Here is an 89,227-nt window from a genome sequence, read left to right on the forward strand (position 1 = left end):
CTGATGGCGATCCTCAACGAGAAATTCGGCCTGCGTCCGATCACCACCGTCGAGCAGGATATCAACGCGCTGCTCGCCTGATGCCGTTACGTTATGGGGCCGCCTGCGCCGGCCCCTTTGCTTTTTGAGGTGCCCCGATGACTCAACCCACTCCGCTTTGCCCGAACCGCATGCAGGTGCATTCCATCCGACGTGAAACCGCCGACGTCTGGACGCTGAACCTGATCTGCGACGTTTTCTACCCTTATCAGGCGGGCCAGTTTGCGCTGGTCAGCATCCGCAACAGCGAGGAGACGCTGCGCGCCTATACGCTCTCCTCCTCGCCCGGCCAGAGCCGCTTTCTCAGCATCAGCGTGCGCTGCCTGCCGGACGGCGTCGGATCGCGCTGGCTGACGCAAGAGGTCAAGCCCGGCAACACGCTGTGGCTGTCCGATGCGCAGGGCGAGTTCAGCTGCGAGCGCCACCCGGCCGATCGTTATCTGATGCTGGCCGCCGGCTGCGGCGTGACGCCGATCGTCTCGATGTGCCGCTGGCTGACCGCCAACCGTCCGGCCTGCGATATCGCCGTGATCTTTAACGTACGCACCCCCGCCGACACGATTTTCGCCGATCAATGGCGCGCGCTGTGCGCCGCTCATCCTCAGCTGCGCCTGACGCTGATGGCAGAGCGGGATCTGCAACCCGGCTACCTCAGCGGCCGCATCGATGAACAGACGCTGCGGCAGGCGGCGCCGGATATCGTCGAACGCACGGTGATGACCTGCGGCCCTGCGCCCTACATGGAACAGGTGGAGCAGCTTTGCCGCCGGCTCGGCGTGCCGGCCGAGCGTTTCCATAAAGAGCAGTTCCACACGCCGACAACGCAGGCCGATGCCACCGAAGGACTGACGCTGCGCGCCGCCCGCCCGCTGCGCGAATTCCGCGTGCCGGTCGGCAGCACGCTGCTGGCGGCGATGGAGGCCAATGCCCTGCCGGTCAACGCCGCCTGCCGCGCCGGGGTGTGCGGCTCGTGCAAAACCCGCATCCTCGAGGGCGACTACACCACCACCAGCACCATGACGCTGAGCGCGGAAGAGGTAGCTCAGGGCTATGTGCTGGCCTGCAGTTGCCAGCTGCAGGGCGACGTCACGCTGGCGTGATCCCCTGGCCCCATCGCCGCGATGGGGCATTTATCGGCAAGCTCCCTCATCCCCGCCCGGTTACACTTTCCTCCGTCCTACGCTCTTTACCCTTCCTGACCGCATCTCGTCCACAGCCGGTAAGCTATGCTTGCAGTTGTTCTGCTGCCACTCACCGGATCGAGTACACATCGTTTTTCAAACCATGTTTGGGGGAACCATGAAGCAAACCGTAGCCACACTGATCGCCAAAACGCTGGATCAAGCCGGCGTAAAACGCATTTGGGGCGTGACCGGCGATTCGCTCAACGGCCTGAGCGACAGCCTGCACCGCATGGGCACCATCGAATGGCTGGGCACCCGCCATGAAGAGGTGGCCGCCTTCGCCGCCGGCGCCGAAGCCCAGCTCACCGGCCAGCTGGCGGTGTGCGCCGGTTCCTGCGGCCCCGGCAACCTGCACCTGATCAACGGGCTGTTCGACTGCCACCGCAACCATGTGCCGGTGCTGGCGATCGCCGCACACATTCCTTCCAGCGAAATCGGCAGCGGCTACTTCCAGGAAACGCATCCGCAGGAGCTGTTCCGCGAATGCAGCCACTATTGCGAGCTGGTTTCCAACCCGGAACAACTGCCGCGCGTGCTGGAGATCGCCATGCGCAAGGCGATCCTCAACCGCGGCGTCTCGGTGGTGGTCTTGCCGGGCGACGTGGCGCTGCGCATGGCGCCGGAAGACGCGACCCTGACCTGGCATACCCCGGCGCTGCCGCTGGTGCAGCCGCCGATGAGCGAGCTGAACAAGCTGGCGGAGACGCTGAATCAGGCGAAGAACATCACCCTGATGTGCGGCAGCGGCTGCGCAGGCGCGCACGATGAGGTGGTCAAGCTGGCCGAGCTGCTGCAGGCGCCGGTGGTACACGCGCTGCGCGGCAAGGAGCACATCGAGTGGGATAACCCGTACAGCGTCGGCATGACCGGGCTGATCGGCTTCTCCTCCGGCTATCACGCGATGATGAACGCCGACACGCTGGTGCTGCTCGGCACCCAGTTCCCCTACCGCGCGTTCTACCCCACCAACGCCAACATCATTCAAATCGACATCAACCCCGGCAGCATCGGCGCGCACTGCCCGGTCAACATGGCGCTGGTGGGCGATATCCACACCACCCTCACCGCCCTGCTACCGCAGCTGGAGCCCAAGCGCGACCGGACGTTCCTCGACAAGGCGCTGGAGCATTACCGCAACGCGCGTAAGGATCTCGACGGGCTGGCGACCGCCAACGACGACCAGCCGATCCACCCGCAGTATCTGGCGCAGCAGCTCAGCCAGTACGCCAGCGACGACGCCATCTTCACCTGCGACGTCGGCACGCCGACGGTGTGGGCCGCCCGCTACGTGAAAATGAACGGCAAGCGCCGCCTGCTCGGTTCGTTCAACCACGGTTCGATGGCCAACGCCATGCCGCAGGCGATCGGCGCCCAGGCCACCGCGCCGGATAAACAGGTGATCGCCATGTGCGGCGACGGCGGCTTCACCATGCTGATGGGGGATTTCCTGTCGCTGGCGCAGCTCAAACTGCCGGTGAAAATCGTAGTGTTCAACAACAGCGTGCTGGGGTTCGTGGCGATGGAGATGAAGGCCGGCGGCTATCTGACCGACGGCACCGACCTGCATAACCCGGACTTCGCGGCGATCGCCAACGCCGCCGGCATCAAGGGCATCCGCGTGGAAAAAGCGTCGGATCTGGACGGCGCGCTGCAGGAGATGTTGGCGCACCCCGGCCCGGCGCTGCTGGACGTGGTCACCGCCAAGCAAGAGCTGGCGATGCCGCCGCAGATCAAGTTCGAACAGGCGAAAGGCTTCAGCCTGTACATGCTGCGCGCCATCATCAACGGCCGCGGCGACGAAGTGGTCGAGCTGGCGAAGACCAACTGGCTGCGCTAAGCAAGCTGCCCCGGTGAAATAAAGGGTATATGATGCCATGTACCCTTTTCCTCTCCCTTACATTCCAGGAACCCTATGCTTATCGATCTACGCAGCGACACCGTCACCCGCCCCAGCGCCACCATGCGCCAGGCGATGGCTCAGGCAGAGGTCGGCGACGACGTCTACGGCGATGACCCGACGGTCAACGCGCTGGAGGCCGAGGCGGTACGCCTGTCGGGCAAAGAAGCGGCGCTGTTTTTGCCCAGCGGCACCCAGGCCAACCTGGTGGCGCTGCTGAGCCACTGCCAGCGCGGCGACGAGTATCTGGTCGGCCAACAGGCGCACAACTATAAATACGAGGCCGGCGGCGCGGCGGTGCTGGGCAGCATCCAGCCGCAGCCGATCGAGGCCGACGCGGACGGCACGCTGCCGCTGGACAAGCTCGCCGCCGCCATCAAACCCGACGATATCCACTTCGCCCGCACCCGGCTGCTGAGCCTGGAAAACACCATCAGCGGCCGAGTTCTGCCGCAGGCCTACCTGCAGCAGGCGTGGCAGTTTACCCGCGAGCGGCAGCTGGCGCTGCATATCGACGGCGCGCGCATCTTCAACGCCGCCGTGGCGCTGAACCTGCCGTTGAAAGAGATCGTGCAATACTGCGACACCTTCACCATTTGCCTGTCAAAAGGATTGGGCGCGCCGGTCGGATCGCTGCTGTGCGGCAGCGAGGCCTTCATTCAGCGCGCGCTGCGCTGGCGCAAGATGACCGGCGGCGGGCTGCGTCAGGCCGGCATCCTGGCGGCGGCCGGTCTTTACGCTTTGGAGCATAACGTCGCGCGGCTGCGCGAAGACCATGACAACGCGGTCTGGCTGGAGCAACAGCTGCGGCAGATCGGCGTAGAGATCGCCGAACCCGGCGCACAGACCAACGTGCTGTACCTGCGCCAATCGCCTGCGCTGGCGGCCAAATTCGGCCCGTGGATGCGCGAACGCGGCGTGCTGATCAGCAGCGGCCCGCTGACGCGCATTCTGACCCACCTCGACGTCAGCCGTCAGGATCTGCAGCGGGTGGTCGAGCTGTGGCGGGAGTTCCTCCAGCAGCACGCCTGATCCCTCCTCCCCGGCGCGCCGGGGAGCCCTTCACCGCCCGCCGATGGCCTCGACAAAACGGCGAGTGATCTGCTGCGGGCGCGTAATGGCGCCGCCCACCACGACCGCATGCGCCCCCAACGTCAGGCAGCGTGCGGCCATCGCCGGCGTTTCGACATTGCCCTCGGCGATGACCGGCACCGGCACCGCCGCCAACACCGCGCGCAGAAAACCGAAATCGTCCTCCGCCAGTCGGGCGCCCCGGCTTTCGGCGGTATAGCCGTGCAGCGTGGTGCCCACGCAGTCGAACCCCAACCTGGCAGCCTCTTGCGCCTCTTCCACGGTGGCGATGTCCGCCATCAGCAGCAGCCGGGGATACCTGGCGCGGATCGCGGCAACCAACGCCGCCAGCTGCAGCTCCCCTGGCCGAGGGTGGCCGGTCGCGTCCAGCGCAATCATCTGTGGCGCCGCAGCCATCAGCTCATCGATTTCACGCAGGGTCGGCGTGATATAGACATCGCTACCGGCATAATCGCGCTTGATAATGCCGATCACCGGCAGCGCCACCGTGCGCATGATGGCTTTAACGTCTTCGACGCCGTTGGCGCGAATCGCCGCCGCACCGCCTTGCTCGGCCGCCAGCGCCATGCGTGCCATGATAAAATCGCTGTGCAGCGGCTCGTCGGCCAGTGCCTGGCAAGACACCACCAGCCGGCCCTTAATCTGCTGCAAAATGGAAAGCGTCATAAATCCAACAACTCCTCGACTTCATTTTTAATAATGGTCACGTGCGGGCCATAGATCACCTGAACGCCGTTGCCGCGAACGATCACCGCCCGCGCACCGCTGGCCTTCAGCCCGCCCTCGTCCAGCAACCGGCCCTGTTTTACCGTCACGCGCAGCCGCGTGGCGCAACAATCCAGTTCGACGATATTCTCTTTGCCACCCAGCGCCGCCAGCACCTGCTGCGAGCGTTCGGTGCCGCTCATCACCGCTTCCGGCACGGTTTCCACCTCGCGCCCCGGCGTTTTGAAATTGAAGCGCAGGATCAGGAAACGGAACGTGAAGTAGTACAGGAAGAACCAGGGCACCCCGACCAGCGGCACATACATCCAGTGGGTTTTCGCTTCGCCCTGCAGCACGCCGAACAGCATGAAATCGATAAAACCGCCGGAGAACGTCTGGCCGATGGTGATATGCAGAATGTGCGCGATCGCAAACGCCAGGCCGTCGAACAGCGCGTGCACCACGTACAGCGCTGGCGCGATGAACAGGAACGAGAATTCGATAGGCTCGGTGATGCCGGTCAGGAAAGAGGTCAGCGCCGCCGACAGCAGCAGCCCGCCGACGCGCTTGCGGTTCTCCGGGCGCGCGCTTTGGTACATCGCCAGGCAGGCGCCGACCAGGCCAAACATCATGGTGATAAAGCGGCCGGACATGAAACGCGCCGTGCCGATGTAGAACTGCTGCGTATTCGGGTCGGCCAACTGGGCGAAGAAAATGCGCTGTGTGCCTTCCACCAGCTGTCCGTTGATCACTTCGCTGCCGCCGAGCGCGGTGGTCCAGAACGGCAGGTAGAAGATGTGATGCAGGCCGAACGGCCCAAGCATGCGCAGCACGAAGCCGTAGATAAAGGTGCCGAGATAACCGCTGGCGTCCACCAGGCCGCCCATGCCGAAGATCAGCCGTTGGAAAGGCGGCCACACCACGGTCATCAGGGCGCCGACCGCCATCGCCGCCAGCGAACTGACGATCGGCACAAAGCGCGAGCCGCCGAAAAAGCCCAGGAACGGCGGCAGCGCTATTTTGTTGTAGCGGCCGTGCAGATACCAGGTCACCAGACCGATGACCACCCCGCCGAACACCCCGGTCTCCAGCGTCTGGATCCCGAGAATCGTTCCCTGCCCCACCGCGCCGGCGTTCTGCGTGGCCAGCGTGCCGTTGATTTTCAACAGCGCATTGATGGTGGCGTTCATCACCAGATAGGCGATCAGCGAGGCCAGCCCCGCCGTGCCCTTGTCGCTTTTGGCCAACCCCACCGCCACGCCGACCGCGAACAGGACCGCCAGGTTGGCGAACACGATGGCGCCGGCGCTGGCCATCACCGTAAATACGCTTTGCAGCCAGCCGACGTCGAGCCAGGGATACGCCTCGACGGTATGGGGGTTGGACAGCGCACCGCCGATCCCCAGCAGCAGGCCGGCCGCCGGCAGCACGGCGATCGGCAGCATGAACGATTTGCCGAACAGCTGGGCTTTTTCGAACCAGCCGCCGGAGCGCGACAATTCTGGTGTTGACATAAATTTTTCCCCGCTATCATTTTTATTATGAAAATTTTTACCACATTAAAATTAATTTAATGAAAATTTTATTCATAACGATGATCGGCTTCACAATCCGTCGATTTTGCTGGCGAGCGGCGGCGTCTTTCCGCCACAATAGAAACGGGCATACTCAGAAAGGTAACGTGATGAATACAGGCAACTTGTTATTGCGGCTGCGGCAGGATTTGGCGGGGTACAGCCCCACGCTGCAAAAGCTCGGCAACTATCTTCTTGCGGAGCCCTCCCGCGCCGTTTACCTGACCATCACCGAACTGGCGCGTGAAAGCGCCACCAGCGAAGCCAGCGTCACGCGGCTGTGCCGCCATCTGGGCTGTAAAGGCTATACCGAATTTAAAATGGCGCTGGCCCTCAGCCTGCAACAAAACCAGCCGGAGGCGACGACGCGGCAAAGCGCAACGGAAAATTTGGTGGAAGAGAGCGTGCAGGCGCTGCGGGATACCGGCGCGCTGTTGGATCCTCAGGCGCTGCAACAGGCGGCGGACAGCCTGCAGCGTTGCGCTTCAGTACAGATTTACGGCGTCGCCGCCAGCGCCATCATCGGCGATTTTCTGCACTACAAACTGTTGCGCCTCGGCAAACCGGCGCAGCTGTTCAGCGACATGCACCGGGCGGCGATGAACGCCGCCTCGCTGAGTGAGCGGGATCTGCTGATCGTCATCTCCAGCTCCGGCTCCACCAAGGACGTGCTGCATGCGGTGGCGTTGGCCAAAGGGCGCGGCGCACGCGTGATCGCAATCAGCAACACCCAACGCAGCCCGCTGGCTAAAATGGCGGATACGCTGCTGGTGGCAGCCAAACCGGAAGGGCCGCTGACCGCCGGTGCCCTGCCGGCCAAGGTCGGCGCCATGCTGCTGGTGGAGTTGATGATCGCCGAACTGGCTCAGCGCGATCCCGCCTACGCTCAGGCGATGCAGGCTACCGCGAGCGCTACCCTACCGCTGCTGTTGTAATCAGAAGATCCAGCGGCCATAAACCCAGTACCACAGCCCCAGCACCGCCACCAGGTTGAGCGCCACGCTGAGGATGAACCAGGTTTTAAACGGCTGCTTCTGGGTTTTGTGGCGAAACAGCTGCTGTGCCGCCAGTGCGCCCAACCATCCGCCCAGCGCGCCGAACAACAACAGCGTCGCCTCCGGTACCCGCCGCCACCCTTTGCGCGCCGCCAGCTTATCGCCGCCGTAGATCAGAAACGTCAGCAGGTTGGCCAACAGCAACCACATCCACACCGGATGCAGCGAGAACAGGCTGGCGACCAGCGCCAGGCCCAGCAGGGCGTAACAAATCACATTGAGCTTCATGACATCCGGTTTTTCGTTCGGTAAGGGGGCGCGTAGTGTGAACCTGCGCCAGGATGGATGCAACCGGCTTATACCCATACAAAAAGTGCATTTAAACCCTGAATTTGGCATCCTGTCGTTCTGCCAATCCTCTACCGCACAAGGCGGCCCGATGACACCCCAACGCGTACTGGTTCTTGGAGCCAGCGGCTATATAGGCCAGAACCTGATCCCGCACCTGATCGAACAGGGGCACCAGATTACCGCCGCCGCGCGGCGCATCGAGTGGCTGCAGGAGCGGAACTGGCCGCAGGTCAACTGCCTGTATGCCGATCTGTATCGCCCGGATACCCTGAGCGCGGCGCTGTGGGAGATCGATACGCTTTACTATCTGGTACACGCGATGGGCGACGGCGACGATTTTATCGAGAAGGAGCGCCAGGCGGCGGAAAACCTACGCGACGCGCTGCGCAATGCCGGCGTCAAACAGGTGATCTTTCTCGGCGCGCTGCAGCCGAACGACGACAGCTCACCGCACCTGGCGGCCCGCCGCCTGACCGGCGAGATCTTGCGCCAGAGCGGCGTGCCGGTGACCGAGCTGCGCGCCGGCATCATCGTCGGCCCCGGCTCGGCGGCGTTCGAAGTGATGCGCGACATGGTCTATAACCTGCCGGTGCTGACGCCGCCGCGCTGGGTGCGTTCGAAGTCGTCGCCGGTGGCGCTGGAGAACCTGCTGGTTTATCTGGCCGATCTGCTGGCGCACCCGGCGCAGGAGCACCGCATCTTCGACGTTGCCGGGCCGGAATACCTCAGCTATCAGGATATGTTCAAACGCTTTATCGCCCTCAGCGGCAAGCGGCGCTGGCTGATCCCGATCCCTTTGCCGACGCGGCTGATTTCGGTGTGGTTCATCAGCCTGATCACCTCGGTGCCGCCGCCGATCGCCCGCGCGCTGATCCAGGGGCTGAAGCACGATCTGCCCGCCGACGGCCGGCCGCTGCAGGCCCTGATCCCGCAGCGGCTGCACACCTTTGATCAGGCGGTCGCCACCACGCTGCAGCGCGAACAGGAGGTGGTCGATTCCGCCGACTGGGGCTACGATCCGGCGGCGCGGGCCCGCTGGCGCCCCGGCTACGGTTACTATCCAAAACAGGCCGGTTGTTCGCTTGACACCGCCGCCACCCGCGAGGCCCTGTGGCAAACGGTGCAGCAGCTGGGGGGCGAAGAAGGCTATTTCTACGCCAATATTCTGTGGCGGATCCGCGCTCGCATGGACGACATGATCGGCAACGGGGTGGTCTACGGCCGCCCGGCGCGCGCGACCCTGGCGCTGGGCGACGAGATCGACGGCTGGAAAGTCATCACGCTGAAGCCGCTGCGGCAACTGGCGCTGCTGTTCGGCATGAAGGCTCCGGGGCTGGGGCGGCTGAGCTTCAGCATCACCGATCACGGCGATCGCCGCACGCTGGACGTGCGCGCCTGGTGGCATCCGGCCGGCTTCAGCGGGCTGCTGTATTGGTTCGCCATGATGCCCGCACACCTGTTCATTTTTCGCGGCATGGCGAAGCGCATCGCCGAGCTTGCTGAGAGCCGGGATCGCCAACAGCGCTGAACGCCGTTCATTTGTCGATCAACCGCACAGTTTGCCGCTGTGCTTCGGGGCTTTCCGATTGCATAGCGCACGAAATCACGGAAGAATGGCATCTTATTTGCTGGGAGCGCCGCAAGCGCCCGCCGGTATTCCGATTTTGGGTGAGAATAGAGTCCGTTATGAAGGTATTGGTCACCGGTGCCACCAGTGGGTTAGGCCGTAACGCCGTTGAATATCTGCGCCGCCAGGGCATCAAAGTGCGCGCCACCGGCCGCAACCAGGCGATGGGCGGCCTGCTGGAAAAAATGGGCGCGGAGTTTATTCATGCCGATCTCACCAATCTGATCTCTTCGCAAGCCAAGGCGATGCTGGCGGACGTCGACGTGCTGTGGCACTGCTCCAGCTTTACCTCGCCCTGGGGTACCGAAGAGGCCTTCGAACTGGCCAACGTCCGCGCCACCCGCCGCCTCGGCGAATGGGCGGCGGCCTACGGCGTAGCGCAGTTCATTCACATCTCCTCCCCGGCGATCTATTTCGATTACCACCATCACCGCAACGTGACCGAAGACTTCCGCCCGCAGCGCTACGCCAACGAATTCGCGCGCAGCAAGGCCGCCGGCGAGCAGGTGATCCAGCAGTTGGCGCTGTCCAATCCGCAGACCCATTTCACCATTCTGCGCCCGCAGGGATTGTTCGGACCGCACGACAAGGTGATGCTGCCGCGGCTGCTACAGATGATCAAACGCTACGGCAACCTGCTGCTGCCGCGCGGCGGCGCGGCGATGGTGGACATGACCTATCTGGAGAATGCGGTGCACGCCATGTGGCTGGCGACGCTAAAAGAAGATACCCCGTCCGGCCGCGCCTACAACATCACCAACCAGCAGCCGCGCCCGCTACGCACCGTGGTGCAGCAGCTGATCGACGATCTGGGCATGAAGTGCCATATCCGCTCCGTCCCCTATCCGATGCTCGATATGATGGCGCGCGGCATGGAACGCCTCGTCAGCAAAAGCGAGAAGGAGCCGGTGCTGACCCACTACGGCGTCGCCAAACTCAACTTCGACCTCACGCTCGATACCACCCGCGCGCAGCAAGAGCTGGGCTATCAGCCGATCGTCTCGCTGGAAGAAGGCATCGCGCGCACCGCCCGCTGGCTGAAAGATCACGGCAAGCTGCACGGCCTGTAATCAACGCGCCGCGCCGTACTTCACCAGCAGCGCATCGACAATCGCTTCACTCTCTGCATCCGGCTCGCCGCGCACATCGTCGGGCCGGAAGTGCATCTGAAACGCCGCTACCACGTTGCGCTGCTGCCGCGCATCCCATGACGGGTCGATCGCATAGCCGTAACGCGCCAGCTTTTCGAGCAGCGGCGCCATCGGTACCGGCGCATGACGATCGCGCCCCGCCAGCAAACGCTGCACGTCTCGTTCGTCCGGCCAGGCGCCGATGCCGGCCTGGGCCAGCTGCCGCCAGGGGAACAGTGGGCCGGGATCCTGTTTGCGCTGCGGCGCGATATCGCTGTGCCCCACCACGTCCTGCGGCTGGATGCCATAGCGTTGGATAATGTCGCGGCTCAGCGGGATCAGCACGGCGATCTGCTCCGCCGTATAGGGTTGCCAGTGGGTGAACAGCATGCTGCGGGTGAAGCCCTTGTTGACGATTTCGATGCCGATCGAGGTGTCGTTGAGGTTGCTGCGACCGCGCCAGGCGCTGGTGCCGGCATGCCAGGCGCGCATCGCCTCCGGCACCAGCCGGTACACCGTCGGTTTGCCGTGCTCGCGCTGCGGGTGTGCCGGCAGCAGATAATGGGCGCTGACGTGCTCGTCGGTCAGCGTTTTCAGCGATGAATGGAAGTCTTCCGCCGTGTAGTGCATCACCAAAAACCGGATGCGCTGATCGGCACCCTGCGCCTGATGCAGGGTTTCGAGCTGGTAAGCGCCGCGATCGACGAGCGTGTCCTGCTGTGGATTTTGGCACCCCGCCAACAGCGCGGCGGCGATAATCCCTGGCCAAATTTTCACTTATCCTCCTGATTGTCGTCCGTGAAAATGGTAAGGCGACGCGATTAGCCTGTATCCAATCATCACGCTCATCGAGAAATGATGACAGATAGCGCCGATGTGCAAGCGAGTGTTTCTCTCGGCTGGCGCCCTGCGCCCCCCATGATAGTCTCAAAGTATCATCTGCGCTGAAAGAGCGGAGTCGAACATGTTCACACCACGCTATCTGTCCTGGTTGCTCTGTGCCGCCATGCTGCCGCTCAGCGGCTGCGATCAGCAAAAAGTCGCCGGTGCGATGGGCGGGAGCACGCCGCCCCCGGCCGCTCCCGCCGCCACTGCAAGTGCGCCGGCCTATACGCCGCTGACTGCCGATCAGCTGTACCAGTTGGTCAGCCCGGTGGCGCTGTTCCCCGATAAGTTGCTGGCGCAAGTGTTGGCCGGCGCGGGTTACCCTGACCAAATCAGCGCCGCGGATGCCTGGCTGGCGCAAAACCGCGGCCTGCAGCCGGCGGCGCTCAGCTCGGCGGCCGACGCTCAGCCCTGGGATCCCAGCGTGCGCGGCCTGGTGCAATTCCCCGACGTGCTCGATCAGATGGCGAAGAACATCCCCTGGACCACCGCCCTGGGCAGCGCCTACCTCAACGATCCCACCGACGTGATGAACGCCATTCAGGTAATGCGCCAGCGGGCGGCCAGCCAGGGTACGCTGAAAAACACCCCACAGCAGCGCATCGTCGTGGCTCCCACCACCCGTTACGTTGAGCAACAGTCTTATCGCCAGAGCGTGGTCGCAGCGCCGGGCGAAACCATCGTCATCGAGCCCAGCCAGCCGGATACGGTTTACGTCCCGCATTACGATCCCTGGGTGGCCTACGGCACGCCGATCCCCGCCTACCCCAGCTATCAGTATCAGCCTTCGGGCTATAGCGGCGGCGACATGTTGGCGGCCGGCGTGATCAGCTTCGGCGTCGGCATCGCGGTCGCCTCATTGTTCAATCAGCACAACAGCGGTTGGCACAACTGGGATATGCGCTGGGACGATCGGCGCCAGCCGGTGGTCTACCGCAATGCGCCCTACGTGTCGCATTCCACCACCGTGGTGAATCGCGTCACCAACATCAACCAATATAACAACGTCAACAATGTGAATCGCAGCAGCACCAGCACGGTGAACAACTACAATACGCCCCCCGCCGCGCCGACGCCGCGCTTCAACGCATCGACGCCGAACGCGGCGCCGCAACAGCCGCGCGTCGCGCCTGCGGCCCATGCGCCGATGACCATGCCGAACTTTGCGCATACCCAGCCGGTAGCGGCCGCGCCGCACGTGCAACAATCGGTCAACGCGCCCCATGTACAGCAGCCGATGAGCATGCCGACGTTCACGCATACCGCGCCTGCGGCGCCCCACGCGCAGCAGCCGATGGCCGTGCATTCAGCGCCGGTACAGACGCATCCAATGCCGGCCATCGCGCCGGTGCATCAATCCGCCATGCGGCCACCGGTTCAGGTCGCGCCGCACGTCGCTCAGCCGGCGGTGCGCGAACCGGCCGTAGCGCCGCACCCGGCGGTAGTGCGCCCGACGCCGATGCCGCAAGAACGCGTCATGCCGCATCCGGCCCCGGCGCCGCAGATCCGCCCGTCGTTCGTTCAGCCGATACAGCATCGCCAGGAGCCGGCGCCGGTAAACCGCAGGAGCACCGCCCGATCGTCGAGCAGCACAAGGTGGGGTAAAGCAAGAGAACGTCGCCCCGGCAGAATGGCCGGGGCGCGGAGAATAGCGTTAGCGGCTGACTTTCACCGCGGTGCCGCTGACGGTCACCATCAGCATGCTGCCGTCTTTACCAACGGTTTCATAATCGATATCAATGCCGACCACCGCGTTGGCGCCCAGCTCTTTCGCCTGATCTTCCAGCTCTTCGAACGCGATCAAGCGCGCCTTGCGCAGCTCTTTCTCATAAGCGCCCGAGCGGCCGCCGACGATATCGCGCACGCCGGCGAAGAAATCACGAAAAATGTTGGCGCCGAGGATCGCTTCGCCGGTCACGACGCCGCAGTATTCGGTGATGGTGAACCCTTCCAGGGTCGGGGTAGTTGAAAGCTGCATCAGAATTCCTTGTTTGATTAATTCAACGTATCTATGACCAGAGGATTGGCATTATGTTCGCTTAATCAATGGCACGCAGTACGAATGCAAGGCCAAAAAACGCATTTATACTGTAAGCTATCGGTCTTCATGGTAGAGACTTTCACATAAGGTAATAAGATGAAAACAAAAACGATTGCGGCTGTTTTACCCTTAGCGCTGTTGCTGAGTGCCTGTACCACGGTGGAACCGGCATACAAGGATATCGGCACCCGCAGCGGCAGCTGTGTGGAAGGCGGCCCGGATACGGTCGCGCAAAAGTTCTATGACCTGCGCATCCAGCAGGGCGCCGGCCTGCCGGACAGTAACCGCCTGGCGCAGCTGCAACCTTACCTGAGCAAAGTGCTGTATCAGGATCTGGTCAGCGCCGGCCAGAACCCGGGCAAGCACCGGATAACCGGCGATCTGTTCTCCGGCAATGCGCAGGGGCCAAGCAGCGCGTCCGTCGCCAGCGCCTCGACCATTCCTAACACCGATGCGAAAAACATCCCGCTGCGCGTTGACTTGAGCTACCAAAAAGACGCCAACAGCACCGTGAACTGGCAGGACGAAGTGCTGATGGTGCGCGAAGGCACCTGCTGGGTGGTTGATGATATTCGCTACCTGAATGTTCCAGCGCACGCCACCAACGGCAGCGTGCGCCAGGTGCTGGAAAACCAGTAACCCGCAATACCCCGGCCGACGCGGGCTTGCCGCGTCGGTCATCCCCGCCGTCCGCCCACCGCTCGAATTTCGTCCAATAGAAAAAATTTCGCTACCGATCTCACAGCCTGCGCCACAAATCCCCTCCCTCGGCTTGAGTCGCGGTATCTTGTGCTAATCTTTTACTGTCCCGCCGCACACTCATAAATTTTAACGCACAAAGATTGCATAAGTATTCTGTGGAAGTTAACATTTGCGGCATCAATGTCTATTCAATTCTGGCGCATGAGTATTCAACTTAACGGTATCAATTGCTATTACGGCGCTCACCAGGCGCTGTTTGACATCACGCTGGATTGTCCAGCCGGGGAAACCCTGGTGCTGCTTGGCCCAAGCGGCGCCGGGAAAAGTTCATTGCTGCGGGTGCTGAACCTGCTGGAAATGCCGCGTTCGGGCCAACTGCAGATCGCCGGCAACCAATTCGACTTTAAGCAGGCGCCGGGCGAGAAAGCCATTCGCGAACTGCGCCAAAATGTCGGCATGGTCTTCCAGCAATACAACCTGTGGCCTCACCTCACCGTGGTTCAGAACCTGATCGAAGCGCCTTGCCGCGTGCTGGGTCTGACCAAGGCTCAAGCGATGGAGCGTGCCGACAAGCTGCTCAAGCGTCTGCGCCTGACCGACTTCGCCGATCGCTTCCCGCTGCACCTTTCCGGCGGCCAGCAGCAGCGCGTGGCGATCGCCCGTGCCCTGATGATGGAACCGCAGGTGCTGCTGTTCGATGAACCGACCGCGGCGCTGGATCCGGAAATCACCGCTCAGATCGTCAGCATCATTCGCGAACTGGCCGGCACCGGCATCACGCAGGTGATCGTCACCCACGAAGTGGAAGTGGCGCGCAAGACCGCCAGCCGCGTGGTGTACATGGAAAACGGCCACGTGGTGGAGCAAGGCGACAGCAGCCACTTCACGCAGCCGCGGACCACCGAGTTTGCCAACTACTTATCACACTAACAATTAACTTGCTGTAATTTGGGGAGTTTGCGATGAAAAAACTAATAATCGCCGCCATTCTGGCCGGCATCAGCGTTTCCGCCTCCGCAGCCGAAACGATCCGTTTCGCTACCGAAGCCTCCTATCCTCCATTTGAATTTATTGACGCCGGCAACAAGATTCAGGGTTTTGATGTCGATCTGGCCAACGCCCTGTGCAAAGAGATGCAGGCCGAGTGCACCTTCACCAACCAGGCGTTCGACAGCCTGATCCCGAGCCTGAAGTTCAAGCGTTTCGATGCGGTCATGGCCGGTATGGACATCACGCCGGAGCGTGAAAAGCAGGTGCTGTTCACCAAGCCGTACTACGATAACTCGGCGCTGTTCATCGCGCAGAAAGGCAAAATCGCCGACGTGGCGGCGCTGAAAGGCAAGAAAGTGGGCGTGCAAAACGGCACCACCCACCAGAAATACCTGACCGACAAGCACCCGGAAATCACCACCGTGCCTTACGACAGCTACCAGAACGCCATTTTGGATCTGAAGAACGGCCGCGTTGATGCGGTGTTCGGCGATACCGCGGTGGTCAACGAGTGGCTGAAGCAGAATGACGCGCTGGCGGCAGTGGGCGCCAAAGTGACGGATAAAGACTACTTCGGCACCGGCCTCGGCATCGCGGTACGCCAGAAGAACACCGATCTGCAGGGCAAGTTCAACGCCGCTCTGGACAAGATCAAGCAGGATGGGACCTATGAAACCATCTACAAAAAATGGTTCCAGCAGTAATACGCCCCGATGAATGAATTACAACCTTTAGCAAGCGCCGCCGGCATGACCGTCGGCCTTGCCGTTTGCGCCCTGATCCTCGGGCTGATTCTGGCGATGCTGTTCGCCGTATGGGAATCGTCCCGCTGGAAAGCGGTCAGCTGGCTCGGCACCGCCTGGGTGACCGTGCTGCGCGGCCTGCCGGAAATCCTGGTGGTGCTGTTTATCTATTTCGGCTCGTCGCAGCTGCTGCTGATGCTCTCCGACGGCTTTACCCTCAACCTCGGTCTGTTCCAGCTGCCGATTCAGCTGGCGATCGACAATTTCGAAGTCAGCCCGTTCCTGTGCGGGGTGATCGCTCTGGCCCTGCTCTATTCCGCCTACGCTTCGCAGACGCTGCGCGGCGCGCTCAAAGCGGTGCCTCAGGGGCAGTGGGAATCCGGCCAGGCGCTGGGGCTCGGCAAGGCGGCGATCTTCTTTCGCCTGATCATGCCGCAGATGTGGCGCCACGCCCTGCCCGGCCTCGGCAACCAGTGGCTGGTGTTGCTGAAAGACACCGCGCTGGTGTCGCTGATCAGCGTGAACGATCTGATGCTGCAAACCAAGAGCATCGCCACCCGCACCCAGGAACCTTTTACCTGGTATGTGATCGCCGCGGCCATCTACCTGCTGGTGACGCTGTTCAGCCAATACGTCATCAAACGCATTGAGCTGCGCGCCACGCGCTTTGAGCGGGGGCCAGTCTGATGATTGAGTATTTACCGGAGATCCTCAAAGGGTTACACACCAGCCTGACGCTGACCGTCGCCGCGCTGATCGTCGCGCTGGTGCTGTCGCTGCTGCTGACGGTGATACTGACGCTGAAAACGCCAATCCTGACGCCGCTGGTCAAGATCTACGTGACGCTGTTCACCGGCACACCGCTGCTGGTGCAGATCTTCCTGATCTACTACGGCCCCGGTCAGTTCCCGGCCATCCGCGACTACCCGTGGCTGTGGAACCTGCTGTCGCAGCCCTGGCTGTGCGCGATGATAGCACTGGCGCTGAACAGCGCGGCCTACACCACGCAGTTGTTCTACGGCGCGGTGCGCGCCATTCCCGCCGGACAGTGGCAGTCGTGCGAAGCGCTGGGCATGTCGCGCCGGCAGACGCTGCGCATCCTGCTGCCGTTCGCCTTCAAGCGCGCGCTGTCGTCTTACTCCAACGAAGTGGTGCTGGTGTTCAAAAGCACCTCGCTGGCTTACACCATCACGCTGATGGAGGTGATGGGCTACAGCCAGCTGATGTACGGCCGCACCTACGACGTCATGGTATTCGGTGCCGCAGGCCTGGTGTACCTGTGCGTCAACGGCCTGCTGACGCTGCTGATGCGCTTGGTGGAGCGCCGCGCGCTGGCGTTTGAACGCCGCAACTGAGGCCGCCTCCCTCCATGAGCCCCGCCATTGCGCGGGGCTTTTTTTATCCCCACAGCAATACTTAATCATTTATATTGCATTTTAATTCACCCAGTGGCAGGGTTATCAGCAGGCGCACACGTAAAAACCTCTGGCGATTACCAGTAAAAACAAACGATAGCGAATAATCACTTTCAGGATTCAGACAGGAGCTCTACGCATGAAAAAACTGCTGCTTGCCGCGACGATGTTGGCCGGGATCACCTTTAACGCTACCGCGGCCGAGACCATCCGCTTCGCCGCTTCCGCCACCTACCCGCCGTTCGAATCGCTGGACGCCAACAACCAGATCGTCGGCTTCGATATCGATCTGGCCAACGCGCTGTGCAAGCAGATGCAGGCGCAGTGCACCTTCACCAACCAGGCGTTCGACAGCCTGATCGCCGCGCTGAAATTCAAGAAATACGATGCGGTGATTTCCGGTATGGACATCACGCCGGAGCGCAGCAAACAGGTCGCTTTCACCCAGCCTTACTACGCCAACTCGGCGATCGTGATCGCGCAAAAAGGCAAGTTCAGCTCGCTGGCGGATCTGAAAGGCAAAAAGCTCGGCATGGAAAATGGCACCACCCACCAGAAATACATGCAGGACAAGCATCCGGAGATTAACACCGTCTCTTACGACAGCTACCAGAACGCCATTCTGGAGCTGAAAAACGGCCGTATCGACGGCGTGTTCGGCGACACCGCCGTGGTGAACGAGTGGCTGAAAACCAACCCGCAGCTGGCGCCGGTGGGTGAGCACATCACCGATGCGCAATACTTCGGCACCGGCCTCGGCATCGCGGTGCGCCCCGACAACCAGGCGCTGCTGGCCAAGCTGAACGCCGCGCTGGACGCCATCAAGGCCGACGGCACCTACAAGGCCATCAACGACAAGTGGTTCCCGCAGTAAGCAATAAGGCCCGGTTATCCGGGCCTTATGTTTTATAAAATCCGCACCAACAGCGTCAGCACTTCGTAGTGCGCGGTATGCGGGAACATGTCGAACAGCTGCACCCGTTCGATGCGGTACCCCGGCAACATCTCGATATCTTTCGCCATGCTCTCGGCGTTGCAGCTCGAATAGAGAATATAGTCCGGCGCCATCCGGCTCAGGTAGTCGCACAGCGCCTGGCCGATGCCACGCCGCGGCGGGTTGACCAGCACCAGCTGCGGCACCTGACCTTCGGCGGTGGCGAAGCGGGTGGAATCGAGCGCCTGAAAATCGACGTGCAGCAGCCCTAACCGCTGCGCCGACTGGCGGGCGCAGGCGATCGCTTCCGCGCTGATTTCGATGCCGGTCAGCCGCGTTTGCGGTTGCGCGCAGTGCAGGCCGAAACCACCGACGCCGCAGAACAGATCCCACATGCTGTCGATACCCAGCGCGCGCACCCAGTCGCGGGCGGTGGCATACAGATCGGCGGCCACCTGCGGGTTGGTCTGAAAGAAGCTTTGCGGGCGGATAAACAGCGGCACCTGATTGAACCGCTCCTCCAGCGCCTGCTGTTCGGTCAGCGCAATCTCGCGCTCCCCTTCCATGATCGCCATGTGCACCGGCTGAATATTGGCGGAGATCACCTTGAGCTGCGGCAGCTGCTGCTGCAGCCACGGCAGCGCGGCGCGCAGCTGCGCCAGCTTGGTTTCCGAACGCAGCACGAAGCGCAGCATCACGCCGCCGTCGAGCCTGCTTTCGGTCAGCAGCAGGTACTTCAGCTCGCCGCGTTTGCGCGCCACGTTATACGGCGTCAGGCCCGCGCGGGCGATAAAGCTTTTCAGCACCGCAAACATCGGCGCAAAGGCGGCGGGATACAGCGGGCAGTCGCTCAGATCGACCGGCGTGCCGTCGCGGTGCAGCATGCCGAGCAGCGGGCGCTCCACGCTGCCGCTGACCACCATCTTGGCTTTATTGCGAAATGCGCTCAGCTCTCCCGCCACCGGCTGCAGCCACTGCGCGACGTCGCGCCCGGCCAGCAACGATTGCAGGTGATGCTGTTTGTCGGCCAGTTGCTGCGGATAGGGCTTTTCCAGCCACTGACAGGAACGGCAGGTGCCCGCCGTATACAAAGCGCAATGCATGAAGATTACCGTGAAGTTCAGGATGACGAATTAAGGGCGCAGAGTTTACCACTCCGCGCGCCTAAAATCTCACTTGCGCGCGGCGAAGAAGCGGCGGCTGGCGGTAGGGACGAACAGCAGCGCCAGGATCACCACGTCGGGGATCTTTTGCAGGATCAGAACGTGCAGGATTTGGCCGCTGGTTTCCCCTTCCACGGTAAACACCTCGGGGAAAACGCTGCCGATGGTGGCCAACAGCAGGTAAAGCACCACGATGCACTGGCAGACCACATAGCCCCAGCGCCCCCAGTTGCGGCCGCGCATCACCGCAAAGCCGCAGCTGATTTGCAGGCACAGCAGCATCAGGCCGGCCAGAAAAATAAGGGTAGAATCCCACGCCTGCGCGCTGGTGTTGACGAACTCCTGCGCACCGTCGACGCCCAGTTCGCCCAACAGCAGCACCACGCTGATACACTTGATCGCGACCATGGCGGTACCCGCCACCATCACCGGCACCGGCGCATCCGAAGTCGATCCCATTCCCTGCCCGCTTTTCAGCATGTCTGACATATCCGTGTTCCGCTACGACGCGCCACCAATACAGATGGCGCATGTAAAGTCAGGTAGTTAGTTGCAATACTTATTGATTGCAAAAATAGCAGGTTTGTTACGATTCAGCTACGGGCCGCCCGCTGTAATTCACGCGATCGTTGTTTTTCCGAGCGCGCCATAAACCACCAGGCGATCAGGCCGAGAATGCCCACCACCAACAAGATCAGGCTGGCCAACGCGTTAATTTCCGGATTCACCCCCATGCGCACGCTGGAGAATACCAGCATCGGCAGCGTGGTGGCGCCCGGGCCGGAGACGAAGCTGGCGATCACCAGATCGTCCAGCGACAGGGTGAACGCCAGCATCCAGCCGGAGATCAGCGCCGGCGCGATCATCGGCAAGGTGATGACGAAGAACACCTTCAGCGGCGGCGCCCCCAAATCCATCGCCGCTTCTTCAATTGAGCGATCCACCTCGCGCAGGCGCGAGCTGATCACCACCGCCACGTAAGCGGTACAGAAGGTGACATGCGCCAGCCAGATGGTGAACATGCCGCGTTCCGACGGCCAGCCGAAGGCGTGCCCCATCGCCACGAACAGCAGCAGCAGCGACAGGCCGGTGATCACGTCCGGCATCACCAGCGGTGCGGTCAACATAAACGCAAAACCGGTCGAACCGCGAAAGCGGCCGAAGCGCACCATCACCACGGCGGCGATGGCGCCCAGTACCACCGCGGCGGTGGCGGAGGCGGCGGCGATGGTCAGGCTGAGCCCCACCGCGCTGATCATCGCCGAGTCGTGAAACAGTTCGGTATACCAGCGCGTGGACCAACCGGCCCACACCGTCACCAGTTTGGAGCTGTTGAAGGAGTAGATCACCAGCATCAGCATCGGCGCATACAGGAAGGTAAAGCCGACCGTCAGGATGGCGATGCGCCACGGTGAACGCACTACCGGCAAGTTGTTCATTCCTGCCCCCCCATTTCCTTGTTCTGGTGTTTGTGGAACCACAAAATTGGCACGATCAACAGCAGCAGCATGATGGTAGCGACCGCCGAGGCCACCGGCCAGTCGCGGTTATTGAAGAACTCCTGCCACAGCACGCGGCCGATCATGATGCTGTCCGGCCCACCGAGCAGTTCCGGGATCACGAACTCGCCCACCGCTGGAATAAACACCAGCATCGAACCGGCGATGATGCCGCCGCGCGTCAGCGGCACGATCACGCTGAAGAAGGTTTTCAGCGGCCGGGCCCCCAGATCCAGCGACGCCTCCACCAGCGAGTAATCCAGCCGGATCAGCGCCGTGTAAATTGGCAGCACCATAAACGGCAGATAGGAATAAACGATGCCGATATACACCGCCAGGTTGGTGTGCAGGATCACCAGCGGCTGGTCGATCACCCCTAGCCACATCAGAAAGTTATTCAGAATGCCGTTGTTTTTCAGAATGCCCATCCAGGCGTAGACACGGATCAGGAACGAGGTCCAGGAAGGCAGGATCACCAGCAGCAGCAGAATGTTGCGGGTTGACGCCTTGCTGTGGGCCACCGCCCAGGCCAGCGGATAGCCGATGATCAGGCAGCACAGCGTCGAGACCGCCGCCACGCGCAGCGACTGCAGATAGGCGTCGATATACAGCGGATCGTCGGTCAGCTGTAGGTAGTTGGCGAAGTTGAGCGCGATATTCAGCTTGCCGTCCGCCCAGCTCAGCAGTTCGGTGTAGGGCGGCACCGCCAGCGCCAGCTCCGCCAGGCTGATTTTGAACACGATCAGGAACGGCAGCATGAACAGCAGCGTCAGCCATAAATACGGCAGCGCGATCACCAGCTTGCGGCCGTGAGCCATCAGCAGGCGGTGGAACAGCGCCTTGAAGGTGCCGGGCGTTTTGGCCGGCGGTTCCGGCGTGCGTTCAGAAAGCAGGGTCATACGGGTTACTCCTCACCGGCTCCACTACACTGTCAACACTACGCAGCTGTCGGTTTCCCAGCACAGACGCACTTCATCGCCCCAGGTCGGCATCCCCTTGCGGAAACGGTGGCCGTTTTGCAGCTGGGCGCTGATAATCTGCCCGCTGTGCAGCTTCACGTGATAGATGGACAGATCGCCCAGGTAGGCAATGTGCGCCACTTCCCCCACCGCGAAGTTGCAGCCGTCTGCCGGCACCTGTTCGCACATCAGGATCTTCTCCGGCCGCAGCGCCACCTGGATCGGCACGCCGTCCACCACCGAGGCGTCCGGGTCCACCTTGATCGCATGACGCAATCCGGGGCTTTGCAAGATCAGCGCGTCGTCGTGCCGCTCCTGCAATACGCAGTCGAAGACGTTGACCGAGCCGATAAATTCGGCGCTGAAGCGGCTGTTCGGATGCTCGTAGATCTCTTCCGGTTCGCCGATCTGCACGAACTTGCCGCGGTTCATGATGGCGATGCGCCCCGCCATGGTCATCGCCTCCTCCTGATCGTGCGTCACCATCACGCAGGTCACACCGACGCGCTCGAGAATGTCGGTCACTTCCAGCTGCATGCGATCGCGCAGCTTCTTGTCCAGCGCGCCCATCGGCTCATCCAACAGCAGCAGCTTCGGCCGCTTGGCCAGGCTGCGCGCCAGCGCCACCCGCTGCCGCTGGCCGCCGGAAAGCTGGTGCGGCTTGCGCCTGGCGAACTCCTGCATGTGCACCAGCGCCAGCATTTCCGCCACCCGTTCGGCGATTTCCGCCCGCGGCATTTTGTCCTGCTTAAGGCCAAAGGCGATGTTCTGCTCTACCGTCATATGCGGGAACAGCGCGTAAGACTGAAACATCATGTTGATCGGCCGCTGGTACGGCGGCACGTGCGACATATCCTGCCCATCGAGCACGATCTGCCCTTCCGAGGGCTGTTCGAAGCCGGCCAGCATGCGCAGCAAGGTGGATTTTCCGCAGCCGGACGGGCCGAGCAGCGCAAAGATTTCGCCCTTGTAGATGGTAAGGCTGACGTCTTCGACCGCGTTCTGCCCGTCGAAGGTTTTGGTGAGGTTACGGATTTCCAGCAGAGGGGTGAAAACCTTCTGCGACTTGGCTTGAGGACGAGGGATGGCGTCGTTCAATCGGGGTGCTCTCCGGCGTAAAGCGGCACAAAACCACGGCGAGCGCCGTGGCCCAAAACGGCAATGCAGGCGGGGGCACCCGCCTGCCGGTTTACCGACGATAGGGGGCTATCCCCCTATCATCACTTCCCGCTTTTAACTTTAGTCCATGCGCGGGTAATGACACGGTCCAGCTTCGGCGACTGCACGTTGAGCGTGAACAGCTTGGCGCGAACATCGGCCGGCGGATAGACGTTCGGGTTATCGCGCACTTCGGCATTCACCAGCGGCGTGGAATCTTTCACCGCATTGGCGTAGTAAACGTGATTACTGATGTCCGCCATCACGTCCGGCTTCAGCAAGAAGTTCAGGAACTGGTAGGCGGCATCCTTGTTCTTGGCGTCCGCCGGCATGGCGAACATGTCGAAGTAGGTCAGCGCCCCCTCTTTCGGGATCGCATAGGCCACGTTGACGCCGTTCTTCGCCTCTTTGGCGCGGTTGGCCGCCTGCATCACGTCGCCGGACCAGCCGATCGCCACGCAGATATCGCCGTTCGCCAGATCGTTGATGTACTGGGAAGAGTGGAAATAGCGGATATTCGGCCGCAGCTTCAGCAGCAGATCGTTGGCCGCGCCGGTATAGTCCGCCGCGTTGGTGCTGTTGGGATCTTTACCCAGGTAGTGCAGCACGGTGGCGTAGACTTCGCTCGGCGCATCGAGGAAGGAAACGCCGCAGCTTTTCAGCTTCTCGAGGTTTTCCGGCTTGAAGATCAGATCCCAGCTGTTGACCGGCGCGTCTTTCCCCAGCACCGCCTTCACCTTGTCGACGTTATAGCCGATGCCGGTGGTCACCATCATGTAAGGGATGCCGTATTTGTTGTCCTTGTCGTTGTGCGCCACCAGCTTCAGCATCTCGGGATCGAGATTTTTGTAGTTGGGGATTTTGCTCTTGTCGAGCGGCTCGAAAATGCCGGCCTGCGACTGACGCTCGAGGAAGTTGGACGAAGGAACCACCAAATCGTAGCCGGTGCTGCCCGCCATCAGTTTGCCTTCCAACACCTCGTTGGAGTCAAAGACGTCGTACACCACCTTGATACCGGTTTCTTTCTGGAATTTGGCCAGGGTATCCGGCGCGATATAGTCGGACCAGTTATACACGTGCAGCGTTTTCTCTTCGGCTGACGCCGTGACGGACGCGGCCATCAGCAGGCCGGCAACCACACCCGATAACCACTTTTTACGTTGGGTGACCATCCGTAACTTCCTCCAAAACAGGGTGAATCATAGAATTGAACTTGTATCTGCAGCGATACAAAACCTTTCCTGATTGAGCGCAATCGTTGCAACCGCGAACTGAATGGCTATGCATATGATTGCATGTGCCTTTTTTCACTGCCCTGCTCGCGTGGTCACAAGGGAAATCGCAAGCCCTTTGCAGAATCAGCAGCATAGCCGCTGCTACCGCAACCCGCCAGCCCCCAGGGTAAAAAACGCCTTTTATCGATTTTTTATGCAGTATTTCTCTATGTGATACGCCATTAACGGCACAAAAGGCGAGAAAGATCGGGCGGCAAAGGCCAAAGTGCAGAATATTTTATTGCGGAGGGGAATAACGGCAGCATGCCGCCGGAGCGACGGCATGCTTAAGGTGCGGCGAGGATCAGTGCAGCATCGGCTGACGCACAGCGCCAGCGGGGATCTCTTCTTCATCCCCCATAAACAGCAGATCGTTCGCCCGCGCTTCGAGGATCACCATCGAGACCTGCTCTTCACCCTGCTGCATAAAGTGGGTGAACTGCTCATAGGTGATGCCGACCGCCACGCTCAGTGACTGGCAGACGATCAGCTTCGGCAGGTTGTCGTCCTGAATGTCGACAAAGGCTTTGATGGTCAGCGAACTGGCGTTGATTTGGCTCAGATCCGCCACCAGCGGGATCAGCGCGGTCGGCTTCACCTCGGCCAGCGCGGAGAACAGAATGACGTTGTCCACCAGATCTATCTTGGCGTCGAACACGCCGTCGAAGTTCTGCATGTGCGGCAGGTGCAGCGCCTGGCAGGAATCGCACTCAAAGAAAGAAATGCCCGACTGATCCAGCCAGCGCCGCAACAGCGCCAAATCGGGGACAATGAGTGAATCCATAATAACCAGCCTCACAATATTCAATACGCGAAAAGGCGCATAGCTTACGGAATATTCACCCGATACGCCACGATCAATGCGGCTTAATTCACTAATTAAGATATTGCTCGGCCAGAAAAGCGCGCCGCCTGCCCCGTCACCCGCCGGATTTCAGGCGAAAGCCAGGCCGGCCGCGCTGCTCGATGTATTCGATCATCATGCCGGCGATGTCCAGCCCGGTGGTGGTTTCCACGCCTTCGAGCCCCGGCGACGCGTTGACCTCCATCACCAGCGGGCCGCGCTCGGCGCGCAGGATATCCACCCCGGCGACGTCCAGCCCCAGCGTGCTCGCCGCTTTCACCGCGATCGCCCGTTCTCTGGCGGTGATGGTCACCTTGCGGGCGGTGCCGCCGCGGTGCAGGTTGGAGCGAAATTCGCCGGGCTTGGCCTGCCGCTCGATGGCGGCCACCACCCGGCCGCCCACCACCAGGCAGCGCACATCGCTGCCCTGCGCTTCGCGCACGTATTCTTGCACCAGGATATGCGCGTTCAGGCCGCGAAAGGCGTCGATCACGCTTTCCGCCGCCTGGCGGGTTTCCGCCAGCACCACGCCGATGCCCTGCGTGCCTTCCACCAGCTTGACCACCAGCGGCGCGCCGCCGACCAGCTCGATCAGATCGCCGGTGTCGTCGGGCGAATGGGCAAAACCGGTGATCGGCAGATCGATGCCCTGCCGCGCCAACAGCTGCAGCGAACGCAGCTTGTCGCGGGCGCGGGTAATGGCCACGGATTCGTTTAGCGGGTAGCTGCCGAGCAGCTCGAACTGGCGCAGCACCGCCGTGCCGTAAAAGGTGATGGCGGAGCCGATGCGCGGAATCACCGCATCGTAACGCTCCAGTTGGCGGCCGCGATAATGAATGGTCGGCGCCGCCGGATTGATGTTCATGTAGCAGGAGAGCGGATCGATGATATCGATGCTGTGCCCGCGATCTTCCGCCGCTTCACGCAGCCGCTTGCATGAGTAGAGCGTTCCGTCGCGAGAAAGAATGGCAATTTTCACTCGTCACCCCAAAAAGACCAACGCCTGCCCGGCAGGCGGGTTAGCGGCCGCGGCGCTCAGGCGCGCGGATCGCTGTCCTGATTATCTTTCGATTGCGGCTTGCGGCGATCGTTTTCCGGCGGCAGACCGCCGCGCATCAGCGGCCCGAAGCCCTGCACCACGCGCCACACCAGAAACGCCGCCGCCGGCACCATCAGCGCCACGCCGAGGAAAATCATGCCGACCGCCGCCTGCTGCGACGCCAGCCAGCCCGGCAGCTGCAGGTGGCCGTGAATGCTGAGGTAGGCCAACACCAGCATCACGATGCCCAGCCCTTCCAACACCAGCACCGGGCGCGGTAAGTCACCGAATGAACGCATATTTTTCTTCTCCAGAAGGTCTGCCCCCAGTGTAGTGAATTCCCGTCGGCGGCGACAGCCCCGGCCGACTAATTGGTTACATGAATCAGATTAACAGGTAATTCCTGCTTTTTTTTCACCGCCTCAACGGGCATAGTAAGCGCCATCTGACGCAGGTAATGACTTTTTCGGTGACGGGATGTCGTTGCGGTAGCGAACAATTTATTGAAAATCCAATTAAGGAGCGTTGCATGTTTGCAGTAATCTTCGGGCGTCCTGGCTGTCCTTATTGTGTCCGCGCTAAAGAACTGGCGGAAAAACTGACTGAAGAACGCGACGATTTCAACTTCCGTTACGTTGACATCCACGCGGAAGGCATCACCAAGGCCGATCTGGAAAAAACCGTCGGCAAACCGGTTGAAACCGTGCCGCAGATCTTCCTGGATGAGAAGCACATCGGCGGTTGCACCGATTTTGAAGCTTACGCCAAAGAACACCTGAACCTGTTCCAGTAAGTTTTTGAACGACAAAGACAAAAAAGGCGCTTAACGCGCCTTTTTTTATTGCCGCTGCCGCCGGTGCAGTTGCTGCAGCGTCTGCAACAGGCCGAGGGCGAACAGCATCAGCATCGCACCGAACACGCACCAGAACACCGCGCTGGTGGCGTACGCCAGCTCCTGCCAGAACGAAGAGGACGGCGTCAGCCAGAAGTGGCGGATCAACAGGCACAGCGGCAGCGCATACAGCGCGCCGAGCAGCGGGCAAAGCAGCCGCTTGCGGCTCGACAGATAGCTGGCGATCGCACCGGGGATCACAAACAGCAGCAGGCCGGTTTCGCCGTGGTGCTCATGATCCGTGCTGCCGAACAGGCCGGTTTGCTGGCCGAGAAACACCAGGCTGAACAACAGAAAACAGCTGAGAATGCCCAGCCAATATCTATAACTCGTCATGCGAATTCTCCCCCGCCCAATTACTGCATCAATAGAAATCGGCCTGGCCCCCGCGCGGAGACGCTGAACCGAATTTTTTCCTTGGTCAAAAGAGAGTTAAATGCGCACGGCGGCGCAGGAAATCAGCTTTCTGTGCTGGCTGTCATCGGTCATAGCGTCTAGAATGAACGCCGCCGAACGATGGTTCGCTTCGCCTTACGCTGGTGGTGATTTATGACGTCGTTTTAAGGCTGAATTTATCTCTTATAGTTATCTATATCAAGCACTTACTGGTAAACAATAAGTTATCCTCCGTGAACATAAACGTCGCTAGTTTGTTAAACGGTAACTACATTCTGTTACTGTTCGTGGTACTCGCACTGGGGCTGTGCCTCGGTAAACTCCGTCTGGGCTCCGTCCAACTCGGTAATTCCATTGGCGTTTTGGTGGTTTCGCTGCTGCTCGGCCAGCAACACTTCGCCATTAACACCGAGGCGCTGAATCTCGGCTTTATGCTGTTTATTTTCTGCGTCGGCGTGGAAGCCGGGCCCAACTTTTTCTCGATTTTCTTCCGCGACGGCAAAAACTATCTGATGCTGGCGCTGGTGATGGTCGGCTCGGCGATGGTGCTCGCCATCGGTCTCGGCAAGCTGTTCCACTGGGACATCGGCCTGACCGCCGGCATGCTGGCCGGCTCGATGACTTCGACGCCGGTGCTGGTGGGCGCCGGCGACACGCTGCGCAACACCATCGTCAACGGCCCGGCGCTGCTGGCGGCGCAGGATCATCTGAGCCTCGGCTACGCCCTCACCTACCTGATCGGTCTGGTCAGCCTGATCTTCGGCGCGCGCTACCTGCCGAAGCTGCAGCACCAGGACCTGTCCACCTCTGCCCAGCAGATCGCCCGCGAACGCGGCCTGGACACCGACAGCCAGCGCAAGGTCTACCTGCCGGTGATCCGCGCCTACCGCGTCGGCCCCGAGCTGGTGGCCTGGGCCGACGGCAAGAACCTGCGCGAACTGGGCATCTACCGCCAGACCGGCTGTTACATCGAACGCATCCGCCGCAACGGCATTCTGGCCAACCCGGACGGTGACGCGGTGCTGCAGGTGGGCGATGAGATCTCGCTGGTCGGCTACCCGGACGCCCACGCGCGGCTGGACCCGAGCTTCCGCAACGGCAAGGAAGTGTTCGATCGCGATCTGCTCGACATGCGCATCGTGACCGAAGAGATCGTGGTGAAGAACAGCAACGCGGTGAACAAGCGCCTGAGCCAGTTGAAGCTGACCGACCACGGCTGCTTCCTCAACCGCGTGATCCGCAGCCAGATCGAAATGCCGATCGACGACAGCATCGTGCTCAACAAGGGCGACGTGCTGCATGTGAGCGGCGACGCGCGCCGGGTGAAGAGCGTGGCGGAGAAGATTGGCTTTATCTCGATCCATAGCCAGGTGACCGACCTGCTGGCGTTCTGCGCCTTCTTCATCATCGGCCTGCTGATCGGCCAAATCACCATTCAGTTCAGTAACTTCTCGTTCGGCATCGGCAACGCCGCCGGCCTGCTGATGTCCGGCATCATGCTCGGCTTCCTGCGCGCCAACCACCCGACCTTCGGCTACATTCCGCAGGGCGCGCTGAACATGGTGAAAGAATTCGGCCTGATGGTGTTTATGGCGGGCGTGGGCCTGAGCGCCGGCGCCGGCATCGGCCACAGCCTGGGCGCGGTCGGCGGCCAGATGCTGATTGCCGGGCTGATCGTCAGCCTGGTGCCGGTGGTTATCTGCTTCCTGTTCGGCGCCTACGTGCTGCGCATGAACCGCGCCCTGCTGTTCGGTGCGATTATGGGCGCCCGCACCTGCGCGCCGGCGATGGAGATCATCAGCGACACCGCACGCAGCAACATCCCGGCATTAGGCTACGCCGGCACCTACGCCATCGCTAACGTGCTGTTAACGCTGGCGGGTTCACTCATCGTGGTGCTATGGCCAGGGATACTCGGCTGATCGATTAGCGGGAGAGATGGATCGGCGATAAAAATATTTTGATTTTTTTGTCGCCGGCCAGAACTTTCGTTGGGGGCCGCAGTCTGAATTAGTGCCACTGCTTTTCTTTGATGTCCCCATTTTGTGGAGCCCGATAATCCCGCCTTTTAGGTTCAAGATTATCGGGTTTTTTGTTGCCTGAAACAGCCCGCAATACCTGCTGTCGCTGCCTCGTCGTCAGACATAAAGCATCCTGCCTCTGGGTGTCGCTTACGCCAGCATCCCCATCAATGTGCAGGTTTCAAAATAGAAACGCTGCTTGTGGGTTCGCCACTGTTCGGTGGCGCCAAAAACGGCTCTTAACAGCACCCCACTCTCGTCACCACCGGCTGGATGCTCTTTGATGGCACATCCCATCATCTTCCTGTATGTCATCATGTCATGGTACTGCACTGGGGGAAGTGCCGGCATTGTCCCCCATGAGAGTCGAGACCATCTAATTCACCTGTTTTATTTTTTCTTTAATTTTAATTAGCTTTTTTATGTACGCATTGCTCTTATCACCTTTGGCTATTTCCGCAGAAATCAGAGAAAGGAAGCTGTCATTAAAGTCATCTTTGGCTAAGGGGTTAGCGCCATGAGCCAAAAGAACCTCAATGTGCTCAGGGCAGCTGTTATACAGCGCATTAATTAATGGCATTCGGCTCATAGCGCCTTTGATATTAACATCAGCTTTGTATGCAATTAATATCTTTAATGTTTCGGTGTTCGCCGCATCAAAACTTTCAAATATAATGGGTTGATTATGAACCTTATCTCTGGCATTTGGAGAGAGCCCGCCCTCTAACATAGCTTGTATCCATACGCCTTTATTCGCCTTCATAACAAATTCAGCTGGGCTACTCCCCCCCTCAGCTCTTGGCTGCAGTGGGTCTGCTCCCGCCTTGACCAGAGCCGTAATGATCTTGAGCCGCTCTGGCGTGTTCTTGTCAAAGATAGCGTTATTTATCGCCCAGAATAATAACGTCATCTCCGCCTTGGCCGGCCGATTTAACGTTTCTTTGCTTACCGTCGGTAAAACCTTATCCAGCTTTTGCCTGTCACCCTCGTAGATGATCTTGGCGATGTCCAGCTGCTTACCTTCAAAGTAATCCTGTGGTTGTAGATCCCTACCTTGTTCGCATCCCTGCATCATGAGCATCGACAGCAACATGATAATGATAAGAGTGCTGAGCCTCATACCATCTCCATTTTTAACATAACCACGGCCCAACTTTGCTTTATTACCGTATCAGTATCCCTCTACACCCTTGGGATACTGAGAACAGCTTATTTACTGACAGGAGCAGGCGGCCATTTCCCGCCACGCTTAATTAGCTCGTCTTTGATGCGCTCAAGAGACGCTTTCGCCTCACTGCCGTCCTGACTCCTATTAATCAGCCGTTGCAGTTGATTACCCATCGTCCAACCCGAGTTGCCTCTTATATCGCTATCGGCACCTTTTTCTAAAAGAAGAATGACGTGGTCATAGGAGTGATAGTCTAAAGCATCGATGAGCAGCGTATCACCCAGTGAATTTCTTATATTTATATCAGCACCATGCTCCAACATGACCTCTAATGTTTCTGTGTTTTTTGCAAAGATGCTATTAAATATAATGGGTTGATTATGAACCTTATCCCTAGCATTTGGAGAAAGTCCGCCCTCTAACATAGCCTGTATCCAGATACCTTTATCCGCTTTCATAACAAATTCAGCTGGGCTACCTGGCGTGTTGGGTTGAGGCTGTAAAGGATCTGCGCCGGCTTTTACCAGATCAGTGATAATTTTCAGCCTTTCAGGTGTGGTTTTATCATAGATGGCATTGTTTATTGCCCAGAACAATAAGGTCATTTCTTCCTTAGCTGGACGATTTAAGATCTCTTTGTTTACTGATGATAACTGTTTATCCAACTGCGGCCTGTCACCATCATAAATGGCTTTGGCAATGTCCAATTGCTGACCGTCAAAATAATCCTGCGGTTGTAAATCCATACCTTTTTCGCACCCCTGCATGATGAGCGTAGACACTACCATCGTGATAATGAGAATAAGTTTTTTCATATTCTTCCCTTGATTGTGGCAATGTCATCGTCTTTTTCATTTTCAATGCATTGTATCGCCTGGTCTATACCGTGCTTATCCAGCAGTGAGCCTGTTCCACCGGAAAGCGTGTGTTTTACTCCCACGGCGTCAGGCGCCAACATGGACAACCGTTCTTTCGCCATCACCGCCGGCGGATAAAATTTGAGGTCTTTGGCATCCTCCCACAAATCAACCTCCTGCAGCTTGGTCAACAGCTCCCCTTTCACGCGATACGCCTGAATATTATCGACACTGCCTATTATAGAGCCGCCGTATTTTTCTACGGTTCCCGCATGCAATCCAGCGGCATTAAACGTCCAAGCTGGCTTGCCGCTGGCCATGGAGGCAGCAGACGCCATGCCACCGCCTAATGAGTGACCTGCAACGTCGATATTGGATACCTTTGAAATTTTATCGCCAATACCAACCGCTTTTTTGTAGTATTCAGAATTAAGCCCTATTCCCTGAGCACCGTTGTTGTTCCAGTCACTGAGATTTTTAATGCCTGATAAGTCACCCCTTATTAAAGCTTTTTGGGTTGCGCGGCTTATTCCCTCCGGGAATTCTGGTGCCCGCGATCCGCGGAATACCACCGTCGGGTTCATCGCCTTGCCAAAGACACTTTCGTCTGGCTGATAAACTCGGGCTAAAAAGTCAGGATTCATTGGTTTGTCATAAAGCATGTTACTGCTCAAACCAAGCCGGCCCAGCACCCCATCATTGTTACTGATGTCCTTCCAGCCCTCAGGGATGTCTATCGTGTCCTTGAGTGGGTTAGTGGTCTTGTAAACATTCTCAGCCAGCTTCGCTTTTTCGACCGCGACGTTGTTCTCCGCCAATCGCTGTGCCGCCATGCGCGCATCCGGGTAAATGCTGCGGTTGCCTCGCCCTATCAGGTATTGGCGTTCTTGCCAGCGCTCTGCCTTGGTCATCGGACGGATGGCCTGTACCGTGGCGGCAACGGTTGCCACTGCGGTAGCGATAGCTTGCTGCAGAGGGGGATTCAGGGTCGTATTCTGCCTCGCCGGCAGCACCGTCGGTTTTGCCCGCCGGCCATAGCGGCTGACCATTTCTTCATAGCGGGCGATCACGCGCCCTGTAGGATAAAAGGCAGGAAGAGAGCAGCCGGGATAGCGCTGTAATCGGCCTTCCGCGTCGACGTAAAACGCGTATTTGGTCGGCGTCCAGGCGCCCATTCCCTCATCAATCGCCAGCAAGCCGCCCCGATTGAGATCATCGAATACGCTGCGCTTCACAGCCGCGTCCTCACGATAACCGGTGACGCCAATACCGGATTGAGTATTACGGGTTATGGAATACCGGCTGCTTATCGATATGCCGGCTGCGCCGCCGAACAGATAATGCCGTTCCAGCTCATGGCGCGCTTTTGTCGGGGTGAGTATCCGGGAGAAACTTTCCGGCGCCGTGTGTTCAGAAAAGAGAGAGAGCAGCTTCATACGGCACCAGCCCGTACGTCGCTTCCCTGAGGCGGCGTTCCGGCCCCTTTCCTTGTCACCTCGCCGAGATTTAGCGAACGATAACGCATTGGATATCCTTATCTTGCAGGTCACTGCATGTCCGTGAATGTTCGAAAAACTAGCACAATTCAGCAAAGATTGCTTTGTTGTCTTTCTGTTCACACCGTAACGCTTGGTGGAGGAAATCCATGCAGTGGCGTTTTTCGGCAGCGCCATCTGGCATACGCCATAGGAAAATAAATCTCAGATAAAAGCCTGGCGGAAAATCAGAAGGGATATAGAGAAAAAGAAAAATGGCACACCCGACGTTGCTGGGCTGCTTTTGCTGCGCCGGCCCCAGGCCGGCGCAGCAACGCCCGTTTAGAACCGCTGTTTGATAGGTTCATCACTGTTCAGATTGCCGTTGGCCTGCGCTTCTCCGCAGGTGGTGGGGCCAAAGGCCACCACTTTGCCGTCGCTGTTTCTGAAGCCGACGTAGAACGGCGTCACGGTGCCGTTCGGCAAGCGGTGGTTATAGTCGTGGCACACGCCCTGGCCGTTCAGCGTCGGCCGGGTGGCGATCGGCGCGCCGAAATCCCGGCTGACCGAGCGCTTGTCGGCGCCGACGTGAAAGGCGTCGACGATCTTTTGATCGCGCAGCAGGCTGAAGGTATCGCAGCCGGTTAACAACAAGCTCACCGCCACAACGGCACTCCCTAACCCTTTATTCATTTTTCACTCCCTCTATATATATTGAACCTGGCGGCAATTACGCTGTTTTGCCGGGTAAACGTCGGCGAGCGCCCAAGGGCGTGCCTGCTCGCTAGAGCATTAAAAAGAGAAGCCATACAAATTAATGATTCAACGAATGAGATAACCGCCCCATCGCCGTGGAAAGAACCGAATGGAGACGCGTTACAGTTTGCGGATCACATTGCCAATCAGGCATTTCACGGCGTTGACTTGCGCCGTCAGCCCCGGCTTGTCGGCGGGAAACACGCCGTCCAGCGCCGCGGTACCGACGGTGAAGCCAACCGCATTGCCCGTCACCACGGCGGCGATGCGATCTTCGCGGTCGATAGACCCGGCGATATAAACCGGTTTGTCGACCGCATCGCACACCCGCCGAATCAACGTCGGCACGTCGCCGGCAAAGCGGTAGGCCAGCAGATCCAGCCCTGTCACGCCCGGTAAAGCGGCGCGCTGGCGGGCGCTGGCGACAATGTCTTCGATGTCACCTTCCAGCACGCTGGGATGGCCGCTGATGCGGCCGGCAAACGGATAGTAGCGCAGGCCAGACTGACGAATGATCGGCAGCACGCTTTCCGGCCGCGTCCCCCCCATCAATACATCAACGCCCAACGCCAGCGCCGCGCGCGCCGAATTCATCTCGCTTTCCTCATCCAGGCTAACCACTTCCAGATAAGCGGTGGCGCCACCGGCGTGGATCGCCTGCGCCAACTGTTTGAGTTGATCCAGCGGCAGGCCGATATCCTTAAAGCCGATATGCTTCACGCCGGCAGCCAGCACCTCTGGTAGCCGCGCTTGCGCATCGGGCACCGTGCTGTCGTTGCGCGTCAGCATGAAAATAAACTCGGGTGTGTGCATGGTGTTTCCTTATTGTCTTCAGGTGATATGAGTTATTGGGCGTGCAACATTTTTTCCGCCTGCCGGAAGGCGTACAGCAGGCTGGCGTGTTCCGCCCGTCCGCTGCCCGCGATATCGAACGCCGTACCGTGGTCGACCGAGGTGCGGATAAACGGCAGGCCGACGGTGACGTTAACGCCATGATCCACCCCGAGATATTTCACCGGGATCAGGCCCTGGTCGTGATATTGGGCGACCACGATGTCGAACTCCCCGCGCCGGGCGCGCATGAAAACGGTATCGCCGGGCCAGGGGCCGCTGACGTCCACCCCCTGTTCCCGCGCCAAGGCAATGGCGGGCACGATGACGTCAAGATCTTCGCGGCCGAACAGGCCATTCTCCCCGGCGTGCGGATTCAGGCCGGCCACCGCAATGCGCGGTTTCGCAATGCCCAGCGCCCGACAGGCCGTTTGCGCCAGATGAAACGCGCGCAGTTCGTTTTCCACGGTCGCCGCGTCGATGGCGTCCCGCAGCGAAACGTGAATGGAAACCAGGATCACCCGCAGCTCGTCGTTGGCCAGCATCATGGCGAAGTCCTGGGTGCCCGAGCGCGCCGCCAGGATCTCGGTGTGCCCCGGATAATCGATCCCCGCCAGGCGCATCGCCTCCTTGTTCAACGGTGCGGTGACGATGCCGGCGATACGCCCCGCCAACGCCAGATCGATGGCGGCAACCACCCAGGCATAAGACGCCGCGCCCGCGCGCTTATCGAGCCTGCCGAGGGGCAGGTCCGCCGGCAGCGCAACGCCGGCGGAATAGACGGCGGTTTCTCCCCGCATCCAGGCTTCGTCCCATCCCGCCAGCGAGGCGGGCAGCTCGCGGAGGTGCAGCGTCAGCCCCAGACTGGCCGCCGCGCGCGCGAGGGCACCGGCATCGCCAATCACCACATAAGGCGTGCTCAACCGCTCTGTGGCCGCCAGTTTGGCGATGATCTCCGGCCCGATGCCGGCGGGATCGCCCATGGTTATCGCCAGCGGCAAGGTGGAAAGGGTCATCGTTTTTCTCCTTCTCGGTCAGCGCGCAACCGGGTTACGCAGTTCAACAACGTGGCAGCCCGGCCAAAACCGCCCGCCTTGGTGGCGAACGGCAGCCTGCGGCCCGGCAGATTTAACAACCCGAAAGGCACGCCGGGTTCCACCTCACCGAACAGCGTCAATGAGCCGGCCGCCATGGCGTCGACGATACGCCGCGCGGTATCGCCGCCGCTCGCCACCAGCCCGTCGAAGGCGGGCGTGCAACGGCTGACGACCGCGCCCAGCGCAGCGGCATGATCCGCCGTGGCCGCTCGCGACCGGGGCGACATCAGGCAAACCACATCGGCACGCGCAAACGCCGCTCGCACCTCTTGCGCTATCGCCTCGGGATCGGCCGCTTCAGGCAGCATGACAAGCACCGCGCCCGCCTGCCGCAGGCTTGCCAGCTGGGCGTCATTCGCCGGATGCAGGCTGCCAATCGCCACCAGCACCTTGCGGGCTCGCAGCGGCGGTTGAGCGGGCGGCGCGTTCTCCTCCGAGGACAACGCACGCGACAGCGCCGCCGCCAGGCCCGGCGATCCCACCCACACCACCGGTTCGGCAATGCCGATCCGCCTCACGACCTCATCCAGCTCGCCGTTGTCTGCGGCGTCGAATACCTGAAAGCGCGTCGGTTCCAGCCCCGCCATGCGCTCCATGACGTAGCCGGTGACGATCGGGTTCTTCGGATCGCGCGCAAAGGCGGTCTGCTCCAGCGCGACGCCGTCGACGTATTGCCGGCCGCCCACCGTGGTGCGGCCGGCATCCGGGAAGGCCGGCGCGACGATGGCGAGACGGCGCCCGCTGCCCGTCAGCGCCCCGCGCGTTTCCGGCCCCAGATTGCCGCGCAGCGTGGAATCCACCGTTTTGTAGATGAGGCGCGCCGGTTTCACGCAGGCGGCGGCATGGCGAAAACGCCGCTCCGCCTGCTCCGGCGAAACGAAGCGGGAATCTAAATCGAAGGCGACGATCTCCGCGTCCTGCAACGTGGCATCGGGCAGGCGCAGCATGACGCAGGCATTCAGTCCGCGTGCGGCGAACGGGGCCGCGCCGTCGAGCGCGCTGGTAAGATCATCGGCGAGAATGGCAATCATCGCAGTTACCCGTAAGTGGAAAGTGATGCACACTTTGGCGGATTTGGCTGGCAATAAAAAACGATTTGCGTAGTATAGATGATTGACAAAAACTCAATCAAAAGGGGGCACAGTGCGTCAACGAAGATTGCCTAACCTGGCGGTATTGCGGGCTTTCGAAGCTACGGTGCGGTACGGCAGCGTGTCGAAAGCCGCCAAATCTCTCAACGTCACCGACGGCGCCGTCAGCCGCGCGGTGCGCGAATTCGAGCAGACCCTGGGATTCGCGCTGTTTCAACGCACCAGCCGCATGGTGCATCCGACGCCGCAGGCGCAAGAGCTGGCGAGCGAGATCGGCCGGGGGCTGGACAACCTGCAGTCGGCGATCGACCGCGCCTGTCGGCATCATCAGAATCGCCCGTTGGTGATCTCCTGCGAGCCGACCTTTCTGATCCGCTGGCTGATCCCGCGTCTGGCCGGTTTGCAGCAGGCGGTGGGGAAAGAACGCGATCTGCAGCTGGTCTCCGCCGGCGGCGCCGTCGCCTTCTCGCGTGAAGGCATCGATCTGGCGATTCGCCGCAACGATTTCCCGATCGCCGACGACGTGGTCGCCCGCCCGTTCCTCAAAGAACGGGTCGGCCCGGTATGCCGCCGGGAGCATGCCGCGGCGGGGCGTGAACTGCGCGGTACCCTGCTCCACACCGAGACGCGCCCGTATGCCTGGCGCGACTGGTGTGCCCACAGCGGCATCGAGATCCGGCCGGGCAACGAGCTGCGTTTCGAACATTTCTATCTCAGCCTGCAGGCGGCGGTCGCCGGTGCCGGTATCGGCATCGGCCCGTTGGCGCTGGTGGCGGATGATATCGTCAACGGCGCACTGGTGGCGCCATATGGCTTTGCGCCTGACGGGACGGATTACGTGCTGATGACCCAGGCCGACGCCCAGGAGGATGCGATCTTCTCAACGGTGTTGGATTGGCTGATCGCCATGGGGGAAGAAACCGAACGGGCGGTGTTGGTGGGCGAAAAAAAAGCGTAACGGGGGAAAGTCTCCGCCTGCCGCGCAGGGCAAGCGGAGTGGCGTCAGACGGCGATTACTTCTGTTCGGCCTGGCTTACGGTGTCTTCGGCTTTCCAGATGCGGTATTTCACTTCCGCGTCTTTCGGCGCGTATACCACGATCGGCAGGCGGCTGTTGTAGCGCTGCATCGCGGCATCACCCAGGTTGGCGGCGATGAATTGCTTGGTCTTGGTGTTGTCCGGGCAGCCCATCAGCGTGGAGGCCGGATCGGACAGCTTCTCCAGTACCAGGTAGTCATAGCCCCAGCCGGAGAGGGTTTTGGTCTCCAGCGTGCCGCCAATCATGTGGCGGTTGCAGTCCACTTCCAGCGTCTTGCCAATCAGCAGCTCCACCTTGTAGTTCTCTTCGTGCTCTTGCTTCGGCAGGTAGATCACCTGGCGGTTCATGCCCTTCTCGGCTTTCGGGTAAGGCGCGATTTTTTCCAGCGGCTGTTTGCTGATATCCGCATCATCACCAGAGGTCGCCGCCATGGCGCCGGCGGAAACGGCCATCAGCAGGCCAGAAAATACAACGGATGCCTTGTTCATGTTTTATCCCTACACGTTGTCAAATAATCCGCCTATAAACTAATACACTACAGCCAAGCCCGCCACAGGTTTAATCTTCTTTACAATAGGCGATCAATAGTGACAATCGCCTGATATCGCCGATTAACCGGAGTAATGACTCAGCGTTTCTTCAGGTTGGCAACATAGGCCTTCACCACCTGATAGACATAATCCTGGCATGCCAGCCCGGTTTGCGGATCGTATTTGCCCTGATTGGTGATGTTGTTGGACAACACGCGAATGCCGACGAACGGCACCTTGAACTCGGCGGCGATCTGCGCGGCGGAGGCGGTCTCCATCTCTTCGACCGACGTCCGGTAGCGGTCGTGGAAATAGCGAATGCGATCCAGCTCGCTGTTCCATACGTCGGCCGAGCCGATCACCCCTTCCACGACCTTGCCCTGTCGGTAATCGCCCTTAACGCTTTGCGCAATCGCCAGCAGGTTGGGGTCGGCGGGAAACTGACGCAGGCTGTGCGCCTTTTTGTCCTCGCCGGCGCTGCCTTTGGAAGCCAACAGATCCATCGGCTGCCACTGCCGCGAGTCGCTGCCTTCCCCCAACGCCTTGGCCGGCGTTTTGAACGCCCCGAGATTGACCGAATATTTGCCCAGCACGATGTCATATACTTTCAGTGCCGGATCATGGCCGCCGGCGGTGCCCTGGTTGATGATCGCCACCGGGTGAAACTGCGTGGCGGCGATCGCCGTGGCCGCCGCGGCGTTGGACATGCCCTTCAGCGTCTCCGACACCACCACCGGGTAGCCGTCTACGGTGCCGTGCCAAAAGCGCCAGCCGCCGATCTGCTCCTCGCGCGGGTTTTCCAACCGCTGGGCAAAACGTTCCGCCTCCACCGGCATGGCGCCCTGCACCACGATCGGCCCGGCGGCCGCAGGTTGGCCAAAGCTCAGCGGAGAAAAGGCCGCACCGGCAGCCGCCAACAGTAAGACACGCGCTTTATTCTGCATCACCACACTCTCATCCCGAAAAAAAGCAAACGATTACCTTAGCCGAAGGCGGTGGCCTCGGATAGGGTTTTCTTACCGGTGGACTAAGGTTTTCTTAAGACAGAATTATTACAGTGGCGTTATTCAATCCTGCCACCGAGCCTGCGCGTGAATCCAGAATCGTCATTAAATCAATCCTCAACGGCACCGCAAATTAAGACAACCGCCCTTTACTCCCTGCCGGCATCCTTTTACCGTTGGCAGGTTTTTGGCCTGCTGATCAGCGGCCTGCTGTTCCTGTGGCTCTCCCGCAACGAACAGCTGGACTGGGCGATCAGCAATTATTGGTACGATCCCGCCAGCGGGCATTTCCCGTGGCAAAACAATTATTGGCTGGATCTGATCAACCACCGCCTGCTGAAGCAAATAGTGATCGTCGGGGCGGTACTGACGCTGTTTTGGGGCATCTATCGCCGCAGTGCGCGCCTGATCGTGACCATGCTGTTGATCGGGATCGGCCCGTTGGTGGTAGGCATTCTCAAGGCCACCAGCGCGCACTCCTGCCCGTGGGATCTGATCGAGTACGGCGGCAAAGCGATGTCCTTCCCGCTGTTCGGCGCGGTACCGGCGCTGCCGGGCCCCGGCCGCTGCTTCCCCGGCGGGCACGCCTCGAGCGGTTTCGCGGTCATGGCGTTGTTTTTCCTGTTTTATCCGCAGCGTCCGCGCCTGGCCTGGTGGTGCTGGTGCGGCGGCATTGCGCTCGGCATGCTGATGGGCTTTGGCCAGATCATGCGCGGCGCCCATTTTCTTACCCATAACCTGTGGGCGGGTTGGTGGGTTTGGTTAAGCCAGTTGGCTATTTATTGGACGGTTAGCGGCTATTGGCGCCGCAAGACGAGGTAACGGTTATGGAACAGTTGAACCATTTTCTTTTCGCCTGGATCAATGCGACCCCGGCGTCTCCCGAGTGGACGATCGATTTCGCCACCTTTTTGGCGCGCGATCTGATCATCATCGTGCCGCTGCTGATCGTCGGCCTGTGGCTGTGGGGGCCGCAAAGCCAGCTGGTTTCGCAGCGCCAGGTGGTGGCGAAAACCACTATCGCGCTGCTGTTCGCCATGCTCGCCGCCGCCACCATCGGCGCGCTGCTGCCGCATGAGCGCCCGTTCGTCGCCGGCGTTGGCTATACCTTCCTGGCACATGCGCCGGACAGCTCGTTCCCAAGCGATCACGGCACCGCCATCTTTACCTTTGCGCTGGCGTTCCTGTTCTGGCACCGGGTCTGGTCCGGCGTGCTGCTGATGATCGTCGCCGTCGGCATCGCCTGGTCACGCGTTTACCTCGGCGTGCACTGGCCGCTGGATATGGTCGGCGGTTTCCTGCTCGGCCTGGTCGGCTGTCTGTTCGCCCAGCTGGTGTGGAATCTGTTCGGCGATGTCATCGCCGACAAGCTGTCGCGCCTGTATCGTTTCCTGTTCGCCTTCGCCATTCGCCGTGGCTGGGTGAAAGAGTAACTGCACAACATGACCGGGGCGTTACCGCCCCGTTATTTCACACCACGCCGGTGGTCACGCAAAACGCCCGCGTTTTTCCCGCCCCCAGCATCATTCCCGCCTCTTCCTCCAGCGCATTCGGGCGACAGTTCGCCGGCTGGATAAAAGCCAGCAGCCGCCGGTTGCCCTGAACGGCGATGCGCCGCAGGCCATAGTTGAATTGCCCGGTAGCGAAGCGCGTCACATAGCGCCGGCCTTGCGGTGCCAGCATAAAGAACTCGGCCTGATCCACATAGCGCGACAGATCGTCGGAGCACAGCAGTTCCTGCCCGAGCGCATCCCCCAACAGCGCCGGCGCCGGCAGGTTCTGACGGAATACCGCGTCGGGAATGCAGCCGTAGTTGAGGCGACACACATAGCGCAGCGGCTGCGGCCGCTCGGCCAGGTTGGTGAGCGTCATCTCAATGGCGAACTGTGCGCTCTGCGCCGCCAGACGCAGCGCCGGGCCGATGCGCCAACGCCCACCCGCCCGCTCCCCCTCGCCGTGCAACGTCAGCTCATCGCCCGCCAGTTGGAGCCACACGCGTTGCATCTGCAGCGGCTCACCGTCCTGATTCGGCCAGGCAGGGCAGAACGCGGCATCGTCAGCGCGCTTTCTTCCGGCGCCCTTTACGCTGCGGCGGCCCGACTTCAGCGAATAACCGTCAAACTCGGCGTCCCAGATCGCGAGGCCCTGATACGGTAAAACCGTCAGTGCGCCACGATGATTCGCCAACGTCAGCATCGGCCCGCGTTCTGTGCAGCGATGCGTGCTCACCGCGAAATCCGCATTGCGGAACAGTTCCTGCCGATGCGCCCCGAAAGCTTCAGGAGCCAGATCGATGTTGATCTTCATCTTTTTTCCCTCGACGCTGCGCCCGCGCAGGCCGCGAGCCCTGAAATGTTATTTAAATAACAAATGAAACGCCTTTAAGTTATACCTATAACAGCATTATAGCGACGATCGGATCGACATTTTTTAAACATCACTAGGTTTATCGGCATCTAAATGTTATTATTTTCACATTATCCATCCCGCTTACTGTCTTAACCTCACTAAGGAATCGCGATGACCACCGAAACCATCGATTACGCCAGCTATGTTGACCACACCCTGCTGGCGATGGACGCCACCGAACTGCAGATCGCCAAACTGTGCGAAGAAGCGCAGCAGCACAACTTCTATGCGGTATGCGTCAACTCCGGCTACGTGCCGCTGGCAGCCCAGCTGCTGCAGGAAAGCACCGTAAAAGTCTGCTCGGTGATCGGTTTCCCGCTGGGTGCCGGCCTGACCGTCGCCAAAGCCTTTGAAGCCAAAGCGGCAATCGCCGCCGGCGCACAAGAGATCGATATGGTGATCAACGTCGGCTGGTTGAAAAGCGGCCTGTTAGACGAAGTGAAAGCCGACATCGCCGCCGTGCGCGAGGTTTGCGCGGCGATCCCGTTGAAGGTAATATTGGAAACCTGCCTGCTCAGCGATGCGCAGATCGTCCAGGTTTGTGAAATGTGTCGCGAACTCGATGTGGCCTTCGTGAAAACCTCCACCGGCTTCAGCACCGGCGGCGCTCGGGAAGAGCACGTCAAACTGATGCGCGAGACCGTAGGCAGCGAAATGGGCGTGAAAGCTTCCGGCGCCGTGCGCGATCGCGCCACCGCCGAGAAGATGATCAACGCCGGCGCCACGCGTATCGGCACCAGCTCCGGCGTCGCCATCGTTTCCGGCGCGCAGCCGGCGGCGGGCAGCTACTGATCGTCGGCATGCCCTGACGGGCACTGCCAATACACTCCGATGCGGGACAATACGGGCGGCCAAGGCGGCCCGATATTGCCCCGCATTGTTGTGTTTAGCGCCGGACACGCCGGCACGCCCTTTTACCTCTACTACCTGTGGGAAGACGGACCTATGGAAACGCGGCGCGAAGAACGTATCAACCGGCTAGTTCAGGCGTTAAAACGCGCTGACAAGATCCACCTGAAAGAAGCCGCCGTGCTGCTGGGGGTCTCGGAGATGACCATTCGCCGCGATCTGAGCGCCGAACCGGCGGCGGTGGTGCTGCTCGGCGGCTATGTGGTGACCGATCCGCGCAGCAACGGCGTGACCAACTACTTCGTTTCCGATCAAAAAGCCAAGCAGGTGACGGAGAAACGGCGCATCGGCCTGCTGGCGGCCCCGTTGATCAATGAAAACGACACGGTGTTTTTCGACTGCGGCACCACTACCCCGGCGATCATCGACGCCATCGCCGACGAGCTGACCTTCACCGCCGTCTGTCATTCGCTGAACACCTTCCTGGCGCTGCAGGACAAACCTAACTGCAAGGTGGTCCTGTGCGGCGGTGAGTTCAAGCCGAACAACTACATCTTTTCCAGCGTCAGCGGCCGTAACGAGCTCGATCACATCTGCCCGAACATCGCCTTTATCTCCGCCGCCGGCCTCAGCCTGCAGCACGGCGCCACCTGCTTCAACTTCGACGAGCTGGAGATGAAGCATCGCGCCATGGCGATGGCGCAGCAAAAGATCCTGGTGGCAGACCACAGCAAGTTCGGCAAAACCAAACCGGCCTGCATCGGCCCCCTGACGCAGTTCGATCGGGTGATCAGCGACCGCCAACCGGACGCCGACTTCATGGCGTTCTTCAACGACAACGCCATCGCTACCCGCTATTAGTCCGCCTTCTGCGCCGTCGAAACCGACGGCGCACCGCTGCAGTCCCCTTTTTCCCCGCCCGAAAATGAACAAATAATGCGCAATCGATTCGCGTTTTTCGCTTATCCGCACGCAACATCAGGTTAATAAAATGCAACAGATCACCCGAGTGATTATTTTCTCGCAGGCTAAACCGGCTGTCGGCTGCGTGAATTAACGACTATTTATGGCTTTTATATGATAAATCGCGCCAAAGGCCGGGATGTTTAAATAAACGGCGGTTTAAGCGATTGCAGCAAATCTCGCCAATACCTGTTAGTTATCTGTTATTTATATGATGAATGGTTACGCATTTTTATCCGCTAACCACGTAAGTAATTTCCCTTCGTTATTAGCGGTGATTTTTAATAAAAAACCATTAAAAACAAATATATGAAATGAATTTTACTTAAAAATACAATGTGATCTACGTCACTAAAACTGCTTAATCCGGGTTTTTCGCTAGATCCAAAACCACGCATAAAATATATTGCTCGGCTTGCTGCTGAGCACAGCGCTTTATCCGGCTAATTATTGTACAAACCGCATAATCGCAGAAATCTTTATGAGAGCGTTCTCAGCACAAAATCTTACACAAATGTGCAACAAATGCGCGAAAAATCGATAAAAAAGAAGATAACTGCACATATTGCGCATTTGAGAGCAGGATCACGGTTGTTTCTACTGTAAATCGTTATCTTGCCGCCAACAAAAATCGACAGGCAAAGACCTGTCGGCAGCGGTAACGACTTTTATCACCCGTGACGGTGAAAAGTCTTTAGTGAATTACCCGGCGCTGTGCCTTGGTAATGAACGCAATAAACAACCAGGGGGACGCCAAAACATCCCCGCAAGCAACACCTGATTCTTACCGCAAGCGTTGCCTGAATAGGACGTTTGACGGTTTAACCTTAAGTTTTGCCTTTTAATTTTAAATTCGTGTTCACTTCGGAGATATTTATGGACACTACACAGACCGGCACAATTGCCTCTGCGGCCTCGGGCTCCAGCAGTACCTGGCGTAAAACGGATACCATGTGGATGTTGGGCCTGTACGGCACCGCCATCGGCGCAGGCGTCCTGTTCTTGCCAATCAACGCCGGTATCGGCGGTTTGATTCCTCTGATCATCATGGCCATCATCGCTTTCCCGATGACCTTCTTTGCCCACCGCGGCCTGTGCCGTTTCGTTCTGTCCGGCAAAAATCCCGGTGAAGACATCACCGCCGTGGTAGAAGAGCACTTCGGCATCACCGCCGGTAAGCTGATTACCCTGCTGTACTTCTTCGCCATCTACCCGATTCTGCTGGTTTACAGCGTGGCGATCACCAACACCGTCGACAGCTTCATCACCCACCAGTTGGGCATGACATCGCCACCGCGCGCCATCCTGTCGCTGATTCTGATCGTCGGCCTGATGACCATCGTGCGTTTCGGTGAGCAGGCCATCGTGAAAACCATGAGCATCCTGGTCTTCCCGTTCGTCGCGGTGCTGATGCTGCTGGCGGTGTATCTGATCCCTAACTGGACCGGCGCCATCTTCGAAAACGTGTCGCTGTCCGGCAGCGGTACCGGCATGGGCCACGGCCTGATCATGACCCTGTGGCTGGCGATCCCGGTAATGGTGTTCTCCTTCAACCACTCGCCGATCATCTCCGCCTTCGCCGTCGCCAAACGCGAAGAGTACGGCGCAGACGCCGAGAAAAAATGCTCCCGCATTCTGGCTTATGCACACATCATGATGGTGCTGACCGTGATGTTCTTCGTGTTCAGCTGCGTGCTGAGCCTGACGCCGGAAAACCTGGCGGAAGCCAAGGCGCAGAACATCTCGATTCTGTCTTACCTGGCTAACCACTTTAACAACCCGATGATCGCGTACATCGCGCCGGTTATCGCCTTCGTCGCCATCACCAAATCGTTCCTGGGCCACTACCTGGGCGCCCGTGAAGGCTTCAACGGCCTGGTTGCCAAGTCGATGAAGAGCCGCGGCAAAACCGTCAGCACCGCCAAGCTGAACCGCATGACCGCTATCTTCATGCTGGTGACCACCTGGATCGTCGCCACCCTGAACCCAAGCATCCTGGGCATGATCGAAACCCTGGGCGGCCCAATCATCGCCATGCTGCTGTTCCTGATGCCGATGTATGCCATCCGTAAAGTGCCTGCCATGCGCAAGTACAGCGGCCACATCAGCAACGTGTTCGTGGTTGTGATGGGTCTGATCGCCATCTCTGCTATCGTGTTCAGCCTGCTCGGCTAATCACGTCCGGCCGGCGCCGCTGCGCGCCGGCCCTCCCGCACTCCCCCATTTCCCGTATTCACCGCCTGAAACCTGAAGAAGGAGGCGAGACCATGGTCAGCGTTTTCGATATTTTCAAAATTGGCATCGGCCCATCCAGTTCCCACACCGTTGGCCCGATGAAAGCCGGCAAACAGTTCGTCGACGATCTGATCGCCCACCAGCAGCTGCAGGACACTACCCGCGTGGTGGTCGACGTGTACGGTTCGCTGTCGTTGACCGGTAAAGGCCACCACACCGATATCGCCATCATCATGGGCCTGGCCGGCAACCTGCCGCACGACGTGGACATCGACAGCATTCCGGGCTTTATCCGCGACGTCGAACAGCGCGGCCGCCTGCCGCTGGCCAACGGCCATCACGAGGTGGATTTCCCGCTGCACGGCGGCATGAACTTCCACAGCGACAACCTGCCGCTGCACGAAAACGGCATGCGCATCCGCGCCTTCGCCGGTGAACGCCTGCTGCACAGCAAAACCTATTACTCGATCGGTGGCGGTTTCATCGTCGACGAAGAGCACTTCGGTCAGTCCGCCGAGGGCGCCACGCCGGTGCCCTACCCGTTCAAATCGGCGCACGATCTGCAGCAGCATTGCAAAGACACCGGGCTGTCGTTGTCCGGCCTGGTGATGCAGAACGAGCTGGCGCTGCGCAGCAAGGCGGATATCGACGCGCACTTCGCCGACGTCTGGCAGGTGATGAGCGCCGGTATCGAACGCGGCATCAACACCGAAGGCTTGCTGCCCGGCCCGATGAAAGTGCCGCGCCGCGCCGCCGCGCTGCGCCGCATTCTGGTGACCGGCGATAAGAACAATATCGACCCGATGAACGTGGTCGATTGGATCAACATGTTCGCACTGGCGGTCAACGAAGAGAACGCCGCCGGTGGCCGCGTGGTCACCGCGCCGACCAACGGCGCCTGCGGCATCATACCTGCGGTGCTGGCTTACTACGACAAGTTCATCCGCCCGGTGAACGCCAACTCCTACACCCGCTATTTCCTGGCGTCCGGCGTGATTGGCGCGCTGTACAAGATGAACGCCTCGATCTCCGGTGCCGAAGTGGGCTGTCAGGGGGAAGTGGGCGTAGCCTGTTCGATGGCGGCGGCCGGGTTGACCGAGCTGCTGGGCGGCAGCCCGGCGCAGGTGTGCATCGCGGCGGAGATCGCCATGGAGCACCATTTGGGGCTGACCTGCGATCCGCTCGCCGGCCAGGTTCAGGTGCCCTGCATCGAACGCAACGCCATTTCCGCCGTCAAGGCGGTCAACGCCGCGCGCATGGCGATGCGCCGCACCAGCGAACCGCGAGTTTGTCTGGATAAGGTGATCGAAACCATGTACGAAACCGGCAAAGACATGAACGCCAAATACCGCGAAACCTCCCAGGGCGGGCTGGCGATCAAGGTCGTGGCCTGCAATTGACCGCCACGGCGAATCACTAAAGGCGCCGGCCGTTCCGATCTGGCCGGCGCCGTTTCAATGCCGCTCTTTCCCTGCCGCAACGCCCGGCTGAATGCCGGCTCGAGCCCCCACGGCGCCGGGACGGGCGCTGTGCCGCAGCCAACCGTAAAGTTCGGCATTACGCCGGAATCCCATCTTGCGCATAACGCTCATCTTGTGATTGCTGACGGTTTTCACGCTGATGTCCAGCATCCGCGCAATTTGCGTCACCCCCATCTCCCGCGTCATGCAGCGCATGATCTCCTGTTCCCGCAGCGTCAGGCCTCGGTGCTGACATACGCAGTTCATGCCACAACCCGGCCTACCCGGCCATTTGCTGCGCCGCTCCAGTTCGGCGCTCACCTGATACAATGCCGATACCAGCGGCGTATCGTGGTAAATGACGCCGGCCTCCAGCGAGCATCGGGTGCCGACGGTGCGTTTATGCCGCCCCTCCGGCGTTCGCAACGAGAAATACAGCGTTTTGCGCCCTGCGGTCTGCGCCTCAAAGAAGTGACAAAAGCAGCTTTGCACGCCGGGAGGAAAATAGCAGAACACCAGATCGGCTTCGTGAACCTGCTGCGCATCCAGTAACAGCGTGCGCTTGCCGTAAGTGCTGAAGTGCAGCGCCAGGGCCTCGTGCCAACCGGCGCTGAAGTAACGGTTTTCATCAAATAGCGCGATTTTTATCATGGTGTTCATCCCTGCCCTCCCGCCGTTCCGGCTTCCCGTTTAACCGCCTGGGCCCCCTTTGTCGGAGCCTGACTGTTGTCGATGCGTAATTCATAAATCATGGTGGCGTTAGGTGGCACTTTCGGCGGGTAGCCAGTTTCGCCGTAGGCCAGCGCCGGCGGCACGACCATCGTCAGCGAACCGTGGTTATGCAGATGGCTTATCGCCTCCCTGAACAGCGGCGGATACTCGGACAGCGGTTGCGACAGCACCTTGCCGCTCAGCTCCATATCCTGGATCACCGTGCCGTCGGTCAATTTCTCCTTCACGACCACATCGACCACCGCCGTTGGCGCCAGCACGCCCTCCCCGGCGTAATCCACCCGATACCAAAAGCCCATCGCCGACTGCTTTACGCCCTTTTGTTGACTGAACTGCGCCAGATAATCTTCATCACGCCGCCGCTGTTCGTTAACGCGTTTCTCACGCGCGGCCATGGCGGCGGCATCCGCCTGCGCCGTCAGCGTATTCAGTTCATCCGGCGGCAGCTGCAAACGCCCCGACACGCTATCGATGACGCCCGCCAACAGGCTGTCGCGGTCCACCGGTACGCCCCAGCTTTGACGCTCCGTCACTACCCCCTGAATATCCCGCCCCAGCGCACTGCCCGCCGCATAGGACAAACGCTTGCGTTCATCCTTCAACTGCTCCGGCGTCACCTCCCATTGCAGCCGCTTATGCAGCGCCAACAGCGCTTCGCGCGTCTGCTGGGTCACTTTCTGCTCATCGGCCCGTTTCTGCTCACTCGCCTCCAACGCGGTACGCAGAGCGTGCAGTTCCTCCTGGTGCTCGCGCTGGCGTTGTGCAAGCGTCTGTGCCGATGCCTGCGCGGCGGACTCCAGCTCGGTGACGCGCCGTTCGGCCTGCATCGCCGTCGCTTTGGTTTTGGCGGTTTCCTGCGTCGCCTGCCGCAGCAGCGCCTCGGCGCGCTGCGCATCGGGCGAGCCGCGCCAGGCGGTGCCCAGCCCGGCGATCCACTGCTGCAGCGTTGACGAATCGGGCAACGTCGCGACGGGTGGTGCCGCTTTCTCCGCCCGCAGCGCGGCGAGTTCCTGGCGCAACACCGCCAGTTCCATTCGCTGGCGCGCCAGCTGTTGGTCACGCGCCAATAATTCCTGGCTCAGCGTAAAAGCTTTGGCCGGGGAAGCCGGCTGGTGGGTATCCGACGGACGCTTTGCCGGCTCACGCTTTTTTTGCCCCGCCCCGCGGTCGGCGGGCGCCGCGTTTTCGCTCGCCGGCCCGGTGTTCTGCCGTTGATACTGCTCGGCAAACTGCAGCAGCGCCGGCACGCCGTCGTCCGCCTGCGCGACGCCGGTGAACAGCAGAGCCGCACAGCCCAGCAGGCGCAGCCTCATTTAACCTGCTCCCCGCGATCCGCCAAGCCGGTCAACACCGCCTGATTCACCCCGGCGCACAGATAGTTGACCTTGTAGCGATACAGCGCATCCACCGTCTCCTGCGTGTCGCCGTTTACCCGGGCGCGCAGGTTGGCGTACTGCGAAGCGCCGCTCATCAGGCTGTCGAAGGCCTGTTTATAGCGCTGATACTGTTTCTCGTCGATCGTGCGCAATGCACCCAGTTGCTCCTGGCACTGCTGCAGCTGCTCGGCCTCACGCTGCTTGCGCAAAGCCTCTTCTGACGGAGCCTGCACAGCCTGATTTTTGGTGTTCACAGCCGGCTTGCCCGACTTTTGGTTTTGACAGGCGGCGGCGCTCAACGCCAACAGGCACAGCAGGCCCATGCGCAGGGCGCGATTGAGGGGCTTTATCATCATTGCGTTTTTTGTCCTTGTAGACGCTTATTCATATTCCAACGTAAAAGTGGCCACCGCGCTGAAGGTGCCGCGGCCGATGGACTTCGTTTGGATGGCCTCCGGCTCCCCCTGCACATAGGCCTGCAGCGTGAGCGTGGTGTTACCGGCATTCAGGCGGAATTTATCGCTGGCGCGATTGAGCGGCAGCGCCTTGCCGGTGCTGTCCTCCAGCCCGATGCCGATCCCCGAGGCCAGGCTGCCGGCATCCAGCGCCAACAGGCCGGGCAGCTTAGCGTTCTCGGTGCCGGTAAACGTGATGGCCACCGTATTGCCCAGGCTGAGATCGCACTCGGTCAGGTGCAACGCGAAGCTTTGGCTATGGGTACGGGTGTTCAGATACAGGTATTTGTCGACGATGGTGCCGAAATCCAGTTGAATATCCTCATCTCCCGGCTGAATGACGCACGGCTCGGCTACCAGCGTACCGTGAAAGCGCATGTTTTCCGCCGCAGTCGCCGGCGGCGCCATCATGCCGGCCGCCATGACCATGCCTGCCCCCAACAGCGCGCTCCGGCGCCGGTTCGTCTCTGTCGCGCGCATGTCGCCACTCCCTTTGGTTGTGCTTGCGCCGGTCCGACGCAAGCGGCGTATTAGTCGTAATAAAGGCGGAAATCGATCGCCGCACGGTAGGCGCCGGCGCTCAGCGTCGCCGGGGTTCGCACCGGCGTCACCGTATACGTCAGGGTGTTTTGCCCCGGCGTCAGCAAGATCGGTTTGTTACGCGCGCCGAGGCGCACCGGCAGGCCGCTGGCATCCGCCAACTGCAGCCCCAAGCCGGTGACGCCGGCCACCCTGACCAAACCCGGCGCGTCGTCATCCGCAGGCGCGGCAAACGCCACGGACACCGCAGGTTGACTGCCGCTCCAGGCCAGAACCCCGGTCCAGGCGTCGCGGTTGCTCGCCGGCGCCCGCAGACAGTCTTTCAGCGTCAGCTCGAACGCCACCGGCGTGCCGCGATCGCCCGGGCGCTGGAAGTGCGCCGTCCCCGTCTCCCCCAGCCACACTTCCTGACGAGCGCTGGTCATTTCCAGACTGCAGGCGCTTTCCGTCAACGCGCCGTAGACGTGGAGCGTGCCGTTCGCGCCCTCCACGTCCCAGTTGTCCACCGCGCGGGCCGACGGCATCAGCATCAGCATCGTGCCTGCCGTCAGCGGTACCATCAGCGCGGCCAACACCGTCAGGCCGATAGTGCGTCGCTGATGACGTTCATAGGCCTTTCCCAACAGCATGGGGATCTTTCGTTGCATGATTCGTTCACTCCGCTGTATTCACTCTGTCTTCCCTGCTTGCGCGCGGATCGTCATTTGGCGACCGGCACGACCTGGCAGGCATTGCCGGCGCAGCGGAAGTTCAACTGCGGCCGCCCACCGTAATCGTTGATGTATGCCAGCGACGGGCCGTTGCCGAGGCTCGCGGCGGAGACGTTCAGCGGGGCACTGGCCTTCGGCGCCACCATCAGCGGTTCAAAGCCCGCCGCTCCTTTTCCGCCCTTGCCGGCGCTCGCCTCAACGATCGTCACGTAATAAGGGGTCCGGTTGTTCACCACGTACTTGTCGCCCTGCCGGGTCAGCGTCAGCTGCTCCTGCCACGGTGCGGCGTTCTTTTTCGGGGCGAGCGCCGCCGGGCGATAAAACATTTTGATGCGCGTCTGCAGCGCTATCTGCAGCGTGTTCGGCTTATTGCTGCGCGGCGGGATCTCGCGCAGGTTGAAGTAATACAGCGTCTCCCTGTCCTGCGGCAGCTGACGCGCGGCCGGCAGCGACTGGATCTTCACCTGGCTCGGTTTGCCCGGCTCCACCCGTTGCACCGGCGGCAGCACGGTGAAAGGGCTTTGGATTTTGTTGCCGCGATCGTCTTCGATCCATCCCTGCGCCAGATACGGCAACTGTTTGTTCTGGTTACTGATGTTGAGACTGACCGTTTTCAGGTCGCCGTCGAAAATCACGCGCGTGCGATCCAGCGCGATAGCCGCATGAGCGGGCAGGCTGACCGCGCCGATCGTCAACGCGGCGGCGAGCGGGCCCACAAGGAAAACGGTCTTTCTGGTCATAGTCAGATTCATCATGTCTTCACGGTTCCAGTCGGCCGTAAGCGGACGAGCCCGCCCCGGCGGTTTAGCGGCGGAGCGGGCTCCGCCGGGTGTATGTCAGTTGGCGTCAGCCGCCGGCTTGCTGCCGGCAAGAGGACGGCAAGGCAGCAGCAACGTGTTCATCAACATTTCGGCCGGCAGCGGCGACGGCAGCTGGATTTCACACTGCGCCGCGCCGTTCCAGTGCACGCTCATGCGCTCGCCGGGGTTAAGGCCGGACAGGTAAACGCTGCCGCCGTCATTGATGATGCCGGTCTCCTGTTTGCGGGCATTCAGCACCGTGGCACCAAACGGCGGCTCGCTGCCGTCCGCCAGCTTGACGATCGCCATCGCCTTCTCACCGGCAATCACTTCAAACTTGCGGTAGCCGATGGCCCCCTCGGTCAACGTGGCCTGCACCACGGAACGCGTCGCCTCGACGTTGTCGCTCAGGCTGTTGAGATCGATGCTGGCCTTGTTGCGGTAGTAGCTATTTACATCCGCCACCACCGCCTTGCCGTAACGGTTGGTCAGCACCGTACTGCCGTAGCCACGTACCGGCACACCGGCGACGCCTTCGGTATCGAGCAGCAAGCGCGTACCGCCCGGCGTATTGACGCGGTGCAGCACCGCCCCTTCCGCCGCCATCGTCAGGCCGCCCTGCGCACCGATGCCGACAGCGCTGTAGCGGCCGGCCTGGTAGCTGGCGTTGGCGTTGATCTGCGCCATGTCGCCCTGATGGCTGTAATAACCGCTGGCCGTCGCTCCGCTGCGTGCGGCGCCGGCGCTGATCTGATAGTTGTTGTGTTCATCGACCCGGTTGTAGTACCCGACCCGGTGAGCGTTCTCTTCGCGATCGAGCGTCATGTTGTAACTGAGCGTGCCTGCACTGCCCCAGGGCAGCGACAGCGACAGATACATCCCGTCGTCGTTGCGCTCGTTATAACGGTTGCGATAGGCCGACAGCGACACGCTGACGTTCTTGAAATCGCCGATGTCGAAGTAGCGCGATACCATCAGGTTGTAACGATCGTTCGGCGCCCGATCCCAGTAGGTTTGGTGGCTGTAGTTGAGATAGGTGCTCAACCCCAGTTCGCGGAACTGCTTGTTGAAGGTGATGGTGTACATCTCCTTGCTCTTGCCGCTGCGCCCCCCTTCGTAACGCGCATCCAGGTAGTCCCCCATGCTCATGAAATCTTCCTGGGAGAAGCGGTAACCGGCAAAGGTGACCTGGCTGTCGTATTCATCGAAGTTCTTCGAATAGCTCAGCCGGTACGAACCGCCGGTCAGCGTGCCATCCTGCGGCAAACGCGCACGCGACTGCGTGGCATCGAACGACAGCGCCCCCAGCGCCATCAGATCGCGCCCGATCCCCAGCGACAGCGCGTTGTAATCGCCGCCGGCGATGCCCCCGCCGTACAGCGACCAGCCGTTGCTGATCCCCCAGGAGAACTCGCCGGTGCCGAACATCGGCCCGCGCAGATGGTGCCCCCACTCTGACGGTTTGCCCGTCGCCAGCTTGTAACGCACCGTACCCGGCCGCGTCAGATAAGGAATGTTGGCGGTGTTCATCTTGAACTCCTGCACGCTGCCGTCTTGCTCTTCGACACGCACGTCCAGCTCGCCGGAAACCGCATCGTTGATGTCCTGAATGCGGAACGGCCCCGCCGCTACCTGCGTTTCATACAGCACGCGCCCCTGCTGGCTGACCACCACCTTGGCGTTGGTTTTCGCCACGCCGGTCACTTCCGGCGCATAGCCGCGCAGGTTGGGCGGCAACATGCTGTCGTCGGATCGCAGACTGACGCCGGTAAAGCGCAGGCTGTCGAAAATGTCGGAGTTCAGGTAATCCTCACCCATCGTCAGCCGCGAACGCAGCGCCGGGATCGCCCGGTAGGCGTAATAGCGGCTCCAGTCGAACTGTTTATCGGTAGGCTGAGAAGAACCGGTCTGATGGTTGAGGTTGGCCTGCCAGTCGGCGCGCAGACGCCAGGCGCCCAGGTTGGCGCCACCGGTACCGTTGCCGCTCAGGCTGTAACTGCTGCCGCCTTTCTGATGCTTTTGCGTTTGGGCGTTGACGTTATAGTCAAACAGCAGCCCGGGAATACCGTCATCCCAGCGCGAAGGCGGGTCCCAGTTTTCCGAGCTGTATTCCAGATAGGCCTGAGGAATGTTCAGATACAGTGAGGAGCTGGCAAGATCGCCGCGGGCTTCCATCCCCGCCAGACTGGAAGCGTCAAGGCAACGGCCGCCGTGCGTCCAATTCAGCGTGCTTAACAGTTTTTCTTTCAGCCCCAGTTGGTTGACCAATTCCGGCGAAAGACAGGCTTCGCTGCCTTTTGGATCGTTCTCGGGCGCCATAAACGTTACCGGCTGTTCCGGCAGATCGTTCTTATTGACGTGCACCACCATGGTATAAACGCCCGGCATGATGTAGCCGCTGCGCGTAAATTGGCTCAGATCGATATTTTTACGATCGTTGATGTCCAATACGTCGGTATTGAATTGAATCACGTCGGCGGCATAGACCAACGCGATTGGATTTCCCAGAGAAAGGGCAACGCAAAGCCCCAAGGCCTGAAGACGAAATAACTTCCCTGCCGGTGAAAGCATAATAAAGTCCTTTCAATAACGAATTAACCGTCAGTACGAGAAAAAATCAAAAATAATCCAGCTTAAAACGCACTGTGGAAAAATACGCTCCCACCTTCAACGGCTGGTGATTCGGCATCAACGTCATGGAATAATTCAGCACTCGGTTTCCCGGTATTATTCCCTCCATCGGCAAAGGTTTCCCTGGAATAACCGCCGTGCCGCTGCTGTCTTTTATCTCCAAGGCAACGCCGCGCGCATCGCCCTGTACGCCAAACAGAGCACCTTCCGCATAACCATCAAACGTGACCTGAAAGAATTTCCAGTCAGGCTTGTTTTCCGGCCGTTCCAAAATGCAATTGACCAATTCGATACTGAAAGGTTTGGTCATCCCCTGGCCGTCACGAATGATCTGTCCGAGAGGAATAGTGTCCATATCGATCGTCTGATCGCGGCTGCCGGCAGCAATGGCGCAGGCGGTGTCGATAATGGCGCCGTGCATGTTGACTTTGCCCCACCCCTGCGCGGCGGAAATTGCATAGCCGGGCGCAAACGCCAACGACGCCAAAAGAACGGCACCCGCTCGATTCCTTGGTAAAAACATCGCGACATTCCTTTGACAGGGAGATTCACCAGGCATGCGGCGAACCCCATGCCTGGTTGATTAAGCCTTCGGACTCACTTACTGATAAGCCAGGGTGAAATCGGCTACGGCAGTGAAATCGCCCGGAACGATGGCGGCGGAAGCGCCTTCACCCTGCAGGTAGGCGGCGAAATGCAGAGTGTTGTTGCCGGTGTTCAGGGTCTGCGCGGTAGTCGCTTCACCCAGTTTGATCGGCTGACCATTGTAAGAGATGGCTACGCCGGCGCCGCTGGCGGTACCCGCGATACCCAACAGATCCTTGTCGGTGGACGACGCTACGCCGCTGAAGGTGGTTTTAACGGTTTTCAGCGTGGTGATATCACACTGCTCCAGTTTGATTTCAAACGGACGCGGGTTGGATTTGCCGCCGTTTTTCAACGCCACGTTGGAAACCTGGCCCAGATCTACGGTCTGATCGATCGACTCGGGTGCAATAGAGCATGGCGCATCAATAATAGAGCCCGTGAAGGTGACCTTACCGTGTCCCTGATCGGCTGCCTGTGCAAAAGAACTTGCGCCAAATGCAATCACTGCAGCCATCATGATTTTGTTAAGTTTCATAGAACCTATATTCCTTATAAGAAAAAATGCATATTCCAATCAAGAAAAAGAGCAACAGGAAACCCGCTCGCGCTTATATATGCGCAGCCCTGATTCTTTAGCATCTTGCTGGTTGGTTAACTGCCAAAACCCAAAGGCACCGACAATAAACATGTCGATTACGGCAAGTTCGCAGCGGCCCACCCATTAATGAATTCGTCATATAAAAATAAACAAAATCACAACAGGCAGAGACCAATACTTTCTAATCCGCCCTTCTTGTCCGGCGATGAATATTCTGGCAAATGCCTCCAAGCAAAAAAAGGCTTTTTTTGATCAAGGCGAACATTCGCAATTTATTTCCTAATTGAAGTTAATTTACTGTTATTTTTAGGCTCATAGATCGTAAAAGATGCTTTTATAGAGCAATATCCTGTTTTTCTGTGATTCCCAAGTAATCAGATCGCAAAGTGGCACTTTGTGAATATAATAAACCAAAATTTTAGGTTTCAGCGTGACGCCACCCCTGCCTTGGTATAGGTAAAAACGGGGCGGGCAACGCCTTTTTTTTCAATCCTGATAAATAGATAGGATTTTTCTTTGTTCGCGTTTTACCTCGTTGTTGGTAGGCAGCGAAAGTTTGTTTTTTCTTAGGAATACGGCAATCGGAATACAGAGGAAGTGCTATGGAAGCGTTATCTCCGAAACAAAAGGAAATACGGCAATTGCAGCACGATCTGCTGCAAACATTATTTGCGCAGTCACCCCGCAAGTGCCCCGTCGCCGGTCTGCCGCCGCCGCAGCAATGGCTATCGACGCGGCAACTGGCCAATGCCGTCAACGTCGGTGTTTACCGGGCTCGGCGGCTGTTGTTGGATCTTGTCGCCCGGCAAAAAGTGATTGTGACGGACGGCTCTATCAACAACTCGTTGAGGTGGTATCCCACCGCGTTGCTGAACGGTGATAACGACGGCATCCCCAACAGAGATGCCCTCACTCCCCTTTAACGGAATAAATATGGCCAACCGGCCTGATTGGCGATATTTCATTGCGGAGTAATGCCGCACACTATTTATATATATTGGGATATTATCGTGAGAAAAACAGCCCTGCTATTTTTACGTTGCTGCCTGGCATTATCTTTCTTCATGCTGCTTGGCAATGCCAACGCATTTACCTGCCGCACGTCCGATGGCGGACTGATTCCACCCGGGGGCTCGACCACGCCGGTTGACGTCCGGGTACGCATCGGGCCACAGCTTTCTTATGGCAAAAACGAAATCGTCAACGTCAGCCAGGTCACCTGTAAAAACGACGTCGCGAGCTGGTATGACTATCTCAAAACCGACAGCCCGGCGCTGTCGATGAACAGTGCGATTTTTGGCACCATCGGCAGCGGTACCACCATCAACGGCAGCGATTACAACTCTCCGGTGCCATCAGGTATCAGCGTACTCAGCCTTACCGGGTTACAGACCCAGTCGGTCGCCATCCGGGTCTATATCGTGTTGAACCGTTTCCCAACGCCGGACATCAAGGTGAACAAGGGCGACGTCATCGGCCAAATAAACTTTATTCAGACCAACGATCAGCCGGGTTGCCCGCAGTGCGGCGTTTATCGCTGGCGCCTGATCGCCGACAACGACGCCTACTTCGTCACCACCAGTTGCACCATCAACAACGGCCAGCAAATCAATGTCGACTTTGGCCAGATCCGCCAGGACTTTCTGACTCAAAGCGCCAGCGACGCCCAAATCAAACAGGACAAGGCGCTCAGCTACCAATGCGACGACCAGAGCGCGACGCAGGATATTCTGATCCGCATGGTCAGCGACGCCAGTGGCTTCTCCAGCGATTTTATCAAAACCAGCAACCCTAACGTCGGCGTGGCCATGGTGTACAACGGCACGGTGGTAAAGCCCAACAATGCCTTCAGAACGCGCATCGTCAACGGGCTGGGCAACGACACCGTAACCTTTGTGCCGGTGAAGAACAATGTGCCTTACACCAGCATCGCCACCGGCCCGCTGTCAGGCTCGGCCACGCTGATCTTCAGCGCACCTTGAAACGGGAGCCAGAATGAACATGACGAAAAAAACACGCTGCGCTCTGCTGTGGTCGCTGAGCCTGATCAGCGCCACCACCCAGGCCGCCGACCAGGGCACCAAGGTCAACATCACCGCCACCGTGGTGGCGCCTCCGCCTTGCGTGATCAATGACGGGCGCACCATCGATATCGACTTCGGCAAGGTCGGCATCAAGCGCATCGACGGCAATCGCTATATGCAACGCATCGATTACAGCATCAAATGCGAGTTTCTGGATAACAGCCGCCAGCTGAAAATGAAGATCATGGGCGGCGCGGCGGCCTTCGACGGCAGCGTGTTAACCAGCAGCGTCAATGGATTGGGCATCAAGCTGTTGGCCAACGGTAAGGCCTTCGCCATCAATACGCCGCTGAACATCGATTACGCCAATCCGCCGACGCTTGATGCAGTGCCGGTGAAAAACAGCGCCGTCACCCTGGCGGAAGGCGATTTCACCAGCGGCGCCACCATGCTGGTGGACTACTTTTAATCACCGCGACCCAGGAACTCGCGAAAAAAAGCCGCAACGTCTCCGTTGCGGCTTGGTCGAGAATCTTGCGCCCGGGGCGCGCGCCTCACATCAGGGTATTTAGCCGAAGATCCCGCCGAACCACTGGCTCAGCTTCATCATCACCATATCCCAGATGCGGCTGAAGAAGTTGCCCTCTTTCACCTCTTGCATCACCACCAGCGGGTGTTGCTCGATGGTTTTGCCGTCCAGCTGGAAATCGATGGTGCCGACCACCTGGTTTTTCGCCAGCGGTGCTTCCAGCGTCGGCTGGGTCAGCTTGTAGCTGGCCTTCAGGTTTTTCATCTGCCCTTTCGGAATGGTGACCGAGGCGTCTTTCGCTACGCCGAGCGGCACTTCGCTGACGTCGCCGAACCACACTTTCTGGGTGACGAACGGCTTATCGGCCTTGATCGGCGTCGCGGTTTCATAGAAGCGGAAGCCCCAGGTCAGCAGCTTTTCGCTTTCACTGAAGCGTACGCGATCGCTCGGCGCGCCCAGCACCACCGAGATCAGACGCATCGGGCCGTCGGTGGCCGACGCCACCAGGTTATGGCCGGCGCCGCTGGTGTAACCGGTCTTGATACCGTCGACGTTCAGGTTGCTGCTCCACAGCAGGCGGTTACGGTTAATCTGGCGGATCTTGTTAAAGGTGAACTCTTTTTCTTTATGCAGCGCGTATTCGTCCGGCACGTCGCGGATCAGCGCCTGGCTCAGCAGCGCCATGTCGCGCGCCGTGCTGTACTGCCCTTCCGCATCCAGACCGTGCACCGTCAGGAAGTGGGTATTCTGCAGGCCCAGGGATTTGGCGTAGTTGTTCATCAGGCCGACGAACGAATCCTGGCTGCCCGCCACGTAGTCCGCCAGCGCGATGCTGGCGTCGTTGCCCGACTGGATCACGATGCCCTTATTCAGCTCCAGTACCGGCACCTGATCGCCCGGCTTGATGAACATCAGCGAAGAACCGCGCAGCGCCGGGTTACCGGGCGCCCAGGCGTCTTTGCCGACGGTGACCAGGTCTTCCGGCTTGATCTTGCCGGCCTTGATCGCCTGGCCGATCACGTAGCTGGACATGATCTTGGTCAGGCTGGCGGGATCGAGACGGGTGTCGGCATTGCCTTCGGTCAGCACCTTGCCGCTGTTGTAATCCATCAGAATGTAGGCTTTGGCGTCTACCTGCGGCGGCGCCGGCGGCTCGGCCGCGTGCACGGCCGGGGCGGCCAGCAACAGGATGCCTACGCTGAAGGTCAGTTTTTTCAGGGAAGTGGATAAGTTTTTTTTCATCATGACGTCGCCAGAGTGTCCATTCAAACCATTGAAATAGCGTTAACTTTCAAACATGTTCACGTTTTAAGCCAACCAGCGAGAGTGGCCCGGTGCGCGCGTGCCGGCCGCAACCCCCTGCGGCGCCCATAGCGGGTAACGCAACGCACCGAAAATGCCCTTGCTGTGAGTTTATGTGATTTATCTTATTTTTGCAGGGTTTAGCGTGAATTTTCAGCATTTTTACATAACTGTACGCAGGCCCCCGCTTATCGTTCAAAAAAGCATCGCGACGCGTATTTTTGCATCCACCCACGGCTACACGGCCAAGCATCTGCACCGCTAAACATCTGCGCATCTATACGTCTAAAAAAGATTAATATATTCCATAATGGCATATAGAACCGTTATTTGTTCTTTTTAAAGCGCTTATCCTCAGCGCTATCATCCATATAACGACTTTTATACCGAATAATCCTGGAGATGAGTCATGGCGATCCCCCATTCCGTCATCGAGATGATTGGCAATACCCCGATGCTGGAACTGACCCAGTTCGATACCGGCCCGTGCCGGCTGTTCGTCAAGCTGGAGAATCAAAACCCCGGTGGTTCGATCAAAGACCGCGTGGCGCTGTCAATGATCGAGCAGGCCGAGCGCGACGGCAAGCTGCAGCCGGGCGGCACCATCATCGAAGCCACCGCCGGCAATACCGGCCTGGGACTGGCACTGGTGGCGGCGCTGAAAGGCTATAAGCTGCTGCTGGTGGTACCGGACAAGATGAGCCGCGAGAAGATCTTCCACCTGCGCGCACTGGGCGTGGAAGTGCTGCTGACCCGCTCGGACGTCGGCAAGGGGCATCCGGCTTACTATCAGGATTACGCCAAACGCCTGGCCGGGGAGATCCCCGGCGCCTTTTATATCGATCAGTTCAACAACCCGGCCAACCCGGCGGCCCATACCACCACCACCGCGCCCGAACTGTGGCAGCAGATGGAGCATGACGTAGACGCTATCGTGGTTGGCGTCGGCTCCGGCGGCACGCTGGGCGGGCTGAGCCGCTATTTCGCCGACGTTTCGCCGCAGACGGAATTCGTGCTGGCCGACCCTGCCGGCTCTATCCTGGCGGACTATCTCGACAACGGCCACATCGGGGAAGCGGGCAGCTGGCTGGTGGAAGGCATCGGCGAAGACTTCGTCCCGCCGCTCAGCGACTTTGACCAGGTCCGCCACGCTTACCGCATCGGCGACGCAGAAGCCTTCACCACCGCGCGCGATCTGCTGCGCAAGGAAGGCGTGCTGGCGGGCTCGTCCACCGGCACCCTGCTGGCCGCCGCACTGCGTTACTGCCGCGCACAGACCGAACCCAAGCGAGTGGTGACCTTTGTCTGCGACAGCGGCAACAAATACCTGTCTAAAATGTATAACGACCACTGGATGCTGGAACAGGGCCTGCTGAGCAAACCGCAGCACGGCGATCTGCGCGATCTGATCGCCTACCGCCACGACGAAGGCGCCGCCGTTTCTGCCGCGCCGGACGACACGCTGGCGATCGTGCACGCCCGCATGCGGCTGTACGACATCTCGCAGCTGCCGGTGCTGGAAGGCGATCGGGTGGTCGGCCTGATCGATGAGTGGGATCTGCTGAACGCCGTCCAGGCCGACGCCGCCCACTTCAGCCTGCCGGCCAGTAGCGCAATGACCAAGCGGGTCCATACGCTGCAAAAAGAAGCCGGCTACGAAGAATTGCAGGCCACCTTCAACCATGGCCACGTCGCGGTGGTGCTCGACGGCGAGCGCTTCCTCGGCCTGATTACCCGCACAGACGTGCTAAACGCCTGGCGCCAAAAATTACGTTAATAAGGACCCATTATGGCCAAGTTTGATACGTTGACCGTTCACGCCGGTTACACCCCGGACGCCACCGGCGCCGTGATGCCGGCAATTTACGCCACCTCAACCTACGCCCAACCGGCGCCGGGCGAGCATACCGGCTACGAATACTCCCGCAGCGCCAACCCGACGCGCACCGCGCTGGAAAGCGCCATCGCCGAACTGGAAGGCGGCAGCCGCGGCTACGCCTTCGCCTCCGGCCTGGCGGCCTGTTCCACGGTGCTGGAGCTGCTCGATAAAGACAGCCACCTGATCGCGGTGGACGACCTGTACGGCGGCACCTATCGCCTGCTGGAAAAGGTGCGCAGCCGCACCGCCGGCCTGCGCGTCACCTACGTGTCACCGGCGGATCTCGCCGGGCTGGAACAGGCGATCGAGCCGGATACCAAAATGATCTGGGTGGAAACCCCGACCAACCCCTTGCTGAAACTGGCGGATCTGAGCGCCATCGCCGCGATCGCCAAAAAGCATCAGCTAATCAGCGTGGCGGACAATACCTTCGCTTCGCCGTATCTGCAGCGTCCGCTGGATCTGGGCTTTGACGTGGTGGTGCACTCCGCCACCAAATACCTCAACGGCCACTCCGACGTGGTGGCCGGCGTCGCGGCGGTGGGGGATAACCCGGCGCTGGCGGAGCAGCTCGGTTTCCTGCAAAACGCGGTCGGCGGCATTCTCGATCCGTTCAGCAGCTTCCTGACGCTGCGCGGCATCCGCACCCTGGCCCTGCGCATGCAGCGCCACAGCGACAGCGCACTGCGCATCGCCCAGTGGCTGGAGAGCCAGCCGCAGGTGGAAAACGTCTACTATCCCGGCCTGCCGAGCCACCCGCAGCATGAGCTGGCGGCGCGCCAGATGACGCGCTTCGGCGGCATGATCTCGGTGCGGTTGAAAGGCGACGACGCCTATGCGCGCCGGGTCATCCAGCGCTCGCGCCTGTTCACTCTGGCAGAAAGCCTGGGCGGCGTGGAAAGCCTGATCAGCCAGCCGTTCAGCATGACGCACGCCTCCATTCCGCTGGAACAGCGCCTGGCAACCGGCATCACGCCGCAGCTGGTGCGCCTGTCGGTGGGGATTGAGGATGTGGAAGATCTGATCGCCGATCTGCAGCAGGCGCTGGCGGAATAATCGCCAGAATCAATCGCCATCAGCCCGGCCGACGCGCCGGGCTTTTTTGTGCCTGATGTTCAGACGCCGATGACGTCCCGATAAAAGCGCTGTGCCACATCGGGGTGGGAACGGATGCGGCCTTTCAGGTAGTTATACCCTACGTCGCGCAGCAGCGGGTTGAGCGGATCGCTGGCCGGGCCGCGCGCCTGCGCCGCCAACTGCGGCGGCAGTTGATACAACGGCACCACCGCGTCCAAGCGCGCGCCGAGGAAGAAGGCGATCGACAGCCTGTCGCGCCCCGCCGGCGGCGTTTCCACCCGGTGCACCGTGGCGCGCAGGTAGCCGTTGGTCGCCAGCTCCAGCAGCTCGCCGATGTTCACCACGAAGGTGTCCTCACGCGGCTGGGCGTCAATCCACCGCCCTTCGCTCACCTCCACCTGCAGCCCTTTTTGCGCGTCCTGCAGCAGGAAGCTGAGAAAGCCGGAGTCCTTGTGCGCGCCGACGCCCTGTGCGCTGGCGGTAGCGTCCCGCCCCGGGTAGCGAATCAGTTTGATGTGTTCGTTGGGCTTCTCGCCGTACAAGCGATCGAAAGCCTGCTCCGGCAGCGACAGCGCCAAAGCGAAAGCGCGCAGCAGCCGCAGCGACATGGCGGTCATCGCCTGTTGCCACTGCAGCAGCAGCGGTTTCAGCGTCGGCAGCGCCGCCGGCCACTGGTTTGGCCCCTGCAGACGCGCCCAGCGCGGGGTGTCGTCAGACAGCGTCAGCGCCGGGCGTTCGGCGCCGATATCGAACTGCTCACGCCAGTCCGGCTGGCCACGCGTCAGCTCCGCCGCCGCCCGGTTGTAACCACGAAAGTGCGGCGAATGCACCATCTGCACCGCCAATTTGTCGGCTTCCGGCAGCGCGAAAAATTGCCGCGCGCCCTGCTGCAGCCGCGCATTCAGCGCACTGTCCACGCCGTGCCCGCGCAGATAGAAAAAACCGACGTCGCGGGCCGCCGCGCGCAAATCGTCAAGAAAGGCGCGCCGCCGGCGCGCATCGCCGTCAAGCTGCGAAAGATCCAGCAGCGGCAGCGTCTTCAGCGTCGTCAGGTGCGTCATCATGCGGTTCCTCTTCTTCCCAGATCGCGATCGGGCTGCCGTACAGGCTAATAATCAACATTCTCTCTCCAGCGGGTAGCTGCGTTTGCCCCATAGTTATCACCGCGCTCGCCGGGGCGGCCAATATTGTTGCGTTCTAAGTTATGCAAACGTTCAACAAACTGTCGCAAAACCGTCATCAATGTTTCTTATGCTCTGCGCAATTTCGCCGACGCCGCTGGCTGGCGATGGGCGCTATCCGCTATCCTGTAAACGACCTCATACCCTGCCTGCCGGAGAAATACTGATGGATTTAGCCTTATTCGACCTGGATGAAACCCTGATTGACGATGACAGCGCCAGCCTGTGGATCCGCTGGCTGGTCGGCCAGGGCTTCGCGCCGGCGGAGCTGGAACTGCAGGAGCAGCAGCTGATGCAGCTCTATTATCAGGGCAAGCTGTCGATGGAGGACTATATGCAGGCTACGCTGGCGCCGCTGACCGGCCTGAGCGTGCAAACCGTGGCCGGCTGGGTGCAACGCTACATTCGCCGCGATATCCTGCCGCGCGTCTATCCCGCCGCCCGTGAGCGCCTGCAGTGGCACCGCGAGCGCGGCGACTGCATCCTGGTGATCTCCGCCACCGGCGAGCACCTGGTGGCGCCGATCGCCGAACAACTCGGCGCCGACGATGCGCTGGCGATCGGCGTGGAAATCAGCGACGGCCGCTTCACCGGCAACACCTACGGCACCATGACCTACCAACAGGGTAAGGTGATCCGCCTGCAACACTGGCTGGCGCAGCATCCGCACCTGAAATTCGAACACAGCCACGGCTACAGCGACTCCCTCAACGATAAGGCGATGCTGCAATTCGTCGACAGCGCTACGGTGATCAACCCCGACAGCGAGTTGAGCGCGCTGGCGGCGGAGCATGGCTGGGAAGTGTGCCGTTGGGAGCGCTGAGCGGCAGGCAAAAAGTGCCCTGTGGTGTGACAAAAAGCGCGTTGTGGCGTAGGTATTAAGGGTCTTTAATCCGCTAACGGAGTTATCCCATGCTGACCATTTGGGGTCGTGAGAATTCGAACAACGTCAGGAAGGTGCTGTGGTGCGCCGCCGAACTGGGGCTGAGCTATACCCACATCAACGCCGGCGGCGCGTTCGGCAAGGTGAACGAAGAGAGTTACCGCGCGCTGAACCCGAACGGCCTGGTGCCGCTGCTGCAGGACGATGACTTCGTGCTGTGGGAATCCAACACCATCGTGCGCTATCTGGCGGCGAAATTCGGCGACGCGACGTTCTATCCGCAAGATCTGCAGGCGCGCGCCGCCGCCGAGAAGTGGATGGACTGGACTACCTCGACTATCGTCCCGGCCTTCACCATCGTCTTTTGGGGCCTGATACGCACCGCGCCGGAATTGCGCGACATGGCGAAAATCGAAGCGGCGATCGCCGCGCTGGAAAAACACTTCGACGTCATTGAACAGGCGCTGGCACATCAGCCTTACCTCTCCGGCGACGCGTTCGGCTTTGGCGATATTCCGCTCGGCAGCTTCGCCTACGCCTGGTTCGAGATGCCGATCGCCCGCCGCTCGCGGCCGAACATGGAGCGCTGGTATCAGCAGCTGCGCGCTCGCCCCGCCTACCAGCGCGGCGTGATGAGCGAACTCACCTGATCGCTGCGGGGCGTTACGACGCCCCGACTTTCAGCAGCTTGCCGTCCCGCTCGTCCGTCAGCAGATACAGGTAGCCATCCGGCCCGCTGCGTACCTCGCGAATGCGCTCGCCGCGATCGCCCAGCAACCGCTCTTCCGCCACCACCTTGTCGCCTTCCAGCGTCAGGCGAATCAGCTCCTTTTGCGCCAGCGCGCCGATGAACAGCGAGTGCCGCCAGGCGGGGAAGCGCTGCCCGTCATAAAACGCCATGCCGCTGAGGCCGGGCGAAACCCGCCAATAGTGTAGCGGCTGTTCGGTGCCGGGCACCCGTTCCCCCCTGGCCTCCGGGATCGGCTGGCCGGAATAATTGATGCCGTAGGTGGCCAGCGGCCAGCCGTAGTTTTTACCCGGCTGCGGGAGGTTGAGCTCATCGCCGCCGCGCGGGCCGTGCTCGTGTTCCCAGATCGCGCCGCTCCACGGGTTCAACGCCAGCCCTTGCGGATTGCGGTGGCCATAGGACCAAACTTCCGGCCGTTTGCCGGCCTGGCCGACCCAGGGGTTGTCCGGCGGCACTGCGCCTTCGGCGGTCAGCCGCACCAGCTTGCCCTGCAGCTTGTCGGTCTCCTGCGCCGTCGGCCGCTGGTTGTTTTCGCCCAGCGCGATAAACAGGTAGCCCTGCCGGTCGAACGCCAGCTTGCCGCCGAAGTGATTGCCGACCGACAGCTTGGGCAGCTGGCGGAAGATCACCTTGAAGTTTTCCAGCCGCGCGCCGTCTTCGCTCAAACGGCCGTAGCCGACCGCCGTGCCGGCTTTGCCGCCCTCGCCCGGTTCGGCGAAGCTGAGGTACACCCGGCGGCTGGCGGCGAAGTCGGGGGCCGGCAACACCTCCAGCAGGCCGCCCTGCCCCTCGGCGTAAACCTGCGGCACGCCGGCGATCGGCGGCGACAGGCCTTTGCCCTGCTGCCACAGCCGCAGCCGGCCGGGCCGCTCGGTGATAAGCAGGCCTTGTTCCGCCGGCAAAAAGGCCAGCGACCACGGGTGTTCCAGGCCGTCTTGCAGTTGGCTGACCGTCGGCGCGGCGTGCAGCAGGCCGCTGCACAGCAGCAAACCGGCCAGCAAAGTCAATCGGGGCATGGCATCCTCCTGGGGGTGAAATGACCCGTTTAGTGTAGCCCACTCAGCGGGCGCGGTCGTTTGCATTACATTTCAACAGGTTGCCTTTTGGCCGCAGTGTGCTTAAGTTAACGCATCACCCAGGAGGAATCATGGACATTACCGTTACCGACGCGATTGACGAACACACCCTCGATGCGATCAGGCAAGGCCTGCGCGCTTACAACCTGCCGCATATCGACGCCCGTCACCGCAAGCCGCTCAGCGTCTATGCGCGCGACGAGGCCGGCACGGTGATCGGCGGGCTGACCGCCGAAACCTGGGGCAACTGGCTGAGCGTCGAGTGGCTGTGGGTGGCGGACTCCCAACGCGGCAGCGGCCTCGGCGGCCGGTTGATGCGCGCCGCCGAACGCGAGGCGCAGGCGCGCGGCTGCCGCTACGCTCGCCTGGATACCTTCAGCTTCCAGGCGCGGCCGTTCTACGAAAAACTCGGCTATCAGCTGCAAATGACGCTGAAAGATTATCCGGTGGAACATGAGTGTTATTTTCTCACCAAAACCCTGACTGATTAATGGATGGACGGATGGACAGCAAAAGCATGGTGGTGAACTGTGTGGCGTACAAAGCCGGCCAACGGCTGGGCGAAGTCACCATCGACGATATCAGCGAGGTGGTCAAACAGCCGGACACCTTCGTCTGGCTGGGGCTCCGGCAGCCGGAACCGGCGTTTATGCGCAAGGTGCAGGAGGAGTTCGGCCTGCACGATCTGGCGATCGAAGACGCGCTGTGCGCGCACCAGCGGCCGAAGCTGGAGACCTACGGCGATTCGCTGTTCATCGTGGTCAAAACCGCGCAGTGGGGCGAGCACGACGAAATCGAATACGGTGAAACCCACTTCTTCGTCGGCAAAAACTTTCTGGTGACGGTGCGCCACGGCGCCTCGCCCAGCTACGCACCGATCCGCGCCAAGGCGGAAGAGAACCGCAAGCAGATGTGCCGCGGGCCGGGCTTCGCCCTCTATTCGGTGCTGGACTTCGTGGTGGACAACTACCGCAGCGTGGTGGCGCGCTTCGAGAGTACCATCGAGAATATCGAAGCCAACATGTTCCAGTCGGAGTTCGATCAGGCGGCGATCGAGAACGTCTATACCCTGCGCCGCCATCTGCTGGCGCTGCGCAACGCCGCGCTGCCGATGGATGAAATCTGCAACCAGCTGATCCGCCTGCACGAAGAGGTGATCCCGAAAGAGCTGCGCGCCTACGTGCGCGACGTGCAGGATCACGCGCATCAGGTGGTCAGCAATATCGACGACATGCGTGAAATGCTGACCAACGCCATGCACGTCAACCTGGCGCTGGTGACGGTCAAGCAGAACGAAGTGGTGAAACGGCTGGCGGGCTGGGGGGCGATTTTGGCCATTCCGACGGTGGTCTTCAGCCTGTACGGCATGAACTTCGCCGATATGCCGGAGCTGAAGTTCCCGTGGGCCTACCACGCCACGCTGGGGGTGACCGCCGTCGGCTGCATTTTCCTGTATCAGAAGCTGAAGAAATCGGGCTGGCTGTAAGCGCCAAAACGGCGGCTGTTGCCGCCGGCAAAAACCCTCTGCGGGGCAGCCCGCCCCGCCGCTTCAATACAGCAGCGGCCGCCGATCGCGATGCACGTGATTGTGGCGGCCGATGCGCTTGTCATCGGCCGCGCCGATATCCATCGATGCCAGCACCATGCCTTCGCCCGCCAGGCTCTGCGTCAACGGGTAACCGTCGGCGTCGACGATCGCCGAGCCGCCGATCCACGCAACGCCGCGCTCCGTTTCGCAACGATCGCACACCGCGATGAACAGCCGATTGACGGCGGCGTTGGCCTGCGCCTTCACCATCTCCGCCGGCCGTTCGCCCTGCGGGCGCGGCACCAGCGGCCAGTTGACGGGCGCGCACAGCAGCTGAGCGCCGGCCAGCGCCGGCAGCCGCACCCACTCCGGGAATTCGAGATCGTAACAGATCATCACCGCCAACCGGCCGAAGCGGGTCTCGATGACCGGCGGCGGCCGATCGCCGGCGGTAAAAATGGTGCTCTCTTCGTGCCACAGGTGCGCTTTGCGATAAATCGCCCTCACCCCCTGCGCATCGATCAATGCCGCACTGTTGGCCACCTCGCCATCGGGCAGGCGCTCGCAGAAACCGGCGACGATCGCCACATCCAACTCGCGCGCCAGGGCTCCCCACAGGCTGAGGCTCGGCCCGTCTTCGGCCTCGGCCAACGCCCGTGCCTCCGCCTTATCGCGCAGCACGTAGCCGCTGTTCACCAGCTCCGGCAGCACGATGACGTTGGCGCCGCGCTGCGCCGCACGGCGGATCGCCTGGGCGGACAGCGCCCGATTGTGTTCCGCTTCCCCGACCCGCAACGCTAACTGGCAGCATGCGACGCTGATTTTTTCCTTCACTCCCGTTCTCCTTCCAATAAACCCTCGCAGCACAACGCCACCCGCCGTTCAGCTTCAAGATCGAGCTTCCGGCACATCACGACATAAACGCTCCCGGCCACCAGCAGGCCGACCAGAAAAGCGATATCCGCACCGCCCAGTAAAACAGCAAAGGGGCCGGTGTAAAAGCCCAACGTCATGAACGGCACCATCGCCAGCAGGCCGATCGCGTAGGCCGTCAGGCCAGGGCGCCCCCAGCAGCCGTAGATCCCCGCCGGGTTGAAGATTTCACCGATCGCGTAATGCCCGCCGCGCACCACGTAAAAGTCCATCAGATTCACCGCCGTCCAGGGCACCAGGAAATACAGCATCAGCAGCACGAAGGTGTTGAAGCTGGCGAGATAGCTTGCCGGGATAGCCAACGCCACCGCAAACACCGTCAGGGCGACGACGCCAATGCCGATCATGCGTAACCTCAACGTCGGCGTCACTTTACGGAACGCGTCAATCGCGCTGAGGCTGGTCAGCATTGCGCCATAACAGTTGACCGCCATGATGCCGACCAGCGAGGGCACGGCGATCAGCACGGCCAGCGTGCCAAACCCCGGGTAAACGGCATTACCCACCGCCTGTACGCTGCCGATCGCATCGGGGGCCGGTAAGGCTGAAGCCAGAAACGCGCCCAGCGACATCAGCCAAAGCGCCGATCCTGCCGCCCCCAGATAAGTCCAAAAGATCACGTTGGCAGACGGCGTTTCCTGCGGCAGATAGCGCGAATAGTCGGAAACGTACACCGCGTAGCTGATCTGGTAGCCGGCGGCGGCCGACAGCTGAATCAAAAAGGCCGCCCACGAGAAATGCCCGGCGCCGACGGCGGCATCCATCCGCAGCGACAACGCGGCGCCGATCGTCAGCACGCCGAACACCGCCATCATCACATAGGTCAGCCAGCGCTGCACCGCATGCAGCATATCGTGGCCGACGATCGCCAACAGCACGGCCACCGCGATCAACAACGCATACCAGGGCAGACGGTGGCCCGGCAGCACCGTGTTGATCGCATCGGTCGCGAGAATAACGTTGAACACGTTGAAGCCGATGTAAACAAACACCACGGCGGCGAAGGGCACGATGGCCCCACGCAGGCCGAATTGGGCCCGCGACTGGATCATCTGCGGCAGCCCCATGCGCGGCCCCTGGTTGGCATGGCACGCCATGAAGAACGTGCCGAACCCTACGCCGGCGGCAATGGCCAGCATCGAATAAAGCGCACCCAGCCCCAGCGCCGGGCCGGTGAAACCGACCACCATCGTCGTCAAAACGAAATTACCGGTAAACCAAAACGGCGCCTGATGCCAAACCTTGCCATGCCGCTCGTGACGGGGCACATAGTCTATCGAGCGCACTTCAATTTTTGGGCGTGACGCCACATTGCGATTGTTCATGTTCCACCTCGTCGCGATCATTAGCCTCGTCTCAACGCTCGGTTTGCGGCTGCAGCTGCGCTGCCGGGCGGCTCAACAGGCTGCCCAACACGAAGGCGCCGCCGCCGCCCAGCAGGCCGCCGTAGATCGGGCTGTTGGCGTCGATGCCGTGCCAGATCATCAGCCCCACCACGCACAGGCTGCCGGTCAGCATGCTGGCGATGGCCCCGGCGCTGGTGGCGCGCGGCCAGAAGATCGCCCCCACCAGCGGGATCAGCATGCCGCCCACCAACAGGTTGTAAGCCAGCGTCAGCGCCGCCAGCACGTCGCGTACCACAAACGCCAGCCCCAGCATGACCACGCCCATGAGAAGCGTGGTGAAGCGCCCGGCGGCCAACCCGCCGGAAGGTTTGCGCCGGATGGCCGGCAATACGTCCTCCAGCGCGATGGTGGAAGAGGCCAGCAGGCAGGCGCTGGCGGTGGACATCAGCGCTGCCAACGCCGCGGCGGCCACCAGCCCGCTGACGCCGACCGGCAACACCGCCTGCGCGATGGCGGCAAAGGCGCCGTCGGTGTTGCTGAGCGACGGCAGTACGATCTTGCCGGCCATGCCGATCAGCGCGCCGGTCACGCCGTACAGCACGCAATAGACGCCCGCCCCCAGCCCGGCGAAGCGCGCCACGTTGGCGCTGCGGGCGGTAAACACCCGCTGCCAAATGTCCTGGCCGATCAGAATGCCGAAGAAGTAGATCAGGAAGAACACCAGAATGGTGTCCAACCCGATCGACGACAGTTGGTAGTAACCGGCGGGCAGCAGGCTGGTGAAGGCTTCCCAGCCGCCGGCCTTGACGATGCTCATCGGCATCAGCACCAGCATCATGCCGACGGTCATGATGATGAACTGAATGATGTCGGTCAGCGTCAGCGACCACATGCCCCCCAGCGTCGAATACAGCACCACCAGCCCGCCGCCGAGCAGGATAGACGCGCTGAACGACAGGCCGAACATCACCTGCATCACGCTGCCGATGGCGATGATCGAGGTCACCGCCACCATCAGGTCATACGCCAGCATGATCGCGCCGCTGGTGACCCGCGCCGCCGGGTGATAGCGCCGCGACAGCACCTGACTGACGGTATACAGCTTCAACTTGAGCAGCGGCTTGGCCAGCACCAGGCTCAGCACCACGATGCCCAGCCCGAGCGCACCGCACAGCCAGACGCCGGAGATGCCGTAGGTGTAGCCGAGTTTGACGCTGCCGATGGTCGACGCGCCGCCGAGCACCACCGCCGACAGCGTGCCCAAATACAGCCCCGGCCCCAGATTGCGCCCGGCGACCAGATACGCCTCTTTGGAATTGGCGCGGCGAATGCCCATCCACCCCACCGCGCCTATCACCAGAAAGTAAAACACCACGACCAGCAGATCGAGATTCATGGGTACCTCCACTCCGTTGTTATTGTTATCAGGGGCCCCGACGCAACCGCTCCGCCGGTAGGGTCAGCGCACCGGCCTCAGCGGGCCGGCAGCACGCACAACATTTCAAACAGCAGGTTGGCGGCCAGCAGCGCCGTGTTGCCGGAGCGATCGTAAGGTGGCGACACCTCCACCACGTCGCCGCCCACCAGGTTCAGCCCGTGGCAGCCGCGCACGATCTCCAGCCCCTGCCAGACCGACAGCCCGCCGACTTCCGGCGTGCCGGTGCCCGGTGCGAAGGCCGGATCCAGTCCGTCGATATCGAAGCTGAGGTAAACCGGCGCATCGCCCATCTGTTCACGGATCTCCGCCATCAGCGGCGTCAGCGACCGGTGCCAGCAGGCCTCGGCCGGCACCACGCGGAAGCCCTGGCGCCGTGACCAGTCGAAGTCGTCCGCCGCATAGCCGCTGCCGCGCAGGCCAATCTGCACCACCTTTTCCGGCGCCAGCAGCCCCTCCTCGAACGCGCGGCGGAAGGTGGTGCCGTGCGCCAGCTGTTCGCCGAACATCTCCTCGTTGGTGTCGGAATGCGCATCGACGTGGATCAGCCCGACCGGGCCATGCCGACGGGCGACGGCGCGCAGCACCGGCAGCGTCAGCGTGTGGTCGCCGCCGAGCGTCAACGGCATGCAGCCGTGCGCCAGGATCTCGTGGTAAGCCGCCTCGATGCGCTGCACGCTGTCCGCCAGGCTGTAAGGGTTGATGGCGACATCCCCCAGATCGGCCACCTGCAGACGTTCGAACGGGGCGGAGCCGGTGCCCATGTTGTAAGGGCGGATCATCACCGACTCCTGGCGGATCTGGCGCGGGCCATAGCGGGTGCCGCTGCGGTTGGAGGTGCCGATATCCAGCGGAATGCCGACAAAGGCGGCATCCAGACCGTGCGCCTGGTCGGCCGCGGGCAGGCGCATCATGGTGGGAATACCGGCAAAGCGCGGCATGTCGTTACCGCTTTGGGGTTGGTTCAGCATGGCGTTTCCTTGTCTTGATCTGCGATGAATTGAAACATTTGAGCAACATTCGCAGACTACCCCGTTGGCCACCCCGGCTACCATTCCCGCTTTTGCATGTAAACATCGAAAAACGCGATGCAACTAACTTATTGAAGTATTGATTTTTATTTCAACTTCATGCCATAAGGAAGGCCATATCTTCAGCGCCGCCCCTATTTTTTCGATGTTAAAAATGGGTTAACCGGCCGACGTTCTGCGGAGGGGGAATGCTCACCAACCTAAGCGATATCGATCTGAAACTGCTGCGGGTGTTCGTCGCGGTGGCAGAAGCCCAGGGCGTCAGCGCCGCGCAGGAAACGCTGCTGATGAACCAATCCACCATCAGCACCCACCTGGCCTCGCTGGAAACCCGGTTGGGTTTTCGCCTGTGCCAACGCGGCCGCTCCGGCTTCCGGCTGACGCCCAAGGGCGAACGCATGCTGATCGCCTGCCGTTCGCTGTTCAACGCCGCCCGCGACTTCACCCGGGTCAGCCAGTCGCTGAACGGCCTGCTGACCGGCGATCTGCAGATCGGTCTGGTGGATAATCTGGTTTCGCTGCCGGGCAACCCGTTCAGCCAGGCCATCAAACACTTCCAGCGCCGACATCAGGACGTGCAATTGCAGTGCCGCATCTGTTCACCGAACGAGATTGAGCAGGGGCTGCTGCACCGGCAGCTCGATCTGGGCATCGGCTACTTCGGCCAACAGTTGGAGGCGTTGCGTTATCAGTCATGGCTGGAGGAGACGCAGGCGATCTACTGCAGCGCGGATCACCCGCTGTTCGCGGTGGAAGAACCGGAGCGCGAGCAGATTGAAAACGCGCGTTGGGTCAAGCGCGGCTACCTGCTGGCGCAGCAGCTGTGCCCGATCGCGCCGCCTCACCTGGCTGCGGTGGCCCACCATATGGAAAGCGTCGCCCATCTGGTACTGAGCGGTTCCTGTCTCGGCTACCTGCCCACCCACTACGCGGCGCGCTGGGTGGAACAGGGGCTGCTGCGGCAGCTGGGCGGCGCGGCGCTCTCTTACCGCGCCACGCTCAGCCTGGTCAGCCGCCCTGTCCAGCCCGACGAGGCGTTGAACGCGCTGCTGGAGGATTTGGCGCGCGCCGCACGCCAATCACCTCATCGCTGAGAGGCCAGCGCCCGATTCATGGCAAACAGCGTGCCGGTTAAAGACAGGATGAGGAGCCCGATGATGGCCCAGGCAAAAGAGGCCGCTCCGCCCTTGTCGAGCAGCATGCCGCCGATCGCGCCACCGGCGGCCACGGCGGTATTCCAGCCCGTCGTATACATGGACTGCGCCATATCGGCCGCGCGGCCGGAAAGGCGTGACAATGCCGTCTGCGTGAGGGTGGCGAAACCGCCGAAAGCCACGCCCCACAATGCGACCGCGAGATAAACCATCGGGGCTATCCGTCCCCCACTCCCCAGCAGCACGGCGGCGAGGGCAAAGGTGACGATGCTCATTACCGTAAGAGATTGGACTCGTCGATCGACCAGCATCCCGGCGACGCCCAATCCGGCAATCGCGCCCAGCCCGAAGATAAACAGCACGATGTCGACCCGCTCGGATAACCCCGACGGCTTGAGGAAAGGCTCCAGGTAGATATACAGAATGTTGTGGGCAACGATGAAGGTGAACACCACGAACAGCACGGCGCGGATCCCGCATTGCAAGAATACGCCGCTCAGAGACGGGCGATGCGCCTTAGCCTGGCCGGGGAAATCCGGCACGATGGCGATGATCCACACCACGAGCATCACCGCCATCAACGTCATCAGGCCAAAGGCGCCTTGCCAGCCGATGGCTCGGCCAAGCAACGTGCCGAGCGGTACGCCGAGCACCAGCGCCAGGGTGGCGCCGGCGCCGGAGATCGCAATAGCGCGGCCGCCAAGATGGGCCGGTGACATGCGCACGGCGTAACCGGCCAGCAAGGACCAAACGATGCCGCCGAAAACGCCGGCGAAGAAACGCGTCGCCAATGAGACGTGGTAATCATGCGACAGCGCCGTGACGAGGTTGACGATGGCAAAGCCGCCGATCGCGCTCAAGAGCAAGGGGCGGCGCCGCATGCCCTGCGTCAATGCGGTGAGCGGAATGGCGGCGACCAACGCCCCCACCGCATAGGCGGTGATGAATTGCCCCGCCAGGCTTTCAGACACGCTCAAATCGCCCGCGATCGAAGAAAGCACGCCCGCCGGCATGATCTCGGTCAGCAGCGTGATGAAAGCGGCCATCGCCAACGCCAGCAGGCCCCCCAGCGGCAACCGATCGCTTCTCGCGGCAGGCGCAGATATCGTCGTTTGATTCATCAATCACTCCCCATTCAAAGATGTTTCCGCCCATTGCGGATGACGTTTGCATCATGCTGCCCACTCGCCGATAAAAGAAAAACAGGCTAAAGTGAATAACACTCATGACGTAAAGGTCATCAATAGAATGGAAGCCTATGGAAAGCTTGGGTTCTCTCGACGTTTTCGTGCGGGTCAGTGAAAGCCGCAGTTTCACGGCGGCCGGGCAACAGCTGGGGATCTCCGCGTCGGCGGTCAGCAAAACCATCGCCCGGCTGGAGGAACGGCTCAGCGTGCGGTTGTTTCACCGCTCCACCCGCACGGTCAACCTGACGCCGGAAGGCGCCTTGTTCCTGGAAAGGTGCCGGCGCATTTTGAGCGAGGTGAAAGACGCGGAAGCCGAACTGTTGCAAACGCGAGGAACGCCCCAGGGTAAGCTGCGCATCAGTCTCCCGTCGCTGGGCACGCTTTTCATGCCAAAACTGGGGGACTTCAAGCGCCGCTATCCTGAGATCGAGCTGGATATTGATTATTCGGATCGGTTGGTTGACGTGATTGAGGAAGGTTTCGATGCCGTTATCCGCAGCGGCACCCCGAGCGATTCACGGCTGGTTGCCCGTCGGTTGGGGACCTGCCGCAAGGTTTTCGTTGGCGCGCCAAGCTATTTCAGCCAAGCGGGTATACCGCGCAAGCCCGAGGATCTGACAAGCCATGCCCGTTTGCATTATCGCTTTCCCAGCACCGGCAAACTGGATGTCTGGCCGCTGGGGGACAAGACGGAGATGATCCCCGAACGGCCGGCCAGCATGGTGACAAATACCCTCGATCCGCAGGTGTGCTTCGCGGAACAAGGGCTCGGCATCGCTTATTTGCCGGAGATCGCCGTGCGCAGACAGCTGGAACAGGGCAGCCTGGTGACGGTTCTGGATGGATACGATCGCGAGAACATGGTTTTTCATGTCCTCTGGCCGTCGGGCCGCCACCTGTCAGTCAAAATCAGGCTGTTCGTCGACTTTGTGACGAGCCACCTTTTCCCGCTTTAAACGACGTATGCTGCCTTAACTGACCGGCATGCGCGCCGGATCGGGATACTGGTACTCAAAACCCAGCTCGTTGCAGATGCGGTTGCCGTCCACCAGCCGCTCATCCTGCTCCGCTTCGTCGGCGAACTGCGGCGGCTCCAGGTGCAGCTGCTCGGCCAGCGCCGGATAAAATTCGCGTTTGGCCGGATGACGCGGCGCGCACAGGTTGTACACGTGACCGCCCTTCGGCAGCTTCAGCAACAGCTGGATGGCGGCGATGACGTCGTCCTGGTGCACCAGATTCACCCCCTGCGAACCGCCCTTCACATCGAGCTTGCCCGCCAGGAAGCGACCGGGGTGACGATCGGCGCCCACCAGCCCCGCCAGCCGCAGAATGTCCACCGAGGTGTTCGGCAATTCATGCAGCCAGCGCTCCAGCTCGGCCAGCACCCGGCCCGACGGCGAGACCGGCCGCAGCGGCGACTCTTCGCGCAGCGTGCCGGCGGTTTCGCCGTACACCGAGGTGGAACTGGTAAAGATCACCCGCGGCACGCCGAAGGCCATCGCGCTGTCCACCAGCATACGCACCGCATTGAAATAGTTCTCGCTGCCTTCGACGGTGCGGCGAGCGGGCAGCGTCACCACCAGCGCATCCACGCGCAGCAGCGATTCCAGATCGTCCGGATCGCACACCAGCTCAGGCGTCAGCTCCAGTTGATAGCATTCGATGCCGCTCATGCGCGCGGCCTCGACGCCGTCCGGCGTGGTTTTGCTGCCAACCACATCATACCCGCGCCCCATCAGCGACAGCGCCAACGGCATGCCCAGCCAACCCAAACCAATAATGGCTACCTTTTTCATCCTCTTCCTCTCCTGAAGATCGCAGCGCCCTACCCCTAAGGCTACGCCACTGTGCACGGCGATACAATCTGCCCGGCTTAAGGTTAGGTAAAGCCGTCTGTGGCTAATAACCTAACCTGTTTCAATAAATTAAATTTATGACGTTAAAAAATGGTTGCGCGGTGGACAGCGGATAGTTTAGCTTAATTGGCATACGGTTTTTACCGGCTTTTGATTAGAGAAAAACACCATGACACGCGTTCAGTTCAACCACCATCATCACCATCACCCTGACTAGTCTTTCAGGCGATGAGTGCTGGAAGACGGTTTGTTAATCTTCCAGTGGCGCGCAGAACGCAAGAGAGAGCCCTCGGAAGATTTCTTCCGAGGGTTTTTTTTTGGCTCCGGACAGACAGAAAAGAATAGTTTTTACAATAAATTCATAAAATTACAGATTAAACAGAGGTTACCATGCTGGACAAGACACGTTTACGGATCGCAATGCAGAAGTCGGGCCGCCTGAGCGATGAATCCCAGGAGCTGCTGGCGCGCTGCGGCATCAAGATCAACCTGCAGCAACAGCGCCTGATCGCCTTCGCGGAAAACATGCCGATCGATATCCTGCGCGTGCGCGACGACGACATTCCGGGCCTGGTGATGGACGGCGTGGTCGATCTGGGCATCATCGGCGAAAACGTGCTGGAAGAAGAGCTGCTCAGCCGCCGCGCTCAGGGCGAAGACCCGCGCTACTTCACCCTGCGCCGCCTCGATTTCGGCGGCTGCCGCCTGTCGCTGGCCACCCCGCTCGACGCCGAATATACCGGTCCGCAAAACCTGCAGGACGCCCGCATCGCCACCTCTTACCCGCACCTGCTGAAGCAATACCTCGACAAGCAGGGCGTGCGCTTTAAATCTTGCCTGCTGAACGGCTCGGTGGAAGTGGCGCCGCGCGCCGGCCTGGCCGACGCCATCTGCGATCTGGTCTCTACCGGCGCCACGCTGGAGGCCAACGGCCTGCGCGAAGTGGAAGTGATCTACCGCTCCAAGGCCTGCCTGATTCAGCGCGACGGCGAAATGCCGGAAGCCAAGCAGCAGCTGATCGACCGCCTGATGACCCGCATTCAGGGCGTGATCCAGGCGCGCGAATCCAAATACATCATGCTGCACGCGCCGAGCGAGAAGCTGGACGAGATCGTCGCGCTGCTGCCGGGCGCCGAGCGCCCGACCATTCTGCCGCTGGCCGGCGCGCAGAACCGCGTGGCGATGCACATGGTGAGCAGCGAAACCCTGTTCTGGGAAACCATGGAAAAACTGAAAGCGCTCGGCGCCAGCTCGATTCTGGTGCTGCCGATTGAAAAGATGATGGAGTAACGCCATGTCGACCTTCAACACGCCGATCGATTGGGCAACGTGCAGCGCCGAACGCCAGGCCGAGCTGCTGATGCGCCCGGCAATCGCCGCTTCCGACAGCATCACCCGCACGGTGAGCGAGATCCTCGACAACGTGAAGGCCAACGGCGATCGGGCGCTGCGCGACTACAGCGCCCGTTTCGACAAGGCGGACGTCGCCGCGCTGCGCGTCAGCGCCGAGCAGATCGCCGCCGCCTGCGCCCGACTGGGCGATGACATCAAACAGGCGATGGCGGTGGCCGTCGCCAACGTGGACACCTTCCACAACGCGCAGCGACTGCCGCCGGTGGACGTCGAAACGCAGCCGGGCGTGCGCTGCCAGCAGGTGACCCGCCCAATCGACTCGGTGGGCCTGTATATTCCCGGTGGATCGGCGCCGCTGTTCTCCACCGTGCTGATGCTGGCGACGCCGGCGCGCATCGCCGGTTGCCGCCGGGTGGTGCTGTGCTCGCCGCCGCCGATCGCCGATGAGATCCTGTATGCGGCACAGCTGTGCGGCGTGCAGGAAGTGTTTCAGGTCGGGGGCGCACAGGCGATCGCCGCCCTGGCGTTCGGCACCGAAAGCGTACCGCGCGTGGCGAAAATCTTCGGGCCGGGCAACGCCTTCGTGACCGAAGCCAAGCGACAGGTCAGCCAGCGTCTCGACGGCGCGGCCATCGACATGCCGGCCGGGCCTTCGGAGGTGCTGGTGATCGCCGACGCCGGCGCCACCCCGGCGTTCGTCGCTTCCGATCTGCTGTCGCAGGCCGAACACGGCCCGGATTCGCAGGTGATCCTGCTGACGCCGGACGCGGCAATGGCGCAGGCAGTGGCCGAAGCGGTGGAAAGCCAGCTGGCCGAGCTGCCGCGCGCCGACACCGCCCGCCAGGCGCTGGCGAGCAGCCGCCTGATCGTAGCGCGCGATCTGCCTGAGTGCGTGGCCATCAGCAACCGCTACGGCCCGGAGCACCTGATCATTCAGACCCGCAATGCGCGCGAGCTGGTAGACGGCATCACCAGCGCCGGCTCGGTGTTCCTCGGCGACTGGTCGCCGGAGTCCGCCGGCGATTACGCCTCCGGCACCAACCACGTGCTGCCGACCTACGGCTACACCGCCACCTGCTCCAGCCTGGGGCTGGCCGATTTTCAAAAACGCATGACGGTGCAGGAGCTGACGCCGCAGGGCTTCAGCAACCTGGCCGCCACCATCGAGACGCTGGCTGCCGCCGAGCAGCTGATCGCCCACAAGAACGCCGTGACCCTGCGCGTCGCCGCCCTGAAGGAGCAAGCATGAGCATCGAAAAACTGGCGCGCGCCAACGTTCGCGAGCTGACCCCTTATCAATCGGCGCGTCGCCTCGGCGGTAAGGGCGACGTGTGGCTCAATGCCAACGAATACCCGATCGCGCCCGAGTTCCAGCTGACCGCGCAAACCTTCAACCGCTATCCGGAGTGCCAGCCGGCGTTGGTGATCGAACGCTACGCCGCCTACGCCAGGGTGAAGAAAGAGCAGGTGCTGGTCAGCCGCGGCGCCGATGAAGGCATCGAGCTGCTGATCCGCGCCTTCTGCGAGCCGGGTAAAGACGCCATCTTGTTCTGCCCGCCGACCTACGGCATGTACGCCGTCAGCGCCGAAACCTTCGGCGTGGAGCGCCGCACCGTAGCCGCCAAAGAAGACTGGCAGCTGGATCTGCCGGCCATCGCAGACAGCATGGACAACGTGAAGCTGATCTACGTCTGCAGCCCGAACAACCCGACCGGCAACCTGATCGATCCGGACTCTCTGCGCAACCTGCTGGAGCTGGCCAAAGGCAAGGCGATCGTCGCGGTGGACGAAGCCTATATCGAGTTTTGCCCGCAGGCCTCGGTGGCCGGGTGGCTGAGCGACTATCCGCACCTGGCTATCCTGCGCACGCTGTCGAAGGCCTTTGCGCTGGCCGGCCTGCGCTGCGGCTTTACGCTCGCGAACGAAGATCTGATCGCCCTGCTGCTGAAAGTGATCGCGCCTTACCCGCTTTCGACGCCGGTGGCGGATATCGCCGCGCAGGCGCTGAGCGAAGAAGGTATCCGCACCATGCGCCAGCGCGTCACCGACATTGCCGCCACCCGCAGCTGGCTGCAGCAACAGTTGGAAAAATGCGCCTGCGTCGAGCAGGTTTTCGCCAGCGACAGCAATTACCTGCTGGCCCGCTTCACCGCCTCAAGTACTGTGTTTAAAAGCTTGTGGGATCAGGGCATTATCTTACGAGACCAAAACAAACAGCCCGGGTTGTCCGGCTGCCTGCGCATCACCATAGGCACCCGCGACGAATGTCAACGCGTGGTGGACGCCTTGTCCGCCCTGCCCGGTGCCAACCAGACTCGCCAGGAGCCAATGTGAGCCAAAAAATCCTCTTTATCGATCGTGACGGCACGCTGATCGCCGAGCCACCGGAAGATTTCCAGGTTGACCGCCTGGACAAGCTGGCGCTCGAGCCGGACGTGATCCCTTCCCTGCTGGCGCTGCAACAGGCGGGGTATCAGCTGGTGATGATCACCAATCAGGATGGGCTCGGCACCGCCAGTTTCCCGCAGGAAACCTTCGACCCGCCGCACAACCTGATGATGCAGATCCTCAGCTCGCAGGGCATTCAGTTCTCCGATGTGCTGATCTGCCCGCACCTGCCGGCGGACAACTGCGACTGCCGCAAGCCGAAAACCGCGCTGGTGAAGGGTTACCTCGAACCCGGCGTGCTGAATGCCGCCCACAGCTACGTGATCGGCGATCGGCCGACCGACGTGCAGCTGGCGGAAAACATGGGCATCCAGGGGCTGCGCTACCAGCGCGGCGTGCTGGGCTGGAAAGAGATCGTGCGCCAGCTGACGCTGCGCGATCGCCATGCGCGGGTTAATCGCGTGACCAAAGAGACGCAGATCGACGTCAACGTGTGGCTGGATCGCGAAGGCGGCAGCAAGATCAAAACCGGCGTCGGCTTCTTCGATCACATGCTGGATCAGATCGCCACCCACGGCGGCTTCCGCATGGAGATCGACGTCAAAGGCGATCTGTATATCGACGATCACCACACGGTGGAAGACACCGGCCTGGCGCTGGGTGAAGCGCTGAACAAGGCGCTCGGCGACAAGCGCGGCATCGCCCGCTTCGGCTTCGTGTTGCCGATGGACGAATGCCTGGCGCGCTGCGCGCTGGATATCTCCGGCCGCCCGCACCTGGAGTACAAGGCCGAGTTCAACTATCAGCGCGTCGGCGATCTCAGCACCGAAATGGTCGAGCACTTCTTCCGTTCGCTCTCTTACACCATGGGCTGCACGCTGCACCTGAAGACCAAGGGCAAAAACGACCACCACCGGGTCGAGAGCCTGTTCAAAGTGTTTGGCCGCACGCTGCGCCAGGCGATCCGCGTCGAGGGCAATACCCTGCCGAGCTCGAAAGGAGTGCTGTGATGAACGTGGTGATTTTGGATACCGGCTGCGCCAACCTGGCCTCCGTCACCTACGCGGTGCGGCGCCTGGGCTATCAGCCGGAGGTGAGCCGCGATCCGGAGATCGTGCTGCGCGCCGACAAGCTGTTCCTGCCGGGCGTCGGCACCGCACAGGCGGCGATGGATCAACTGCGCGAGCGCGATCTGATCGAACTGATCAGGGCCTGCACGCAGCCGGTGCTGGGCATCTGCCTCGGCATGCAGCTGCTGGCGGCCAGCAGCGAAGAGAACGGCGGCGTGACCACGCTCGGCCTCATCGATACGCCGGTCAAGCAGATGACCGACTTCGGCCTGCCGCTGCCGCACATGGGCTGGAACCAGGTGTCCGCGCAGGCGGGCCACCATCTGTTCCGCGGCATCGATGACGGCGCCTACTTCTATTTCGTTCACAGCTATGCGATGCCGATATGCCCCAGCACCATCGCCCAGGCGAACTACGGCGAGCCCTTCACCGCCGCCGTGCAAAAAGACAACTTCTTCGGCGTGCAGTTTCATCCAGAACGTTCTGGAGCGGCCGGCGCGCAACTGTTGAAAAACTTTCTGGAGATGTAGGCAGCATGATTATTCCGGCTTTGGATTTGATCGACGGCAACGTGGTGCGTTTGCATCAGGGCGATTACGGCCAACAGCGCGACTACGGCAACGATCCGCTGCTGCGCCTGCAGGACTATCAACAACAGGGCGCCCAGGTGCTGCACCTGGTCGATTTGACCGGCGCCAAGGATCCGGCGGCGCGCCAGATCCCGCTGCTGCGCAAGCTGCTGGCGGGGGTTGACGTGCCGGTGCAGGTCGGCGGCGGCATCCGCAACGAGCAGGACGTCAGCGCCCTGCTGGAGGCCGGCGCCACGCGCGTGGTGATCGGCTCCACCGCGGTGAAACAGCCGCAGTTGGTGCAGAGCTGGTTCGAGCGCTACGGCGCCGACGCGCTGGTGCTGGCGCTGGACGTGCGCATCGACGCGCAGGGCGTGAAACGCGTGGCCATCAGCGGCTGGCAGGAGGATTCCGACGCCACGCTGGAACAGGTGGTGGAGCAGTTCCTGCCCTACGGGCTGAAGCACGTGCTGTGCACCGACATTTCGCGCGACGGTACGCTGGCCGGGTCCAACGTGGCGCTGTATCAGGAGATCGGCCGCCGTTATCCGCAGGTGGCCTTCCAGGCCTCGGGCGGCATCGGCAATCTGGACGACATCGCCCAGCTGCGCGGCAGCGGCGTTGCCGGCGTGATCGTGGGGCGCGCCCTGCTGGAAGGTAAATTTAGCGTTGAGGAGGCGATCGCATGCTGGCAAAACGGATAATCCCGTGCCTGGATGTTAAAGACGGGCAAGTGGTGAAAGGCGTGCAGTTCCGCAACCACGAAATCATCGGCGACATCGTGCCACTGGCGCAGCGCTATGCGCAAGAAGGTGCGGACGAGCTGGTGTTTTACGATATCACCGCCTCGAGCGACGGCCGGGTGGTGGACAAAAGCTGGGTATCGCGCGTGGCGGAGGTGATTGATATCCCGTTCTGCGTCGCCGGCGGCATTAAAAGCGCCGAGGACGCCAGCCAGATCCTGTCTTTCGGCGCCGACAAGATTTCAATCAACTCGCCGGCGCTGGCCGATCCTGAGCTGATTAGTCGCCTGGCGGAACGCTTCGGCGTGCAGTGCATCGTGGTAGGCATCGACACCTGGTTCGACAGTGAAACCGGCAAGTATCACGTCAACCAATATACCGGCGATGAGAGCCGCACCCGCATCACCCAGTGGGAAACCCTCGACTGGGTACAGGAAGTGCAGCGCCGCGGCGCCGGTGAGATCGTGCTGAACATGATGAACCAGGACGGCGTGCGCAACGGTTACGATCTGCAGCAGCTGCGCCTGGTGCGCGAGGCCTGCAAGGTGCCGCTGATCGCCTCCGGCGGCGCGGGCACCATGGAGCACTTCCTGGAAGCGTTCCGCGATGCGGACGTCGACGGCGCGCTGGCGGCGTCGGTGTTCCACAAACAAATCATCAATATCGGCGAACTGAAAAGGTTCCTGGTTGAACAAGGCGTGGAGATTCGCGTGTGCTGACAGAACAACAGAGAAACCAGCTGGACTGGGAAAAAACCGACGGTCTGATGCCGGCCATCGTGCAGCACGCCGTTTCCGGCGAAGTGCTGATGCTGGGTTACATGACGCAGGAAGCGCTGGCGACCACCGAGCAGAGCGGTAACGTCACCTTCTTCTCACGCACCAAGCAGCGTCTGTGGACCAAGGGTGAAAGCTCCGGCCATTTCCTCAAGGTGGTCAGCATTACGCCGGACTGCGATAACGACACGCTGCTGGTATTGGCCAACCCGATCGGCCCGACCTGCCACCTCGGCAACAGCAGCTGCTTCCACCCGGCCGCCAGCGACTGGACGTTCCTCTATCAGTTGGAGCAGCTGTTGGCGGAGCGCAAGCACGCCAGCCCGGACAGCTCGTACACCGCCAGCCTGTATGCCAGCGGCACCAAGCGCATCGCGCAGAAAGTCGGGGAGGAAGGCGTGGAAACCGCGCTGGCCGCCACGGTCAACGATCGCGAAGAGCTGACCAACGAAGCTTCGGACCTGATCTATCACCTGCTGGTGCTGCTGCAGGACCAGGATCTGGATCTGAGCGCGGTGATCGGCCGGCTGCGCGAGCGGCATCAGAAATAATGCACACAGGCTTCCCTGATAATGGGAAGCCTTATATTCGGCTGTTTACTAGCGCGAGAATTTCCTCCGTTTTTCGCTCCATTAAGTCGCGGTTACCCCGCGATTCAACGTTGAGACGGAGCAAAGGTTCCGTGTTTGACGCTCGCAAATTGAACCGCCAGTCGGTAAAGATCATGCTGATCCCATCCGTCTTATCAACCTCTAAGGCCTGATCTCGATAATGGCGCTCGATCATATCGAGTGCGGGTGTCGCAGGAACTAGGACGATGTTAATCTCACCGGAAGAAGGATAGGCGCGGATACGTTCCGCAACCAGCTGTTCCAACGAGCGATCTTTCAGAGACATGATCTCGGCGACCATTAACCAGGGGATCATACCGCTATCACAGTAATAGAAGTCGCGGAAATAGTGGTGCGCACTCATCTCACCACCATAGATCGCATCTTCAGCTCGCATTCGTTCTTTGATGAAAGCGTGTCCGGTTTTCGACATCACAGGAATACCGCCAGCTTTCTCAACGATCTCAACGGTATTCCAACTCAATCGCGGATCGTGAACGACCTTCTCTCCTGTCCGCTTGGCTAGAAACGCCTCAGCCAACAAACCGACTATATAGTAGCCCTCGATAAAATGGCCTTTACTATCAAACAGAAAACAGCGATCAGCATCGCCATCGAAGGCGATCCCCATATCCGCGCCATGGTGCAATATCGCCTCCATCGTGTCTTGACGGCGCTCGGGTAAAAGCGGATTAGGGACCCCTCGCGGAAAATTGCCATCGGGCTCATGTTGAATCTTGATGAATTCCAACGGTACCTTATGCTGCTGAAAACGGTGTTCAATAGCGTCTATGACCCGCCCGGCAGTACCATGCCCCGAGTTCACCAACAGCTTCAGCGGTTTGAAATGCGCAAAGTCAACAAAAGATAAAATATGGTCGACATAACTGTCCAGAGTATCGGTTTGTCGATAGCTACCGCGAGAATGCTCAGCGAGCGTAAACGTTTCTTTTTCCGCTAACGCCTTGATTTCCTGAAGCCCTGAATCACTGCTGATCGGCCGTGCATCTTTGCACACCAATTTCATACCGTTATAATCTTCAGGATTATGGCTGCCCGTGACTTCTATACCACCATCGGCGGCCAAAAAAGCGGTAGCAAAATAGAGTTCCTCAGCCCCACTCACTCCGATGTCAATCACGTTGGCTCCAGCGTCCCGCAAGCCTTTAGCCAAGGATTGTTTAAGGTTTTCACTGCTCAAACGAGCATCATTGCCCAAAACTACGGCTTTAGGATGCAAATATTCACCAAAGGCCCTGCCAATTCGATAAGCGATTTCATCATTCAGCTCATCCCCCAATTGGCCACGAATGTCGTAAGCCTTAAAACAAGTCAACTCAGTCATGTCACATTCTTCTGTTATTTGTACCTTTACGCTCTGTTGCCTTCCTAGAGCTTAATGCGATGGGGTCGCAATTACTGGTACGGCCTTCCTTACATTTATCACTATCTCGCTTATGTGGGAATCTTTGGTATGGGTTCATGCCCGAAATTTTTACACACGTATCAAAACGGCAGTTTTCGCGCCTTCAGCTCACCTACCAGCTGTTTGACGTCTTGCACTGCTTCACGAGCAGCAACCAATAGCGCATCGTCAGTTTGTATTATAACCAAGTTGTTTATTCCTAGCGTGGCGACCAGTTTATTACCTGAGGAAACGTAGTTATTCAATGAGTTAATCGCGATAACATTGCCACGATGGACATTACCTTGAGCATCTTTTTCGGTCAAATCCCATAGAGTTCCCCAAGAGCCAACATCACTCCAACCTATATCAACCGGCATCACAACTGCATCAGCAGTATTCTCCATCACCGCATAATCGATAGACTCACAGGGGCAACGGAGAAACGTTTCTTCGTCAATGTGGATGAAGTTGAGTTCAAGTCGACTGGTTTGCATCGCAAAAAGTGACTTTTGAAAAATATCCGGACGAAATCGGTTCAGTTCACACAAATACTTCTTAGCTGTAAACATAAACATGCCGCTGTTCCAGCAGTAATCGCCACTTTCTAAGTATGCTTGCGCTTTCTGATAGCCCGGTTTCTCGACAAAACGCTCGACGTTAAAACAGTAAGAGGAGAGCGGCGTTCCACGCTTGATGTATCCGTAGCCCGTTTCGGGGTGCTGAGGTATGATACCAAAAGTCACCAGACGGTCGCACAGTGAAAACTCGATTGCCTTGTTCAATGCATCATGAAAAGCGCCCAATTGGGTAATCAGGTGATCGGCAGCCAACACCAACAACATACCATCCGGTTCGTTTTGTAGAACATGCTGAGCAGCCAAAGCGACCGCGGGTGCCGTATTACGCCCGGCTGGCTCCAGAATGATGCGCGAGTTCAAACAATCGATCTCTTGCAGTTGTTCCGCCACCAAAAAACGGTGCTCTTCATTGCAAATGACAATCGGTGCCGCGATCTTAACCCCTTGTAACCCATCTAAGCGCAACAGCGTTTGCTGCAGCAGGCTATGCTTGCTACCGTCAAGCGTAAGAAATTGCTTGGGGAATGCTTCTCTTGATAAAGGCCATAGGCGGCTGCCGTTCCCACCGGCCAGAATGACAGGGATTAAGTTCACCATAAACCAGGATTACCCCAGAAACAGATGCATTGCGCATAGTAATCAGGCTAAGCACACCAATACCTATTGCTAGCTGATTGCCGAAAATTAAGATTTTCCTTATCCTTTACAATGAAAATCAGACCCTATTATGGACTTAATAGTCCCATAAAAATTTAGCGACCTATGTTTAAAACGCCACCCCGAGCGCCTCCATATTTACAAACAATCAAAAAGACAAAAAAAACCAAATAAATCAAAGTAAAGCGATTAGCGAAAGCACGGCTGAAATGGGTTAAAAAAGCGATAAAACATGACTAGGAATTATATTAGCAAAGGTAAGTATTTCGGCAAGCCCAATCAAAAACAAATACCTTCACCAACTAAAATAATACGATACAGCTCTTATTATGAAAAAATAAAAATTAAGAATAGTGCCAGATTAGGGGTAAGGGATCGTGCATACCAGCGTAGAGAAAGCGTTATGCATATTTTTCGATGTTTTGGCAAAAAAAAAAGCCGCCTGGCGGCGGCTTTTCAGAAACGAGAAGGGATTACTCCATCCATTCGGTATGGAACACGCCTTCCTTGTCGATGCGTTTGTAGGTGTGCGCGCCGAAGTAGTCGCGCTGCGCCTGGATCAGGTTCGCCGGCAGCACCGCGGAACGGTAGCTGTCGTAGTAGGCGATCGCGGCGGAGAAGGTTGGCGTAGGGATACCGTTCTGCACGGCATAAGCCACCACGTCACGCAGCGCCTGCTGGTATTCGTCGGCGATTTGCTTGAAGTATGGCGCCAGCAACAGGTTGGCGATATCGGCGTCCGCCGCATAAGCGTCAGTGATCTTCTGCAGGAACTGGGCGCGGATGATGCAGCCGGCGCGGAAGATCTTGGCGATTTCGCCGTAGTGCAGATCCCAGTTGTTTTCTTTAGACGCGGCTTTCAGCTGAGAGAAGCCCTGCGCGTAGGACACGATCTTGCCCAGATACAGCGCGCGACGCACTTTTTCGATGAATTCGGCTTTGTCGCCGGTGAACGGCGCCACTTTCGGGCCGGTCAGCACTTTAGAGGCAGCAACGCGCTGATCTTTCAGCGAGGACAGGTAGCGTGCGAACACCGATTCGGTGATCAGAGACAGCGGTTCGCCCAGATCCAGCGAGCTCTGGCTGGTCCACTTGCCGGTACCTTTATTGGCGGCTTCGTCCAGGATCACATCGACCAGGTATTTACCCTCTTCGTCTTTCTTGGTGAAGATATCTTTGGTGATGTCGATCAGGTAGCTGTTCAGCTCGCCCTTGTTCCACTCGGCGAAGGTTTCGGCCAGCTGCTCGTTGCTCAGGTTCAGCGCCTGCTTCAGCAGAGAATAGGCTTCGGCAATCAGCTGCATGTCGCCGTATTCGATACCGTTGTGCACCATCTTCACATAGTGGCCGGCACCGTCTGCGCCGATGTAAGTCACGCAAGGCTCGCCTTCCGCAACCGCAGCGATTTTCTTCAGGATTGGCGCCACCAGCTCGTAAGCTTCTTTCTGGCCGCCAGGCATGATGGAAGGCCCTTTCAGCGCGCCCTCTTCACCGCCGGAAACGCCGGTGCCGATGAAGTTGAAGCCCTGGTCGGACAGTTCGCGGTTACGACGGATGGTGTCCTGATAGTAGGTGTTGCCGCCGTCGATCAGGATATCGCCCTTGTCCAGGTGCGGAGTCAGCGAGGCAATGGTTTTATCCGTCGCTTCGCCCGCTTTCACCATCAGCAGGATGCGGCGCGGTTTTTCCAGCGATTCAACAAACTCTTCAACGGTGTAATACGGCGCCAGGTTTTTGCCCGGGTTCTCAGCGATCACTTCGTCAGTTTTGTCGCCAGAACGGTTGAAAATGGAAACGGTGTAACCACGGCTCTCGATGTTCAGCGCGAGGTTGCGGCCCATTACCGCCATGCCGACAACGCCGATTTGTTGCTTGGACATTTAGGAACTCCTGTCTGAGGATGACCCTGCCGGCAACGTCGGCCAGCAGGTTTTGTGATGTGGCACACATGTTAACTCAGGATTGAGCCGGGTGGGTAGTGATTGGTGCGATAGGTCGCATAATAGGTTGCATACGTTTGAACCATATACAATTATCAGCTCTCTCCAGTAAAAACAGTCGCCAGTAGAGGCAGCTTGAGGCTTACAGTAAAAATCCGCCTTCATAGAAGGCGGCTTTGACTACGCCCCAGAGGGGCGCTCTAAGTTCGGACTCATAGAGCCC

Annotated in this window: 89 protein-coding genes, 1 pseudogene and 1 other annotated feature (1 of these 91 running past the window's edge); of the genes and pseudogenes, 43 read left to right on the top strand and 47 right to left on the bottom strand. The window is 60.3% G+C overall.

Going from position 1 to position 89,227, the window contains the following annotated elements; all coding sequences use genetic code 11:
• The 4 genes from hcp to ltaE all read left to right on the top strand — a co-directional run.
• Positions 1-81: the 3' portion of a hydroxylamine reductase gene (gene hcp, locus AC4PR2_RS11115; protein WP_087762265.1), read on the top strand. Its footprint begins 1,569 nt before the window's first position; the window shows 81 of its 1,650 coding nt (coding positions 1,570-1,650); the start codon falls outside the window, past its left edge; the stop codon is at positions 79-81.
• Between the two features lie 56 nt (positions 82-137).
• Positions 138-1,139 (top strand): NADH oxidoreductase, encoded by a 1,002-nt coding sequence (gene hcr / locus AC4PR2_RS11120; RefSeq protein ID WP_087762264.1) that lies wholly within the window; start codon positions 138-140, stop codon positions 1,137-1,139.
• A 199-nt stretch (positions 1,140-1,338) separates the two neighbouring features.
• The gene (gene poxB, locus AC4PR2_RS11125) at positions 1,339-3,060 is read left to right on the top strand and encodes a ubiquinone-dependent pyruvate dehydrogenase (RefSeq protein WP_087762263.1); all 1,722 of its coding nucleotides are present in this window, start codon (positions 1,339-1,341) and stop codon (positions 3,058-3,060) included.
• A 75-nt stretch (positions 3,061-3,135) separates the two neighbouring features.
• Positions 3,136-4,152 carry a low-specificity L-threonine aldolase gene (gene ltaE / locus AC4PR2_RS11130; RefSeq protein ID WP_087762262.1) on the top strand — a complete coding sequence of 339 codons (1,017 nt, stop codon included), beginning with the start codon at positions 3,136-3,138 and terminating at the stop codon, positions 4,150-4,152.
• Positions 4,153-4,182: 30 nt separating this feature from the next.
• Here the strand turns inward: ltaE and AC4PR2_RS11135 are convergent, their stop codons facing one another.
• Together AC4PR2_RS11135 and AC4PR2_RS11140 are read right to left on the bottom strand one after the other, a co-directional pair.
• Positions 4,183-4,878, bottom strand: a complete 696-nt coding sequence (locus AC4PR2_RS11135) for an N-acetylmannosamine-6-phosphate 2-epimerase (RefSeq protein ID WP_087762261.1) — start codon at positions 4,876-4,878, stop codon at positions 4,183-4,185.
• Positions 4,875-6,431 (bottom strand): PTS transporter subunit EIIC, encoded by a 1,557-nt coding sequence (locus AC4PR2_RS11140; RefSeq protein ID WP_346420211.1) that lies wholly within the window; start codon positions 6,429-6,431, stop codon positions 4,875-4,877. Before AC4PR2_RS11140 ends, AC4PR2_RS11135 begins: the two co-directional genes overlap by 4 nt.
• 167 nt (positions 6,432-6,598) lie before the next feature.
• Here AC4PR2_RS11140 and AC4PR2_RS11145 point away from each other — a divergent pair, with 167 nt between their 5' ends.
• Positions 6,599-7,426, top strand: a complete 828-nt coding sequence (locus tag AC4PR2_RS11145; protein ID WP_060421676.1) for a MurR/RpiR family transcriptional regulator — start codon at positions 6,599-6,601, stop codon at positions 7,424-7,426.
• Here the strand turns inward: AC4PR2_RS11145 and AC4PR2_RS11150 are convergent, their stop codons facing one another.
• The gene (locus tag AC4PR2_RS11150) at positions 7,427-7,774 is read right to left on the bottom strand and encodes a DUF1294 domain-containing protein (RefSeq protein WP_033654657.1); all 348 of its coding nucleotides are present in this window, start codon (positions 7,772-7,774) and stop codon (positions 7,427-7,429) included.
• Between the two features lie 151 nt (positions 7,775-7,925).
• Between AC4PR2_RS11150 and AC4PR2_RS11155 the strand changes: the two genes are divergently transcribed.
• Both AC4PR2_RS11155 and AC4PR2_RS11160 read left to right on the top strand, forming a co-directional pair.
• Entirely contained in the window at positions 7,926-9,365 is a 1,440-nt protein-coding gene (locus AC4PR2_RS11155) for a DUF2867 domain-containing protein (protein ID WP_147839502.1), read from the top strand.
• Positions 9,366-9,523: 158 nt separating this feature from the next.
• Positions 9,524-10,534: a 3-beta-hydroxysteroid dehydrogenase gene (locus AC4PR2_RS11160; protein ID WP_147839503.1), complete on the top strand. Its 1,011-nt coding sequence runs from the start codon at positions 9,524-9,526 to the stop codon at positions 10,532-10,534.
• Here the strand turns inward: AC4PR2_RS11160 and AC4PR2_RS11165 are convergent, their stop codons facing one another.
• Complete coding sequence (locus AC4PR2_RS11165; protein ID WP_087762258.1) at positions 10,535-11,371, bottom strand: N-acetylmuramoyl-L-alanine amidase; 837 nt, start codon at positions 11,369-11,371, stop codon at positions 10,535-10,537.
• Between the two features lie 274 nt (positions 11,372-11,645).
• On the opposite strand from AC4PR2_RS11165, the pseudogene AC4PR2_RS11170 reads away from it, so the two are divergent.
• Positions 11,646-12,383, top strand: a pseudogene (locus AC4PR2_RS11170) (DUF3300 domain-containing protein); the annotation flags it as partial.
• Positions 12,384-13,133: 750 nt separating this feature from the next.
• Here AC4PR2_RS11170 and AC4PR2_RS11175 read toward each other — a convergent pair.
• A complete protein-coding gene (locus tag AC4PR2_RS11175) occupies positions 13,134-13,457 on the bottom strand; it encodes a heavy metal-binding domain-containing protein (RefSeq protein WP_004928400.1) in 324 nt (107 codons plus the stop codon).
• Between the two features lie 159 nt (positions 13,458-13,616).
• Between AC4PR2_RS11175 and AC4PR2_RS11180 the strand changes: the two genes are divergently transcribed.
• The 6 genes from AC4PR2_RS11180 (at position 13,617) to artJ (AC4PR2_RS11205) (ending at position 18,244) form a co-directional block, all read left to right on the top strand.
• The gene (locus AC4PR2_RS11180) at positions 13,617-14,159 is read left to right on the top strand and encodes a lipoprotein (RefSeq protein WP_049202208.1); all 543 of its coding nucleotides are present in this window, start codon (positions 13,617-13,619) and stop codon (positions 14,157-14,159) included.
• Between the two features lie 264 nt (positions 14,160-14,423).
• Entirely contained in the window at positions 14,424-15,152 is a 729-nt protein-coding gene (artP, locus tag AC4PR2_RS11185; protein ID WP_038884338.1) for an arginine ABC transporter ATP-binding protein ArtP, read from the top strand.
• A gap of 32 nt (positions 15,153-15,184) precedes the next feature.
• Positions 15,185-15,916: an arginine ABC transporter substrate-binding protein gene (gene artJ / locus AC4PR2_RS11190; RefSeq protein WP_049241111.1), complete on the top strand. Its 732-nt coding sequence runs from the start codon at positions 15,185-15,187 to the stop codon at positions 15,914-15,916.
• Between the two features lie 9 nt (positions 15,917-15,925).
• Positions 15,926-16,642 (top strand): arginine ABC transporter permease ArtQ, encoded by a 717-nt coding sequence (gene artQ, locus AC4PR2_RS11195; protein ID WP_025159684.1) that lies wholly within the window; start codon positions 15,926-15,928, stop codon positions 16,640-16,642.
• Positions 16,642-17,310: an arginine ABC transporter permease ArtM gene (artM, locus tag AC4PR2_RS11200; protein ID WP_033637817.1), complete on the top strand. Its 669-nt coding sequence runs from the start codon at positions 16,642-16,644 to the stop codon at positions 17,308-17,310. The genes artQ and artM overlap by 1 nt, the downstream gene beginning before the upstream one ends.
• 199 nt (positions 17,311-17,509) lie before the next feature.
• On the top strand, positions 17,510-18,244 hold the full coding sequence (gene artJ / locus AC4PR2_RS11205) for an arginine ABC transporter substrate-binding protein (protein WP_033637816.1): 735 nt from the start codon (positions 17,510-17,512) through the stop codon (positions 18,242-18,244).
• Between the two features lie 32 nt (positions 18,245-18,276).
• Here the strand turns inward: artJ (AC4PR2_RS11205) and rlmC are convergent, their stop codons facing one another.
• From rlmC to AC4PR2_RS11250, 9 genes are all read right to left on the bottom strand, one after another.
• Positions 18,277-19,407, bottom strand: a complete 1,131-nt coding sequence (gene rlmC, locus AC4PR2_RS11210) for a 23S rRNA (uracil(747)-C(5))-methyltransferase RlmC (RefSeq protein ID WP_492175133.1) — start codon at positions 19,405-19,407, stop codon at positions 18,277-18,279.
• Positions 19,408-19,476: 69 nt separating this feature from the next.
• A complete protein-coding gene (locus AC4PR2_RS11215) occupies positions 19,477-19,956 on the bottom strand; it encodes a YbjO family protein (protein WP_047727995.1) in 480 nt (159 codons plus the stop codon).
• A gap of 104 nt (positions 19,957-20,060) precedes the next feature.
• Positions 20,061-20,906 (bottom strand): putrescine ABC transporter permease PotI, encoded by an 846-nt coding sequence (potI, locus tag AC4PR2_RS11220; protein WP_025302238.1) that lies wholly within the window; start codon positions 20,904-20,906, stop codon positions 20,061-20,063.
• Positions 20,903-21,865: a putrescine ABC transporter permease PotH gene (gene potH / locus AC4PR2_RS11225; RefSeq protein WP_049202213.1), complete on the bottom strand. Its 963-nt coding sequence runs from the start codon at positions 21,863-21,865 to the stop codon at positions 20,903-20,905. The genes potI and potH overlap by 4 nt, the downstream gene beginning before the upstream one ends.
• Positions 21,866-21,889: 24 nt before the next feature.
• On the bottom strand, positions 21,890-23,023 hold the full coding sequence (gene potG, locus AC4PR2_RS11230) for a putrescine ABC transporter ATP-binding subunit PotG (protein WP_180548339.1): 1,134 nt from the start codon (positions 23,021-23,023) through the stop codon (positions 21,890-21,892).
• A 122-nt stretch (positions 23,024-23,145) separates the two neighbouring features.
• Positions 23,146-24,255, bottom strand: a complete 1,110-nt coding sequence (gene potF / locus AC4PR2_RS11235; RefSeq protein ID WP_048233230.1) for a spermidine/putrescine ABC transporter substrate-binding protein PotF — start codon at positions 24,253-24,255, stop codon at positions 23,146-23,148.
• A 406-nt stretch (positions 24,256-24,661) separates the two neighbouring features.
• On the bottom strand, positions 24,662-25,141 hold the full coding sequence (locus tag AC4PR2_RS11240) for a type III secretion system chaperone family protein (protein WP_004938666.1): 480 nt from the start codon (positions 25,139-25,141) through the stop codon (positions 24,662-24,664).
• Positions 25,142-25,277: 136 nt separating this feature from the next.
• The gene (gene rimK / locus AC4PR2_RS11245) at positions 25,278-26,180 is read right to left on the bottom strand and encodes a 30S ribosomal protein S6--L-glutamate ligase (RefSeq protein ID WP_038880682.1); all 903 of its coding nucleotides are present in this window, start codon (positions 26,178-26,180) and stop codon (positions 25,278-25,280) included.
• A gap of 56 nt (positions 26,181-26,236) precedes the next feature.
• Complete coding sequence (locus tag AC4PR2_RS11250) at positions 26,237-26,539, bottom strand: YbjC family protein (RefSeq protein WP_033646672.1); 303 nt, start codon at positions 26,537-26,539, stop codon at positions 26,237-26,239.
• Positions 26,540-26,769: 230 nt separating this feature from the next.
• Here AC4PR2_RS11250 and AC4PR2_RS11255 point away from each other — a divergent pair, with 230 nt between their 5' ends.
• Positions 26,770-27,033, top strand: a complete 264-nt coding sequence (locus AC4PR2_RS11255; RefSeq protein ID WP_004938676.1) for a GrxA family glutaredoxin — start codon at positions 26,770-26,772, stop codon at positions 27,031-27,033.
• 45 nt (positions 27,034-27,078) lie between these two features.
• Here AC4PR2_RS11255 and AC4PR2_RS11260 read toward each other — a convergent pair whose 3' ends face one another.
• Positions 27,079-27,468 carry an inner membrane protein YbjM gene (locus AC4PR2_RS11260; protein WP_033637808.1) on the bottom strand — a complete coding sequence of 130 codons (390 nt, stop codon included), beginning with the start codon at positions 27,466-27,468 and terminating at the stop codon, positions 27,079-27,081.
• 293 nt (positions 27,469-27,761) lie between these two features.
• Between AC4PR2_RS11260 and AC4PR2_RS11265 the strand changes: the two genes are divergently transcribed.
• Positions 27,762-29,450 carry an aspartate:alanine antiporter gene (locus tag AC4PR2_RS11265; protein ID WP_492175135.1) on the top strand — a complete coding sequence of 563 codons (1,689 nt, stop codon included), beginning with the start codon at positions 27,762-27,764 and terminating at the stop codon, positions 29,448-29,450.
• 249 nt (positions 29,451-29,699) lie between these two features.
• On the opposite strand, the gene AC4PR2_RS11270 is transcribed toward AC4PR2_RS11265, so the two are convergent.
• From AC4PR2_RS11270 to AC4PR2_RS11305, 8 genes are all read right to left on the bottom strand, one after another.
• On the bottom strand, positions 29,700-29,867 hold the full coding sequence (locus AC4PR2_RS11270; protein WP_346424254.1) for a hypothetical protein: 168 nt from the start codon (positions 29,865-29,867) through the stop codon (positions 29,700-29,702).
• A gap of 58 nt (positions 29,868-29,925) precedes the next feature.
• Entirely contained in the window at positions 29,926-30,669 is a 744-nt protein-coding gene (locus AC4PR2_RS11275) for an ankyrin repeat domain-containing protein (protein WP_337046455.1), read from the bottom strand.
• 89 nt (positions 30,670-30,758) lie between these two features.
• Positions 30,759-31,532 (bottom strand): ankyrin repeat domain-containing protein, encoded by a 774-nt coding sequence (locus tag AC4PR2_RS11280; protein ID WP_060440307.1) that lies wholly within the window; start codon positions 31,530-31,532, stop codon positions 30,759-30,761.
• Positions 31,529-33,010 (bottom strand): Tle-like phospholipase domain-containing protein, encoded by a 1,482-nt coding sequence (locus AC4PR2_RS11285; RefSeq protein ID WP_492175146.1) that lies wholly within the window; start codon positions 33,008-33,010, stop codon positions 31,529-31,531. Before AC4PR2_RS11285 ends, AC4PR2_RS11280 begins: the two co-directional genes overlap by 4 nt.
• Before the next feature lie 381 nt (positions 33,011-33,391).
• Entirely contained in the window at positions 33,392-33,742 is a 351-nt protein-coding gene (locus AC4PR2_RS11290) for a hypothetical protein (protein ID WP_492175136.1), read from the bottom strand.
• A 183-nt stretch (positions 33,743-33,925) separates the two neighbouring features.
• Entirely contained in the window at positions 33,926-34,618 is a 693-nt protein-coding gene (locus tag AC4PR2_RS11295) for a beta/alpha barrel domain-containing protein (RefSeq protein WP_063989382.1), read from the bottom strand.
• A gap of 32 nt (positions 34,619-34,650) precedes the next feature.
• Positions 34,651-35,652 carry a 4-hydroxythreonine-4-phosphate dehydrogenase PdxA gene (pdxA, locus tag AC4PR2_RS11300; protein ID WP_492175137.1) on the bottom strand — a complete coding sequence of 334 codons (1,002 nt, stop codon included), beginning with the start codon at positions 35,650-35,652 and terminating at the stop codon, positions 34,651-34,653.
• The gene (locus AC4PR2_RS11305; protein WP_492175138.1) at positions 35,649-36,764 is read right to left on the bottom strand and encodes a four-carbon acid sugar kinase family protein; all 1,116 of its coding nucleotides are present in this window, start codon (positions 36,762-36,764) and stop codon (positions 35,649-35,651) included. The genes pdxA and AC4PR2_RS11305 overlap by 4 nt, the downstream gene beginning before the upstream one ends.
• A 112-nt stretch (positions 36,765-36,876) precedes the next feature.
• Here AC4PR2_RS11305 and AC4PR2_RS11310 point away from each other — a divergent pair, with 112 nt between their 5' ends.
• Positions 36,877-37,782, top strand: a complete 906-nt coding sequence (locus AC4PR2_RS11310) for a LysR family transcriptional regulator (protein ID WP_060440311.1) — start codon at positions 36,877-36,879, stop codon at positions 37,780-37,782.
• 55 nt (positions 37,783-37,837) lie between these two features.
• On the opposite strand, the gene eco is transcribed toward AC4PR2_RS11310, so the two are convergent.
• The gene (eco, locus tag AC4PR2_RS11315) at positions 37,838-38,350 is read right to left on the bottom strand and encodes a serine protease inhibitor ecotin (protein WP_049202226.1); all 513 of its coding nucleotides are present in this window, start codon (positions 38,348-38,350) and stop codon (positions 37,838-37,840) included.
• A 140-nt stretch (positions 38,351-38,490) separates the two neighbouring features.
• Positions 38,491-39,336: a 5'-methylthioadenosine/S-adenosylhomocysteine nucleosidase gene (locus AC4PR2_RS11320; RefSeq protein ID WP_060440312.1), complete on the bottom strand. Its 846-nt coding sequence runs from the start codon at positions 39,334-39,336 to the stop codon at positions 38,491-38,493.
• Between the two features lie 147 nt (positions 39,337-39,483).
• Here AC4PR2_RS11320 and AC4PR2_RS11325 point away from each other — a divergent pair, with 147 nt between their 5' ends.
• Both AC4PR2_RS11325 and ybjG read left to right on the top strand, forming a co-directional pair.
• Positions 39,484-40,218, top strand: coding sequence for a phosphatase PAP2 family protein (locus AC4PR2_RS11325; RefSeq protein ID WP_060440313.1), 735 nt, complete (start codon positions 39,484-39,486; stop codon positions 40,216-40,218).
• Positions 40,219-40,223: 5 nt separating this feature from the next.
• Positions 40,224-40,829 carry an undecaprenyl-diphosphate phosphatase gene (ybjG, locus tag AC4PR2_RS11330; RefSeq protein ID WP_060440718.1) on the top strand — a complete coding sequence of 202 codons (606 nt, stop codon included), beginning with the start codon at positions 40,224-40,226 and terminating at the stop codon, positions 40,827-40,829.
• A 37-nt stretch (positions 40,830-40,866) separates the two neighbouring features.
• On the opposite strand, the gene AC4PR2_RS11335 is transcribed toward ybjG, so the two are convergent.
• The gene (locus tag AC4PR2_RS11335) at positions 40,867-41,703 is read right to left on the bottom strand and encodes an aldose epimerase family protein (RefSeq protein WP_492175139.1); all 837 of its coding nucleotides are present in this window, start codon (positions 41,701-41,703) and stop codon (positions 40,867-40,869) included.
• A 213-nt stretch (positions 41,704-41,916) separates the two neighbouring features.
• On the opposite strand from AC4PR2_RS11335, the gene deoC reads away from it, so the two are divergent.
• The 4 genes from deoC to AC4PR2_RS11355 all read left to right on the top strand — a co-directional run bounded on the left by deoC (position 41,917) and on the right by AC4PR2_RS11355 (position 47,252).
• Entirely contained in the window at positions 41,917-42,597 is a 681-nt protein-coding gene (gene deoC / locus AC4PR2_RS11340) for a deoxyribose-phosphate aldolase (RefSeq protein WP_038881133.1), read from the top strand.
• A gap of 153 nt (positions 42,598-42,750) precedes the next feature.
• Positions 42,751-43,515: a DNA-binding transcriptional repressor DeoR gene (gene deoR / locus AC4PR2_RS11345; RefSeq protein WP_060421601.1), complete on the top strand. Its 765-nt coding sequence runs from the start codon at positions 42,751-42,753 to the stop codon at positions 43,513-43,515.
• A gap of 978 nt (positions 43,516-44,493) precedes the next feature.
• Positions 44,494-45,792, top strand: coding sequence for an HAAAP family serine/threonine permease (locus tag AC4PR2_RS11350; protein WP_038881129.1), 1,299 nt, complete (start codon positions 44,494-44,496; stop codon positions 45,790-45,792).
• Positions 45,793-45,884: 92 nt separating this feature from the next.
• Positions 45,885-47,252, top strand: a complete 1,368-nt coding sequence (locus AC4PR2_RS11355) for an L-serine ammonia-lyase (RefSeq protein ID WP_025302221.1) — start codon at positions 45,885-45,887, stop codon at positions 47,250-47,252.
• A gap of 54 nt (positions 47,253-47,306) precedes the next feature.
• On the opposite strand, the gene AC4PR2_RS11360 is transcribed toward AC4PR2_RS11355, so the two are convergent.
• The 9 genes from AC4PR2_RS11360 to AC4PR2_RS11400 form a co-directional block, all read right to left on the bottom strand.
• Entirely contained in the window at positions 47,307-47,972 is a 666-nt protein-coding gene (locus AC4PR2_RS11360; RefSeq protein ID WP_443014836.1) for a helix-turn-helix domain-containing protein, read from the bottom strand.
• On the bottom strand, positions 47,969-49,357 hold the full coding sequence (locus AC4PR2_RS11365; protein WP_197801822.1) for an FKBP-type peptidyl-prolyl cis-trans isomerase N-terminal domain-containing protein: 1,389 nt from the start codon (positions 49,355-49,357) through the stop codon (positions 47,969-47,971). The genes AC4PR2_RS11360 and AC4PR2_RS11365 overlap by 4 nt, the downstream gene beginning before the upstream one ends.
• Positions 49,354-49,776, bottom strand: a complete 423-nt coding sequence (locus AC4PR2_RS11370) for a YuaE family lipoprotein (protein ID WP_060435266.1) — start codon at positions 49,774-49,776, stop codon at positions 49,354-49,356. The genes AC4PR2_RS11365 and AC4PR2_RS11370 overlap by 4 nt, the downstream gene beginning before the upstream one ends.
• A 24-nt stretch (positions 49,777-49,800) precedes the next feature.
• Entirely contained in the window at positions 49,801-50,355 is a 555-nt protein-coding gene (locus AC4PR2_RS11375) for a fimbrial protein (RefSeq protein WP_100396930.1), read from the bottom strand.
• 50 nt (positions 50,356-50,405) lie between these two features.
• Positions 50,406-51,044 (bottom strand): fimbrial protein, encoded by a 639-nt coding sequence (locus AC4PR2_RS11380; RefSeq protein WP_100396929.1) that lies wholly within the window; start codon positions 51,042-51,044, stop codon positions 50,406-50,408.
• Positions 51,045-51,115: 71 nt separating this feature from the next.
• On the bottom strand, positions 51,116-51,880 hold the full coding sequence (locus AC4PR2_RS11385) for a fimbria/pilus periplasmic chaperone (RefSeq protein WP_492175140.1): 765 nt from the start codon (positions 51,878-51,880) through the stop codon (positions 51,116-51,118).
• An 81-nt stretch (positions 51,881-51,961) separates the two neighbouring features.
• Positions 51,962-54,496, bottom strand: a complete 2,535-nt coding sequence (locus AC4PR2_RS11390) for an outer membrane usher protein (protein WP_072271313.1) — start codon at positions 54,494-54,496, stop codon at positions 51,962-51,964.
• Between the two features lie 46 nt (positions 54,497-54,542).
• Positions 54,543-55,079 carry a fimbrial protein gene (locus AC4PR2_RS11395; protein WP_060421578.1) on the bottom strand — a complete coding sequence of 179 codons (537 nt, stop codon included), beginning with the start codon at positions 55,077-55,079 and terminating at the stop codon, positions 54,543-54,545.
• A 78-nt stretch (positions 55,080-55,157) separates the two neighbouring features.
• Positions 55,158-55,679 carry a fimbrial protein gene (locus AC4PR2_RS11400; RefSeq protein WP_025302212.1) on the bottom strand — a complete coding sequence of 174 codons (522 nt, stop codon included), beginning with the start codon at positions 55,677-55,679 and terminating at the stop codon, positions 55,158-55,160.
• A 665-nt stretch (positions 55,680-56,344) separates the two neighbouring features.
• On the opposite strand from AC4PR2_RS11400, the gene AC4PR2_RS11405 reads away from it, so the two are divergent.
• From AC4PR2_RS11405 to AC4PR2_RS11415, 3 genes are all read left to right on the top strand, one after another.
• Positions 56,345-56,665, top strand: a complete 321-nt coding sequence (locus AC4PR2_RS11405; RefSeq protein WP_047728024.1) for a hypothetical protein — start codon at positions 56,345-56,347, stop codon at positions 56,663-56,665.
• Positions 56,666-56,806: 141 nt separating this feature from the next.
• Positions 56,807-57,724 (top strand): fimbrial protein, encoded by a 918-nt coding sequence (locus AC4PR2_RS11410; protein WP_197658433.1) that lies wholly within the window; start codon positions 56,807-56,809, stop codon positions 57,722-57,724.
• Positions 57,725-57,743: 19 nt separating this feature from the next.
• Entirely contained in the window at positions 57,744-58,235 is a 492-nt protein-coding gene (locus tag AC4PR2_RS11415; RefSeq protein ID WP_225528983.1) for a fimbrial protein, read from the top strand.
• 99 nt (positions 58,236-58,334) lie between these two features.
• Here the strand turns inward: AC4PR2_RS11415 and AC4PR2_RS11420 are convergent, their stop codons facing one another.
• Positions 58,335-59,540: a serine hydrolase gene (locus AC4PR2_RS11420; RefSeq protein WP_038881127.1), complete on the bottom strand. Its 1,206-nt coding sequence runs from the start codon at positions 59,538-59,540 to the stop codon at positions 58,335-58,337.
• Positions 59,541-60,006: 466 nt separating this feature from the next.
• Here AC4PR2_RS11420 and AC4PR2_RS11425 point away from each other — a divergent pair, with 466 nt between their 5' ends.
• On the top strand, positions 60,007-61,374 hold the full coding sequence (locus tag AC4PR2_RS11425) for a pyridoxal-phosphate dependent enzyme (RefSeq protein ID WP_060440321.1): 1,368 nt from the start codon (positions 60,007-60,009) through the stop codon (positions 61,372-61,374).
• 12 nt (positions 61,375-61,386) lie between these two features.
• Complete coding sequence (locus tag AC4PR2_RS11430) at positions 61,387-62,532, top strand: trans-sulfuration enzyme family protein (RefSeq protein WP_025302206.1); 1,146 nt, start codon at positions 61,387-61,389, stop codon at positions 62,530-62,532.
• A gap of 59 nt (positions 62,533-62,591) precedes the next feature.
• Here AC4PR2_RS11430 and AC4PR2_RS11435 read toward each other — a convergent pair whose 3' ends face one another.
• Positions 62,592-63,614 (bottom strand): isopenicillin N synthase family dioxygenase, encoded by a 1,023-nt coding sequence (locus tag AC4PR2_RS11435; protein WP_180548670.1) that lies wholly within the window; start codon positions 63,612-63,614, stop codon positions 62,592-62,594.
• A gap of 286 nt (positions 63,615-63,900) precedes the next feature.
• Here AC4PR2_RS11435 and AC4PR2_RS11440 point away from each other — a divergent pair, with 286 nt between their 5' ends.
• A complete protein-coding gene (locus AC4PR2_RS11440; RefSeq protein WP_004938759.1) occupies positions 63,901-64,557 on the top strand; it encodes an HAD family hydrolase in 657 nt (218 codons plus the stop codon).
• 89 nt (positions 64,558-64,646) lie between these two features.
• On the top strand, positions 64,647-65,267 hold the full coding sequence (locus tag AC4PR2_RS11445) for a glutathione S-transferase N-terminal domain-containing protein (protein ID WP_197801828.1): 621 nt from the start codon (positions 64,647-64,649) through the stop codon (positions 65,265-65,267).
• Between the two features lie 13 nt (positions 65,268-65,280).
• On the opposite strand, the gene AC4PR2_RS11450 is transcribed toward AC4PR2_RS11445, so the two are convergent.
• Entirely contained in the window at positions 65,281-66,381 is a 1,101-nt protein-coding gene (locus AC4PR2_RS11450; RefSeq protein WP_087762233.1) for a PQQ-dependent sugar dehydrogenase, read from the bottom strand.
• A gap of 131 nt (positions 66,382-66,512) precedes the next feature.
• Here AC4PR2_RS11450 and AC4PR2_RS11455 point away from each other — a divergent pair, with 131 nt between their 5' ends.
• Entirely contained in the window at positions 66,513-66,932 is a 420-nt protein-coding gene (locus tag AC4PR2_RS11455) for a GNAT family N-acetyltransferase (protein ID WP_033654621.1), read from the top strand.
• Positions 66,933-66,943: 11 nt separating this feature from the next.
• A complete protein-coding gene (locus AC4PR2_RS11460; RefSeq protein ID WP_055312326.1) occupies positions 66,944-67,927 on the top strand; it encodes a magnesium and cobalt transport protein CorA in 984 nt (327 codons plus the stop codon).
• A gap of 63 nt (positions 67,928-67,990) precedes the next feature.
• On the opposite strand, the gene AC4PR2_RS11465 is transcribed toward AC4PR2_RS11460, so the two are convergent.
• From AC4PR2_RS11465 to speB, 4 genes are all read right to left on the bottom strand, one after another.
• On the bottom strand, positions 67,991-68,803 hold the full coding sequence (locus tag AC4PR2_RS11465) for a nitrilase-related carbon-nitrogen hydrolase (RefSeq protein ID WP_337046450.1): 813 nt from the start codon (positions 68,801-68,803) through the stop codon (positions 67,991-67,993).
• Positions 68,800-70,227, bottom strand: coding sequence for a purine-cytosine permease family protein (locus AC4PR2_RS11470; RefSeq protein ID WP_337046449.1), 1,428 nt, complete (start codon positions 70,225-70,227; stop codon positions 68,800-68,802). Before AC4PR2_RS11470 ends, AC4PR2_RS11465 begins: the two co-directional genes overlap by 4 nt.
• A gap of 31 nt (positions 70,228-70,258) precedes the next feature.
• Positions 70,259-71,644 carry a sodium:solute symporter family protein gene (locus AC4PR2_RS11475; RefSeq protein ID WP_197801837.1) on the bottom strand — a complete coding sequence of 462 codons (1,386 nt, stop codon included), beginning with the start codon at positions 71,642-71,644 and terminating at the stop codon, positions 70,259-70,261.
• A gap of 77 nt (positions 71,645-71,721) precedes the next feature.
• Positions 71,722-72,654, bottom strand: coding sequence for an agmatinase (speB, locus tag AC4PR2_RS11480; RefSeq protein ID WP_033637774.1), 933 nt, complete (start codon positions 72,652-72,654; stop codon positions 71,722-71,724).
• Positions 72,655-72,902: 248 nt separating this feature from the next.
• On the opposite strand from speB, the gene AC4PR2_RS11485 reads away from it, so the two are divergent.
• The gene (locus AC4PR2_RS11485; protein WP_060421547.1) at positions 72,903-73,808 is read left to right on the top strand and encodes a LysR family transcriptional regulator; all 906 of its coding nucleotides are present in this window, start codon (positions 72,903-72,905) and stop codon (positions 73,806-73,808) included.
• Here the strand turns inward: AC4PR2_RS11485 and AC4PR2_RS11490 are convergent.
• Complete coding sequence (locus AC4PR2_RS11490; protein ID WP_197801839.1) at positions 73,799-74,989, bottom strand: MFS transporter; 1,191 nt, start codon at positions 74,987-74,989, stop codon at positions 73,799-73,801. The genes AC4PR2_RS11485 and AC4PR2_RS11490 overlap by 10 nt on opposite strands.
• 137 nt (positions 74,990-75,126) lie before the next feature.
• Here AC4PR2_RS11490 and AC4PR2_RS11495 point away from each other — a divergent pair, with 137 nt between their 5' ends.
• A complete protein-coding gene (locus AC4PR2_RS11495; protein ID WP_330113403.1) occupies positions 75,127-76,011 on the top strand; it encodes a LysR family transcriptional regulator in 885 nt (294 codons plus the stop codon).
• 15 nt (positions 76,012-76,026) lie between these two features.
• Here AC4PR2_RS11495 and AC4PR2_RS11500 read toward each other — a convergent pair whose 3' ends face one another.
• On the bottom strand, positions 76,027-76,851 hold the full coding sequence (locus AC4PR2_RS11500) for an SDR family oxidoreductase (RefSeq protein ID WP_015377257.1): 825 nt from the start codon (positions 76,849-76,851) through the stop codon (positions 76,027-76,029).
• Between the two features lie 229 nt (positions 76,852-77,080).
• Here AC4PR2_RS11500 and hisL point away from each other — a divergent pair, with 229 nt between their 5' ends.
• From hisL to hisIE, 9 genes are all read left to right on the top strand, one after another.
• Positions 77,081-77,128, top strand: coding sequence for a his operon leader peptide (gene hisL / locus AC4PR2_RS11505; RefSeq protein ID WP_100396937.1), 48 nt, complete (start codon positions 77,081-77,083; stop codon positions 77,126-77,128).
• Positions 77,104-77,230: a sequence feature (His leader region), on the top strand. (Overlaps the previous gene by 25 nt.)
• Before the next feature lie 71 nt (positions 77,231-77,301).
• Complete coding sequence (gene hisG, locus AC4PR2_RS11510; RefSeq protein ID WP_049202244.1) at positions 77,302-78,201, top strand: ATP phosphoribosyltransferase; 900 nt, start codon at positions 77,302-77,304, stop codon at positions 78,199-78,201.
• Between the two features lie 4 nt (positions 78,202-78,205).
• A complete protein-coding gene (gene hisD / locus AC4PR2_RS11515) occupies positions 78,206-79,513 on the top strand; it encodes a histidinol dehydrogenase (RefSeq protein ID WP_141969893.1) in 1,308 nt (435 codons plus the stop codon).
• Entirely contained in the window at positions 79,510-80,598 is a 1,089-nt protein-coding gene (gene hisC, locus AC4PR2_RS11520; protein WP_492175142.1) for a histidinol-phosphate transaminase, read from the top strand. The genes hisD and hisC overlap by 4 nt, the downstream gene beginning before the upstream one ends.
• The gene (gene hisB / locus AC4PR2_RS11525) at positions 80,595-81,662 is read left to right on the top strand and encodes a bifunctional histidinol-phosphatase/imidazoleglycerol-phosphate dehydratase HisB (protein WP_084826525.1); all 1,068 of its coding nucleotides are present in this window, start codon (positions 80,595-80,597) and stop codon (positions 81,660-81,662) included. The genes hisC and hisB overlap by 4 nt, the downstream gene beginning before the upstream one ends.
• Entirely contained in the window at positions 81,662-82,252 is a 591-nt protein-coding gene (hisH, locus tag AC4PR2_RS11530) for an imidazole glycerol phosphate synthase subunit HisH (RefSeq protein WP_004938803.1), read from the top strand. Before hisB ends, hisH begins: the two co-directional genes overlap by 1 nt.
• A gap of 5 nt (positions 82,253-82,257) precedes the next feature.
• Positions 82,258-82,995, top strand: coding sequence for a 1-(5-phosphoribosyl)-5-[(5-phosphoribosylamino)methylideneamino]imidazole-4-carboxamide isomerase (gene hisA / locus AC4PR2_RS11535; protein ID WP_060421534.1), 738 nt, complete (start codon positions 82,258-82,260; stop codon positions 82,993-82,995).
• Positions 82,977-83,753, top strand: a complete 777-nt coding sequence (gene hisF / locus AC4PR2_RS11540; protein ID WP_041034248.1) for an imidazole glycerol phosphate synthase subunit HisF — start codon at positions 82,977-82,979, stop codon at positions 83,751-83,753. Before hisA ends, hisF begins: the two co-directional genes overlap by 19 nt.
• Positions 83,747-84,361, top strand: a complete 615-nt coding sequence (gene hisIE, locus AC4PR2_RS11545) for a bifunctional phosphoribosyl-AMP cyclohydrolase/phosphoribosyl-ATP diphosphatase HisIE (protein WP_330113402.1) — start codon at positions 83,747-83,749, stop codon at positions 84,359-84,361. Before hisF ends, hisIE begins: the two co-directional genes overlap by 7 nt.
• 31 nt (positions 84,362-84,392) lie before the next feature.
• On the opposite strand, the gene AC4PR2_RS11550 is transcribed toward hisIE, so the two are convergent.
• The 3 genes from AC4PR2_RS11550 to gnd form a co-directional block, all read right to left on the bottom strand.
• Complete coding sequence (locus tag AC4PR2_RS11550) at positions 84,393-85,766, bottom strand: phosphohexomutase domain-containing protein (RefSeq protein ID WP_492175143.1); 1,374 nt, start codon at positions 85,764-85,766, stop codon at positions 84,393-84,395.
• A gap of 161 nt (positions 85,767-85,927) precedes the next feature.
• On the bottom strand, positions 85,928-87,004 hold the full coding sequence (locus AC4PR2_RS11555; RefSeq protein WP_050572063.1) for a mannose-1-phosphate guanylyltransferase/mannose-6-phosphate isomerase: 1,077 nt from the start codon (positions 87,002-87,004) through the stop codon (positions 85,928-85,930).
• A 533-nt stretch (positions 87,005-87,537) separates the two neighbouring features.
• Positions 87,538-88,944, bottom strand: coding sequence for an NADP-dependent phosphogluconate dehydrogenase (gene gnd / locus AC4PR2_RS11560; RefSeq protein ID WP_060440334.1), 1,407 nt, complete (start codon positions 88,942-88,944; stop codon positions 87,538-87,540).
• Between the last annotated feature and the right edge of the window lie 283 nt (positions 88,945-89,227).

It is taken from the genome of Serratia sp. A07 (assembly GCF_058725505.1).

Excerpts from the sequence above, each read along its gene's own strand:
- hcr (WP_087762264.1), top strand. The coding sequence starts at position 138 with ATGACTCAACCCACTCCGCTTTGCCCGAACCGCATGCAGGTGCATTCC.
- poxB (WP_087762263.1), top strand. The coding sequence starts at position 1,339 with ATGAAGCAAACCGTAGCCACACTGATCGCCAAAACGCTGGATCAAGCC.
- ltaE (WP_087762262.1), top strand. The coding sequence starts at position 3,136 with ATGCTTATCGATCTACGCAGCGACACCGTCACCCGCCCCAGCGCCACC.
- AC4PR2_RS11135 (WP_087762261.1), bottom strand. The coding sequence starts at position 4,878 with ATGACGCTTTCCATTTTGCAGCAGATTAAGGGCCGGCTGGTGGTGTCT.
- AC4PR2_RS11140 (WP_346420211.1), bottom strand. The coding sequence starts at position 6,431 with ATGTCAACACCAGAATTGTCGCGCTCCGGCGGCTGGTTCGAAAAAGCC.
- AC4PR2_RS11150 (WP_033654657.1), bottom strand. The coding sequence starts at position 7,774 with ATGAAGCTCAATGTGATTTGTTACGCCCTGCTGGGCCTGGCGCTGGTC.
- AC4PR2_RS11155 (WP_147839502.1), top strand. The coding sequence starts at position 7,926 with ATGACACCCCAACGCGTACTGGTTCTTGGAGCCAGCGGCTATATAGGC.
- AC4PR2_RS11160 (WP_147839503.1), top strand. The coding sequence starts at position 9,524 with ATGAAGGTATTGGTCACCGGTGCCACCAGTGGGTTAGGCCGTAACGCC.
- AC4PR2_RS11175 (WP_004928400.1), bottom strand. The coding sequence starts at position 13,457 with ATGCAGCTTTCAACTACCCCGACCCTGGAAGGGTTCACCATCACCGAA.
- AC4PR2_RS11180 (WP_049202208.1), top strand. The coding sequence starts at position 13,617 with ATGAAAACAAAAACGATTGCGGCTGTTTTACCCTTAGCGCTGTTGCTG.
- artP (WP_038884338.1), top strand. The coding sequence starts at position 14,424 with ATGAGTATTCAACTTAACGGTATCAATTGCTATTACGGCGCTCACCAG.
- artJ (WP_049241111.1), top strand. The coding sequence starts at position 15,185 with ATGAAAAAACTAATAATCGCCGCCATTCTGGCCGGCATCAGCGTTTCC.
- artQ (WP_025159684.1), top strand. The coding sequence starts at position 15,926 with ATGAATGAATTACAACCTTTAGCAAGCGCCGCCGGCATGACCGTCGGC.
- artM (WP_033637817.1), top strand. The coding sequence starts at position 16,642 with ATGATTGAGTATTTACCGGAGATCCTCAAAGGGTTACACACCAGCCTG.
- artJ (WP_033637816.1), top strand. The coding sequence starts at position 17,510 with ATGAAAAAACTGCTGCTTGCCGCGACGATGTTGGCCGGGATCACCTTT.
- rlmC (WP_492175133.1), bottom strand. The coding sequence starts at position 19,407 with ATGCATTGCGCTTTGTATACGGCGGGCACCTGCCGTTCCTGTCAGTGG.
- AC4PR2_RS11215 (WP_047727995.1), bottom strand. The coding sequence starts at position 19,956 with ATGTCAGACATGCTGAAAAGCGGGCAGGGAATGGGATCGACTTCGGAT.
- potI (WP_025302238.1), bottom strand. The coding sequence starts at position 20,906 with ATGAACAACTTGCCGGTAGTGCGTTCACCGTGGCGCATCGCCATCCTG.
- potH (WP_049202213.1), bottom strand. The coding sequence starts at position 21,865 with ATGACCCTGCTTTCTGAACGCACGCCGGAACCGCCGGCCAAAACGCCC.
- potF (WP_048233230.1), bottom strand. The coding sequence starts at position 24,255 with ATGGTCACCCAACGTAAAAAGTGGTTATCGGGTGTGGTTGCCGGCCTG.
- AC4PR2_RS11240 (WP_004938666.1), bottom strand. The coding sequence starts at position 25,141 with ATGGATTCACTCATTGTCCCCGATTTGGCGCTGTTGCGGCGCTGGCTG.
- AC4PR2_RS11250 (WP_033646672.1), bottom strand. The coding sequence starts at position 26,539 with ATGCGTTCATTCGGTGACTTACCGCGCCCGGTGCTGGTGTTGGAAGGG.
- AC4PR2_RS11255 (WP_004938676.1), top strand. The coding sequence starts at position 26,770 with ATGTTTGCAGTAATCTTCGGGCGTCCTGGCTGTCCTTATTGTGTCCGC.
- AC4PR2_RS11260 (WP_033637808.1), bottom strand. The coding sequence starts at position 27,468 with ATGACGAGTTATAGATATTGGCTGGGCATTCTCAGCTGTTTTCTGTTG.
- AC4PR2_RS11270 (WP_346424254.1), bottom strand. The coding sequence starts at position 29,867 with ATGATGACATACAGGAAGATGATGGGATGTGCCATCAAAGAGCATCCA.
- AC4PR2_RS11275 (WP_337046455.1), bottom strand. The coding sequence starts at position 30,669 with ATGAGGCTCAGCACTCTTATCATTATCATGTTGCTGTCGATGCTCATG.
- AC4PR2_RS11280 (WP_060440307.1), bottom strand. The coding sequence starts at position 31,532 with ATGAAAAAACTTATTCTCATTATCACGATGGTAGTGTCTACGCTCATC.
- AC4PR2_RS11285 (WP_492175146.1), bottom strand. The coding sequence starts at position 33,010 with ATGAAGCTGCTCTCTCTCTTTTCTGAACACACGGCGCCGGAAAGTTTC.
- AC4PR2_RS11290 (WP_492175136.1), bottom strand. The coding sequence starts at position 33,742 with ATGAATAAAGGGTTAGGGAGTGCCGTTGTGGCGGTGAGCTTGTTGTTA.
- AC4PR2_RS11295 (WP_063989382.1), bottom strand. The coding sequence starts at position 34,618 with ATGCACACACCCGAGTTTATTTTCATGCTGACGCGCAACGACAGCACG.
- pdxA (WP_492175137.1), bottom strand. The coding sequence starts at position 35,652 with ATGACCCTTTCCACCTTGCCGCTGGCGATAACCATGGGCGATCCCGCC.
- AC4PR2_RS11305 (WP_492175138.1), bottom strand. The coding sequence starts at position 36,764 with ATGATTGCCATTCTCGCCGATGATCTTACCAGCGCGCTCGACGGCGCG.
- eco (WP_049202226.1), bottom strand. The coding sequence starts at position 38,350 with ATGAACAAGGCATCCGTTGTATTTTCTGGCCTGCTGATGGCCGTTTCC.
- AC4PR2_RS11320 (WP_060440312.1), bottom strand. The coding sequence starts at position 39,336 with ATGCAGAATAAAGCGCGTGTCTTACTGTTGGCGGCTGCCGGTGCGGCC.
- ybjG (WP_060440718.1), top strand. The coding sequence starts at position 40,224 with ATGGAACAGTTGAACCATTTTCTTTTCGCCTGGATCAATGCGACCCCG.
- AC4PR2_RS11335 (WP_492175139.1), bottom strand. The coding sequence starts at position 41,703 with ATGAAGATCAACATCGATCTGGCTCCTGAAGCTTTCGGGGCGCATCGG.
- deoC (WP_038881133.1), top strand. The coding sequence starts at position 41,917 with ATGACCACCGAAACCATCGATTACGCCAGCTATGTTGACCACACCCTG.
- deoR (WP_060421601.1), top strand. The coding sequence starts at position 42,751 with ATGGAAACGCGGCGCGAAGAACGTATCAACCGGCTAGTTCAGGCGTTA.
- AC4PR2_RS11350 (WP_038881129.1), top strand. The coding sequence starts at position 44,494 with ATGGACACTACACAGACCGGCACAATTGCCTCTGCGGCCTCGGGCTCC.
- AC4PR2_RS11355 (WP_025302221.1), top strand. The coding sequence starts at position 45,885 with ATGGTCAGCGTTTTCGATATTTTCAAAATTGGCATCGGCCCATCCAGT.
- AC4PR2_RS11360 (WP_443014836.1), bottom strand. The coding sequence starts at position 47,972 with ATGAACACCATGATAAAAATCGCGCTATTTGATGAAAACCGTTACTTC.
- AC4PR2_RS11365 (WP_197801822.1), bottom strand. The coding sequence starts at position 49,357 with ATGAGGCTGCGCCTGCTGGGCTGTGCGGCTCTGCTGTTCACCGGCGTC.
- AC4PR2_RS11370 (WP_060435266.1), bottom strand. The coding sequence starts at position 49,776 with ATGATGATAAAGCCCCTCAATCGCGCCCTGCGCATGGGCCTGCTGTGC.
- AC4PR2_RS11375 (WP_100396930.1), bottom strand. The coding sequence starts at position 50,355 with ATGCGCGCGACAGAGACGAACCGGCGCCGGAGCGCGCTGTTGGGGGCA.
- AC4PR2_RS11380 (WP_100396929.1), bottom strand. The coding sequence starts at position 51,044 with ATGCTGTTGGGAAAGGCCTATGAACGTCATCAGCGACGCACTATCGGC.
- AC4PR2_RS11385 (WP_492175140.1), bottom strand. The coding sequence starts at position 51,880 with ATGATGAATCTGACTATGACCAGAAAGACCGTTTTCCTTGTGGGCCCG.
- AC4PR2_RS11390 (WP_072271313.1), bottom strand. The coding sequence starts at position 54,496 with ATGCTTTCACCGGCAGGGAAGTTATTTCGTCTTCAGGCCTTGGGGCTT.
- AC4PR2_RS11395 (WP_060421578.1), bottom strand. The coding sequence starts at position 55,079 with ATGTTTTTACCAAGGAATCGAGCGGGTGCCGTTCTTTTGGCGTCGTTG.
- AC4PR2_RS11400 (WP_025302212.1), bottom strand. The coding sequence starts at position 55,679 with ATGAAACTTAACAAAATCATGATGGCTGCAGTGATTGCATTTGGCGCA.
- AC4PR2_RS11405 (WP_047728024.1), top strand. The coding sequence starts at position 56,345 with ATGGAAGCGTTATCTCCGAAACAAAAGGAAATACGGCAATTGCAGCAC.
- AC4PR2_RS11410 (WP_197658433.1), top strand. The coding sequence starts at position 56,807 with ATGCTGCTTGGCAATGCCAACGCATTTACCTGCCGCACGTCCGATGGC.
- AC4PR2_RS11415 (WP_225528983.1), top strand. The coding sequence starts at position 57,744 with ATGACGAAAAAAACACGCTGCGCTCTGCTGTGGTCGCTGAGCCTGATC.
- AC4PR2_RS11420 (WP_038881127.1), bottom strand. The coding sequence starts at position 59,540 with ATGATGAAAAAAAACTTATCCACTTCCCTGAAAAAACTGACCTTCAGC.
- AC4PR2_RS11425 (WP_060440321.1), top strand. The coding sequence starts at position 60,007 with ATGGCGATCCCCCATTCCGTCATCGAGATGATTGGCAATACCCCGATG.
- AC4PR2_RS11430 (WP_025302206.1), top strand. The coding sequence starts at position 61,387 with ATGGCCAAGTTTGATACGTTGACCGTTCACGCCGGTTACACCCCGGAC.
- AC4PR2_RS11435 (WP_180548670.1), bottom strand. The coding sequence starts at position 63,614 with ATGACGCACCTGACGACGCTGAAGACGCTGCCGCTGCTGGATCTTTCG.
- AC4PR2_RS11440 (WP_004938759.1), top strand. The coding sequence starts at position 63,901 with ATGGATTTAGCCTTATTCGACCTGGATGAAACCCTGATTGACGATGAC.
- AC4PR2_RS11445 (WP_197801828.1), top strand. The coding sequence starts at position 64,647 with ATGCTGACCATTTGGGGTCGTGAGAATTCGAACAACGTCAGGAAGGTG.
- AC4PR2_RS11450 (WP_087762233.1), bottom strand. The coding sequence starts at position 66,381 with ATGCCCCGATTGACTTTGCTGGCCGGTTTGCTGCTGTGCAGCGGCCTG.
- AC4PR2_RS11455 (WP_033654621.1), top strand. The coding sequence starts at position 66,513 with ATGGACATTACCGTTACCGACGCGATTGACGAACACACCCTCGATGCG.
- AC4PR2_RS11460 (WP_055312326.1), top strand. The coding sequence starts at position 66,944 with ATGGACAGCAAAAGCATGGTGGTGAACTGTGTGGCGTACAAAGCCGGC.
- AC4PR2_RS11470 (WP_337046449.1), bottom strand. The coding sequence starts at position 70,227 with ATGAACAATCGCAATGTGGCGTCACGCCCAAAAATTGAAGTGCGCTCG.
- AC4PR2_RS11475 (WP_197801837.1), bottom strand. The coding sequence starts at position 71,644 with ATGAATCTCGATCTGCTGGTCGTGGTGTTTTACTTTCTGGTGATAGGC.
- speB (WP_033637774.1), bottom strand. The coding sequence starts at position 72,654 with ATGCTGAACCAACCCCAAAGCGGTAACGACATGCCGCGCTTTGCCGGT.
- AC4PR2_RS11485 (WP_060421547.1), top strand. The coding sequence starts at position 72,903 with ATGCTCACCAACCTAAGCGATATCGATCTGAAACTGCTGCGGGTGTTC.
- AC4PR2_RS11490 (WP_197801839.1), bottom strand. The coding sequence starts at position 74,989 with ATGAATCAAACGACGATATCTGCGCCTGCCGCGAGAAGCGATCGGTTG.
- AC4PR2_RS11495 (WP_330113403.1), top strand. The coding sequence starts at position 75,127 with ATGGAAAGCTTGGGTTCTCTCGACGTTTTCGTGCGGGTCAGTGAAAGC.
- AC4PR2_RS11500 (WP_015377257.1), bottom strand. The coding sequence starts at position 76,851 with ATGAAAAAGGTAGCCATTATTGGTTTGGGTTGGCTGGGCATGCCGTTG.
- hisG (WP_049202244.1), top strand. The coding sequence starts at position 77,302 with ATGCTGGACAAGACACGTTTACGGATCGCAATGCAGAAGTCGGGCCGC.
- hisD (WP_141969893.1), top strand. The coding sequence starts at position 78,206 with ATGTCGACCTTCAACACGCCGATCGATTGGGCAACGTGCAGCGCCGAA.
- hisC (WP_492175142.1), top strand. The coding sequence starts at position 79,510 with ATGAGCATCGAAAAACTGGCGCGCGCCAACGTTCGCGAGCTGACCCCT.
- hisH (WP_004938803.1), top strand. The coding sequence starts at position 81,662 with ATGAACGTGGTGATTTTGGATACCGGCTGCGCCAACCTGGCCTCCGTC.
- hisA (WP_060421534.1), top strand. The coding sequence starts at position 82,258 with ATGATTATTCCGGCTTTGGATTTGATCGACGGCAACGTGGTGCGTTTG.
- hisF (WP_041034248.1), top strand. The coding sequence starts at position 82,977 with ATGCTGGCAAAACGGATAATCCCGTGCCTGGATGTTAAAGACGGGCAA.
- AC4PR2_RS11550 (WP_492175143.1), bottom strand. The coding sequence starts at position 85,766 with ATGACTGAGTTGACTTGTTTTAAGGCTTACGACATTCGTGGCCAATTG.
- AC4PR2_RS11555 (WP_050572063.1), bottom strand. The coding sequence starts at position 87,004 with ATGGTGAACTTAATCCCTGTCATTCTGGCCGGTGGGAACGGCAGCCGC.
- gnd (WP_060440334.1), bottom strand. The coding sequence starts at position 88,944 with ATGTCCAAGCAACAAATCGGCGTTGTCGGCATGGCGGTAATGGGCCGC.